Source organism: Streptomyces iconiensis (assembly GCF_028657195.3).
Classification (GTDB): domain Bacteria; phylum Actinomycetota; class Actinomycetes; order Streptomycetales; family Streptomycetaceae; genus Streptomyces; species Streptomyces iconiensis.
The window spans coordinates 168,855-276,476 of sequence record NZ_JANCPR020000006.1 but is presented as its reverse complement, the minus strand read 5'-3'; the positions used below and the strand labels follow the sequence as shown (position 1 = coordinate 276,476).

The 107,622-nt window shown below is 71.1% G+C and carries 93 protein-coding genes, 1 tRNA gene and 3 pseudogenes (1 of these 97 cut by a window edge); 40 read left to right on the top strand and 57 right to left on the bottom strand.

Annotated features, from left to right (window positions below):
- Positions 1–278 precede the first annotated feature (278 nt).
- Positions 279–2,804, bottom strand: a complete 2,526-nt coding sequence (locus NMN56_RS08495) for an ATP-dependent Clp protease ATP-binding subunit (RefSeq protein ID WP_274044296.1) — start codon at positions 2,802–2,804, stop codon at positions 279–281.
- 495 nt (positions 2,805–3,299) lie between these two features.
- On the opposite strand from NMN56_RS08495, the gene NMN56_RS08490 reads away from it, so the two are divergent.
- Positions 3,300–3,734: a hypothetical protein gene (locus NMN56_RS08490; RefSeq protein ID WP_274044298.1), complete on the top strand. Its 435-nt coding sequence runs from the start codon at positions 3,300–3,302 to the stop codon at positions 3,732–3,734.
- Here NMN56_RS08490 and NMN56_RS08485 read toward each other — a convergent pair.
- From NMN56_RS08485 to NMN56_RS08435, 11 genes are all read right to left on the bottom strand, one after another.
- Complete coding sequence (locus tag NMN56_RS08485) at positions 3,713–4,051, bottom strand: histone-like nucleoid-structuring protein Lsr2 (RefSeq protein ID WP_274044299.1); 339 nt, start codon at positions 4,049–4,051, stop codon at positions 3,713–3,715. The two genes, NMN56_RS08490 and NMN56_RS08485, sit on opposite strands and share 22 nt — an antisense overlap.
- 160 nt (positions 4,052–4,211) lie before the next feature.
- A complete protein-coding gene (locus tag NMN56_RS08480; RefSeq protein WP_274044300.1) occupies positions 4,212–4,736 on the bottom strand; it encodes an amino-acid N-acetyltransferase in 525 nt (174 codons plus the stop codon).
- 9 nt (positions 4,737–4,745) lie between these two features.
- Positions 4,746–5,156, bottom strand: a complete 411-nt coding sequence (locus NMN56_RS08475; RefSeq protein WP_274044301.1) for a BlaI/MecI/CopY family transcriptional regulator — start codon at positions 5,154–5,156, stop codon at positions 4,746–4,748.
- Between the two features lie 33 nt (positions 5,157–5,189).
- Positions 5,190–5,360 (bottom strand): hypothetical protein, encoded by a 171-nt coding sequence (locus NMN56_RS08470; RefSeq protein WP_274044302.1) that lies wholly within the window; start codon positions 5,358–5,360, stop codon positions 5,190–5,192.
- A gap of 46 nt (positions 5,361–5,406) precedes the next feature.
- The gene (locus NMN56_RS08465; RefSeq protein ID WP_274044303.1) at positions 5,407–6,231 is read right to left on the bottom strand and encodes a hypothetical protein; all 825 of its coding nucleotides are present in this window, start codon (positions 6,229–6,231) and stop codon (positions 5,407–5,409) included.
- A 276-nt stretch (positions 6,232–6,507) separates the two neighbouring features.
- The gene (locus tag NMN56_RS08460; RefSeq protein ID WP_274044304.1) at positions 6,508–7,305 is read right to left on the bottom strand and encodes a type III pantothenate kinase; all 798 of its coding nucleotides are present in this window, start codon (positions 7,303–7,305) and stop codon (positions 6,508–6,510) included.
- On the bottom strand, positions 7,305–8,348 hold the full coding sequence (gene nadC, locus NMN56_RS08455; RefSeq protein ID WP_274044305.1) for a carboxylating nicotinate-nucleotide diphosphorylase: 1,044 nt from the start codon (positions 8,346–8,348) through the stop codon (positions 7,305–7,307). Before nadC ends, NMN56_RS08460 begins: the two co-directional genes overlap by 1 nt.
- Positions 8,345–10,174: an L-aspartate oxidase gene (locus NMN56_RS08450; RefSeq protein ID WP_274044306.1), complete on the bottom strand. Its 1,830-nt coding sequence runs from the start codon at positions 10,172–10,174 to the stop codon at positions 8,345–8,347. The genes nadC and NMN56_RS08450 overlap by 4 nt, the downstream gene beginning before the upstream one ends.
- Entirely contained in the window at positions 10,171–11,094 is a 924-nt protein-coding gene (panC, locus tag NMN56_RS08445) for a pantoate--beta-alanine ligase (protein ID WP_274044307.1), read from the bottom strand. Before panC ends, NMN56_RS08450 begins: the two co-directional genes overlap by 4 nt.
- Positions 11,091–12,152 carry a Rossmann-like and DUF2520 domain-containing protein gene (locus NMN56_RS08440; RefSeq protein ID WP_274044308.1) on the bottom strand — a complete coding sequence of 354 codons (1,062 nt, stop codon included), beginning with the start codon at positions 12,150–12,152 and terminating at the stop codon, positions 11,091–11,093. The genes panC and NMN56_RS08440 overlap by 4 nt, the downstream gene beginning before the upstream one ends.
- A 65-nt stretch (positions 12,153–12,217) precedes the next feature.
- Positions 12,218–12,451 carry a hypothetical protein gene (locus NMN56_RS08435; protein ID WP_274044309.1) on the bottom strand — a complete coding sequence of 78 codons (234 nt, stop codon included), beginning with the start codon at positions 12,449–12,451 and terminating at the stop codon, positions 12,218–12,220.
- Positions 12,452–12,582: 131 nt separating this feature from the next.
- Here NMN56_RS08435 and NMN56_RS08430 point away from each other — a divergent pair, with 131 nt between their 5' ends.
- Positions 12,583–13,704: a DUF5937 family protein gene (locus NMN56_RS08430; RefSeq protein ID WP_274044310.1), complete on the top strand. Its 1,122-nt coding sequence runs from the start codon at positions 12,583–12,585 to the stop codon at positions 13,702–13,704.
- Between the two features lie 328 nt (positions 13,705–14,032).
- Here the strand turns inward: NMN56_RS08430 and NMN56_RS08425 are convergent, their stop codons facing one another.
- Both NMN56_RS08425 and NMN56_RS08420 read right to left on the bottom strand, forming a co-directional pair.
- Positions 14,033–14,719, bottom strand: a complete 687-nt coding sequence (locus tag NMN56_RS08425) for a response regulator (protein ID WP_274044311.1) — start codon at positions 14,717–14,719, stop codon at positions 14,033–14,035.
- Between the two features lie 146 nt (positions 14,720–14,865).
- Positions 14,866–16,098 carry a sensor histidine kinase gene (locus NMN56_RS08420; protein WP_274044312.1) on the bottom strand — a complete coding sequence of 411 codons (1,233 nt, stop codon included), beginning with the start codon at positions 16,096–16,098 and terminating at the stop codon, positions 14,866–14,868.
- A gap of 115 nt (positions 16,099–16,213) precedes the next feature.
- Between NMN56_RS08420 and NMN56_RS08415 the strand changes: the two genes are divergently transcribed.
- Both NMN56_RS08415 and NMN56_RS08410 read left to right on the top strand, forming a co-directional pair.
- Positions 16,214–17,308 (top strand): SAM-dependent methyltransferase, encoded by a 1,095-nt coding sequence (locus NMN56_RS08415; protein WP_274044313.1) that lies wholly within the window; start codon positions 16,214–16,216, stop codon positions 17,306–17,308.
- Positions 17,309–17,553: 245 nt separating this feature from the next.
- Complete coding sequence (locus tag NMN56_RS08410; RefSeq protein ID WP_274044315.1) at positions 17,554–18,933, top strand: dihydrolipoyl dehydrogenase family protein; 1,380 nt, start codon at positions 17,554–17,556, stop codon at positions 18,931–18,933.
- Between the two features lie 164 nt (positions 18,934–19,097).
- Here NMN56_RS08410 and NMN56_RS08405 read toward each other — a convergent pair whose 3' ends face one another.
- Positions 19,098–20,351 carry an ATP-binding cassette domain-containing protein gene (locus NMN56_RS08405; protein WP_274044316.1) on the bottom strand — a complete coding sequence of 418 codons (1,254 nt, stop codon included), beginning with the start codon at positions 20,349–20,351 and terminating at the stop codon, positions 19,098–19,100.
- A gap of 260 nt (positions 20,352–20,611) precedes the next feature.
- On the opposite strand from NMN56_RS08405, the gene NMN56_RS08400 reads away from it, so the two are divergent.
- From NMN56_RS08400 to NMN56_RS08385, 4 genes are all read left to right on the top strand, one after another.
- Positions 20,612–21,337, top strand: coding sequence for an ABC transporter permease (locus NMN56_RS08400; RefSeq protein WP_274044536.1), 726 nt, complete (start codon positions 20,612–20,614; stop codon positions 21,335–21,337).
- The gene (locus NMN56_RS08395; protein ID WP_274044317.1) at positions 21,337–22,101 is read left to right on the top strand and encodes an ABC transporter permease; all 765 of its coding nucleotides are present in this window, start codon (positions 21,337–21,339) and stop codon (positions 22,099–22,101) included. Before NMN56_RS08400 ends, NMN56_RS08395 begins: the two co-directional genes overlap by 1 nt.
- Before the next feature lie 15 nt (positions 22,102–22,116).
- Positions 22,117–23,124: an ABC transporter substrate-binding protein gene (locus NMN56_RS08390; RefSeq protein ID WP_274044318.1), complete on the top strand. Its 1,008-nt coding sequence runs from the start codon at positions 22,117–22,119 to the stop codon at positions 23,122–23,124.
- A 100-nt stretch (positions 23,125–23,224) separates the two neighbouring features.
- Positions 23,225–24,019 (top strand): hypothetical protein, encoded by a 795-nt coding sequence (locus tag NMN56_RS08385; RefSeq protein ID WP_274044319.1) that lies wholly within the window; start codon positions 23,225–23,227, stop codon positions 24,017–24,019.
- 132 nt (positions 24,020–24,151) lie between these two features.
- Here the strand turns inward: NMN56_RS08385 and NMN56_RS08380 are convergent, their stop codons facing one another.
- Positions 24,152–25,309, bottom strand: a complete 1,158-nt coding sequence (locus NMN56_RS08380; protein ID WP_274044320.1) for an NADH-quinone oxidoreductase subunit D — start codon at positions 25,307–25,309, stop codon at positions 24,152–24,154.
- Positions 25,310–25,378: 69 nt separating this feature from the next.
- Between NMN56_RS08380 and NMN56_RS08375 the strand changes: the two genes are divergently transcribed.
- The 7 genes from NMN56_RS08375 to NMN56_RS08345 all read left to right on the top strand — a co-directional run bounded on the left by NMN56_RS08375 (position 25,379) and on the right by NMN56_RS08345 (position 30,856).
- Complete coding sequence (locus NMN56_RS08375) at positions 25,379–25,993, top strand: PH domain-containing protein (protein WP_274044321.1); 615 nt, start codon at positions 25,379–25,381, stop codon at positions 25,991–25,993.
- Between the two features lie 143 nt (positions 25,994–26,136).
- A complete protein-coding gene (locus NMN56_RS08370) occupies positions 26,137–27,510 on the top strand; it encodes a PH domain-containing protein (protein WP_274044323.1) in 1,374 nt (457 codons plus the stop codon).
- A 94-nt stretch (positions 27,511–27,604) separates the two neighbouring features.
- Positions 27,605–28,585, top strand: coding sequence for a dihydropteroate synthase (gene folP / locus NMN56_RS08365; RefSeq protein WP_274044325.1), 981 nt, complete (start codon positions 27,605–27,607; stop codon positions 28,583–28,585).
- Positions 28,582–29,079, top strand: coding sequence for a nuclear transport factor 2 family protein (locus NMN56_RS08360; RefSeq protein ID WP_274044326.1), 498 nt, complete (start codon positions 28,582–28,584; stop codon positions 29,077–29,079). The genes folP and NMN56_RS08360 overlap by 4 nt, the downstream gene beginning before the upstream one ends.
- Positions 29,080–29,400: 321 nt before the next feature.
- Positions 29,401–29,760 (top strand): dihydroneopterin aldolase, encoded by a 360-nt coding sequence (folB, locus tag NMN56_RS08355; RefSeq protein ID WP_274044327.1) that lies wholly within the window; start codon positions 29,401–29,403, stop codon positions 29,758–29,760.
- Positions 29,757–30,353, top strand: coding sequence for a 2-amino-4-hydroxy-6-hydroxymethyldihydropteridine diphosphokinase (gene folK / locus NMN56_RS08350; protein WP_274044329.1), 597 nt, complete (start codon positions 29,757–29,759; stop codon positions 30,351–30,353). Before folB ends, folK begins: the two co-directional genes overlap by 4 nt.
- Before the next feature lie 14 nt (positions 30,354–30,367).
- Positions 30,368–30,856, top strand: a complete 489-nt coding sequence (locus NMN56_RS08345; RefSeq protein ID WP_274044330.1) for a DUF3180 domain-containing protein — start codon at positions 30,368–30,370, stop codon at positions 30,854–30,856.
- Between the two features lie 22 nt (positions 30,857–30,878).
- Here NMN56_RS08345 and folE read toward each other — a convergent pair whose 3' ends face one another.
- From folE to dacB, 6 genes are all read right to left on the bottom strand, one after another.
- On the bottom strand, positions 30,879–31,484 hold the full coding sequence (gene folE, locus NMN56_RS08340; protein ID WP_274044331.1) for a GTP cyclohydrolase I FolE: 606 nt from the start codon (positions 31,482–31,484) through the stop codon (positions 30,879–30,881).
- Positions 31,485–31,602: 118 nt separating this feature from the next.
- Positions 31,603–33,624, bottom strand: a complete 2,022-nt coding sequence (gene ftsH, locus NMN56_RS08335; RefSeq protein ID WP_274044332.1) for an ATP-dependent zinc metalloprotease FtsH — start codon at positions 33,622–33,624, stop codon at positions 31,603–31,605.
- 195 nt (positions 33,625–33,819) lie between these two features.
- Positions 33,820–34,359 (bottom strand): hypoxanthine phosphoribosyltransferase, encoded by a 540-nt coding sequence (gene hpt / locus NMN56_RS08330; protein WP_274044537.1) that lies wholly within the window; start codon positions 34,357–34,359, stop codon positions 33,820–33,822.
- Between the two features lie 95 nt (positions 34,360–34,454).
- Positions 34,455–35,546 carry a tRNA lysidine(34) synthetase TilS gene (tilS, locus tag NMN56_RS08325; protein ID WP_274044333.1) on the bottom strand — a complete coding sequence of 364 codons (1,092 nt, stop codon included), beginning with the start codon at positions 35,544–35,546 and terminating at the stop codon, positions 34,455–34,457.
- A 204-nt stretch (positions 35,547–35,750) separates the two neighbouring features.
- The gene (locus tag NMN56_RS08320; protein WP_274044334.1) at positions 35,751–36,887 is read right to left on the bottom strand and encodes a zinc-dependent metalloprotease; all 1,137 of its coding nucleotides are present in this window, start codon (positions 36,885–36,887) and stop codon (positions 35,751–35,753) included.
- A 115-nt stretch (positions 36,888–37,002) separates the two neighbouring features.
- Positions 37,003–38,616: a D-alanyl-D-alanine carboxypeptidase/D-alanyl-D-alanine endopeptidase gene (gene dacB, locus NMN56_RS08315; RefSeq protein WP_430542503.1), complete on the bottom strand. Its 1,614-nt coding sequence runs from the start codon at positions 38,614–38,616 to the stop codon at positions 37,003–37,005.
- A 154-nt stretch (positions 38,617–38,770) separates the two neighbouring features.
- Here dacB and NMN56_RS08310 point away from each other — a divergent pair, with 154 nt between their 5' ends.
- On the top strand, positions 38,771–39,262 hold the full coding sequence (locus tag NMN56_RS08310) for an inorganic diphosphatase (RefSeq protein ID WP_274044336.1): 492 nt from the start codon (positions 38,771–38,773) through the stop codon (positions 39,260–39,262).
- A gap of 125 nt (positions 39,263–39,387) precedes the next feature.
- Here NMN56_RS08310 and NMN56_RS08305 read toward each other — a convergent pair whose 3' ends face one another.
- The 9 genes from NMN56_RS08305 to NMN56_RS08265 all read right to left on the bottom strand — a co-directional run bounded on the left by NMN56_RS08305 (position 39,388) and on the right by NMN56_RS08265 (position 48,351).
- Entirely contained in the window at positions 39,388–41,046 is a 1,659-nt protein-coding gene (locus NMN56_RS08305; protein ID WP_430542501.1) for a threonine/serine exporter family protein, read from the bottom strand.
- Positions 41,047–41,226: 180 nt separating this feature from the next.
- Positions 41,227–41,619 carry a hypothetical protein gene (locus tag NMN56_RS08300; RefSeq protein WP_274044338.1) on the bottom strand — a complete coding sequence of 131 codons (393 nt, stop codon included), beginning with the start codon at positions 41,617–41,619 and terminating at the stop codon, positions 41,227–41,229.
- A 170-nt stretch (positions 41,620–41,789) separates the two neighbouring features.
- On the bottom strand, positions 41,790–42,650 hold the full coding sequence (locus NMN56_RS08295) for a MerR family transcriptional regulator (RefSeq protein ID WP_274044339.1): 861 nt from the start codon (positions 42,648–42,650) through the stop codon (positions 41,790–41,792).
- Positions 42,651–42,727: 77 nt separating this feature from the next.
- A complete protein-coding gene (locus NMN56_RS08290) occupies positions 42,728–43,507 on the bottom strand; it encodes an ABC transporter permease (protein WP_274044340.1) in 780 nt (259 codons plus the stop codon).
- Positions 43,504–44,490: an ATP-binding cassette domain-containing protein gene (locus NMN56_RS08285; RefSeq protein WP_274044341.1), complete on the bottom strand. Its 987-nt coding sequence runs from the start codon at positions 44,488–44,490 to the stop codon at positions 43,504–43,506. Before NMN56_RS08285 ends, NMN56_RS08290 begins: the two co-directional genes overlap by 4 nt.
- An 81-nt stretch (positions 44,491–44,571) precedes the next feature.
- The gene (locus NMN56_RS08280; RefSeq protein WP_274044343.1) at positions 44,572–45,189 is read right to left on the bottom strand and encodes a PadR family transcriptional regulator; all 618 of its coding nucleotides are present in this window, start codon (positions 45,187–45,189) and stop codon (positions 44,572–44,574) included.
- An 88-nt stretch (positions 45,190–45,277) separates the two neighbouring features.
- Entirely contained in the window at positions 45,278–45,850 is a 573-nt protein-coding gene (locus NMN56_RS08275; RefSeq protein WP_274044344.1) for a DinB family protein, read from the bottom strand.
- 107 nt (positions 45,851–45,957) lie between these two features.
- A complete protein-coding gene (locus tag NMN56_RS08270) occupies positions 45,958–47,415 on the bottom strand; it encodes an aldehyde dehydrogenase family protein (protein ID WP_274044345.1) in 1,458 nt (485 codons plus the stop codon).
- 96 nt (positions 47,416–47,511) lie between these two features.
- Positions 47,512–48,351 (bottom strand): helix-turn-helix domain-containing protein, encoded by an 840-nt coding sequence (locus NMN56_RS08265; protein ID WP_274044346.1) that lies wholly within the window; start codon positions 48,349–48,351, stop codon positions 47,512–47,514.
- A gap of 345 nt (positions 48,352–48,696) precedes the next feature.
- On the opposite strand from NMN56_RS08265, the gene NMN56_RS08260 reads away from it, so the two are divergent.
- Positions 48,697–49,254 carry an ATP-binding protein gene (locus tag NMN56_RS08260; protein ID WP_274044347.1) on the top strand — a complete coding sequence of 186 codons (558 nt, stop codon included), beginning with the start codon at positions 48,697–48,699 and terminating at the stop codon, positions 49,252–49,254.
- Positions 49,255–49,337: 83 nt separating this feature from the next.
- On the opposite strand, the gene NMN56_RS08255 is transcribed toward NMN56_RS08260, so the two are convergent.
- Positions 49,338–49,577 carry a DUF397 domain-containing protein gene (locus tag NMN56_RS08255; protein WP_274044348.1) on the bottom strand — a complete coding sequence of 80 codons (240 nt, stop codon included), beginning with the start codon at positions 49,575–49,577 and terminating at the stop codon, positions 49,338–49,340.
- A gap of 334 nt (positions 49,578–49,911) precedes the next feature.
- Here NMN56_RS08255 and NMN56_RS08250 point away from each other — a divergent pair, with 334 nt between their 5' ends.
- Entirely contained in the window at positions 49,912–51,813 is a 1,902-nt protein-coding gene (locus tag NMN56_RS08250) for an ABC transporter ATP-binding protein (RefSeq protein ID WP_274044349.1), read from the top strand.
- Positions 51,814–51,963: 150 nt separating this feature from the next.
- Positions 51,964–52,986, top strand: a complete 1,023-nt coding sequence (locus NMN56_RS08245; protein ID WP_274044350.1) for a rod shape-determining protein — start codon at positions 51,964–51,966, stop codon at positions 52,984–52,986.
- Between the two features lie 91 nt (positions 52,987–53,077).
- On the opposite strand, the gene NMN56_RS08240 is transcribed toward NMN56_RS08245, so the two are convergent.
- Positions 53,078–53,548, bottom strand: coding sequence for a Crp/Fnr family transcriptional regulator (locus NMN56_RS08240; RefSeq protein ID WP_274044351.1), 471 nt, complete (start codon positions 53,546–53,548; stop codon positions 53,078–53,080).
- A 186-nt stretch (positions 53,549–53,734) separates the two neighbouring features.
- On the opposite strand from NMN56_RS08240, the gene NMN56_RS08235 reads away from it, so the two are divergent.
- The 9 genes and pseudogenes from NMN56_RS08235 to NMN56_RS08195 all read left to right on the top strand — a co-directional run bounded on the left by NMN56_RS08235 (position 53,735) and on the right by NMN56_RS08195 (position 62,602).
- Positions 53,735–54,019, top strand: coding sequence for a DUF2277 domain-containing protein (locus NMN56_RS08235; protein ID WP_274044352.1), 285 nt, complete (start codon positions 53,735–53,737; stop codon positions 54,017–54,019).
- 92 nt (positions 54,020–54,111) lie between these two features.
- Positions 54,112–54,522 (top strand): hypothetical protein, encoded by a 411-nt coding sequence (locus NMN56_RS08230; RefSeq protein ID WP_274044353.1) that lies wholly within the window; start codon positions 54,112–54,114, stop codon positions 54,520–54,522.
- Positions 54,523–54,850: 328 nt separating this feature from the next.
- Positions 54,851–57,184 (top strand): protein translocase subunit SecD, encoded by a 2,334-nt coding sequence (secD, locus tag NMN56_RS08225; protein ID WP_274044538.1) that lies wholly within the window; start codon positions 54,851–54,853, stop codon positions 57,182–57,184.
- 661 nt (positions 57,185–57,845) lie between these two features.
- Positions 57,846–58,151, top strand: coding sequence for an urease subunit gamma (locus NMN56_RS08220; protein WP_274044354.1), 306 nt, complete (start codon positions 57,846–57,848; stop codon positions 58,149–58,151).
- Positions 58,148–58,426, top strand: coding sequence for an urease subunit beta (gene ureB / locus NMN56_RS08215; protein ID WP_274044355.1), 279 nt, complete (start codon positions 58,148–58,150; stop codon positions 58,424–58,426). Before NMN56_RS08220 ends, ureB begins: the two co-directional genes overlap by 4 nt.
- Positions 58,414–60,135, top strand: a complete 1,722-nt coding sequence (locus tag NMN56_RS08210; protein ID WP_274044356.1) for an urease subunit alpha — start codon at positions 58,414–58,416, stop codon at positions 60,133–60,135. Before ureB ends, NMN56_RS08210 begins: the two co-directional genes overlap by 13 nt.
- A 91-nt stretch (positions 60,136–60,226) precedes the next feature.
- Positions 60,227–60,934, top strand: coding sequence for an urease accessory protein UreF (locus tag NMN56_RS08205; protein WP_274044357.1), 708 nt, complete (start codon positions 60,227–60,229; stop codon positions 60,932–60,934).
- Positions 60,935–61,010: 76 nt separating this feature from the next.
- Positions 61,011–61,658 (top strand): annotated as a pseudogene (gene ureG / locus NMN56_RS08200) (urease accessory protein UreG); the annotation flags it as partial.
- Between the two features lie 188 nt (positions 61,659–61,846).
- Positions 61,847–62,602, top strand: coding sequence for an urease accessory protein UreD (locus NMN56_RS08195; RefSeq protein ID WP_274044358.1), 756 nt, complete (start codon positions 61,847–61,849; stop codon positions 62,600–62,602).
- 92 nt (positions 62,603–62,694) lie between these two features.
- On the opposite strand, the gene NMN56_RS08190 is transcribed toward NMN56_RS08195, so the two are convergent.
- Together NMN56_RS08190 and NMN56_RS08185 are read right to left on the bottom strand one after the other, a co-directional pair.
- Positions 62,695–63,249, bottom strand: coding sequence for a MarR family winged helix-turn-helix transcriptional regulator (locus NMN56_RS08190; RefSeq protein ID WP_430542506.1), 555 nt, complete (start codon positions 63,247–63,249; stop codon positions 62,695–62,697).
- A gap of 73 nt (positions 63,250–63,322) precedes the next feature.
- The gene (locus NMN56_RS08185; RefSeq protein WP_430542500.1) at positions 63,323–65,218 is read right to left on the bottom strand and encodes an FUSC family protein; all 1,896 of its coding nucleotides are present in this window, start codon (positions 65,216–65,218) and stop codon (positions 63,323–63,325) included.
- Between the two features lie 279 nt (positions 65,219–65,497).
- Between NMN56_RS08185 and NMN56_RS08180 the strand changes: the two genes are divergently transcribed.
- Positions 65,498–66,376, top strand: coding sequence for a sigma-70 family RNA polymerase sigma factor (locus NMN56_RS08180; RefSeq protein ID WP_274044359.1), 879 nt, complete (start codon positions 65,498–65,500; stop codon positions 66,374–66,376).
- 173 nt (positions 66,377–66,549) lie between these two features.
- Here NMN56_RS08180 and NMN56_RS08175 read toward each other — a convergent pair whose 3' ends face one another.
- The 4 genes from NMN56_RS08175 to NMN56_RS08160 form a co-directional block, all read right to left on the bottom strand.
- Positions 66,550–67,944, bottom strand: coding sequence for an alpha-lytic protease prodomain-containing protein (locus NMN56_RS08175; RefSeq protein ID WP_274044360.1), 1,395 nt, complete (start codon positions 67,942–67,944; stop codon positions 66,550–66,552).
- 99 nt (positions 67,945–68,043) lie between these two features.
- Complete coding sequence (locus NMN56_RS08170; RefSeq protein ID WP_274044361.1) at positions 68,044–69,003, bottom strand: LysR family transcriptional regulator; 960 nt, start codon at positions 69,001–69,003, stop codon at positions 68,044–68,046.
- A gap of 104 nt (positions 69,004–69,107) precedes the next feature.
- The gene (locus NMN56_RS08165) at positions 69,108–69,701 is read right to left on the bottom strand and encodes a TMEM165/GDT1 family protein (RefSeq protein ID WP_274044362.1); all 594 of its coding nucleotides are present in this window, start codon (positions 69,699–69,701) and stop codon (positions 69,108–69,110) included.
- A 355-nt stretch (positions 69,702–70,056) separates the two neighbouring features.
- On the bottom strand, positions 70,057–71,280 hold the full coding sequence (locus NMN56_RS08160; protein WP_274044363.1) for a winged helix DNA-binding domain-containing protein: 1,224 nt from the start codon (positions 71,278–71,280) through the stop codon (positions 70,057–70,059).
- Between the two features lie 234 nt (positions 71,281–71,514).
- On the opposite strand from NMN56_RS08160, the gene NMN56_RS08155 reads away from it, so the two are divergent.
- The 5 genes from NMN56_RS08155 (at position 71,515) to NMN56_RS08135 (ending at position 77,687) form a co-directional block, all read left to right on the top strand.
- Positions 71,515–72,756, top strand: a complete 1,242-nt coding sequence (locus tag NMN56_RS08155) for a sensor histidine kinase (protein ID WP_274044541.1) — start codon at positions 71,515–71,517, stop codon at positions 72,754–72,756.
- The gene (locus tag NMN56_RS08150; protein WP_274044364.1) at positions 72,753–73,529 is read left to right on the top strand and encodes a response regulator; all 777 of its coding nucleotides are present in this window, start codon (positions 72,753–72,755) and stop codon (positions 73,527–73,529) included. The genes NMN56_RS08155 and NMN56_RS08150 overlap by 4 nt, the downstream gene beginning before the upstream one ends.
- A gap of 219 nt (positions 73,530–73,748) precedes the next feature.
- Positions 73,749–74,534, top strand: a complete 786-nt coding sequence (locus NMN56_RS08145; protein WP_274044365.1) for an Fpg/Nei family DNA glycosylase — start codon at positions 73,749–73,751, stop codon at positions 74,532–74,534.
- A gap of 237 nt (positions 74,535–74,771) precedes the next feature.
- Positions 74,772–76,130: an FAD-dependent oxidoreductase gene (locus NMN56_RS08140; RefSeq protein WP_274044366.1), complete on the top strand. Its 1,359-nt coding sequence runs from the start codon at positions 74,772–74,774 to the stop codon at positions 76,128–76,130.
- 156 nt (positions 76,131–76,286) lie between these two features.
- A complete protein-coding gene (locus NMN56_RS08135) occupies positions 76,287–77,687 on the top strand; it encodes a cytochrome P450 family protein (RefSeq protein WP_274044367.1) in 1,401 nt (466 codons plus the stop codon).
- 175 nt (positions 77,688–77,862) lie between these two features.
- On the opposite strand, the gene NMN56_RS08130 is transcribed toward NMN56_RS08135, so the two are convergent.
- Positions 77,863–78,996, bottom strand: a complete 1,134-nt coding sequence (locus NMN56_RS08130; RefSeq protein ID WP_274044369.1) for a terpene synthase family protein — start codon at positions 78,994–78,996, stop codon at positions 77,863–77,865.
- Between the two features lie 610 nt (positions 78,997–79,606).
- Between NMN56_RS08130 and NMN56_RS08125 the strand changes: the two are divergent.
- Together NMN56_RS08125 and NMN56_RS08120 are read left to right on the top strand one after the other, a co-directional pair.
- Positions 79,607–79,759, top strand: a pseudogene (locus NMN56_RS08125) (helix-turn-helix domain-containing protein); the annotation flags it as partial.
- Positions 79,729–80,057, top strand: a pseudogene (locus tag NMN56_RS08120) (tyrosine-type recombinase/integrase); the annotation flags it as partial. The pseudogenes NMN56_RS08125 and NMN56_RS08120, both read left to right, overlap by 31 nt.
- A 46-nt stretch (positions 80,058–80,103) precedes the next feature.
- On the opposite strand, the gene NMN56_RS08115 reads toward NMN56_RS08120, so the two are convergent.
- From NMN56_RS08115 to topA, 5 genes are all read right to left on the bottom strand, one after another.
- A tRNA-Thr gene (locus tag NMN56_RS08115) sits at positions 80,104–80,177 on the bottom strand.
- A 109-nt stretch (positions 80,178–80,286) separates the two neighbouring features.
- Complete coding sequence (locus NMN56_RS08110; RefSeq protein ID WP_274044370.1) at positions 80,287–81,906, bottom strand: alpha/beta hydrolase; 1,620 nt, start codon at positions 81,904–81,906, stop codon at positions 80,287–80,289.
- A 398-nt stretch (positions 81,907–82,304) separates the two neighbouring features.
- Positions 82,305–83,516, bottom strand: a complete 1,212-nt coding sequence (locus NMN56_RS08105; protein WP_274044371.1) for a DNA polymerase III subunit delta' — start codon at positions 83,514–83,516, stop codon at positions 82,305–82,307.
- Positions 83,517–83,743: 227 nt separating this feature from the next.
- A complete protein-coding gene (gene tmk / locus NMN56_RS08100; RefSeq protein ID WP_274044372.1) occupies positions 83,744–86,980 on the bottom strand; it encodes a dTMP kinase in 3,237 nt (1,078 codons plus the stop codon).
- Positions 86,981–87,182: 202 nt separating this feature from the next.
- Positions 87,183–90,080 carry a type I DNA topoisomerase gene (gene topA, locus NMN56_RS08095; protein ID WP_274044373.1) on the bottom strand — a complete coding sequence of 966 codons (2,898 nt, stop codon included), beginning with the start codon at positions 90,078–90,080 and terminating at the stop codon, positions 87,183–87,185.
- Positions 90,081–90,244: 164 nt separating this feature from the next.
- Between topA and NMN56_RS08090 the strand changes: the two genes are divergently transcribed.
- Both NMN56_RS08090 and NMN56_RS08085 read left to right on the top strand, forming a co-directional pair.
- Positions 90,245–90,709: a TM2 domain-containing protein gene (locus NMN56_RS08090; RefSeq protein WP_274044374.1), complete on the top strand. Its 465-nt coding sequence runs from the start codon at positions 90,245–90,247 to the stop codon at positions 90,707–90,709.
- Positions 90,710–90,743: 34 nt separating this feature from the next.
- Positions 90,744–91,229 carry a DUF2752 domain-containing protein gene (locus NMN56_RS08085; protein ID WP_274044376.1) on the top strand — a complete coding sequence of 162 codons (486 nt, stop codon included), beginning with the start codon at positions 90,744–90,746 and terminating at the stop codon, positions 91,227–91,229.
- Between the two features lie 4 nt (positions 91,230–91,233).
- On the opposite strand, the gene NMN56_RS08080 is transcribed toward NMN56_RS08085, so the two are convergent.
- The 5 genes from NMN56_RS08080 to bldG form a co-directional block, all read right to left on the bottom strand.
- Complete coding sequence (locus NMN56_RS08080; protein WP_274044377.1) at positions 91,234–92,778, bottom strand: DUF7059 domain-containing protein; 1,545 nt, start codon at positions 92,776–92,778, stop codon at positions 91,234–91,236.
- A gap of 134 nt (positions 92,779–92,912) precedes the next feature.
- Complete coding sequence (locus NMN56_RS08075; protein WP_274044542.1) at positions 92,913–93,491, bottom strand: small secreted protein; 579 nt, start codon at positions 93,489–93,491, stop codon at positions 92,913–92,915.
- 244 nt (positions 93,492–93,735) lie between these two features.
- Positions 93,736–96,144: a sodium-translocating pyrophosphatase gene (locus NMN56_RS08070; protein ID WP_274044379.1), complete on the bottom strand. Its 2,409-nt coding sequence runs from the start codon at positions 96,142–96,144 to the stop codon at positions 93,736–93,738.
- Between the two features lie 387 nt (positions 96,145–96,531).
- Positions 96,532–97,038, bottom strand: a complete 507-nt coding sequence (locus NMN56_RS08065) for an ATP-binding protein (RefSeq protein WP_274044380.1) — start codon at positions 97,036–97,038, stop codon at positions 96,532–96,534.
- Positions 97,039–97,184: 146 nt separating this feature from the next.
- A complete protein-coding gene (gene bldG / locus NMN56_RS08060) occupies positions 97,185–97,526 on the bottom strand; it encodes an anti-sigma factor antagonist BldG (protein WP_016473000.1) in 342 nt (113 codons plus the stop codon).
- Between the two features lie 188 nt (positions 97,527–97,714).
- Here bldG and NMN56_RS08055 point away from each other — a divergent pair, with 188 nt between their 5' ends.
- Positions 97,715–100,246: a DEAD/DEAH box helicase gene (locus NMN56_RS08055; protein WP_274044381.1), complete on the top strand. Its 2,532-nt coding sequence runs from the start codon at positions 97,715–97,717 to the stop codon at positions 100,244–100,246.
- 353 nt (positions 100,247–100,599) lie between these two features.
- Here the strand turns inward: NMN56_RS08055 and NMN56_RS08050 are convergent, their stop codons facing one another.
- From NMN56_RS08050 to ssd, 7 genes are all read right to left on the bottom strand, one after another.
- Entirely contained in the window at positions 100,600–101,247 is a 648-nt protein-coding gene (locus tag NMN56_RS08050; protein WP_280842793.1) for an Rv3654c family TadE-like protein, read from the bottom strand.
- Entirely contained in the window at positions 101,210–101,572 is a 363-nt protein-coding gene (locus tag NMN56_RS08045) for a TadE family type IV pilus minor pilin (RefSeq protein WP_274044383.1), read from the bottom strand. The genes NMN56_RS08050 and NMN56_RS08045 overlap by 38 nt, the downstream gene beginning before the upstream one ends.
- Positions 101,573–101,703: 131 nt before the next feature.
- The gene (locus tag NMN56_RS08040; protein WP_347178581.1) at positions 101,704–101,892 is read right to left on the bottom strand and encodes a DUF4244 domain-containing protein; all 189 of its coding nucleotides are present in this window, start codon (positions 101,890–101,892) and stop codon (positions 101,704–101,706) included.
- 123 nt (positions 101,893–102,015) lie between these two features.
- Positions 102,016–102,957: a type II secretion system F family protein gene (locus NMN56_RS08035; RefSeq protein ID WP_274044386.1), complete on the bottom strand. Its 942-nt coding sequence runs from the start codon at positions 102,955–102,957 to the stop codon at positions 102,016–102,018.
- Positions 102,954–103,808 carry a type II secretion system F family protein gene (locus NMN56_RS08030; protein ID WP_274044543.1) on the bottom strand — a complete coding sequence of 285 codons (855 nt, stop codon included), beginning with the start codon at positions 103,806–103,808 and terminating at the stop codon, positions 102,954–102,956. Before NMN56_RS08030 ends, NMN56_RS08035 begins: the two co-directional genes overlap by 4 nt.
- 98 nt (positions 103,809–103,906) lie before the next feature.
- Entirely contained in the window at positions 103,907–105,220 is a 1,314-nt protein-coding gene (locus NMN56_RS08025) for a TadA family conjugal transfer-associated ATPase (protein ID WP_274044387.1), read from the bottom strand.
- A complete protein-coding gene (gene ssd / locus NMN56_RS08020) occupies positions 105,217–106,359 on the bottom strand; it encodes a septum site-determining protein Ssd (RefSeq protein ID WP_274044388.1) in 1,143 nt (380 codons plus the stop codon). Before ssd ends, NMN56_RS08025 begins: the two co-directional genes overlap by 4 nt.
- 453 nt (positions 106,360–106,812) lie before the next feature.
- On the opposite strand from ssd, the gene NMN56_RS08015 reads away from it, so the two are divergent.
- Positions 106,813–107,622, top strand: partial view of an HAD family hydrolase gene (locus NMN56_RS08015; RefSeq protein ID WP_274044389.1) — the 5' portion only. The gene runs 42 nt beyond the window's last position; only the first 810 of its 852 coding nucleotides appear in the window; its start codon is at positions 106,813–106,815; the stop codon falls past the right edge of the window.

Sequence of the window (107,622 nt, the reverse complement as noted above, 5' to 3'; positions counted from 1 at the left end):
CAGAGGGGGCGGAGCCCCTTTTGGCGGGGGGATTGCCGGGGGGCGGAGCCCCCCGACGCCCGGCCGGCGAGGCCAACGGGGCAAGGGGCGAAGCCCCATAAGGAACGGAAACTGGCTTCAAATAACAGGAACCACGACAGGGGGCACGGGGCGCAGCCCCATAAGAGCTGGCAAGGCCCACACAGGGCCACCTGACAAACAAAACGCGGGGCCGACACCCGAAGGTGCCGACCCCGCAAAGGCACAAGCGCAAAGGCTAAGGCGCCAGCCGCAACTGCCTACGCCTCCTTGGAAAGGTTGGGCCCGCCCCCAGCAGCGGACTCCACCGGCGGAGCATCCGGCAGCGCCGCCTTCTCCTCCCCACGGAACGTGAACGCCTTCGCCTCACCCTCACCCTCGGTCCCCACGACCACGATGTGTCCGGGCCGCAGGTCACCGAAGAGGATCTTCTCGGAGAGGATGTCCTCGATCTCGCGCTGGATGGTCCGGCGCAACGGCCGGGCACCCATCACGGGGTCGTAACCCTTCTTCGCGAGCAGCTCCTTGGCATCGGTGCTCAGCTCGATGCCCATGTCCCGGTCCTTCAGCCGCTCATCGACCTGGTGGAGCATCAGGTCCACGATGCGGATGATGTCCTCCCTGGTCAGCTGGTGGAAGACCACCGTGTCATCGACACGGTTGAGGAACTCGGGCCGGAAGTGCTGCTTCAGCTCGTCGTTGACCTTGGCCTTCATCCGGTCGTAGCCGGCCTTCGTGTCGCCCTGTCCCGCGAAGCCGAGGTTGAAGCCCTTGGAGATGTCCCGCGTGCCGAGGTTCGTGGTCATGATGATGACCGTGTTCTTGAAGTCCACTTCCCGGCCCTGGGAGTCGGTCAGCCGACCGTCCTCCAGGATCTGCAACAGGGAGTTGAAGATGTCCGGGTGCGCCTTCTCGACCTCGTCGAAGAGAACCACGGAGAACGGCTTGCGCCGCACCTTCTCGGTGAGCTGGCCGCCCTCCTCGTAACCCACATAACCGGGCGGGGAGCCGAACAGCCGCGAGACGGTGTGCTTCTCGCTGAACTCCGACATGTCGAGAGAGATGAGCGCTTCCTCGTCCCCGAAGAGGAACTCGGCGAGCGTCTTGCTCAGCTCGGTCTTACCCACACCGGAAGGACCGGCGAAGATGAACGAACCACCGGGCCGCTTCGGGTCCTTGAGGCCCGCACGCGTACGCCGGATCGCCTGGGAGAGCGCCTTGATGGCGTCCTCCTGGCCGATGACGCGCTTGTGCAGCTCGTCCTCCATGCGCAGCAGGCGCGAGGACTCCTCCTCGGTGAGCTTGAAGACCGGGATGCCGGTGGCCGTGGCCAAGACCTCCGCGATCAGCTCCTCGTCCACCTCGGCGACGACATCCATGTCGCCGGCCTTCCACTCCTTCTCACGCTTGGTCTTCTGCGCGAGAAGCTGCTTCTCGGTGTCCCGGAGGGAGGCGGCCTTCTCGAAGTCCTGCGAGTCGATCGCGGACTCCTTGTCCCTGCGCACGTTCGCGATCTTCTCGTCGAACTCGCGCAGGTCCGGCGGCGCTGTCATCCGGCGGATGCGCATCCGGGAGCCGGCCTCGTCGATCAGGTCGATGGCCTTGTCCGGCAGGAAGCGGTCCGAGATGTAACGGTCCGCGAGCGTCGCGGCGCCGACCAGGGCGGCGTCCGTGATCGAGACGCGGTGGTGCGCCTCGTAACGGTCGCGCAGACCCTTGAGGATCTCGATGGTGTGCGGAAGCGACGGCTCCGCGACCTGGATGGGCTGGAAGCGGCGCTCGAGCGCCGCGTCCTTCTCCAGGTACTTGCGGTACTCGTCCAGCGTCGTGGCACCGATCGTCTGCAGCTCACCGCGGGCCAGCATCGGCTTGAGGATGCTCGCCGCGTCGATCGCCCCCTCGGCGGCGCCGGCGCCGACCAGGGTGTGCAGCTCGTCGATGAACAGGATGATGTCGCCGCGCGTACGGATCTCCTTGAGCACCTTCTTCAGGCGCTCCTCGAAGTCACCGCGGTAACGGGAGCCGGCGACCAGCGCGCCCAGGTCCAGGGTGTAGAGGTGCTTGTCCTTGAGGGTCTCGGGCACCTCGCCCTTGACGATGGCCTGCGCCAGCCCCTCGACGACGGCGGTCTTGCCGACGCCGGGCTCGCCGATGAGCACGGGGTTGTTCTTCGTACGGCGGGAAAGGACCTGCATGACCCGCTCGATTTCCTTCTCGCGCCCGATGACCGGGTCGAGCTTGGACTCCCGTGCGGCCTGCGTGAGGTTGCGGCCGAACTGGTCCAGGACGAGCGAGGTGGAAGGCGTGCCCTCAGCGGGGCCGCCTGCCGTGGCGGCCTCCTTACCACCCGAGTAACCGGAAAGGAGCTGGATGACCTGCTGGCGCACCCTGTTCAGGTCGGCGCCGAGCTTCACGAGGACCTGGGCTGCGACGCCCTCGCCCTCGCGGATCAGACCGAGCAGGATGTGCTCGGTGCCGATGTAGTTGTGGCCCAGCTGAAGGGCTTCGCGGAGCGAGAGCTCCAGCACCTTCTTGGCACGGGGGGTGAAGGGGATGTGACCGGACGGCGCCTGCTGGCCCTGCCCGATGATTTCCTCCACCTGCTGGCGGACAGCCTCAAGCGAAATCCCGAGGCTCTCCAGTGCCTTAGCGGCGACACCCTCACCCTCGTGGATCAGGCCCAGGAGGATGTGTTCAGTGCCGATGTAGTTGTGGTTGAGCATCCGGGCTTCTTCCTGAGCCAGGACGACAACCCGCCGCGCGCGGTCGGTGAACCTCTCGAACATCGTTATTCGCTCCTCAGAGCGGTCAGGCAGTGAGGGGACGCTCCCCTCGCTGTCCTTCCGCAGCTTAGTCCCGCAACGGGGGACCGCTCATTCCAACTGCCGACACCGGCCCAGTCGCGTATGCGCCTCCTGTCCCGGACAGCCGACAACAGTTCCAACCCGATGGTGCGAGACGATGTTCCCGCAGGCCAGGCGTATTCACCTGGATCCACTACGCCGACGGCGAACGCCCCCGCACCGACACGCCCGCTCCCGTTCGACCCCGTCGTACCTCACCCCCGCTCCGCCCGCTGTCACCTGGGCTTCCGTCTCCGTTAGTGCCTTCTTACCCGCTGGCGGTGACACTCCATGCGGCATACCGCCGATACGGCACAGCTCATCCGCTGATGGCGAACAGACTTCGCGGAGACACGAGCACCCCGCCCATCTGGGCACAGAGAGTAGTGGAAGCCAACTCTGCGTAACGTCACCGCTGTTCGGCCGGTTGCACCGTGCATGACGTTCGCGATTCCACGCGCCGGGCCCCAGGGCGCCGAGAGCGCGGGGCCGGCCGGGGTCGCCGATGTACTGGAGGTGCCTGCCCGCGCCGGCAGGGCGCTGCTGCGGCGCCGGGGACTGCGCACCGGCCCTGTTGCCTACGACCCGGTGCGCGAGCGCGTCCTGCTGCTGGTGCCGTCCGGCAGCGCCGAAGAGCTGCCGGGGCTGCTGGAGTGGCTGGAGTGGGGCGGGGTCGAGCTGGAGCTGACTGCCCGCTCCGCCTACGACCCTCGGGAGGCCGCCGCCCTGTGGCTGCGACCTCCCGAGTCGGGGTGCGAGCCGGGAGCGCCGGTTCCCGGCGTGGATCTCGTACGGCTTGTCGGTGCTGCGGCGACGGAGTGCCACCGGGCCCGGTTGGGCATCCGGCCCTCTCAGCCGTTGGCCTTCTCGTAGGCCTCACGAATGCTGGCCGGGACGCGACCCCTGTCGTTGACCTCGTAGCCCTGCTCCTTGGCCCACGCGCGGATCTTCGCGGTGTCCTGGCTGCTGCCACCGCCGGAAGCGGCACGGCCGCCCTTTCCGCGTGCGGAACGGCCACCGGTACGGCGCCCGCTCTTCAGATAGGGCTCCAGAGCGCCACGGAGCTTGTCCGCATTAGCGGTGGTGAGGTCGATCTCGTAGGTCTTCCCGTCCAGTGCGAACGTCACTGTCTCGTCGGCTTCGCCGCCGTCGAGGTCGTCGACAAGAAGAACCTGAACCTTCTGTGCCACCGGCTACTCCCATTCGTCATCGATAACGGATTACTGATACTGCCGACGAAAGCAAACCGCTTTTCCCGGAGAAACACAAACCCTCGGCTGAGTTTGCCCGTCCACCCGCTGGGATTGGCGGGATCTTTCGGACATAGTGGTGGCTGTTCTGTGCGACGGTTCAGAGATGCAGCAGCATGCGGCTGTTGCCCAAGGTGTTCGGCTTCACTCGTTCGAGACCCAGGAACTCCGCGACTCCCTCGTCATAGGAACGCAGCAGCTCGCTGTAGACATCGCCGTCCACAGGTGTCTCGCCGATCTCGGTGAAGCCGTGCTTGGTGAAGAAGTCCACTTCGAAGGTGAGACAGAAAATACGCCGCACACCGATCCACCGCGCCGTCGTGAGCAGCTTCTCCAGGAGCATGTGCCCGACCCCGGTTCCGCGCTGGGTCGGAGCGACGGCGAGCGTCCTGACCTCGGCCAGGTCCTCCCACATGACGTGCAGGGCACCGCAGCCGACAACTTCGGCATCGGTGTCCTGTTCCGCTACCCAGAACTCCTGGATGTCCTCGTAAAGCGTCACCGTGGCTTTGTCGAGCAGGATGCGGTCGCGCGAGTACACGTCAAGGAGCCCGCGCAGAGCGGGGACATCGGCCGTGCGTGCCCTGCGGATGGTGACTTCGGATAGCGGTACGCGTTCTCGCATGAACGGACGCTATCGCTCCTGGTCGCCCGGCTCTCCGCCGGGGGCGTCGAGATGGACGCCGTTCAGTTGTACGACGCGCAAGGCGTCGCGCAGCACCTCGACCTGTTCCGGCGACATCATCCCGAAGAAGTCCACGAGAGCGGATGCCGGGTTGTCACTGGTCGACCACGCCTCGTTCATGAGAGCCGCCGAGTAGGCGGCACGAGTGGAGACCGCCGCATATCGATAGGCCCGGCCTTCTTGATCCCGCCGGAGCCAGCCCTTCTGGCGCAGGTTGTCCATTACGGTCATCACCGTCGTGTAGGCGACGGTGCGTTCCTTCTGCAGATCTTCGAGGACTTCCCTGACGGTGACGGGGCGGTTCCATCGCCATACCCGCGTCATCACGGCATCTTCCAACTCTCCCAATGGCCTCGGCACGGAAGAATAATAGTCGGAGATGTCCGAATCGAGTCAGTCCTCGGACTTCTGGCGCGTGGACTTGGCCTCGGCCAGTGCGGCATCGACGGCGCCGTCTTCCTTGGCCTTGTTGGCGCCACCCTGGCTCTTGACGATCGTCACGATGAGCGCAGTGAATGCCACCGCCATCACGAACGGCGGGGTGAGTGCGGCGACGTAGTCCATGGCTGGGCCTCCTCGGTGAGCAGGCGTCCAGCGTAACGCGGGGGCTTCAGGCGGGAATCGGGTGCCTCTCCCGCTCGGGCTCCGGCGACTCCGGCGTTTCCCTCAACTGCGTTTCCCGCGGCACGTTTTCCGATGTCTCCGACAGCTCCGATTCCGGTGTTTCCGGCGTATCCGGTGTGTCCGGCGCCTCGCGCCCGGGGTGCGGCGCCGAGCGCCTGCGGGGCGGGAAGACCTCGCCCGGTGTGGGGACGGGCCGGGAGGGCGGCGACTGTGGCTCGGCACCGGGCTCCGGTTCGCGCTCGGGTTCGGGCTTCCGCTCGGGCTCGGGCTCGGGGGCCGGCTTCCGCGTGGGCTCGTCCCCGGCCGTCGCGGGCGACGGGGCCGTCTCGTCGTGCTGCGGCGTGCGGCCTGCGGGAACGCAGGCGGGCCCTGGCACGGCAGGGGAACCGGACAGGCCGCGGAGGCGGGCGCGCACGGCGCTCTCGGCGAGGCTCTCGCAGCGGTGCAGCAGCGCGAGGCGGCGGTCCGTCTCGGGCTCTCCCGCGGCCTCGCCGCACAGCGTGCGCAGCGCCGCGAGGTCGTCGGGGCGGGGGAGGTAACCCGTGGTGAGCGCCGCCTCCAGCTGGTCGAGGTAGCCGGGCGCCGCACCGGGGAGCGCCTCGCGGTACCGGGCGAGGTCGCCGAGCAGGAAGGACCGCAGCCTGTATCCCTCGCGCACCGTCTCCTCCACGGCCTCGGCGAGGCGCAAGTAGTCCCGCGCCTCCTCGGGCGCGGGGTCGGACTGGAGGGCGATGGCGAGGGCGCCGCCGAGCACACGCAGCTCGTCCGCGCTGAACGCCACGCCTCCTCGGGAACCGTAGGGCGTTGGCATGCGGCGACGATACGGCGCGTATCCGCTAAATGTGCTTATCGCCCGGAGGCACGGCGTGGCGTATGACGCCCGCTTTATGACTGCTTTGTGAGCGGCGCCGCCCTTTGCGTGCTGCTTTTCTGCCGGATTCGTATCGGGCTTTCCGGAAGCCGATTCGGCTCGTTGCGGGTCGGCTTGGGTGGGAGCCAGTCGGACCGGTCGTCCAGTCGGCTCGGCTCGCGTCCAGTCGCCTCGGGGCGGTTGCGATCAGCTTGGGGCGGCTGCGGTCGGTCTCGGTCAGCTCCGGTCTACGTTGCGCTCATAGACCAGCCGCAGGCCGATCAGGGTGAGCCAGGGCTCGTGCTCGTCGATGACGCTGGACTCGCCCAGCACCATGGGCGCGAGGCCGCCGGTGGCGATCACCGTGACCTCGTCCGGGTCGTCGGCCAGCTCGGTCGCCATGCGGTTCACGACGCCGTCGACCTGCCCAGCGAAGCCGTAGATGATGCCCGACTGCATGGCCTCGACGGTGTTCTTGCCGATGACGCTGCGCGGGCGGGCGATCTCGATCTTGCGGAGCTGTGCGCCGCGTACGCCCAGTGCGTCCACGGAGATCTCGATACCGGGTGCGATCACGCCGCCGACGTACTCGCCGCGTGCGGAGACCGCGTCGAAGGTCGTGGCCGTGCCGAAGTCGACGACCACACAGGGGCCGCCGTACAGCTCGACGGCGGCGAGCGCGTTGATGATGCGGTCGGCGCCGACCTCCTTGGGGTTGTCCATCAGGATCGGCACGCCCGTCTTGACCCCTGGCTCGACCAGGACGGCGGGGATGTCGCCGTAGTAGCGGCGGGTCACCTCGCGCAGCTCGTGCAGTACCGAGGGGACGGTCGAGCAGATGGCGATGCCCTCGACGTTGTCGCCCAGTTCCTCGCCGAGGAGCGGGTGCATGCCCATCAACCCCTGGAGGAGCACGGCGAGTTCGTCCGCCGTACGACGCGCCTCGGTCGAGATGCGCCAGTGCTCGACGATCTCCTCCCCGTCGAACAGGCCCAGAACGGTGTGGGTGTTGCCCACGTCGATGGTCAGCAGCATCAGGCCGATTCCTCTCGAAGGTCCAGGCCGATGTCGAGGATCGGGGAGGAGTGCGTGAGGCTGCCGACGGCGAGGAAGTCGACGCCGGCCGCCGCGTATGCGGGCGCGTTCTCCAGCGTGAGGCGGCCCGAGGACTCCAGCTTCGCCTGGCCCGCGACCAGCGCGACTGCCTCGGCGGTCTGTTCCGGGCCGAAGTTGTCGAGAAGGATCAGATCCGCACCCTGGTTCAGAACGGGCGTGATCTGATCGAGCCTGTCCACTTCGACCTCGATCGGGATGTCGGGGAACTCGGCCCTCACCCGCGCGAACGCCTCGCCCACACCGCCGGCCGCGATCACGTGGTTGTCCTTGATGAGCGCGGCGTCCGAGAGCGACATGCGGTGGTTGACCCCGCCGCCGCAGCGCACGGCGAACTTCTCCAGCGCGCGCAGCCCTGGCGTCGTCTTCCTGGTGTCCCGTACGCGCGTCTTCGTGCCCTCCAGCGCGTCGGACCAGGCGCGGGTCGCCGTGGCGATGCCCGAGAGGCGGCACAGCAGGTTGAGGGCGCTGCGCTCGCCCGTGAGCAGGTCGCGGGTGTTGGTGCGTACGGTCAGCAGCTTGTCGCCCGCCTCGACCCTGTCGCCGTCCAGGACGTGCCGCTCCACCTCGAACTCGTCGGTGCACACCACCGACAGGACCGCCTCGGCGACCCGCAGCCCCGCGACGGTGCCCGCCTCACGCGCGGTGAAGTCGCCCGTGGCGAAGGACCCTTCGGGGACCGTGGCCACGCTGGTGACGTCCACGCCGCGGTCGAGGTCCTCCTCAACGGCCAGGTGTGCGATGTCCTCGACCTGGACCGGGTCGAGGCCCGAGTCCAGCAGGAGTTGCGCCAGGTCGGGGTCGAGGCCGCATTCGAGCGGATCGAGATCGGCGCCCTCGCCCTCGGCCTCGCCGGCGGCGCAGCCGCAGCCGTCGCCGCAGCCGCCCTGGCCGGGCGGCTCGGCAGTCGTCGCGGGGCCGCCGATCTGGAGGAGGGACAGGTCTACTGGTTCCGGGCTGGTCACGTTCTCTCCTTGGGCGCGACCGGCGGGAACGCGGTCGTCTGTGTCGTACGGACGGTGAGCGGGAGGCTCACGACGAGGTGGCGCCGCCAGCGCGTGTCGTCACGGTCCGGGTGGTCCTCGCGCCAGTGGCACCCCCGCGTCTCCTCGCGCCGCAGTGCGGCTGCGACGAGGACACGGGCCACGAGGTGGAGGTTGGTCGCCTCCCATGTGTCCACACCCGGCTCGGCCGGCTTGTCGGCCAGTTCGGCCGGAAGCGCGGCGAGTTGCCCGGCGGCGCTGAGGAGACTACGCGCGGAACGCAGCACTCCCGCACCACCGGTCATGATCCTCTGCACCGCGTGACGTGCTTCCGCCGGCAGCAGCGACGTCGCGTGCTGGGTGGTGGCGTTCGCCACGTTCCCCGCAGCCCCCTCGTTCCCGGGCGCACGGGTGCTTCCCGGCGTGCGGGCGCTCCCCGGCGTGCGGGCGTCCCCCGCTTCCGGTGAAGTGGGCGTGTGCTGCCCGGCGTTGGGGGCCGGGTCGGCGGCGTGGGGGTGCCCCGGGACGTGTTCCGCGGCCCGCTCGGTGACGTGTTCCGCGATCCGTTCGGCGAACACGAGGCCCTCCAACAGGCTGTTGGAGGCGAGCCTGTTGGCACCGTGCACGCCCGTGCAGGCGACCTCGCCGCAGGCGTACAGCCCCGGCACGGTCGTGCGCCCGTACAGGTCGGTGCGTACGCCGCCGGAGGCGTAGTGCGCAGCCGGCGCCACCGGGATCGGGGAGCGTACGGGGTCGATGCCGTGGGCACGGCAGGCGGCGAGGATCGTCGGGAAGCGGGTCTCCCACATCGCGGCGCCGAAGTGGCGGCCGTCGAGGAACATGTGGTCGGTGCCGCGGGCGGCGGCGTGCCGCATGATGCCCTTGGCCACGATGTCGCGGGGCGCCAGTTCGGCGAGCGGGTGCCGGCCCTCCATGAAGCGGACGCCGTCCGCGTCGACGAGGTGCGCGCCCTCACCGCGTACCGCCTCGGAGATCAGCGGCTGCTGCCCCTCCGCCTCCGGGCCCAGGTAGAGCACCGTGGGGTGGAACTGGACGAACTCCAGATCGGACACCTCGGCCCCGGCACGCAGCGCGAGCGCGACGCCGTCTCCCGTGGAGACGGGCGGGTTCGTCGTCGCGGCGAACACCTGCCCCATACCACCGGTGGCGAGGACGACGGCGGGTGCGCGTACGGCGCCGACGCCGTCGTGCTGGCCCTCGCCCATGACGTGCAGGGTCACGCCCGCCGCGTGGCCGGCGCCGTCCTTGAGGAGTTCGAGCACAAGGGCGTTCTCGACCGTGCGCAGGTCCTTCTGCGCGTGTACGGCCTCCACCAGCGCGCGGGAGATCTCGGCGCCGGTCGCGTCACCGCCCGCGTGGGCGATGCGGCGGCGGTGGTGGCCACCCTCGCGGGTGAGTGCGAGGGCGCCGGTTTCCCCGGTCGTGTCGAAGCGCGCGCCGGCCGCGATGAGGCGGCGTACGGCGTCGGGGCCCTCGGTGACGAGGGTGCGTACGGCCTCCTCGTCGCACAGCCCGGCGCCCGCGACCAGGGTGTCGTCGAGGTGCTGGCCGGGGGTGTCGCCCTCGTCGAGCGCCGCGGCGATGCCGCCCTGCGCCCAGCGGGTCGAGCCGTCGTCGAGGCGGGCCTTGGTGACGACGACCGTACGGGCTCCCGTGGCGGCGCAGCGCAGTGCGGCCGTGAGGCCGGCGACGCCGGAACCGACCACGACCACGTCGGCCTCGACCGTCCAGCCGGGTGCGGGCGCCGTGAGCGGCTCGGCGCCTATCCGGTCGCTGTGCTCCGTCATGGGTTCCGCTTTCCGAAGTGGAGCGGGGCGTTGTCGATGAGCCGGGTGGTGCCGGCGCGCGCTGCGACGGCGAGCACGGCCTCGCCCTCCCACTTCCCGCTCCGGATCTCCGTGAAGCTCCCGGGGTCGACCAGCGCCACGTAGTCGACGACGAGCCCCGAGGCGGCGGCGAGGACGTCACGCGCGGCGCGCAGCACGGCTCCGGCGTCCTGGCCGCCCTGCCCCAGGGCGCGTTCACCGGCCGCGAGCGCGCGTGAGAGCGCGAGTCCGTGTGCGCGCTCCGCAGCGGACAAGTAGCGGTTGCGGCTGGAGAGAGCCAGCCCGTCGTCCTCGCGCACGGTCGGTACGGCGACCACGCGTACGGGGAAGTTCAGATCGCGCACCATGCGCCGTACGAGGGCGAGTTGCTGGGCGTCCTTCTGGCCGAAGAACGCGGCGTCGGGCGCCGTCAGGTGCAGCATCTTGGCGACGACCGTCAGCATCCCGTCGAAGTGCCCCGGGCGTACGGCGCCTTCCAGCACCTCGCCCATCGGGCCTGCCGTGATCCGCACCTGGGGTTCGCCGCCCGGGTACACCTCCTCGGCCGGGGGCGCGAAGACGACGTCGGCGCCCTCCTTGCCCGCGACGGCCAGATCGGCCTCCAGGGTGCGCGGATAGCGCTCCAGGTCCTCGCCCTCGCCGAACTGGAGCGGGTTGACGAAGACGGTGACGACGACCTGGCCGCCGGGCCCGACCCGTTCGCGGGCCGCGCGCACCAGTGCGGCGTGGCCCTCGTGGAGGGCTCCCATGGTCATCACGACGGCACGCTCACCGGCAGCGGTGCCGGTGCCGGTGCCGGTACCGGTGTCGGTACCGGAGCGTGGGAGGGCGCGCAGTTCGGCCGCCGTACGGGCGACGGCGGGAGGTGGCACGGGGCTCATTCGCCGGTCCCCCCGTGCTCTCCGTCGTCGCCTTGCCCGCCGTCTGTGCCGTCTCTGCCGTCCCCGCCGGTCTTGCCGTCTCCGCCGGTCTTGCCGTGCCCGCCGGCGCCGGGCTCACCGGTGGCCTGGCCGTGCGAGAGCACGTCGAGCAGGGCCTCGGCCAGTTCGGGCTTGAGCAGCCCGTGTGCGAGCGCCCTGTCGGCCGTCGCCCTGGCCATCGCGAGGTAACCGGCGACGGTCTGCGGCGCGTGCTTGCTCAGCTCGGCGACGTGTGCGGAGACGGTGCCCGCGTCCCCGCGCGCCACGGGTCCCGTCAGCGCCGAGTCGCCGGAGCGCAGCGCGTTGTCTAGCGCGGCGCCGAGCAGCGGGCCGAGCATCCGGTCGGGCGCCTGCACGCCGGAGGCGCGCAGCAGCTCCATGGACTGGGTGACCAGGGTGACGAGGTGGTTGGCACCGATGGCGAGGGCCGCGTGGTAGAGGGCGCGCATCTCCTCCTCTACCCACTCCGGCTCGCCGCCCATCTCGATGACGAGCGCCTGGGCCGCCAGCCGCAGCTCCTCCGGCGCCGTGACACCGAAGGAGCACCCGGCAAGCCGCTGCACATCGACGGCCGTACCGGTGAAGGTCATCGCGGGGTGCAGCGCGAGCGGCAGCGCCCCTGCGCGCAGCGCGGGCTGGAGCACTCCGGTACCGAAGCGCCCGGAGGTGTGCACGACGAGCTGTCCCTGTCGCACGGCCCCCGTCTGCGCCAGTCCTGACACCAGCCCTGGCAGCGCGTCGTCGGGCACGGTCAGCAGGACCAGGTCGGCGCGCGCGAGGACCTCGGCCGGCTCGACCAGGGGTACGTCGGGGAGCAGATCGGCGGCGCGGCGCCTGGAGGTTTCCGAGACGCCGGAAGCGGCGACCGGGCGGTGCCCGGCCAGCCGCAGTGCCGCGGCGAGCGCGGGCCCGACGCGGCCGGCGCCGACGACGCCGACCGAGAGCCGTGCGGGGCGGTCCTCGGCCCGTGCCGGTGCCGGCGGCTCGTGGGGGCCGCCAGGGGGTTGCTGAGTGTTCACGGAGTGGCCTTCCGTATGCGTTCCGGTCCGCTGGTGCTGCCGGTACCGGACGTGACCACGCCATGTTAAGCCCTGCGCGGAGGCCGTCGGAGGCGCCGGGACGTCCGCCTGGACGTCCACCTGGACGCCGGCGGGGATGCCGCTCCCCCCGTACCGTCGCGCAGCGCCTTGGCCTCCCTGCGGGCCACCCACCAGGCACGCAGGAGCTTGGCCTCGTGGGAGCCCGGGGCCGGTGGCTCGGCCTGTCCCGCACCGCGGAGCCGCCAGGTGTCGATCGCGTACTGCTCTTGGATGCTCATACCGACGACGCTGCGTCCGACAGCGCACGGAAGCACGCCGATTGACCAGGGACGTCAATCCGCGCCCCGCCGATTGACGGGCCTCGTCAATCCACGCGCCCCGCGCTTGACCTGCGGCGCACCATAGGGGCATGAGCGTCACCATCGAGATAGCGGGTCTGCCGCCCGAGCGGATCGTCTTCGCGCCTTCGCCCCTGGCTGAACTGGGCACGGCGCTGCACACGCTGTCCGAGCCCGGTCACCACCCCGGCGTCTGCGGGTGGACCACGGCGGTGAACGCGGGGCTCAAGCAGGACCTCGCCGACCGGCTGAGCGAGGCGGACTTCCTGTGGAGGACGACCTTCTCCGACGTCCTGCTGGGCTTCGCCGGGCTGCGGGACGCCTCGGCACAGCCGGGCGAGACGCTCGCCGACGACCTGGACATCCTGGACCGGCTGGACGACGAGGAGTTCGTCTCCGCCTCCCTGGAGTTCACCTGCTCGACGCTGTACGGGACACCACAGCTGCGCTCCCCGCTCTCCGACCCCTCGATGCGCGAGCGCGCCATGGAGCTGGCCTCGGCGCGCGGTCCGCAGCAGCGCCAGTTCACCAAGTGGCTCCTGGACGACCCGCCCGCCGTACGGGCCTGGGTGCGGCGCCTGTTCGAAGACTGCGACGAGGCGTTCTTCGCCGACACCTGGAACCGGGTGCGCTTCCAGCTCACCGCTGACGCGCGGGAGAAGAGCGAACTGCTGCGGCGCAAGGGGCTGGCAGCCACGCTGGAGGCGGTCTCACCCGCCCTGTCCGTGGACGAGGCGGGCACCCGTATCGATGTGGACAAGCTCTCCAGTGCCCGGACGACGGCGGTCGACCCCGCCGTGGGCGCCGGTGTCACCTTCATCCCGTCCGTCTACCAGTGGCCGCACCTCCTGGTGCTCCACCGGTACGCCTGGCGACCTGTAGTGCACTATCCGGTGGCCGCGCCCGAGCTGCCGGGGCCGACCTCGGTCGACCAGTTCATGCTGCGTATGGAGGCGCTCGCGCACCCGATGCGGATGCGCCTGTGCCGGCACCTGGCGCGGGCGCCGTACACCACCGGTGAACTGGCCGACTACTACGGGCTCAGTTCGCCGGAGGTCTCCCGGCACCTGTCGGTCCTCAAGAAGGCGAGCCTGATCACGTCGCGCCGCAGGGGGCGCTATGTGCAGTACCAGATGGACCTGAAGGTCGTCGCCCGGCTGGGCAGCGACTTCCTGGAGACCGTCCTGCGGTAGTGCTGCGCGAGCCTTGCGCCTTTTGGTGTGCCGGTGCCGTGTTGTGTGCCGGTGCTGTGTTGTGTGCCTCGGCATCGGGTGGTTCCGTCCGCCGTGTTCGCGGCGCTGAGTGGTGGCGTGCCGGTTGTGTGTGGCTTGGCGCGCAGTTCCCCGCGCCCCTATGGGGCGCCTTCTGCGGGCGTCTTGTCAGCCGGTGCCGTGCGATGTGCTCGGCACCGGGTGGGTTCCATCCGCCGTGTTCGCGGCGCTGAGTGGTGGCGTGCCGGTTGTGCGGGGCTTGGCGCGCAGTTCCCCGCGCCCCTATGGGGCGCCTTCTGGGGGCGTTTTGTCAGTTGGTGGTGCCGCCTGCGCGTACCAGGCCCGTTTCGTAGGCGAGGACCACGGCCTGTACGCGGTCGCGCAGGCCGAGCTTGGCGAGGATGCGGCCTACGTGGGTCTTCACGGTCGCCTCGGACAGGACGAGCTTGCCGGCGATCTCGCCGTTGGAGAGGCCCTGCGCGATGAGCGTGAGCACCTCGCGTTCGCGTTCGGTGAGCCGTTCCAGCTCCTTGGTGAGCGGCTCGGACGTGGTCGCGGGCAGGATCGAGGAGAAGCGGTCGATCAGCCGCCGGGTCGTGCTGGGTGCGACCACGGCGTCACCGCTGTGCACCGCGCGGATGGCGTCCAACAGGTCGCCGGGCGGTACGTCCTTGAGCATGAAGCCACTGGCACCCGCCTTCAGCGCGGAGAAGGCGTACTCGTCCAGGTCGAACGTGGTCAGGATGAGCACCTTGGGGTCGCCGGGTCCGCCCTCGCCCTCCTCACAGATGCGGCGGGTCGCCTCGACTCCGTCGACGTTCGGCATCCGCACGTCCATAAGGACCACGTCCACGGCGGTGCCGCGCAGGATGGACAGCGCCTCGGCGCCGTCGCTCGCCTCCGCCGTGACCTCCATGTCCTGCTGTGCGCTCAGCACCATGCGGAAGCCGGTGCGCAGCAGCGCCTGGTCGTCGACGAGCATCACGCGGATCGTCATGCGTTGTCCCTTCTTGCGGTACGTGGACGGTGGTGCTGCGGTACGGGCCCTCCGGCCGGTCGCGCTGTACGGACTCGGTCGGCGGTGCCCCTTGAGGCGGTCGGTCTGTGCCCCTTGAGGCGGTCAGTCGGTGCCCCTTGAGGCGGTCAGTCGGTGCCCTTGAGGGGGAGCGCGGCGGCGATGCGGAAGCCACCGCCGGGGCGGGGCCCCGCCTCCAGGGCGCCGCCGACCATGCCCACACGTTCCCGCATTCCGATCAGACCGTGCCCGAGCCCGTCCGTGCCCCCGTCCTCGTACAGCTCGCGCTGCGCTCCCCGGCCGTCGTCCTCCGCGTACACACGGAGCTCGTCGGGCTCGTAGCGCAGCAGTACGGTCGCGCCCACCTCGGGGCCCCCGTGCTTACGGGAGTTGGTGAGCGCTTCCTGCACGATGCGGTACGCCGTGAGCTCCACGCTACTGGGGAGCGGCTGCGGCGTTCCCTCGACCTTGAAGGCCACGGTGAGCCCGGTGCCGCGCACCTGCTCGACCAGGTCGGCGATCTGCTCGACACCGGGCTGCGGCACGTACTCCCCGCCCTCGCGCTTGCCCCCGTCCCCGGTGCGCAGCACGCCCAGGAGGCGGCGCATCTCGGCGAGGGCCTGGCGTCCTGTGCCCGAGATGGTCTCCAGCGCCATGCGGGTCTGGTCGGGCGCCGTGTCCAGCACATAGGCGGCGCCGTCGGCCTGGACGACCATCACGGACACGTTGTGCGCGACCACGTCGTGCAGCTCCCGCGCGATCCTGGCCCGCTCGGCCGCGACGGCGACCTTGGCCTGGGCCTCGCGCTCCTTCTCCAGGCGGGTGGCGCGCTCCTCCAACTGGGAGTAGTAGGCGCGACGGGTGCGCAGCGAGTCGCCCAGCACCCAGGCCATCACGAACGCCAGCGTCATGAAGAGGGTGCCGAAGATCTGGCCCGTGAGGTCGTGCTGCGGTCCGGGCCAGCGCGCCTGGTCGATGGCGGGCGCCAGCAGGGAGCCGGCCAGCGCGAAGCGCGAGGCCCAGCGGGTGTGCCGGGAGGCGACGGTGAAGATGATGACCAGGAAGGCGAAGTTCCCGGGGAACGGCTCTACGTCGGCGATGACCTGCGCGACCCCGGTGCCGGTGGCCAGCAGCAGCATCTTCTCGGGAGCCCGCCGCCGCAGCGCCACCACGGCGCACATGGAGAGCGCGATGGGAATGGCGGCGATCTGCTCCTTGGGGCCGTACGGCAGCCCGGTCGTGTCGTCGGGCGCGGTCAGGCTTGCCAGGAGCCAGGCCGACGACATCAGCAGCAGGAACGCGGCCCATAGGCTGTCCACCCACGTGGGGTGCCTGCGGATGAAGTCGTAGAGCCGGTTCACGTAACCCAGCGTATGCAGGGTAAGTACGTGCAGAGGTCAACCGGACGGCCGATCCATAGGGCCCCCGTGTACTCCCCAAGGTGGAGGACACCCGTCCGCACGTACCGTGAGGCGCATGATCCCCGAGCAGCGCGGCTGGCGGGAGGCCGCCGAGCACGCCCTCTACGGCCCCCTCGGCTTCTTCACCCACGAGGCCCCCGCCGAGCACTTCCGCACCTCCGTGCACGCCTCACCCCTCTTCGCCCGCGCGGTGACCCGGCTGCTGCTGCGCGTGGACGAGGCACTGGGCCACCCCGACCGCCTCGACCTGGTGGACGTGGGCGCGGGGCGCGGAGAGCTGCTCTCCGGGGTGCTGAAGGAGCTGGCGGCCGGTACGGCGGACGGCGGCGGGGTCGGTACGGCGAGCGGCGGCGACGGAGCCGGTACGGCCGAGGCGGCAGGCCCGGCGGGTGCCGGTGTCGCGGCCCGTCTGCGCGCGTGCGCGGTCGAGCGCGGCCCGCGCCCCGCCGGTCTGGACGACCGGATCGACTGGTGCCCCGATCTGCCGGGCCCCGGAACGGTCACCGGGCTGCTGTTCGCCAACGAGTGGCTGGACAACGTGCCGTTGGACATCGCCGAGACCGGCCCCGAGGGCACCCCGCTCCTCGTACAGGTGGACGGGGAAGGCAACGAGCACCCCGGGCCCCCCGTCGCGGGCGAGGACGCGCGGTGGCTGGCCCGCTGGTGGCCCCTGGAGGGCACGGAGCCGGGCTCGCGCGCCGAGATCGGGCACCCGCGCGACGCTGCCTGGACCACGGCCGTACGGTCCCTGCGCGCGGGTGCGGCCGTTGCCGTCGACTACGGGCACACCCGCGCGACCCGGCCACCCTTCGGAACGCTCACCGGATACCGCGAGGGGCGCCAGACACGCCCCGTCCCCGACGGGCGCCACGACATCACGGCGCATGTCGCCCTGGACGCCTGCGCCGACGCCGCCGCACTCGTGGCGGAGGGCGGAGGGGTGCTGCTCCCCCAGCGCGAGGCACTGCACCGGCTCGGCGTACGCGGGGGCAGGCCGCCTCTGGAACTGGCACACAGCGATCCGGCCGCGTACGTACGGGCCCTGAGCGCTGCCGGAGAGGCGGCGGAACTGACCGCCAGGGAAGGGCTGGGCTCCTTCGACTGGCTGGTCTGCCCCGTCGGCATCGCCTCACCCCTGCCGACGCCGTAACGCCCGCCCTCACGCCGAGGTGCCCGCAGCCGAGCGCCCGCAGCCGAGGTGCCCGCAGCGTAGGCACCGGGAGCGTAGGCACCGGGAGCCGGGGCACCCGCAGCTCCGGGGCATATGCGGCCGGGGGTCCGTGGTGGGGATGCCGTTGTCCTGGTTCGCTCGTATGCTCGCGTGAGCGCATGTGGCAGACCTCACCGTCGCCCTGCCGGACACACACCATCTGTCGAGCCGAGGAGGCCGGGCCCATGGCACGCGAGTGCGATGTCATCGTCGTCGGAATGGGGCCGGGGGGCGAGGAAGTCGCCGGGCGGCTGGCGCAGGAAGGGCTCGATGTCGTGGGCGTCGAGGCCGAACTGCTCGGCGGCGAGTGCCCCTACTGGGCGTGCGTACCCAGCAAGATGATCGTCCGCGCGGGAAACGTGCTCGCCGAGGTCGGACGCTCGCCCGGCATGGCCGGTCCTGCCCGTGCGGAGCCGGACTTCTCGCTGGTCGCGGCACGCATCAGGGACGAGGCGACGACGGACTGGGACGACGCGAGCGCGGTGGAACGGTTCACGGGCAAGGGCGGCACCTTCGTACGGGCACGCGGCCGGATCGTCGGTCCCGGGCAGGTCGAGGCGGGCGGGGAGACGTACAGCGCCAGGCGTGCCGTGGTCGTGGCCACCGGGAGCGGCCCCATGGTGCCCCCGGTCGAAGGGCTGGAGGGGACGCCGTACTGGACCAACCGCGAGGCGATCTCGACGCCCGAGGCACCCGGTTCCCTGCTGGTGCTCGGCGGCGGTGCCGTCGGCGTGGAGCTGGCCCAGGGGTTCTCCCGTTTCGGGACGGAGGTGACGGTCGTCGAGGCGTCGGAGCGGCTGGTTCCGCCGGAGGAGCCTGAGTCGGCCGCGCTGCTTGAGCGCGTACTGGACGCCGAGGGCGTGACCGTCAGAACGGGAGCGCGGGCCTCGGCCGTACGGCATTCCGGGGACACGTTCACCCTCACCCTGGAGAACGGCGAGGAACTGAGCGCGCAGCGGCTCCTGGTGGCCACGGGCCGCCGCCCGCGGCTGAAGTCGCTGGGCCTGGACACGCTCGGCCTCGACCCCGAAGCCCGCGCCCTGCACGTGGACGCGCACATGCGTGCGGCGCCCGGGGTGTGGGCCGTGGGCGACGTGACGGGCGAGGGCGCCTTCACACACATGGCGATGTACCAGGCGGACATCGCCGTACGCTCCGTCCTCGGCCAGGAGGGCCCGGGAGCCGACTACTCGGCGGTTTCCCGCGTGACCTTCACCGACCCGGAGATCGGCGCGGTCGGACTGACGGAACAGGCGGCGCGCGACAAGGGGCTGAGCGTCAGGACCGGGCAGTCCGAGGTGCCGTCCAGCACCCGTGGCTGGATCCACAAGGCGGGCAACGACGGGCTGGTGAAGCTGGTCGAGGACGCCGACCGCGGGGTACTCGTCGGCGCGACGAGCGCGGGCCCCATGGGCGGCGAAGTGCTCTACGGGCTCGCCGTCGCGGTACGCGCAGCCGTCCCCGTCTCCCTCCTGCGGAACATGATCTACGCCTACCCGACCTTCCACCGCGGCGTACTGGACGCGCTGGCCGACCTGGAGACAGCGGCGGAAAAGCCCGGCTGACGAGGACGGCAGTCCCGAGCTGGCAGGCCGGCTCGACGGCGCGGCAGCCCCGAAGCCGCCCGGACAACGCCGCCGGCGCACGCACAGCGCCACGCGCGCCGACAGCCGCCGACAGCCGCCGACAGCCGAGGAAAGAGCCAGCCCCGTGCGGGCCAGCGCGCAGCTCACGCGTCCGCGATCGTCTCCACCTCCGCCTCGTCGCGCGGCACCTGGAGTTCGTCGGCTGCGACGGAACGGCGCAGCGCCTCGTGCAGGCCCGCCGGTGTGAGGACGCCCACGAACCTGTCGGCCTCGTCGAGCACGGCGACCCACCCGGCGTCGTGCTGGAGCATCACGCTGAACGCCGACTTGAGCGGCGTACCCAGGCGGAGCCACGCCTCCATCCGCCGCGCGCACTCCCGTACGGTCACGGCGGGCACGGCGTCGGACGGGACACCCGTGCCCTCGCCCTCGCCCTCGCCCTCGCCCTCGCCGGCGTCCGCCGCGCCGGCGGCCTCGCCCGCGAGCACGTCGTTCACCATCTGCGCCGAGATCCAGCCGTGCAGCTGGTCGGCGTCGTCCAGGACGACGGCCCAGCGGGCGCCTTCCTCGCGCATGCGCTCCGCCGCCTTGTCCACCCGGTCGTCGAGGTGGGCCACGGGCGGTTGTTCGAGGTCGCTGGGCTCCACGGCCGTGACGGAGAGCCGCTTGAGCCCTCTGTCGGCGCCGACGAAGTCAGCGACGTACGAGGTGGCTGGGGCGCCCAGGATCTGTGCGGGCGGGTCGAGTTGTTCGATACGACCCTCGCCGAAGACGGCCATGCGCCCGCCGAGCCTGACCGCCTCCTCGATGTCGTGCGTCACGAACAGCACGGTCTTGTGCAGCGTCGAGTGCAGCCGCAGGAACTCGCTCTGAAGCCGCTCGCGTACCACCGGGTCGACGGCCGCGAAGGGCTCGTCCATCAGCAGTACGGGCGGGTCGGCCGCCAGCGCGCGTGCGACGCCGACCCGCTGCCGCTGACCGCCGCTGAGCTGGTCCGGGTAGCGGTTGCCGTGCACCGAGGGGTCGAGCCCGACCAGGTCGAGCAGTTCGCGTGCGCGCTCCCGTTGTCTGGACTTGGACCAGCCCAGCAGATGCGGAACGGTGGCCGCGTTGTCGAGCACCGTCTTGTGCGGGAAGAGGCCGACCTGCTGGATGACGTAACCGATCCGCAGCCGCAGTTGGACCGGCGGTACGGAGGAGATGTCCTCGCCGTTCACGAAGATGCGGCCGGATGTCGGTTCGATGAGCCGGTTGACCATCTTCATGGTCGTCGTCTTCCCGCATCCCGAGGGGCCGACCAACGTGACCAGTTCTCCTTCGGCCACCTCGAAGGAGAGCTCCTCGACAGCGAGCGTCCCGTCCGGGTAGCGCTTCGTCACATTCTCAAAGCGGATCATGCGGTCGTCCCCCAGCTCTTCCGTGGCTCTTCCGTGGCTCTTGCGTCGTCCGGTTCTCCGGCGTGCGCGCTGCCGTGCTCCGTCACCCCGAAAGTCTCACGCATCATCGAGGTCGCAGAGGTAGGGTCGCCCGACGTTGGTGGCCCGTCGGACACCGGTGGGGGAGGTGACGGGAGGTGAGCCCCATGAGCGGGGTACTCGGCGTGACAAGTGACGTGCACGGCGCGCAGAGCCTGCACAGCGCGGCCGGCGACAACTGCATGACGGCGAACGACTGGATCTGCGGCACGTACGTCAGCACCCGGCAGGGCGAACTCGTGGACGCGACGCTCGAACACGTCTGGCTCACTCTGGCATCCGTCGGACTGGCTCTGCTCATCGCGCTGCCGCTCGCGCTGGCCGCCCGCCGCTGGCGCTCCGCCAGAGGACCCACGCTCGGCCTGACCACGGTGCTCTACACCGTCCCCTCACTCGCGATGTTCGCGCTGCTGCTGCCACTCTTCGGACTCTCGGCCTCCGTCGTGGTGGCCGGCCTGGTGCTGTACTCGCTCACGGTGCTGGTCAGGAACATCCTCACGGGGCTGGAGTCGGTGCCAGAGGAGGCCAGGGACGCGGCGCGCGGCGCCGGGTACGGGCCGGGACGGCTCCTGTTCGAGATCGAACTGCCGCTCGCCCTCCCCTCGCTGCTCGCCGGCGTACGGATCGCGACGGTGACGGCCGTCTCGCTGGCCACGATCGGCGCGATCGTCGGCTACGGCGGCCTGGGCAACCTGATCTACGACGGTATGGAGAGCTACTTCAAGGCCCAGGTGCTGACCGCCTCGGCCCTCTGCGTGCTCCTCGCCGTCGTCGCCGACCTGGCGCTGCTGTGGCTGCAATGGGCGCTCACGCCGTGGGCCAGACAGGGCAGGCGCCGCCGCCTGTTCGCACGTACCAGGCGGCCGGCGACCGCTTCCGCCGACGCGCGGGCCGCGGGGAGGCTCTGATGGGCATCATCGGCGGCGTATGGAGCTGGCTGACCGAAGCGGAGCACTGGACAGCCGACGGCGGAATCCTCCAGCGGCTGGGCGAGCACGCCTACCTGACGTTCGCCTGCCTCGTGATCTCCTGCGTCCTCGCGGTACCGATCGCCCTGTGGCTCGGGCACGTCGGCCGTGGCGGGGCGCTCGCTGTCAACATCTCCAACGCGGGCCGCGCGGTACCCACGTTCGCCGTACTCGTCCTGCTCTCGATGAGTCCGCTGGGCAAGCAGGGCGATCTGCCCACGCTCATCGCCCTCGTCCTGTTCGCGCTGCCGCCGCTGCTGACCAACACCTACACCGGCGTACGCGAGGCCGACCGCGAAGTCGTCGAGGCGGCGCGCGGTATGGGAATGACCGGCTGGCAGACCGTGCGGCAGGTCGAACTCCCGCTGGCCTTCCCCATGATCATGACCGGCGTCCAGACGGCCGCCGTACAGCTCGTCGCCACGGCCACGCTCGCCGCGCTGCCCGGCGGAGGCGGCCTCGGCCGCCTGATCACCGCCGGGTTCGGCAACTACGACACACCCCAGGTGGTCTCGGGCGCGCTCCTGGTCGCCGCGATGGCGCTGCTGCTCCAGGGGCTGCTCACCGCGGCCGAGCGCGCGCTGAGCCCGATGCGGCGCCGTCCGGGGGCACAGCGGCTCAGCGCCGCCGGGCCCGTACCGGTGAGCGACCAGGAGCACGCGAGCGACCACGAACGACCGGCACCCACACACACCGCACCCTGACGAATGGTGGTCTTGATGAGTAGCCCCCGTCCGCCCTTCCCCGAACCCTCGCGAAGCGCCCGGCCTTCACGAAGCGCCGGGTCCTCGCGGCTCACCGGTACCTCGCGACGCCTCCTCGCCGTAGGCGCAGCCGCGACGCTCACGGCCCTGCTCGGAGCCTGCGGCGGTGAAGGGCTTGAGGAGAAGGACAGCCAGGACAAGCTGGTCGTCGGCTCGGCCGGGTTCACCGAATCGGAGATCGTCGCCAACCTGTACGCCGGAGTGCTCGACGACGCCGGCTACAGCACCACCGTGAAGAAGGCCAAGAACCGCGAGCTGTACGCGCCCGAGCTGGAGAAGGGCCGGATCGACGTGGTGCCCGAGTACGCCGCCACGCTCGCCGAGTTCCTCAACGCGAAGAAGAACGGCCCCAAGGCCGAACCCGTCGCGTCCAGCGACCCGGACAAGACGGTCGCCGCGCTGAAGAAGCTGGCGCAGCCGCGCGGGCTCAAGGTGCTCCCGCACGGCAAGGCCGTGGACCAGAACGCGTTCGCCGTCTCCAAGGACTACGCCGCCAAGCACGATCTCAAGACCCTCTCCGACCTGGGCAGTTCCAAGCAGCGGGTGACCGTGGCAGCCGGCGACGAGTGCGAGACGCGCCCGTTCTGCCAGCCGGGCCTGGAGAAGACCTACGGGATCGACGTCGCCGGTATCGACCCGAAGGGTGTGGGCACCAGCCAGTCGAAGCAGGCGGTCAAGGACGGTACGGACCAACTGGTGCTCACCACGACCACGGACGCGACCCTCGACCAGTTCGGCCTGGTACTCCTCAAGGACGACAAGCACCTGCAGAACGCTGACAACGTGCTGCCCGTCGTCAACGCCAAGTCGGCCGGCGGCAAGAAGATCGAGAAAGCCCTGGAACGGCTCACCCAGGTCCTCACGACAAAGGACCTCACGGCGCTGAACCGCAAGGTGGACAGGGATCGTGAGAAGCCCGAGGACGTGGCGCGTGACTATCTCAAGCAGAAGAAACTGGGCTGAGAAGACACCGGGCCCGGAGGGTCCTACGGAGTGATGAGGCGGTAACAATGCGCCGTGGCCGGGTGTCCCCGGCGGAACCGCACACGGTACATTCCAGGCCATGCCACGTGGACGTCATCGCCATTCCCCGCCCCTGCACCGGCTCCTGCTCCCGGCCGTCGTCGCAGGGGCGGCGCTGGTCTGCGCCGGTGGCGCCTGGCTGGTCGGAGAGACGGGCCTCGGCGATACGGAGACCGTCGTGCTGCGCGGGCTCACCGCGGTGACGGCCGCCGTCGCCGTCACAGGCGCCGTACTGCTGCGCCAGTGGGACCGCGCCGCCGGGCGCCGCGTCGGCGACCTGAAGGCACAGCAGGCCAGCACCGCCTGGCGGGCCGAGGAGAAGCAGGCCGAGCTGGAGGGCGAGAACGAGGAGCTGCGCGAGATCCGCACCCGCCTGGACGGCAAGCTCCGCGAGAAGCGCGCCGAGCTGGCCAGGCTCCGCTCCGAGCACGCCGACCTGCTGCGCCGCTACGCGTACGCCGAGACCGAGCGGGCCAGCGCGCTGGAGGGCCGCAGGCAGCTGGAGATCGAGGCCGCCGAGCCCACCAAGGCGCTGACCACGTCGGCGACCGACCACCGGCACAGCTCAGGAGCCCCCACCCCGCTGACGTACCTCCAGGCCAACGAGGCGCTCAACAACCTCGCCAGGAGCGCCGAGAGGCAGCGCGAGAAGCAGCGCGAGCGCGAGCGCGAGGAGGAGGCCGAGCGCGAGAAGCTCGCCGCTGAGCGCAAGGCCCGTACGAGCGCCGCCGCTGCCGTACCGCCCGCACCCCGTCCCGCAGAGCCGGACGGCACCGCCGCTGACACCGGCAGCTTCGACTTCTTCGGCGTCGAAAGCGGAGCGGTCTCCCCGTAGTACGCCGCTTCCTGGTGCGCCACCTGCTCGCACGACAGATGTCACGCGCTACTGGCGCCCCACCGCACTACTACTCGCGCTCGACAAGAGCCGCCCGCTTGCGCTCGCCACAAGCCGCCCGCTACTTGCGCGCTACTTGTCGATGTCTCCCACCACGAAGAAGAACGACCCCAGGATCGCCACCATGTCAGCGACCAGCGTCCCGGGCAGCAACTGGGTCAGCGCCTGGATGTTGTTGTACGAGGCGGAGCGCAGCTTGAGCCTGTAGGGCGTCTTCTCGCCCTTGGACACCAGGTAGTAGCCGTTCAGCCCGAGCGGGTTCTCCGTCCAGGTGTACGTCGCGCCCTCGGGGGCCTTGAGCACCTTGGGCAGCTTCTGGTTGACGGGCCCGGGCGGGAGGTCGCGGAGACGGTCCAGGCACGCGTCGGCGAGGTCCAGGGAGTTGTGCACCTGGTCCAGCAGCACCTCGAAGCGCGCCAGACAGTCGCCCTCCTGGCGCGTGACGACCTTGAGGGTGTCCTGTAGTTCGCCGTAGGCGAGGTACGGCTCGTCGCGCCGCAGGTCGAAGTCGACGCCCGAGGCACGCGCGAGAGGTCCGCTGACGCCGTACGCGTGCACCAGCTCAGGGCTCAGTACGCCGACGTTCCTGGTGCGGCCCCGGAAGATCTCGTTGCCCAGTACGAGCTTGTCGAAGGTGCCCATCCGGCTCCGCACGGCGGCCACCGCCTGCCGGGCACGGTCACGCCACCCGGCGGGCAGGTCGTCCTTGAGGCCGCCGACGCGGTTGAACATGTAGTGCATCCGGCCGCCGGAGATCTCCTCCATGACGTTCTGGAGTTCCTCGCGCTCGCGGAAGGAGTAGAAGACCGGCGTGATCCCGCCCAGCTCCAGCGGATAGGAACCGAGGAACATCAGGTGGTTGAGCACCCGGTTCAGCTCGGCCAGCAGCGTGCGCAGCCACACGGCACGCTCGGGCACCTCCATGCCGAGCATCCGCTCGACACCCATCACCACGCCCAGCTCGTTGGAGAACGCCGACAGCCAGTCGTGGCGGTTCGCGAGGACGATGATCTGGCGGTAGTCACGTGCCTCGAAGAGCTTCTCCGCTCCCCGGTGCATATAGCCGACCACCGGCTCGGCCGCGCTGATCAGCTCGCCGTCCAGCACCAGTTTCAGCCGCAGCACTCCGTGCGTCGACGGGTGCTGGGGGCCGATGTTGAGCACCATGTCCGTGCTCTCGGCGGCACCGCCGATGCTGACCGTCGTGGCCGTCGTCTCCGTCTGAGTCATGAAGCTCAGTCTGTCAGCTTCCTTCTCCAGGGGGACAAGGTCTGTCACAGGGGCTCTTACGCTGAACACATGACGGGGACACCAGCAGCAGCGCCGGATTCCGGCCCCAACGACGAAGCAGCCGACCACGACGAAGCAGGCCACGACGAAGCAGCCGGTCACACAGCCGCCACCGAGACCGACGGAACCGGCGGGGCCGGAACCGAGGCCGAGGGCATCACGGCCGGGGAGTGGCGCGCTGTCGAACACGGCCTGCTCCTGCTGCGCAGGCTCGTCCTGCTGTGCACGCTGCTGCCGCTCACCGTCGCCGTCGCCCTGGCGCTCGGCCTGACCGCGGGCCCCGCCTGGGCGCTGTTCGCGCTGATACCCCTCGCGTCCGCCCTGTGGGGCTGGGGCGCGCTCGCCCGTAACTGGCGCTCCTGGCGGTACGCGGAGCGCGCCGACGACCTCCTTGTCGCACGCGGTGTCCTGTGGCGCGAGATGACGGTGGTGCCGTACGGGCGCATGCAGCTGGTCGAGGTCACCTCAGGGCCGCTGGAGCGCAAGTACGGGCTGGCCAGGCTCCAGCTCCACACCGCTGCCGCCACGACCGACGCGACCATCCCGGGGCTGACCCCCGGCGAAGCCGAACGGCTGCGCGACCGGCTGACCGAGCTGGGCGAAGCCCGTTCGGCCGGACTGTGAGACGGGCCCCGGGCATGGAAGACGACGCGAGAGAACCCGCACCCGCGGCAGACGCACCGCACGCGCCACACGGACCGGAGGGACCGGACGGACCGAAGGCGGCAGCCACGGCAGACGGGCCAGCAACGGCAGACGGGCCGGCCATGGCGGACCGGCCAGCCACGGCGGACACAGCGGGCGGCCGGAAGGCGGGCCCTCGCTATCTGCCCCGCCGCCCCGAGGGACGCAGGCTTCACCCCGTCACGCCCTGGCGCCGCGCGTGGGCCCCGCTCGCGGGGCTGCTCGCCTTCACCGCGCACGACTTCGAACGGGCCCGCGACTGGTCCTCGCACCTGACGGCCGGCTGGGTCCTGCTGGGCCTCGCGGTGCTGCTGCCGCTGGCAGCCGGCTACGGCTTCCTCACCTGGTGGTGCACCAGCTACCTCGTCACCGACACCGAACTGCGCATCCACACCGGCCTGTTGTTCCACCGCGCCGCGCACATCCGCCTGGACCGTATCCAGGCCGTCGACGTCTCCAGGCCGCTGCTGGCCCGCGTCGCCGGGGTCGCCAAGCTCAAGCTGGACGTCGTCGGCACGGACTCCAAGGACGAGCTGGCCTTCCTCAGCGAGAAGGAGGCCGTGGCCCTGCGCGCCGAACTCCTCGCCCGCGCGGCCGGCATGGCTCCCGAGGCGGCACCCGAGGCGGGCGAGGCTCCCTCGCGGGCCCTTCTGCGCGTCCAGCCGCGCACCCTCGTCCTGAGCATCCTGCTGCGCGGCGGCGCCTGGACCATGCTGGCCGTCGCCGTCGTCGTACCCGTATTCATCTACCTGGCGACGGACAGCCTCTGGCCCGCGCTCGCCACCGCGATCCCGCTCGCCGGCGGCTTCTGGGCGAGCGGCGCCGGCCGGTTCGTGCGCGAGTACGACTGGACCGTCGCCGAGTCCCCCGACGGCCTCCGCCTGGACTCCGGGTTGCTCGACCGCGCGCACGCCACCGTGCCGCCGGGCCGGGTGCAGGCCGTACGCATCGTCGAGCCGCTGCTGTGGCGGCGGCGCGGCTGGGTGCGGGTCGAACTGGAGGTCGCCGGCGGCAAGGGCGACGAGACCAGCGTGCTCATCCCCGTCGCCGCCTGGGACGCGGCGGCCGACGTGCTGGCCAGGGTGCTGCCCGGGGTCGGTCTGGACGCCGCCGTCGCCTCGGCCGCGCCCGCGCCCGTACGCGCACGCTGGTGCGCCCCGGTCTTCCGGCGGGGCTTCGGACACGGGACGACACCCACCGTGTTCGTCACGCGCAAGGGCCTCCTGTCCCGGCGTACGACGCTCGTCCCGCACGCCAAGGTCCAGAGCGTCCGCCTCTCACAGGGCCCCTGGGCCCGGCGTCAGGGCCTCGCTGACGTCTGGGTCGACCACGGCGCGAACGGGGCCGCTGTGGCGCGGCTCCGGGACGCCGGCGAGGCACACGCCGTCGTGAGCGCCCAGGCGGAACGTTCCCGAACGGGCCGTCGCAGCGCGGGACCGGAGCGCTGGCTCACCTGATTCCGTACGGCCTCGCAGGTCACGGAGAGCGCCCGCGAGCGCGCGGGGCACGCCCGCGACCGCGCCTCTTGGCCGATACCCCTACCCTGGGCGCATGAGTGCCAGGACGCGTGGTCGTGTGGACGGGCTTCCCGAGTGGGACCACTGCGCCGTAATGGGCGTGGTGAATGTGACCCCTGACTCGTTCTCCGACGGAGGCCGCTGGTTCGACACCCAGGCGGCGATCAAACACGGCCTCGACCTGGTCGGACAGGGCGCTGACCTGGTCGATGTCGGAGGTGAGTCGACCCGGCCAGGAGCCACCCGCGTGGACGAGGCCGAGGAACTGCGCCGCGTCCTGCCCGTCGTACGGGGCCTCGCGGACGAGGGCGTCGTCGTCAGCGTCGACACCATGCGCGCCTCGGTGGCCTCCCAGGCCGTCGCGGCCGGAGCGGTGCTGGTCAACGATGTGAGCGGCGGGCTGGCCGACCCCGGAATGGTCCCCGCGGTCGCCGAGGCCGGTGTCCCGTTCGTGGTGATGCACTGGCGCGGCCAGAGCATCGACATGAACAACCGCGCCGTCTACGCCGATGTCGTCGGCGAGGTCGTGGCCGAGCTGAGCGACGCGGTTCACAGGGCTACGGAGGGCGGCATCCGCCCCGACCGGATCGTCGTGGACCCCGGCCTCGGCTTCGCCAAGCGCGCCGAACACGACCTCGCCCTCGTCGCCTCGCTCTCCCGGCTCCGCGCCGAGCTGGGCCGCCCCGTGCTCGTCGCGGCCTCCAGAAAGCGGTTCCTGGGCCGTGTGCTGGCCTCGGAGGGGAGCGCGACGCCGCCACCCGCCCGGGAGCGCGACGCGGCGACAGCCGCCGTCACAGCCCTCTCGGCACGCGAGGGCGCCTGGGCCGTACGCGTCCACGAGGTACGCCCGAGCGCCGACGCGGTCCGCGTCGTCCGTGCCGTGGACGACGCGCACGCCGCGGCACACGCCGCGGGCCCCGCGGCCGGGACAGCCCGCACAGACCCGACAGCCGCGACCGGCACACCAGGCACGCCGGACGCACAGCGCACAAAGGACACAGAGGCCACCACGTGAGCGCCGCCCGTACGGATGTCGAAGCGGTCGAGGCGGCCAACACCGCGCTGTACGACGCGGTCGAGCGGGGCGACATGGACGCGCTCGCGCGGATGTGGCTGGAGGAGCAGGAGGCGGGCGAGAGCGGCGTCAGCGTCGTGCACCCCGGCTGGCCCGTGCTCACGGGGCGCGGCGAGGTGCTCCGCTCGTACGCGCTGATCATGGCGAACACGGACTACATCCAGTTCTTCCTGACGGACACCGAGATCTCCGTGCTCGGCGACACCGCGCTGGTGAGCTGCACCGAGAACATCCTCAGCGGCGGTCCGGCCGAGGAGGACGGCTCGGCCGGACCGTTGGTCGGCGGCCTCGTCGTGGCGACGAACGTCTTCCGGCGCACCGAGGACGGCGAGTGGAAGGTGTGGTCGCACCACGGCTCCCCGGTCCTTGTGGAGCGCGACGAGGACGACTCGGACGACGACGAGGAACCGGGCCAGGGCGACATCGAACTCTGAGGCCACGCCCCTTTCTTCACTCACCCTTCACCCACTCTTCCGGTCACCTTCCGGTCACCTCATCCTGTCGTCGCCCCACTCGTTCGAGGCACCGCGCCGGGAATGCGTGAGTGACGTGCGGTGCTGTGGGGTATGCGGCGCCGCGAGCCGTTGAGCAGCGGACTTAACAGCGCCGGTGAGAACTGTCCATGGTCCTGCCGGGTGGCCGGGGGAGGGTTTCTTGCCGCCCCCTCGGCCAAAGACTCGTGTGCTCGCAGGTAGATTCGATTCGGTGGCGCGATCAGCGGCGCCGTGTCCGTACGACCGACGGGAGTGACGCACATGGACCACGTCGCACTGCGCGGCCTCAGGGCCCGTGGGCATCACGGCGTGTTCGAGAGGGAACGCGAGGAGGGCCAGACCTTCGTCGTCGACCTCGACATGGGCCTCGACACCCGGGCGGCGGCCGACGGCGACGACCTGGCGAAGACCGTCCACTACGGCATCGTGGCTGAGGAGGTGGTCGGGATCGTCACGGGTGAACCTGTCGACCTGATCGAGACCCTCGCCCAGCGGATCGCCGACGCATGCCTGCGGCACGAGGCCGTGCGCGAGGTCGAGGTGGTCGTGCACAAGCCCGAGGCCCCGATCACCGTGCCTTTCGAAGACGTGACCATCACTATCAAGCGGAGCCGCGCATGACGCCGAACAGTGACCCGACCGTACAGCCGGTGCCCGCTTCTGTGGTGCAGCAGGTGGATGCGGCGGACGCGACCCTGCACAACCCCAAGCGCGCCGTCGTGTCCCTCGGCAGCAACCTCGGGAACCGGCTGGAATCCCTCCAGAGCGCGGTCGACGCACTCGCCGACACCCCGGGGCTGAAGGTCAAGGCCGTCTCCCCGGTCTACGAGACCGAGCCATGGGGCGAGGGCACGCACAACCAGCCCACCTACTTCAACGCCGTCGTCGTCGTGAAGACGACCCTCCCGCCCGACTCGCTCCTGGAGCGGGGCCACGCGATCGAGGAGGCGCTGGAGCGGGTCAGGGACGAGCGCTGGGGCCCCCGGCCGATCGACGTGGACATCGTCGCCTACCAGGGCGTCGTCTCCGACGATCCGAAGCTCACGCTCCCTCACCCGAGGGCGCACGAGCGTGCCTTCGTCCTGGTGCCGTGGCACGACATCGACCCGGCGGCCGAGGTCCCGGGACGCGGTACCGTCAACCAGCTCCTCGCCGCACTCGGCACGGAAGGCGTGATCCCGCGCCCCGACCTGGAACTCAGCTTGCCCGCCTAAGCGTTGGGAGCCCCGTGAAGGAACTCCGAATCCGCACCCTGGCGGGACTCTTCGTCGTCGCCGGGGTGCTGTCATGGGCGGGAGCCAGACTCTGGGACTCGCTCGGGACGCTGCCCAGCGTCCCGGTCGCTGCCCCGATCGTGCTGGGTGCCATCGCGGCGATCCTGCTGGCCACCGCGCTCTCGCTGCGCGCGCGCCTCAAGGCGCAGCGTGAGCGGGTGCCGGGGGCCAAAGGGGTGGACCCGATGATGGCTGCGAGAGCCGTGCTCTTCGGCCAGGCAAGCGCGCTGGTCGCGGCCCTGGTGTCCGGGATGTACGGCGGAACGGGCCTCTTCCTGGTCCTGGAGCGCGCCGACGTACCGGCGCGCGGCAACCAGGCGCTCTATGCGGGACTCTCCGTCGTCGCCGGCATCGGCGTCATAGCGGCGGCCGTCTTCCTGGAGCGCGTCTGCCGCCTCCCTGAGGACCACGACGACGACCACCCCCCGGCGGCGACCGCCTGAGAGCCGCGCCCCGGGGCCGGGGTCAGTCCGCGAGGATGAGACTCATGGCCTCGGAGCGGGTGGTCGCGTCCCGGAGCTGGCCGCGCACCGCCGAGGTCACCGTCTTCGCTCCGGGCTTCCGCACGCCACGCAGCGACATGCACATGTGCTCACACTCGATGACGACGATCACGCCCCGCGGTTCGAGTATGCGCATCAGCGAGTCGGCTATCTGCGTGGTGAGCCGCTCCTGGACCTGGGGACGGCGCGCGAACACCTCGACGAGTCTGGCCAGCTTGGACAGGCCGGTGATCTTGCCGCTCGACGACGGAATGTAGCCGACGTGCGCGACGCCGTGGAACGGCAGCAGATGGTGCTCGCACTGGCTCATGACCTCGATGTCCTTGACCAGCACCATCTCGTCGTGCCCGAGGTCGAACGTCGTCGTCAGCACGTCCTCGGGGCGCTGCCGCAGCCCCGCGAAGATCTCTTTGTACGCCCGTGCCACGCGGGCCGGGGTTTCCAGCAGACCCTCGCGGTCCGGGTCCTCACCGACCGCGATGAGCAGTTCGCGTACAGCGTTCTGGGCCCGCTTCTCGTCGAACTCGCCTGTCGCGCTCTCTCCGTTGAGCGTCACCGGGTCGGTCATGTGGTGGTCCCTCGTTCCTCTTCCGTACACAGCAGAAAGCCGCGCCCCTCAGAGGCTAGAACCCGAGGGACGCGGCTGACATTCCGGGGTGCGGGCGCCGGGCCCGCACCACGTGCGGTTATCCGTTCTCCGGATCCACCGGCTCCACGATCGCGTCGGAGTCGCGCGGACCGATCTCCTTGCCCAGCTCCAGGTTGCCTGAGCCGTTCGTGAGAGCGGCCGGCGGCGCCGAGACCGGGGGCCGGGTGGACGGGGTACGACGGGAGGAACCGGTCCACGCCGGCCTGTTGGGGCGCTTGACGATGGAGGAGAACACGTCGGCGATCTCCTCCTTGTTCAGCGTCTCCCTCTCCAGCAGGGCCAGCACGAGGTTGTCGAGGACGTCGCGGTTCTCCACCAGGATTTCCCAGGCTTCGTTGTGCGCCGTCTCGATCAGCTTCTTGACCTCCTCGTCCACCAGCCCGGCGACCTCCTCGGAGTAGTCGCGCTGGTGACCCATCTCCTTGCCCAGGAAGGGCTCGGACTGGTCGGAGCCGAACTTGATGGCGCCGAGCCGCTCGGTCATGCCGTACTGCGTGACCATGGCACGGGCCGTCGCCGTCGCCTTCTCGATGTCGTTGGCCGCACCCGTGGTCGGGTCGTGGAAGACCAGCTCCTCGGCTGCGCGACCGCCCATCATGTAGGCGAGCTGATCGAGCATCTCGTTACGCGTCGTCGAGTACTTGTCCTCGTCGGGCAGCACCATCGTGTAGCCCAGAGCACGGCCTCTCGACAGGATCGTGATCTTGTGAACGGGGTCGGAGTTCGGTGAGGCCGCCGCGACAAGAGCGTGTCCGCCCTCGTGGTACGCGGTGATCTTCTTCTCCTTGTCGCTCATGATCCGGGTCCGCTTCTGCGGTCCGGCCACGACGCGGTCGATCGCCTCGTCCAGATAGTGATTGTCAATCAGCTTGTGATCGCCACGCGCGGTGAGCAGCGCCGCCTCGTTGAGAACGTTGCTCAGGTCGGCGCCCGTGAAGCCGGGCGTACGGCGTGCGACCGCGCTCAGGTCCACGTCGGGCGCCATCGGCTTGCCCTTCTCGTGCACCTTGAGGATCTCCAGGCGGCCCTGCATGTCCGGACGGTCGACGGCGATCTGCCGGTCGAAGCGGCCCGGGCGCAGCAGCGCCGGGTCCAGGATGTCCGGGCGGTTGGTGGCGGCGATCAGGATGACGCCGCCCTTCACATCGAAGCCGTCCATCTCGACCAGCAGCTGGTTGAGCGTCTGCTCCCGCTCGTCGTGACCGCCGCCCATGCCGGCGCCGCGGTGGCGGCCGACGGCGTCGATCTCGTCGACGAACACGATCGCCGGTGCGTTCGCCTTGGCCTGCTCGAACAGGTCACGGACACGCGAGGCGCCCACGCCGACGAACATCTCGACGAAGTCGGAACCCGAGATCGAGTAGAACGGCACGCCCGCCTCGCCCGCGACCGCACGGGCCAGCAGGGTCTTGCCGGTGCCGGGCGGGCCGTAGAGCAGCACACCCTTGGGAATCTTGGCGCCGACGGCCTGGAACTTCGCCGGTTCCTGGAGGAACTCCTTGATCTCGTGCAGCTCCTCGACGGCTTCGTCGGACCCTGCCACGTCGGAGAACGTCGTCTTCGGTGTGTCCTTGGTGATCAGCTTGGCCTTCGACTTGCCGAACTGCATCACCTTGGAGCCGCCGCCCTGCATCTGATTCATCAGAAACAGGAAGACGACGATGATCAGGAGGAACGGCAGCAGCGACAGCAGCATCCCGACGAACGGGTTCTGCTTCTGCGGCGCGACCGTGTACCCCTTCGGGATCTCCTTCTGGTCGTACTTCTGCTGAAGTGTCTTGGCGAGGTCGACGCCCTGGTCGTCGATGTAGCTCGCCTTGATCTTGTCGCTGTCCTCGACCTTGGCGCCGTCCTTGAGCTCAAGCTTGACGATCTTTTCATCGCCAGTCGTGAGCTCGGCGGACTTCACCTTGTCCTGGTTGATCGCCTGTACGACCTGGCCGGTGTCCACCGTCTTGAAGCCGCCGGACGAGCCGACGACCTGCATCAACACGACCACGGCAAGGACGGCCAGCACGATCCACATGACCGGCCCGCGGAAGTATCGCTTCACGTCCATCCATACGGAGCGCGTGCGCCCCGTCCCTCCTGCCACAGTGAGTTGAAAAGCCTGACCTTCGGACGGTACCCCAGCATTGTCACCCGGCGCCGCCGAGGACGGTCAACCACAACCGTCCTCCGATGCTCCAACGACGCGCCCCGGCCCTGTGTTCCCGGGCCGCAAGCCCGTGCGGGTGGTTGCGCCGACCGGTACTCAACCGCCGTACACGTGCGGCGCGAGGGTGCCGACGAACGGGAGGTTCCGGTACTTCTCCCCGTAGTCGAGTCCGTAGCCGACGACGAACTCGCTGGGGATGTCGAAACCGACCCACTTCACGTCGATCGCCACCTTGGCCGCATCCGGCTTGCGCAGGAGCGTGCACACGTTGAGCGAGGCCGGCTCGCGGGAGCCGAGGTTCGACAGCAGCCAGGACAGCGTCAGTCCCGAGTCGATGATGTCCTCGACGATCAGGACGTGCTTGCCCTTGATGTCGGTGTCCAGGTCCTTGAGGATGCGGACCACTCCGGAGGACTGGGTGCCGGCGCCGTACGACGACACCGCCATCCAGTCCATGGTCACCGGGTTCGACAGGGTCCGTGCCAGATCCGCCATCACCATGACGGCGCCCTTGAGCACCCCGACGAGCAGCAGTTCCTTGCCCGCGTACTCCGCGTCGATCTTCGCTGCCAGCTCGGCCAGCTTCGCGTCGATCTCTTCCTTGCTGACCAGCACCGACTCAAGGTCGGTGCCCATGTCCTTCTCGTCCACCCGTGCCGCTCTCGCTCGTCGAGGTCCGGTCTTGTCGCGGCCCCGCCGAGAAACCGGCTGATCAGGTTCCGTCGAGCCGGTCAGTTTTTCGGTGAGCCATGCCGGACGACCAGTCTGCCACCCTGCCTCACCGCCTCCACACGCCCGGGGAGGTTGAGCGCACGCTGGCCCCGCCAGGCGGTGATGAGCCGGTCCATCTCCTCGATGTGCCGGGCGAAGAGCGAACCCGCGGGAGCACCGGCGTCGATCGCGGCCCGCCTCAGCACGCGCCGCCGCACCGCGGGCGGCAGCGCGTACAGCCGTGCCGTGTCCAGCTCGCGTGACACCCCGGAGGCGGCGCCCGCGCTCTCCGTACGGACCGTGTGCTCCGCGTCGTCGGTCCAGGTGTCCAGCGCGTCCGCGTCGTCGCGGGAGAGCTGGGCCGTGCGCGCGAGGGCCTCGACGACGCCCTTGCCGAGAGCTTTCTCCAGCGCGGGGAGCGCCTCGTGGCGCACGCGGGAGCGGGTGTAGGCGGGGTCGGCGTTGTGGGGGTCGTCCCAGACGGGGAGCGACTGGACCATGCACGCCTTGCGCGTGGACTGCCGGTCCACGGCGAGGAACGGGCGGCGGTAGCGGCCACCTGGGCCTGAGACCGCCGCCATACCGGACAGGGAACGGGTGCCCGAGCCGCGCGCGAGCCCGAGCAGAACGGTCTCGGCCTGGTCGTCGCGGGTGTGGCCGAGGAGGACGGCCGCCGCGCCGTACCGTTCGGCCGCCTCGTCGAGGGCGGCGTACCGCGCCTCGCGTGCCGCGGCCTCGGGCCCGTTGTGCGTGCGGCCCACGTGCACGGCCACGGACTCCACGGGGGAGAGTCCGAGGTCGGTGAGGCGGGCGGCGACGTCCTGGGCACGCTCGGCCGAGCCTTGCTGAAGGCCGTGGTCGACGGTGACGCCTCCGGCGCGGAGGCCGAGGCGGGGGGCTTCGAAGGCGAGCGCCGAGGCGAGAGCCATGGAGTCGGCGCCGCCCGAGCAGGCGACGAGGACGAGCGGCGGCCCGGCGGGGGAAGCGGGGGATTCGGGAGAGGGGAGAGGGACGACCGGCTGGAGGGGAGCCGTCACGTGTGCGCTGAGCACGTCGTGGAGTGTGCGGCGAACCGCCAGACGTATCGCGGCGACCGCGGGGTGGGGACCCATGTCCGATTCACTTCCTCGTCAAGGGATCTGCGGGAGTTGAGGGGGGATCCGCGGATCTGCGGGGTTCTGCTGGGAGTGGAAACTCACTCTGATCACACTGTGTAGGTAGATGGTGACAGAGACGAGTTGCGTTTCCCGAGCATCGCACGCGTACGCGGCCCTCACGGTCCCTCAGAAGGGTGATTGGCGAGGCTCCCGGTCGCCTCAGTCGGCCTTTCGGTGCACCCTCGCGATCCAGTCCGCCGGTTTGGCGATCTCCGCCTTCGTCGGCAGCGTGTTGGGCGAGGTCCACACGCGGTTGAAACCCTCCATGCCCACCTCTTCCACCACGGCGCGCACGAACTTCTCGCCGTCGCGGTACTGGCGCAGCTTCGCGTCCAGGCCCAGCAGCTTGCGCAGTGCCTGGTCGAGCCGTCCGGCACCCATGGCACGGCGCTTCTGGAACTTCTCGCGGATCTCCGAGACCGAGGGCACGACCTGCGGCCCCACCCCGTCCATCACGTAGTCGGCGTGGCCCTCCAGCAGGGACATCACGGCCGTGAGGCGGCCGAGGATCTCGCGCTGGGCGGGGGTCTGCACCAGCTCGACGAAGCTTCCGCGCTCCTCGGTGCCCGACTCCTCGCCGCTGTCCGGCTTGCCGCCGGTAAGGGACTGGGCGGCCTCGCGGAGGCGCTCCAGGAGGGTGGAGGGGTCGATGTCCGTCTGCTCCAGGAAGGACTGGATCTCCATCCTGATGTGGTCGCGCAGCCAGGGCACGGCCGTGAACTGGGTGCGGTGCGTCTCCTCGTGCAGGCACACCCAGAGCCTGAAGTCGTGCGGCTCCACGTCCAGTTCGCGCTCCACGTGCACGATGTTCGGCGCCACGAGCAGCAGCCGTCCGCCGCCCTCCGTCGCGCCGGGCAGCTCACGGGTCGCGGGCGCGAACGTCTCGTACTGGCCCAGTACGCGCGAGGACAGGAAGGACAGCAGCATCCCGACCTCGACGCCCGTGACCTTGCCGCCCACGGCACCCAACACGGCACCGCCCGGCATGCTCGCGCGCCGTTCCTCGACCTTGCTCAGCAGGGGCGAGAGCAGTTCGCGGAAGCCCGCGACGTTGGCGCGCACCCAGCCGGGCCTGTCCACGACGAGGACGGGGGTGTCCGCCTCCTCGGGGTTGGCGGGGTGCATCCCCGTGAAGGCGCGTACGTGCTCCTCCGACGCCTTCGCGTGCCGCCGCAGCTCGGCGACGATGCCGCGCGCCTCTTCCCTGCTCACTTCGGGCCCCGGCTTCACGAGCCGGGTCGCGGTCGCGACCGCGAGATTCCAGTCGACCATCTCCACACCACCGAGGCTCGTCATTCCTTCACGGTACGTGCCGTGCGCTTCTCGCGGGAGGAGACCAGGGGACCACTCGTCCCCTAGGGAACGTCCGGCGGGCCCCGCACGGAGGAGAGGGCGTGTGCGCCGCGCCCGCTCAGCCCGCCGAAGGCGAGTCGCGGCAGCCGCAGTTGGCGAGGGCCGAGGCCAGCCGGTCCAGGACTCCCTGGGCCGCGTCCCGCTCCTGGGTGCCCGTGGTCATGAAGGCGAAGGCCAGCATCCTGCCGTCCGCGTCCACGACGGTGCCGGCGAGGGTGTTGACCCCGGTGAGGGTGCCGGTCTTGGCGCGTACGAGCCCGGCGCCGGGCTCCCCGCGCTCGCCGCCGTACCGGCCGCCGAGCGTTCCGGTGAACCCGGCGACGGGCAGGCCCGTCAGCACCGGGCGCAGCGCGGGTTTCCCGGGGTCGGCGGCGCGGCTGAGGAGCTGGGTGAGGAGCCCTGCCGAGACCCTGTCGTCGCGGTCGAGGCCACTGCCGTCGGCGAAGTGGGCGCCCTTGAGCGGCAGGTCGAGCCGTCGCAGTACGCGCTCGACGGCGCGGCCGGCGCCGTCGAAGCTGGCGGGTTCGCCCTGGGCGAGCGCCGTCTGGCGGGCCAGGGCCTCCGCGATGTCGTTGTCGCTGTGCGTGAGCATGCGCTCGACGAGGGCGCCGAGTGTGGCCGACCTGTGGACGGCGACCTGTTCGGCGGCGCCGGGTGCCTCGCGTGCGGTGGCGGTGCCCCGGATCCGGACGCCCTCTCCGGCCAGCCGCTTGCCGAACGCCTCCACGGCCTGCCCTGCGGGATCGTCGGTGCGGGGCGCTGGGCCGTGCTCGGCCTCTCCTCCGGACCCGGTCCTGGAGGTGCCCGCGAGCCTGCCCTCGTTGAGCATGAGCGGGGTGACGGGCGCGAGGTTCTCGTTCGGGCCGATGGGGTGCTGGTCGGTGCCGGAGTAGAGGGAGGTGTCGTAACTGAGGGTGACCTTGTCGATGCCGCGCTTCTTCAGCGCGCCCGCCGTGTCCCTGGCCAGTCCCGCGAGGTCGTCAGCGGTCAGCGTGGGGTCGCCGCCGCCGACCAGTGTCACCTTGTCGCCGTCGGCGACGACGCGGGTGGCGACGCGGTGCCCTTCTCCGGCGGCGGTGAGCGCCGCGACGGCGGTGGCCAGCTTGACGGTGGAGGCGGGGGTCGAGGGCTCGGAAGCGCGCTCGGAGAAGATCTGCCGCCCGGTGACCACGTCCACGACCGAGGCACGGCGTACGGAGCCGAGCGAGCCGTCCTTGAGCAGCGGTTCGAGGGTGTCGGCGAGGGCCGAGGAGGTGGGCGGTGGCACCTGGTCGGCGCGCTGGGAGGCGTCGTCGCGCGCGGCACCGTTCCCGGTGCCGCCCTTGCCGCCGCTGCCGCCCCGTCCCTGGGCCGGTCCCGCAGCCGCGAGCACCTGCGGTGCCGTGAGTCCGGCGCGCCCGCCGTCCTGACCCGGAGTGTGCTTCCCGCCACTCCCCTGGCCTTCCCGCGCTGCCCAGGTGCGCTCCGCCGTACGCTGACCGGAGTCCCACGGCCCCGTCACGGCCACAGCTGTGAGGGCGACCGCCAGTCCCAGGGCGGCGGAACCCGCCGCCAGCCGTACGGTCTGCCGCTCCTGCGGTGTCGTGGTGCGCCAGCGCCGGCGGATCCGGCCGACCACGCGAGCGGCGCCGTCCCGGGTCGCGCGATACGCCCGGTTCGTGGTGTCACGCACCCTCGATGTGGTGTCAGGCACCCTCGACCAGCCCCTTTCGCGAGCACACATGTGCGTGGGGGACACTTAATCACCAGACTGGAGTTCTTCTGGGGGACGGCCCCCAGGGCACACGAGTGCTGATCGCTCAATGATCTAAACGGAGGAGCCTCCCTTGGAGTTCGACGTCACCATCGAGATCCCGAAGGGTTCCCGGAACAAGTACGAGGTCGACCATGAGACGGGGCGTATCCGGCTGGACCGGCACCTGTTCACATCGACCGTGTACCCGGCGGACTACGGCTTCGTGGACGGCACCCTGGGCGAGGACGGCGACCCGCTGGACGCCCTCGTGCTGCTGGAGGAGCCCACGTTCCCCGGCTGCATCATCAAGTGCCGCGCGATCGGGATGTTCCGCATGACCGACGAGGCGGGTGGCGACGACAAGCTGCTGTGCGTCCCCTCCTCCGACCCGCGGATGGAGCACCTGCGCGACATCCACCACGTCAGCGAGTTCGACCGGCTGGAGATCCAGCACTTCTTCGAGGTCTACAAGGACCTGGAGCCCGGCAAGTCCGTCGAGGGCGCCAACTGGGTCGGCCGCGCCGAGGCCGAGGCCGAGGTCGAGGCGTCCGTCAAGCGCCTTGAGGCCAACGGCGGTCACTGAGCCGGGGCACTGACCCGTTCCGCGCCCCGGGCTCCGGCCCTTCAGGCAGGGAATCGCCGCGCTCATCCACAAAGCGCCGGACGGACTGGAGTCACCTCCAGCCCCGTCCGGCGCTTGTGCGTGGGTCAGAAGCCGCGGGTGCGCTTGGCGGCGCGGCGGCCGGGCAGCGGGGTCTCCAGGCCCGGGGTCTTGATGAAGAGCCGGGCCAGCTCGCCGCCGAGGTTGACGCCGATGGCGATGGCGAAGGCGAGCGCACCGGCCGTGGCGAGCTTCTCGAAGCCCTGGTTCACATCGCCCTTCGCTATGTTGAGCAGCCCGAAGTAGGTCGCGCTACCCGGCAGCAGCGGGCCGATCGCCGCCGTGATGTAGGGCAGCGAGGACACGAACTGGTAGCGGGACATCAGCTGTCCGAAGAGCCCGACGAGCCCGGCGGCGACGATCGTCGCGGGCACGGGCGGCACCTGTGCCTGGGTGAGGGCTCCGAAGATCAGCCAGGCGACGCCGCCGTTGAGCGTGGCCGGGATGACGGTGTGACGTTCCTGCTGGAGCAGTACGCAGAAGGCGAGCGCCAGCAGCATCGCGGCGAGGAGCTGGGTCACCGGCCTGTTGATGTGTTCCACCGCGTCGGGGGTCAGCTCGGCGCCGAGTTCACCGCCGGCGTAGAGGACCAGCAGCACGCCGCACACGATGCCGACGATGAGGTAGATGACCTCCAGCAGGCGTGCCGCCGCGGTGATGTAGAAGCCGGTGAGGCCGTCCTGTACGGCGGCGACCAGCGCCCTTCCCGGGATCAGCGCGAAGAGTCCACCGGTGATGACGGCCGCCGCCTTGATCCGGTACTCGGAGTCGGAGTTCACCAGCACGACGGTCACGCCCATCATGGCGGGCGGAATGGCGGCGGCTGCGAACTGGTAGAACTCCGGCAGCCCGCGCTTCGAGCACAGCCAGGCGAGCCGGTCGCCGAGCATGGCACCGAGCGCGGCGAGCACGAACACCAGCGCGTCACCGCCGACCAGCAGCGAGGCGGCGCCTGACAGCGCACCTGAGGCGACGGTGAGGGCGCCCTTGCTGAAGGGGTGCCGGTTACGGCGCATCTCGGCGAGCCGCCGGTACGCCTCCTCCAGCGTGACGTCGCCCTGGGTGATGTCGGCGACGAGCCCGAAGACGGAGGAGAGGCGCGTGTAGTCGGTGCCGCGCCGCCGTACGGTCCTGCTGAGCGTCACCGGGTCGTCGACCAGCGAGGGCTGGTGGGTGATGGACAGCAGGGTGAAGGTCACCGTGGGTTCGGTGCGGTCGAGCCCGTAGGCGTGCGCGACGCCGAACATCGCGGCCTCGACGTCCTCGGCGCCCTCTCCCCCGGCCAGCAGCAGCTCGCCGATGCGGAGGATGAGGTCGAGGACGCGGGGCGCGGCGGGGCCCGATTCCGCTTCACCGGCGTTCTCCGCGCGCCCGGCGCGCTCGGGCACGGGCCGCTCGGCGAGCGGCATCCGCACCATCGTGCGCATCCGGTCCTGCCAGGGCGAGCCCGGCTTGGCGAGGGGGCCGACGACCGGGATGCCCTCGGGCGGGGTGAACGCGCTGCCGTGCTCCCACGCCGAGGGCGCCACCAGGCCCTGGGGAACGGAGAACTCGGAGGTGGGGTGCTCGTCCTCCGGTGGGGGCGGCAGGGGCACCCCGAGCGGGGGCGTGAACGCGCTCCGCGCCTCGTCGGAGAGCGGCTTGCCGTCCTCCGGTCCCTCGCCCTGCTCTGCGGCGTCGCCGTTTCCTCTGGGCTGCCCCACCACGTTCTGTCCGCTCCTTACACTCTTGCGCCTTACGCGCGGTAAGCCTTGTGCCTCCACTGGCGCCACATGCTCGACGTAGTGTCCCGTGGGTCCGGTTCCACCCCGCGGGAGGGTGATGCCTCACAGTAGAAGCGCAATGCTTTCCCTAAAGGTCCCCTCCGTGACAGGGGTTAAAAAGAGTCAGCGGGTCTTGCGGATGTGACGTGCGAGGCCCAGGAGAACGAGACCGGCCCCGGCGAGCGCCGCGCCCAGCGCGGGCAGTTGTGCTGCCGAGGCGGCGACGGAGCCGGAGGCGGCGGCGAGTTGGCGCCCCGTAACGGGGTGGGCGCGGGGTGCGCCGTGGGTGGCGGAGAGCGCGCCGGGGCCGTGGGCGCAGGGCTGTGCGAAGACAGCGTGGCCCGTACCGCCCGCACAACTCGGCATGTGACGGGGCAGGACCGATCGGCCAGGTCCCGAGGCGGCGGCCGGCGCGGTGGCCGCGCTCAGCAGCGCGGCGACCAGTGCGGCGACCAGTGCGGCGGCGGCGAGGGAAGCGGGCGGGCGCGGGAGGTGGGGCGTGGGCTTCCGACGCATGGGGTCCTCGCAGGGTCGTCGGGGAGTCGTCCGGGAGTCGTCGGAGACCGTCTGGGTGGCGATGCTCCGGGACGGCGTACGCGAATAGTCGTACTTCGCATACGCCGTCCCGTACCGGCACCTCGCCACGTCCGCGCCCCAGATGCAGCCGTGCGGCGGAACGCGCGGGGTCAGACCCGGCGGCCGGTGCGGGTGGCGTCCTCCGCGTTCGCCGCGATCACATCCCGCATGTAGACCGCGAGGCCCTCCCTGATCGCCTCGTAGGTCGCGGTGAAGCGCTCGTCGGCCACGTACATCTCGCCCAGCTGTACGTGCATCCCGTGGCCGCACGCGTAACTGGTGCGCGCGATGAACAGACGGTGTTCCTCGGCGAGGCCCATCGCCTCGGGTGCGTCGGCGGGTACACCGGCGGCCAGCAGGCCGGCGATGCGCTGGTGGATACCGTCCATCTCCTCCTTGAACGCCTTCCAGTCGTCCTTGGTGTACCGCGCCGTGCGGCGCCGCGACTCCTGGAACGCGTTGCTCTCACCGGTACCGCTGTTGCCCCAGCGGCGCTCCGCCTCCTCCAGATGTGCGTCGGGGTCGAAGTCCCCGAACACCTCGAACTTCTCCTCGGGGGTGAGGTTGATGCCCATCTTCCGTGCCTCCATCGCTCGTTCGACGGCCGCTGCCATCGTCCGGAGGCGGTCGATACGCTCCGTCAGCAGTTCGTGCTGGCGGCGCAGATGGCCGTGCGGATCCTCCCCCAGCCTTCGGTCGGGAGGTGCCCCCAGGGAATCGTCGAGCAGGGCGGCGATCTCTTCGAGGGGGAAGCCCAGTTCCCTGTAGAAGAGGATCCGCTGGAGCCTGTCCAGGTCGGCGTCGGTGTAGCGGCGGTGTGCCGCGGCCGTGCGCCTGCTGGGGGCCAGCAGCCCGATCTCGTCGTAGTGGTGCAGCGTGCGCACCGAAACCCCGGCGAAACCGGCGACCTGCCCGACGGCATAGCCCTCGTCCACCACGACCGCCTCCTTCTTTCGGTTACGGAGGTCCACGATGTGTCCTCACGTCGCGTGAGGTGCAAGCCGTGCCCGGCACCCGTACCGCCGCACCCTCTCAGCCGGGCGCGGGATCACTTCCCCATCGCCGCGTACTTGCGTACGGCCAGCGGGAAGAAGACCGCGAGCAGCGCCAGGGGCCACAGCACGGCGAGCAGCGTGGCGTGCGAGCCCGCCCAGGAGTCACCGCCGCCCCATACGGGGTTGCCGAACAGCTCCCGTACGGCCCGGGCGGTCGCCGACATGGGGTTCCACTCGGCGACGTGCCCCATCCATGTGGGCATCGTCGCGGGCGAGCTGAACACGTTGGAGAAGAAGGCGACCGGCCAGATGAGGATCTGCACGGCCTGGACCAGCTCCGGGCGGCCCGCGACGAGCGCGCAGTAGATGCCGGCCCACAGCATCGCGAAGCGCAGCAGAAGCAGCAGCCCGACGGCCGCCGCCGCCTCGACGAGCCCGCTGTGCCAGCGCCAGCCGACGAGGAGCCCGGCGCCCACGAGCACGACGAGGCTGACCGCGGACTCCAGCATGTCGTGCAGGCTGCGCCCGACGAGCACGGCCGACTGCGCCATGGGGATCGAGCGGAAGCGGTCGATCACGCCCCTGTTCAGGTCCTGGGTGAGCGCGACCATGGTGGCCTCCAGGCCGAAGGCCATGGTCAGCGCGAACATGCCGGGGACGAGGAACTCGCGGTAGTTCCCGACGCGCATGCCGCCGCCGATGAAGTACACGAACATCACCAGCATCATCAGCGGGAAGGCCACCGCGACGACGGCCTGGACGGGCCGCCGCTGCCAGTGGGCCAGTTCCCGCCGCGTCATGGTCCAGCAGTCGGTCAGCACGTGCGCGGTCATGCGGCGCCCGCCTCCTTGGCCGTGGTGTGCAGAAAGACCTCGTCGAGCGTGGGGCGGCGCAGCGCGATGTCCTCCGCGTCGATCCCGGCCGCCTCCAGTCCGCGTACGGCCCCCGCCAGTGCGGCCATACGGTCGCCGACGGGCGCGCTCAGCAGGCGCCTGTCGGGATCGCGGGTCACCTCAGCGGCTCCGGCCGCCATGCCGACGACGGACGCCGCCGCCTCCAGCTGCGCCACGTCGCGGACCACCACGTCGATACGGTCGGCGCCGAGCTTGGCCTTCAGCTCGTCCGGGGTGCCCTCGGCGACGACGTGTCCCGCGTCGATGACGGCGACGGTGTCGGCGAGCTGGTCGGCCTCCTCCAGGTACTGCGTGGTGAGCAGCACGGTCGTGCCGCCGCCGACCAGGGAGCGCACCGCGTTCCACACCTCGTTACGGCCCCGCGGGTCCAGGCCCGTTGTGGGCTCGTCCAGGAAGAGGACGCGCTGTCCCGCCCCGTCCCCGTCCCCGTGCGCACTGCTGCCGATGAGCGAGGCGGCCAGGTCGAGGCGGCGCCGCATGCCGCCGCTGTAGGCGCTGACCGGCTTACGGCCCGTGTCCGCGAGGCCGAAGCGCTCCAGCAGTGCCTCGGCCTCGGCCGCGGCACGCCTGGCTCCCAGGTGGTAGAGGCGCCCGAACATCTCCAGGTTCTGCCGTCCGCTCAACTCCTCGTCCACGGCGGCGTGCTGGCCCAGCAGTCCGATCCTGCGGCGTACCTCGTCGGGCCGCGCGACCACGTCGTAGCCGGCCACGACGGCGCGTCCCGCGCTCGGCCTGAGCAGGGTGGACAGGATGCGCACCGCCGTGGTCTTGCCCGCGCCGTTGGGCCCGAGCAGGCCGTGCACGGTGCCGCTCCGCACGGTCAGGTCCAGCCCCGACAGTGCCTGTTTGCTGCCGTAGTCCTTCCTCAGTCCCTCAACGACCACGGCGTCGTCCGTCCCCATGCGAACTCCTCCCCATCCGCGTAGTCAAACTTGACTAGCAGTTCGGAAGGTAGCGGGGAATCACCCACTGGTCAAACTTGATTACGAGTCGGCCGCCTGCGCCGAGTCGGCCGTCAGACCCGTCAGATCGCGCTCGCCCTCGTCGGCCATCACGTAGAGCCCGCTCTCCAGGCGTGCGATCAGGTCACGCGCCCATGCGGCCCCGCTGTCGGCCGTGTGCACCCACAGCTTCATGATCTCGCCGATGTGCCCCCACTCCTCGGGCGTACTGCCCTCGGGGGTCCAGTGCTTGGTGACCTCGGCGCGCCACTCCTCCAGCGCGGCCACCCGCTGCCTGAGCAGCGCGAGTGCCTCCGCCCTCGGCAGTTCGACGAGGAAGCCGACGCCGGCCGTGAGCACGTCGGGCTTCTCGTCGATGGCGGTGAGCGAGTGGCGCAGGAGCTGCATGAACTCCTTCTCGCCCGCCGGTGTCAGCTCGTACTCGGTACGCGGCGGGCCGCCTGCCGTGCTGGGCGCGACGTCGTGCGCGAGCAGCAGCTCCTGCTTCGCGAGCTGTTTCAGCGCGTGGTAGATCGAGCCCGGCTTGGCATGGGACCACTCGTTCGCGCCCCAGTACTCCAGGTCGTTGCGGACCTGGTAGCCGTGCGCACGGCCGTGCAGGCGCACGGCTCCCAGAACCAGCAGCCGGATCGGCGACATCGCTCTTCCCGTCCTCCCAGGTCCCCCGCGTGCGTCGGTGTACGGGGAACTCTAGTCAAGCCTTGACCAGAAGGGAGGGCAGGTGCCTTCACTGCCCGCCGGGTATCTCCGACCAGTCGGGCTCGGGCATGGCGCCGGTCTCGAAGACGAGGTCGAAGGCGCCCTTGCCGTCGAGGGTCTCGCGGACGACGTCCGCGTGCCCCGCGTGCCGTGCCGCCTCCTCGATGAGGTGCAGCAGGCCCCAGCGCCAGGAGAACTCGCCGCCCTTGTCCCAGGGCGCCGGCGGCACCACGAAGGTCTCGTCCAGCGAGGCGACCGCGCGCACGGCGGCCTCGGTCTCGGCCGCGACCTCCTCGGAGAAGGCGATCAGCGCCTCGTTGGTCTCCTCGGGGCCGGGCCTGAAGGTGCTCTCCCACGCCTCCTTCTCCGCTGCCGCGTCCTGCTTGATGCCCTGGAAGAGGAGCACCCAGCGGCGCTCGACCATGGTCACATGCTTGAGGAGCCCGGCGACGGACAGTTCGCTCGCCGAAGGCGCGCTGCGGGCCTGCTCCTCGGTGAGGCCGTGGAGCGCCCTGCGCAGACCGCCCCGCTGGGCCTCCAGATACGCCAGGAGCGCTCCGCGCTCGTCGCCACGTGCCTCTGCCTCAACGACCACCGGCATGCTGTTCGCCACCTCTCTTCGCGGGGGCCCGGCTCGGGCGCCCCTCATGACGGACAAGCTAGATGGCGTTGCGGTCAGGTTCTGTCCTCAAGCCCCAACCGGATTCCTCAGAAGGGGAATTCGCTCCGGCCGCGCTGGATGGAGATCCACTTGGTGGTGGTGAACGCCTCGACGACCTGCGTGCCGTTGAGCCTGCCGAGGCCGGAGTGCTTCTCACCGCCGAAGGGCACCAGCGGCTCGTCGGCGACGGTCGAGTCGTTGACGTGCACCATGCCCGTCTCGATACGGCGCGCGACGGCGATACCGCGTTCGATGTCCCGGCTGTGGACGGCGCCGGCGAGGCCGTAGGGCGTGTCGTTGGCGACGCGTACGGCCTCTTCCTCGCCGTCGACGGGGATGATCAGCGCGACGGGCCCGAAGATCTCCTCGCGCAACAGCGGTGAGGAGGGGGGCAGTCCGGTGAGCACGCTGGGCGAGACGAGGTTGCCCTCGGCGCTGCCGTGCAGGAGCGCGGTGGCCCCGCCGGCGACGGCCTGTTCCACGAGCGCGGTGACGCGTTCGGCCTGGCGCGAGTTGATCAGCGGGCCGATGTGCGTCGCGGGGTCCTCGGGGTCACCGACGACGAGTGCGGCGACCCGGGCCACGAACTTCTCGGTGAACTCCCGCTCCAGGCCGCGGTCCACGATGATCCGGTTGGCCGCCATGCACAGCTGGCCCTGGTTGACGTAGCGGCTGAAGACGGCGGCGTCGACGGCGTAGTCCACATCGGCGTCGTCCAGCACGAGCAGCGCGCTGTTGGCGCCGAGCTGGAGTATGGTCCGCTTGAAGTTGCGTGCGGCGACGGTGGCCACATGGCGGCCGACGCGGTCGGAGCCCGTGAACGAGAGGACCTTGGGGATCGGGTGCTCGATGAGCGCGTCACCGATCTCGGCGCTGTCGGTGATCACGACGTTCACCAGACCGGGCGGCAGCCCGGCCTTCTCCAGCACCTTCGCGATCAGCGTTCCCCCGCACACCGGCGTCGACTGGTGCGGCTTGAGCACCACGGCGTTGCCCAGCGCGAGCGCGGGCGCCACGGACTTCACGGCCAGCAGGAAGGGATAGTTGAACGGGGATATGACGCCGACGACACCGACCGGGCTGCGGTAGACGCGGTTCTCCTTGCCCTCGACGGCCGACGGCAGGATCTCGCCCAGGGTGTACAGGGAGAGCTGGAGCGCCTCGCGGAAGAACTCCTTGACCATGTGGATCTCGAAGGCCGCCTTGAGCCGGGTGCCGCCCAGCTCGGCGATGATCGCCTCGGTGATCTGCGGCTCGCTGTCCTCGATGACGCGGATCGCGCGCTCGAAGACGCGCCTGCGCGCGTACGGATTGGTCGCGGCCCACTCACGCTGGGCTCTGCCGGCCGCGTGGTACGCCTGATCCACCTCGTCGACCGTGGCCACGGTGATGGAGGCGAGCTTCTCGCCGTTGTACGGATTGAAGTCGATGATGTCCCAGGAACCCGTCCCGGGACGCCACTCGCCGTCTATGCACTGGAGTGCCAGATCCGTGAAGTAGGACATGCCATTCCTTCTGGGGGGGCGGAAGGAGCCTTCGTTGTGGAAAGAACCTTCAGGTGGTGGAAGGAGATGCTGATGGCACGTCATCGTACCGGGGAGTCACCTGAGTTGGCGGATTCTGTGAAGGTGATCGCGGCTGGCTGAGGGGGACAGGGCGATATCGACCAGCCGCTCCAGCACCTGGTCGTACTGCCCCACCTCGTCCCGCTTGTCGAGGTAGAGCGCGCTGGTGAGCTGCTCCAGGTACACCACGTCGTTCAGGTCGGACTCGGGAAAGCGCAGCAGGGTGAAGGCGCCGCTCTCGGCCGCGTGACCGCCGGACTCGAACGGGACGACCTGGAGCGTGACGTTGGGGCGCTCGGAGATCTCGGCGAGGTGCTTGAGCTGGCCGTCCATGATGGTGTCGCTGCCGAAAGGGCGGCGCAGCGCGGCCTCGTCGAGGACACAGAGAAGGTCAGGAGCGTTCTCGCCGAGGAGCAGCTTCTGGCGCTCCAGGCGCAGCGCCACCCGGCGCTCGACCTCGTCCTCGGGTACCGCGGTCTTGTGCCCCGCTGTGACGACAGCGTGTGCGTAGTCGTCCGTCTGCAGCAGACCGTGCACGAACTGGACCTCGTAGGTACTGATATGGGAGGCGGCGCCCTCCAGTCCTACGTAGGTCTGGAACCAACCGGGAAGCACATCGCTGTAGTTGTGCCACCAGCCGGCGATGCTGGAGTCACGGGCGAGGGCGAGGAGCGGCTCACGTTCGGCGTCTTCCGTCACGCCGTACAGGGTGAGCAGGTCTTCGACGTCCCGCGCCTTGAAACTCACGCGCCCCAGCTCCATCCGGCTGATTTTGGATTCGGAAGCACGAATCGAATAACCGGCCGCCTCCCGGGTGACCCCGCGCGCCTCACGGAGCCTCCGCAGCTGGGACCCGAGCAGGATTCTGCGAACCATGGACCCGCTGGAACTGCTCACCCCCTTCGCGCCTCCGGTGACGCGATTTGCCGGTTCTGTAACCATTTCGATCAGCCCTCCACCCCTGCTTGAAGGGAAGTGTGCCATCTTTGCGCTCCGTTGCGTGCCCGACCGATTACACACGATCGAAAGTATCGCGTGCACGTGCATCTGCCCTTGCATCTGCTGTGGGCATTGGGAACCATGGGGATCGCACAAGTGCACCCAGTGCCATGTCAGTTGACGGGTACGCGGAGCACTTTGGCGCCCGCGCCAGGCGGGGGAGCACAGCCGACAGGATCCACACAGGATCATCACTGCCGCTAACGCCAGGAGTGGCCCGTCATGGGGACCGAGGGATCAACGGTGCTGGAGCCCTTATGGCAGGGCCTCCCCATGCTGGACGCCGCCTCCGTGTCCGGTTCCGCCTCCTGTGCGCTGCCGCCGCGCTACGAAGCGGTCAAGAGCGCCCGGGACTTCACCCGCAGAACGCTCCAACGCTGGGAGATCACCGAGGAATTCGATGACGTGGCGCTGGTTGTCTCCGAATTGGTGACCAATGCCATGCGGCACGGCCTGACCCCCGGCGCCGATCACGGGGCGGCGTCGGGGGACGAGGGCGACCCGCCTGTCAGGCTGCATCTGATGCGCTGGTCCGCCCGGCTGGTGTGTGCCGTACGTGACCCCAGCAGCAAGCCGCCGGACACCACGGCCGTGACTGCCGCTCCGGCGGCGGAGGACGACGGAACCGCCGATTTCGCGGAACTGGCGGGCTTCGCCGCCGAGTCGGGCAGAGGACTGTGCCTCGTCGACTCCTTCAGCGACAACTGGGGCTGGCACCCGCTCTCGGGGCCGCTGGCCGGGAAAATCGTGTGGGCGCTCTTCCGGCTCCGGCCGGTATGAGCGCCCTGGGTTCGCCGCGAGCGGCGGACCGACAGACAGGTCCGGGGTCTCCGGGAAGCGTCCGTGGCCGCGGCCCGGCGTAGTCAGTCGCGTATCAGGTAGTCGAACTCTCCGTCCTTGATGCCGAGCAGCATCGCCTCCATTTCCGCGGGGGTGTAGACGAGTGCGGGTCCGTCGGGGAAGCGCGAGTTGCGCACGGCGACGTCTCCGTCCGGCAGCTTGGCGAACTCGACGCAGGTTCCCTGCGAGTTGCTGTGCCGGCTCTTTCGCCACGAGACCCCCTGGAGGTCCCTGGCGGCCATGCCGTTGTACGCGTGAGGCACTTGGATCTCCCGGACTAGTCAGGTGTGGGGGTGCGGGCTGAGCAGTCGGAAAACTGTCAACTGCCCGGGATCATAACCGCGTTCACGTGCTCATGCATGTGCCGATGCACGTGCACGACGGCCTGTCGTGAGGCCATCACAGCCGGTCAAAGCGGGTAGCGCACTGCTCTGCGGTCGTCACGCGGGGTCTTGGACGGCGACCGCGTGAGAGGCGTTCCGCCCCTCTCCACCCCCGGGGACGCAGGAGACACCCCGTCCACCTGTCCGGGCCGTCTTCCGCGCCGCACGGTCACACTGTTGACTTAAATCTCACTTCAAGTTCTACCTTCCCGGTATGAGCATGGAGATGACCGCGTGGAACGCGCTCTACAACTCGAAGCACACCTACCAGGACCAGCATCCGTTCGACGTGGCAACGGTCCGCCGCATCTACCGCTTCGCCCACCGCCACCACCGGAAGCTGGTCGCGTTCCTGCTGCTCAGCAGCGTGCTCGCGGCCCTGACCGTCGCCACCCCGCTGCTCGCCGGGCGCGTGGTGAACGCCATCGTGCGGGGCGACGCCGCCGGCACCGTCCTCTGGCTCGCCGGGATCATCGCGCTCATCGCCGTCACCGAGGCCGGCGTCGGCGTGCTCGCCCGCTGGCTCTCGGCCCGCGTCGGCGAGGGCCTCATCCTCGACCTGCGTACCGCGGTCTACGACCACGTGCAGCGGATGCCCGTCGCCTTCTTCACCCGCACCCGCACAGGCGCCCTCGTCAGCCGCCTCAACAACGATGTGATCGGCGCCCAGCGGGCCTTCAGCAGCACCCTGTCCGAGGTCTTCGGCAACCTCGTCACGCTGCTGCTCACGCTCGTCGTGATGATCAACCTCTCCTGGCAGATCACCCTCATCGCCCTCGCGCTGCTCCCCGTCTTCGTGCTGCCCGCACGGAAGATGGGCGCACGGCTGGCCCGCCTGGAGCGTGAACGGGCCAACCACAACGCGATGATGAGCACCCAGATGACCGAGCGCTTCTCCGCGCCCGGCGCCACCCTCGTCAAGCTCTTCGGCCGGCCGCGCGAGGAGTCGGCCGCCTTCGCGCAACGGGCCGACCGTGTACGGGACATCGGGGTACGCACCGCGATGGTGCAGGAGGTCTTCTTCACCGCGCTGACCCTCGTCGCAGCGCTCGCCCTCGCCGTCGTCTACGGCCTCGGCGGCTTCTACGCCCTGCGCGGCAGCCTGGAGCCCGGCGCCGTCGTGTCCCTCGCACTGCTCCTCACCCGGCTCTACGCACCCCTGACCGCACTGGCCAGCGCACGCGTCGAGGTGATGAGCGCGCTCGTCAGCTTCCAGCGGGTCTTCGAGGTGCTCGACCTCAAGCCGCTCATCGAGGAGAAGGAGGACGCCGAGGAGCTGCCCGAAGGGCCGGTCTCCATCGAGTTCGACGACGTCCGCTTCAGCTACCCCTCGGCCGACAAGGTCTCCCTCGCCTCGCTGGAAGAGGTCGCCACCCTCGACACCCGGGGCGGTGAAGAGGTGCTGCACGGCATCTCGTTCCGCGCAGAGCCCGGCCAGATGGTCGCGCTCGTCGGCTCCTCCGGCGCGGGCAAGTCCACGCTCGCCGCCCTCGCGCCCCGGCTCTACGACGTCGACAGCGGCGCCGTGCGCCTCGGCGGCAAGGACGTACGCGACGTGAGCGCGGCCGGGCTGCGCCGCACGCTCGGCATGGTCACCCAGGACGGGCACCTCTTCCACGACACCATCCGGGCCAACCTGCTGCTGCCCCGCCCGGAGGCCACCGACGACGAACTGTGGGCCGCGCTGCGCAGGGCGCGGCTCGACGGGCTCGTCGCCTCGCTGCCCGACGGCCTCGACACCCTCGTCGGCGAGCGCGGCTACCGCCTCTCCGGCGGCGAGCGCCAGCGGCTGACGATCGCGCGGCTGCTGCTGGCTCAGCCCTGTGTCGTCCTGCTCGACGAGGCGACTGCGCATCTGGACTCCACCTCGGAGGCCGCCGTGCAGGAGGCGCTGGGCGAGGCGCTGGAGGGCCGTACGTCCCTCGTGATCGCGCACCGGCTCTCGACCGTACGGGCAGCCGACCTGATCCTCGTCATGGAAGAGGGCCGCATCGTGGAACAGGGCACGCACGCCGAACTCCTCGCGCGCGGCGGGCGGTACGAGGAGCTGCACCGTACGCAGTTCAGCGAGGGCGAGGGCGGCAAGGGCGAACCGAGCCCGGTGGCGCTCGCCTGACACCTCCTCAACAGGCCCCGGTACGGCCCCTCTCACCCGCCCGGGCCACTCCGGCGCGCGCGCCCGTCCTGAACGGCACACGCTGAGCAGTGGACCGTCCGGCGGACGGTCCACAGGCCGTCACCGCCTCCCGGGAAGGACCCGCGCGCCATGAGCTCCAGCCTTGAGGACCTGATCCGCTGCTCCATCGCCGTAGATCTGGGCGCGGCCAGGACCCGCGTCCAGGTGAAGGGGGCGGGGCTCATCGTCGACGAGCCGTCCGTCGTCGCCGTGAACACCAGCACGGGCGCCCTCATCGCCGTCGGCGAGGCGGCGGCCCGGATGGCCGGGAGGACCCCGCAGCACATCCGGGTCGTCAGGCCCGTCTCGGGCGGCACCGTCGTGGACATCGACATGGCGCGGCGCATGCTCAGGGCGCTCGTCGGGGAGAAGCTGCAGGGCCTGCGGCGGCGCAGGGTGCTGCTGCGCGCCGTGGCCACCATCCCGCACGACGCCGACCCGTTGGCACGCCGGGCCACCGTGGAGACGCTGACCGGTGTGGGCGCGCGCCGCGTGGAGCTGGTGGACACCCCGACGGCGGCCGGTATCGGCTGCGGGCTGCCCGTCGAACGCCCCGAGGCCGCGATGATCCTGGTCTGCGGCGCCGCCACCACCCAGGTCGCCGTGCTCTCGCTGGGCTCGATCGTCGCCGCGGGAACGGTCGGCCTGGGCGGCGACACCATTCACCACGCGGTCGTGGAGTACGTACGCAACCGGCACGAACTGCTCCTGCCCAACCAGGCCGTACGCCCCCTGCACCTGGCGCTGACCGGGGGCGTGGACGTCGCCGACAGAGCCGAGGTGCTCGGGCGGGACGTGGTGACGGGGCTCGCGCGCACGGTCTGCATCGACCCTGACGACGTACGCACCGCCATCCAGCCCCCGCTGACAGGACTCACCGACACCATCCGCTCGGTGCTGCACCGCTGCCCGCCCGACCTGGTGGCCGACCTCGCCCAGCGCGGCATGGTGCTGACCGGCGGCAGCGCGCTGCTGCCGGGCCTGGACGAGCGGCTGCGGGACGCCACCGGCATGTCCGTGCACCTGGCGGAGCAGCCCGAGCTGAGCGCCGTGAACGGGCTCGCGGCGATGATGGCGGGCCGGATCAGCCCGTTCACGGCCCGCACGCGCTGACGGACGGACGGACGGGGCTGGCGGGCGGGAGCGGGGTCGGACCGAAGGGCTCTGCTCGGTCCGCTCCGGGCGGTCAGACCGCTCCGGGCGGTCAGACGGCTCCGGGCGTGTGGTCCCTCGGTGCGTACGGGCCGAAGAGGTCGATCAGCCGGGCGCGTGAGCGCTGGAGCCTGTCGCCGATGGTGGAGGCGACGGCGCGGGTGAGGGTGAGCCCGAGTTCCAGGTCCTCGTCGCACAGCACGCGTACGGACTTGGCGTCGAACTCCAGGGCGCGCACCGGGCTCTCCGCCTGTGCGCCCAGCGTCCACACGTAGGGCTTGAACATCCAGTGCCAGCCCAGCAGTTCGCCGTGCCTGACGTGGTCGATGACGACATCCCTGTGCCCCGGCACATGCATGTCGAGCGTGGCCGACCCGGTGTGCAGGATCCAGAAGCGGTCGGCCCTGCCGCCCTCCTCGAAGATCCGGTCACCGGCGTCGAACGACACCTCATGCCCCAGCGCGCGCAACCGTTCACGCTGCTCCGGTGTCAGCTCACCGAGCAGCCCCGAGATCGTCTGCATGGCCCGCCTCCCTTCACACCACCGGTACGCCCGCGAGCGCACGGTTCCGGGTGGGTGCGTAAGCGACATATACGCACGTCACGGCAGTTTCATGGTACTCCTCGTCACCCGAACGGGCGCACGGGACAAGCGCCGGGGCCGTCGCTGGGCTCCCCTCTCACGCGGCGTGAACGTACCGTCGGCGGTATGTGCAGAAGCATCAGGACGCTGCGTCCGCCCTACGCCGAATCCGTCACCGAGGACGAGGTGCGCGCAGCCGCGCTCCAGTACGTCCGCAAGGTCTCCGGATTCCGGCAGCCGGCCGCCCACAACGCCGCCGCCTTCGACCTGGCCGTCGAGCGGATCACGGCCGCGACCGAGGAGCTGCTGGACGCGCTCGTCGTACGCGGTGGAAGCGGCGGAGGCAGCGGAGGCGGCGGTGAGGGCGAGGGCGGCGAGGTCAGGACCCGAACGGGGGCCGACCGCGACTGACCCGTAGCGCGCGGGTCATCTAGGGTGAGCCGTCACGACCGGCCCTGGTACCGGAGCGACTACCGCGGAGAAGGCGGAGAAGGGGGAGCCGGATGCGTCAGCGTCTGCGGCGTTCACTCTCCGTGTTTCTCGCCCTCGTCTGGGGCACGCTTCTGCTGCTCGCCGGCGCGGCGTCCGGAGCCTCGGGTGCCGGTGCGGCGCACGCGCCGGTCAACGCCACGGCGGCCAGCGGCTCCCAGCAGGGCGGGCACGCACGCCAGACACACTCCCGCCAGGAGCTGCGGCGCACGGTCGCCGCGCAGGACGCGACGGCCACGGCCCCCCATGAGGTGCGGCCCCCGGCGCACCCCGCACACCCGCCCGCGCTGCTTGCCGCCGCGCACGGTGCCCCGCCCGTGCTGGCGGGCCGGGCGGCCGTCACCCCCCGCCAGGAGCGGGCACCGCCCCGCCCCGCACACTCCCCGCGCGCTCCGCGCGGGCCTCCTTCCACGCCGAGCAGTTGACGAGCCCCTTGCCTGCTCACTGCCGGTGAACCGGACGTCACGCTGACGGCTTGCCCCGCTTCCGCCGGGCTCCACTCGCGCCGTCACGCGCCGTCGCACGGCGCTGCGGTGGACCTTTCTCTCCGCCGCGCGCTTCACCGCCCCTGTGCAGGCAGCCCCTGTTCTCGCGCGCACGTGCCGCTGCTGTGCTGCCCGTGGCGCGCTCTGTTCACGTGGAGCCGTCTTGTCCCGTACACCGAGTACATCCCGTCCTTCCCGTAGGTCCGGAGCATCAGGAAAGGCCGGTAAGCCGGGGGTTTCCCGTACCCCGAAACGTTCGCGCGCGCCGCTGTGGCGGGCGCTGGTGGCGTTCGCCGTGGTGGGCGTCTCCCTCTTCTTCGCCCTGACGACCCCGGCCCGGCTGGGGCTCGACCTCAAGGGCGGTACGCAGATCGTGCTGGAGACCAAGGACGCGCCCGGGATCAAGGCCGACGGGTCAGCGACCGACCGGGCGCTGGAGGTGCTGCGGCAGCGCGTGGACGCGCTGGGCGTCGCCGAGCCCTCGCTGTCGCGGTCCGGCGAGAACCGGATCGTGGTCGAGCTGCCCGGCGTCCAGGACCCGCGCGAGGCCGCCGAAGTGATCGGCCGCACGGCCCAGTTGACCTTTCACCCGGTGGAGGGGGTGACGGCACCCGGCGAGAAGGCCGGGGAGAAGGGCGACAAGAAGAAGGGGGACAAGGGAGAGAAGGGGAAGGGCGAGGACGACTCGAAGGTGCTGCCCGATCCGGACGCGAAGGGCGTCTCCCTGCGCCTGGCGCCGTCCGCGCTCACGGGCGAGGGCGTCAAGGACGCGAAGCCGGAGTTCGACAACCAGACGGGCGCCGGCTGGAGCATCACCGTCGACTTCAAGGGCGGGGCGGGCGACAAGTGGGCGAAGCTCACGGGTGAGGCCGCGTGCCAGCCGTCGGGGGACCAGAAGCGGCGGGTGGCGATCGTGCTGGACGACCGGATCATTTCGGCGCCCAACATCCAGGACGACGTGGCGTGCGGCACCGGTATCGCCGGTGGCTCCACGCAGATCACGGGCAACTTCAGCGACGAGGAGGCCCACGACCTCGCGGCCCTGGTCAAGGGCGGGGCCCTGCCGGTGCCCGTCGACGTGGTGGAGCAGCAGACGGTCGGCCCCGCGCTGGGCGCCGACGCGATCAAGGCGAGCGCGCAGGCCGCGATCATCGGCCTGCTGTGCACCGGCCTGTTCGTGATCGTGGTCTACCGCCTGCTGGGCGCGCTCGCGACCGTCGCGCTGGCCCTGTACGGGCTGATCTCGTACGCGGCGATCGTCGCGATCGGGGCCACGCTCACCCTGCCGGGGCTGGCCGGTTTCGTGCTGGCGATCGGGATGGCGGTGGACGCGAACGTCCTTGTGTTCGAGCGGGCCCGCGAGGAGTACACGCGGCCCAGCCTGCGTGACCGCAGCAGGGATCTGCGCAAGCCGCTGCGTACGGGCTTCCAGCAGGCGTACAGCGCGGTCATCGACTCGAACGTGACGACGCTGCTGGCCGCAGGACTGCTCTTCTTCTTCGCGACGGGCCCGGTCAAGGGCTTCGGCGTGACCCTCTCCCTCGGCGTGCTGGCCTCGATGGTCTCGGCGCTGGTCATCACGCGCGTCCTCGCGGACTTCGCGGTGGGGCGCCGCTTCGTGGAACGGCGGCCGAAGCTGACGGGCATGGCCGGCGCCTCGCGCGTACGGGCGTGGCTGGCCGAACGCAGGCCGCGGCTGGCACACAGGCCCGGGCTGTGGCTCGGCGTGATGTCCGGGATCGTGCTGGCAGCGCTCGCCGGAATCGGGCTGCGCGGGCTGGAGTTCGGCGTGGAGTTCACCGGCGGACGGCTGGTGGAGTACACCACCAGCCAGCAGGTGGATGTGGACAGGGCGCGCGAGATCGTCACGGACGCGGGCTTCCCGCGCGCCGTCGTCCAGGAGTCGGGGGACGACGGGATCACCGTACGGACGGAGAAGCTGACCAACGACCAGCAGGAGAGCATCCGTACCGACCTGGAGTCGGTGGGCGGTGAGGTGAAGGTCGAGCGGGACGAGCTCGTGGGCCCGAGCCTGGGCAGCGAGCTGCGCGACAAGGCGCTGATCGCGCTCTGCATCGCGGTGGCCGCGCAACTCGTCTACTTGAGCATCCGCTTCCGCTGGACGATGGCGACGGCGGCCGTGGTGGCGATGATGCAGGACGTGCTGCTGGTGGTCGGGCTGTTCGCGTGGCTGGGCAAGCCGGTGGACAGCGTGTTCCTGGCGGCGCTGCTGACGGTCATCGGGTACTCGGTGAACGACACCGTCGTCGTCTTCGACCGCCTGCGCGGGATGCGCCGCGCGGCCGGTTCCGCCGCACCGCCCCTGCCCGACCTCGCGGACTCGGCGATCCTGCGGACGCTGCCGCGCACCATCAACACCGGTATGGGCGCGATGTTCATCCTGGCAGCGCTGGCGGTGCTGGGCGGCGACTCGCTGACGGACTTCTCCGTCGCACTGCTCGCCGGCGTCACGGTGGGCATGGCCTCGACGGTGTTCTCCGCGACACCGCTGGCGGTGCTCCTGGAACGGTGGAAGCCGGAACAGCAACGGGAGCCGTCGGAGAAGAAGAAGGACCCGAAGGGGACGGGCGCGGTGGTGTGAGCCGCCGCGTGATTGAGCCGCCGCGTGTGGTGAGCGCCGCCGTGTGGTGCACCGCCTCGTGCGGTGAGCCGCCCCGTGCGGTGAGCGCCGCCATGTGGCGAGCCGCCCCGTGCGGTGAGCGCGGCGGGGCGTGAGCCGCGCCGCGTGGTGTGCCGCGCCGTGGTGCCACTGCGGTGGCATGGCCGCAGCGGGGCGCTGTCGTAGCGCGGCGCCATGGCGTGAGGCGCCGCGGTGCGGGCGCTGTCGTAGTGGGCGCCGTGGCGTGAGGCGCCGCGGTGCGGGCGCCGTCGTAGCGCCACGCCGGGATGCGGCCACGGTGCGGCCCGGCGCGGTGTGGGCAGGGCGGCTCGGGCCGTGGCCTGGGCTGAGGGCGCGGAAGGGCGCGGAAGGCCGAGGTGGAGGGCCACGGCGCGGCGGCGCGGCAGGCGGGATACGTGGCAGGCGGCGGCGCGGCGGCAGGCGGCATGCGCAGCTGGCGGCATGGCCAACTCTTTACCTTGGCCTTTCACGCCCTTTGCCCGTATTTAGACGGTCATAACGCTAAAAACGGACTTCTTGCGGCGCGAACCAACTTGCCGCGACACATCGGGCGGAGCTATAAGAGAGACGTCTTTCGTGGTCACGGAAAATACTTCGCCGACCACTTCCGTGGAGGTTTCCCATGCTGCTGACTCCGTCCGACACGGAGAAATTGCTGTTGAGCGTCGCCGGAATGGTGGCAAGGGACAGGCTGTCTCGCGGAGTCCGGCTGAACTACCCGGAGGCCGTCGCTCTGCTCTCCTGCTGGGCGATCGAGCGCGCCCGCGAGGGCGAGCTGTCCGTCACGGATCTGATGACGCGCGGCAGGACGGTGCTGAGCCGGGACGACGTTCTCGACGGCATCCCCAAAATGCTGCATGACGTGCAGGTCGAGGCCACATTCCCGGACGGGCGCAAGCTGGTCACGATCACGGAGCCGATCCCGTGATCCCCGGCGAGATCCGGACGGGCACCGGCTCCGTCACCCTCAACCCCGGGCGGCGTACCCGCTCCCTCACGGTCGTCAACACCGGCGACCGCCCCGTGCAGATCGGCAGCCATCTGCATCTGCCGGATGCGAATCCGGCCCTGGAATTCGACCGGGAATCCGCTCGTGGGTTTCGGCTCAACAATCCTTCCGGAACCTCCCTGCGTTTTGAGCCCGGCGTGGACATGGAGGTCATTATCGTGGAATTCGGAGGCAGCCGGAATTGGTTGAGCTGAACAGAAGTGCCTACGCGGCGCTGTACGGCCCGACCGCCGGTGACCAGATCCGGCTCGGCGACACCGACCTGTGGATCGAGGTCGAGGAGGACCTCTGCGGCGGCGAGTTCGCCGGGAACGAAGCGGTCTTCGGCGGCGGCAAGTCGATCCGCGAGGGCATGGCCCAGGCCCCCACCCCGCGCTCCGAGGGCGCGCTCGACCTCGTGATCACCAACGCCGTCGTCCTCGACCACTGGGGCGTCATCAAGGCCGACGTCGGCGTGCGCGACGGCCGGATCGTCGCGCTCGGCCGGTCCGGCAACCCCGAGGTCTCCGACGCTGTGCACCCAGGGCTGGTGATCGGGCCCGGCACCGACGTCGTCTCCGGCGAGGGCCGCATCCTGACGGCCGGCGCCGTCGACACCCACGTCCACATCCTGATCCCCGGCACCCTGCACGAGGCCCTGGCCACCGGCACCACCACCGTCATCGGCGGCGGTACGGGCCCCACCGAGGGCTCCAAGGCCACGACCGTCACGCCGGGCGCCCGCCATCTGGCGATGATGCACAGGGCGCTGGACCATCTGCCGCTCAACGTACTGCTGTTCGCCAAGGGCAGCGCCCGTGGTCCGGCGGGAGACCGCGCGCTGGGCGAGGAGGCGCTCGCGGGCGCGGGCGGCTACAAGGTGCACGAGGACTGGGGCGCCACCCCGCACGCCATCGACACGGCGCTGCGCGCCGCCGACGCGTACGGGCTCCAGGTCGCGCTGCACGCCGACAGCCTCAACGAGGCCGGTTACGTCGAACGCACCCTGGACGCCATCGCGGGGCGGGGCATCCACGTCTTCCACGCCGAGGGCGCGGGCGGCGGGCACGCGCCGGACATCATCACCGTCGCCTCGCACCCCAACGTGCTGCCCGCCTCCACCAACCCGACGCTGCCGCACACCGTCAACACCGTCGCCGAACACCTCGACATGCTGATGGTCTGCCACCACCTCAACCCGCGCGTCCCCGAGGACCTGGCGTTCGCCGAGTCCCGCATCCGGGCCTCGACCATCGCGGCTGAGGACGTGCTGCACGACCTGGGCGCGCTGTCCATCACCTCGTCCGACGCGCAGGCCATGGGCAGGATCGGCGAGGTCATCAGCCGTACGTGGCAGGTCGCGCATGTGATGAAGGCACGCAACGGCGCACTGCCCGGCGGCCTGCGTGCCGACAACGAGCGCGCACGGCGCTACGTCGCCAAGTACACGATCAACCCGGCCGTCGCCCACGGTGTCGACCACGTCGTCGGCTCCGTCGAACCCGGCAAGCTGGCCGATCTGGTGCTGTGGGACCCGGCGTTCTTCGGTATCAGGCCCTCGGCCGTCCTCAAGGGCGGCATGATCGTGCACGCGCCCGTCGGCGACGCGAACGCGGCGATCCCCACCACCCAGCCCGTTCTGCTGCGCCCCTCGGCGGCTGCCGCAGCGGGCCCGCACCTGTCCGTCAGCTTCGTCTCGCCCGCGGCCCTGGATGACGGGCTCGCCGAACACCTCGGCCTGGTACGGGAGTTGATGCCCGTACGGTCCACGCGCGGGCTCACCAAGGCCGATATGCGCAACAACACCGCGACGCCCGTCATCGACGTCGACCCCGAGACCTTCGACATCCGCGTCGACGGCGAACTCGTGCGGCCCGAACCCGTCCGGGAGGTACCGCTCGCGCAGCGGTACAGCATGTTCTGATGGCCGCGCTCGCAGCCGCTCCCCGCAGAGTGCCGGTGGCCGCACGTCCGGTCGGCCCTCTCGTACGCGTGACCGCGCCGCTGGTCGCGCCATGATCGCAGGAGCCGGGCGGCTCGCCGCGCTGCTGCTGGCGGACGGGAGGCTTCCGGTCGGCTCGTACGCGTACAGCGCGGGCCTGGAACCCGCCGTCGCTGCCGGGCTGCGCCGCGAGGAGATCCCGGCGCTGCTGCGGGCGAGGGTGCGCACCGTGTGCGTGACGGAGGCGGCGGCAGCGGTGCTCGCGGCGCGCACGGCCGCCGCTCCCGGGCCGGGAGGAGCCATCGACTACGGCCCCGTACAGCGCGCGCTCGCTGCCCGTACGCCCGCTGCGCCCCTGCGGGCCGCCGGGGCCGCGCTGGGCCGGGGAGTGCACCGCCTCGCGCGACGGCTCGCGCCGGGCCACCCGGCGATCACGGCACTGGAAACGGCGGTGCTGCCGGGCCCGCCCGTGCTGCGCCCGCTGCGGCCCGTGGTGACGGGCGCGCTGGCGGCCGTGCTCGGTGTCGAGGCGGCCGAGCTGGCCCGCACCGTGATCTACGACGACCTCCAGGCCGTCGCCTCGGCCGCGCTCAAGCTGCTGCCCGGCGACCCGCTCGACTCGGCCGCCTGGCTCGTCGAGGCAGCGCCCGGCGTGGAGGCGGCGGTCGCCGAGGCCGTCGCCGTGAGCGACCCCGCCGGGCTCCCGGCCCGCTCGGCGCCCCTCGTCGAACAGTGGGCGCTGGCACACGAACGAACAGAACGGAGACTCTTCCTTGCGTAACTCACCCAGCTCCTCCCCCCACTCCTCCCCCAACTCGACCGAGTCGACCGACAACGGCACCGCACCTCGCACACCCCTGCGCCTCGGCGTCGCGGGGCCCGTGGGCACCGGCAAGAGCTCGATCCTGGCCACGCTCTGCCGCGAGCTGGCGGGCGAGCTGTCCATGGCCGTCGTCACCAACGACATCTACACCGACGAGGACGCGCGCTTCCTGCGCTCGGCCGGTGTCCTGCCGACCGAGCGCATCCGCGCCGTGGAGACAGGCGCCTGCCCGCACACCGCGATCCGGGACGACGTGAGCGTGAACCTGGACGCCGTCGAGGACATGGAGGAGGCGTACGGGCCGCTCGATCTGATCCTCATCGAGAGCGGCGGCGACAACCTCACGGCCACCTTCAGCCCGGCGCTGGTCGACGCGCAGATCTTCTGCCTCGACGTCGCGGGCGGCGGCGACGTGGCACGCAAGGGCGGTCCCGGTATCTCGGGCGCCGACCTGCTGGTGATCAACAAGACGGACCTCGCGCCGTACGTCGAGGTCGACGTGGAACGCATGGTCGAGGACGCGCGCGGCGCCCGCTCAGGGCTGCCCGTGCTCGCGCTCTCCCGGAAGGACGCACCCTCCGTCACCGAACTCGCCGCCTGGGTACGGTCGCTGCTCGCGCGCCACCGCGAGGGCAGCCACACCCCCGTTGACCCGGGCCCGATGGCACCGCACAGCCACGCGGGGGAGGACGGGCACGTTCACGACGAAGGCGGGCACGTTCACGACGAAGGCGGGCACGTTCACGGCGAGGACGGGCACGGGCACGAAGAAGGCGAGTCCGGCCACGGCCACGGTGAGACGGGCGGGCGCGGCGGCGGCCTCGCGCACGGTGCGGCGCACGGCCACACGCACGGCCACGCGCACCCCTGATGGAACCCCTGAGCGAGCCGGGAGAGCCGGGAGAGCCGAGCGAGCCGACCGTCATCGCCGTCGAGCGCGACGGTGACCGGCACGTCGCGCGCGAACTGGCCACCGGCACCTTCCTGGCACCGCGCCCCGTGGCCTCGCAGCCCGGTGTGCTGCGGCTCGCGCTCGTCGGCACCCGCGCCGGGCTCCTCGCCGGGGACGCGCTCGATCTGCGGGTGACCGTCGGGCCCGGTGCACGGCTCGAACTCATCGAACCGGCCGGGCTCGTCGCCTACGACCACCGCGGCGGCGCCGCGACCTGGTCGGCCACCGTCACGCTCGGCGAGGGCGCGCGGCTGTGCTGGGCCGCGCGCCCGTTCGTCGTCTCCTCCGGCGCCCGCGTGCACCGCTCCGTCGAGGCGGACCTCGCGCGGGGCGCCGGGATGCTCTGGCGCGAACTGCTGGTGCTGGGCCGCTCGGGCGAGCGCGGCGGCGCCGTACGCACGGTGACCCGTGCCTCGTACGACGGCGCCGAACTCCTCGTGGAGGACCTGGACTTCAGCGATCCGGGCGAACGCGAGCTGCCCGGCATCCTGCACGGGGCACGGTTCCTCGGCTCGGTGACCCACTTCGGCACCGAGCGTCCCGGGGACCCGGACGACCCGTATCTCACGCGGCTCGCCGGCCCCGGAGCCCTCGTACGCCACCTCGGCCCCTCGGCGCCTCCCCTGGAGTCCGCGCTCGACGGCGCCTGGACCGCCTGGCACGACTGCCCGTAACGGCACAGGGGCCGGTGGAGCGCCGGGACGGACCGGGACGACGCGAGACTGGGGCGACGCGGGACCGGGACGGCTACCGGGGCCCGGGACGGCTACCTGGGACGCTGAGCGCCCACCCTCCCTTCGAGCAGCAGCAGCAAGTCGCCGAGTGCGTCGGCGATTTCCTCGTGCCGGCCCGGCTTCAGGCCGTCCAGCAGCGACTTCTCGTAGGCCAGCTGTTCCGGCATCAGGCGGTCGATCAGCTCGCGGCCCCCGGGGGTGAGCGACAGGTGCGCGACCCTGCGGTCACGGGTGCCGGGCCGCCGTTCCACCAGGCCCTTCTCCTCCAGCAGCCGCACCCGCTTGGTGACGGCGGCACCCGAGGCGAAGGTCTCGCGCGCGATCTGTCCCGGGGTCAGCTCCTGGTCCTCGCGGCGCAGTGTCCCCAGGATGTCGAACTCCGCGCGTGAGAAGCCCTCGTGGGCCAGTGGCGCGTCCGACGCCTGTTGCAGGAGCGCGGCACAGCGGTTGATGCGCCCGATCACCGCCATGGGTTCCGTGTCGAGGTCGGGCCTCACCCGCTGCCACTGGGTCAGGACCCGCTCGACGATGTCCCTGCCACTTCCGGCACCTCCGGCGGCCTTGCCGGATCCGGTGTCCTCGGGCACGTGCTGCCCCTCTCGGCCGTGCTCTTGTCTCCCGTTCACCGCTCAATTCTGCCGTCCGGCACCCGGACGGGTTTCACCCCGTCGTCACTCGGGCGCCGAGCGTGTGTGCGAGACGGGTCAGCGCCTGGTGGCCCTCGCGTTCGGCCACGGCGACGCGCTCCTCCGGCAGTGCCCGCTGCCACCACTCGCCCGAGGCGGTCTCCATGGCCTCGCGCAGTTCGCCGAGGGCCGCGATCAGCCGGTCCCTGGAGAGGCACGCGCGCTGACGCGGTACGTCCGGCGAGCCCGTGGCCAGCGCCGCCTCGTCGCGCGCGTGCGCCACCCGTGCGAGGGCGGCGTCGATACGGCCCGCCGCGCGCCTGTTGGTGACCAGCAGGCACACGAGCACCCCGACGGCAGCGCCCAGCACCGTGTCGATGAGCCGGTCCCCCATCAGCTCCCCCGCCGGGTGGTCGGCGCCGAACTCGCTGAGCAGCAGCGCCATGGGCGTCACACACACGCTGCCCAGCCAGTAGTTACGGGGCATGAGAGCCTCGGCGCCGATCACGAGGACGAAGGCGAGCAGAACCATGGCGAGCGGGCCGAGGCCGATGACCGGGAGGAGCAGCGCGAAGACGAGCAGTCCCAGGAGGTTGCCGAGGGTGCGCTGTACGGCGCGCTGCCAGGACAGCGAGGTATTGGCCTGGAAGACGGAGGCGGCCGTGACCACGGCCCAGTAGGGGTGGCCGACCCCGGCGGCGAGCGACGCCCACCCGGCCAGCGCACACCCTGCGGCGACCCGCAGCCCGAGCGGGCGCAGCGGCGAGCCGGGCTCGCGCAGGCGGTGCAGTACGTAGGAGCGGCGCGCGGGAAAGGCGGGCCGGTTACGCGCGAGGCGCCCGCCCTCCACCGCCACGCCGGGCCCGGACCGCGCGGTGGCACACCCGGCCCCGCGTGCCGGGCCTGGCCCGCGTTCGAAGGTGTGCGCTGCCCCGCGCTCGACGGCGTGCCCCGCCTCCCGGCCGACGTTGTGCCCCGCCTCCCCCGCGGCTCCGGCCTCGCGTTCGACGGCGACCCCGGCCAGTTCCTCGGCCTGGGCGGGGGTGAGCTGTACGGAGGGCAGCGGGGCGCCGGCGCGCAGTCCGCGCGCCCACCCGAGCAGCAGCTCCGCCTCTCCGGACGCTTCAGCTCCGGTTGCCCCGCTGCTCAGCGCCGACTCGGCCCGTACGAGCAGGCGTTCCAGGCCGGCGCGGGAGACGGCGGCGGCCGTCGAGCGGCCGGAGACGAGAAACAGGGTGTGCCAGGCGGCGTTGACGGCCGCCGCCGTCCCGCTCCTGGCGGCCCGGTCGGCCCGCGCACCTGCGGCGCCGTCCCCCACGGGCGTACGCAGCAGGCGGGCTGCGGCCTCCAACGCGCGTGCGGTGGCGATGCGTTCGGGGCCGCGCGGGCGCACCAGCGCCGGTGCCATGCAGATGAGCCAGGCCAGCGCCCCGCCCAGGAGCGCGAGGCCGGTGTGGAAGGGCACGTCGGCCAGGTGCTGCGGGGAGAAGAACGAACTGGCCGCGAGGAACGTGAAGATGAGGTTGCCCGGCGGGCCGATACGCGTGGCGTCGCACGCCACCTTGTGCACGGCGGCGAGCAGCGAGGCCAGGAGCACCAGCAGTGCGGCCGAGTCGACGAGCGCAGCGGCCGTCAGTGCCACGGCGACACTCGCGACCATCCCCAGGACGACCCAGACCAGGGTCCGTGCCCGCGCGGCGTAGGGGAATCCGTGCGCGTACAGCGCGCACATCGATCCTGCCGTCACGTACAGGATGAGGTCCGTCCTGCCGAGCGCGAGCAGCACCAGGTCGGGAAGGACGACGGCGAGCGCAGCGCTGAAGGCGGGCTTGTGCCAGGCATCGCCGCCACCGCGCAGCCGTACGGCGCCGCGTACGGGCAGAGGCGGACGGGGGTGCCGTGCCAGGGCGTGCCGCCGGGTTTTCTTCACTCGTAAAAGGTTAACAGATGTTTCACGCGTGAACTTTCCCTCCCGAAGCGCACGCCGCAACCCCCGAAGCACCCCGCCACCTGCAACCTGCCACCGCACGCCGCCGCACCCGGGCACACGCAGGCACGAGCACAGGCACGGGCACGGGCACAGGCACGGGCACGGGCACGGGCAGGCACAGGCACAGGCACGGCGCACCGCAACGCACGCCCTCTGTGTCACATTCCTCGCGTCCCACGCGTCATTTCAGTGACGGACGGCGAACGGAGAAGGTGACCGATGGACCCACACGACTTCCTAGCGGGCCGGTTCGAGGAGCACAGGGGCCGGCTGCGCGGCGTGGCCTACCGCATGCTGGGCTCCGTCAGCGAGGCCGAGGACGCGGTCCAGGAGACCTGGATACGGCTCGGCCGCAGCGACGCCGACGAGGTGGAGAACCTGGGCGGCTGGCTGACGACGGTCCTCAGCCGCGTCTGCCTCGACCTGCTGCGCTCGCGTGCCTCCCGCGCCGAGGAGCCGCTGGAGACCCGTACGCATGTGCCGGACCCGCTGGTCGGCGCGCTGGAGGACTCCGACCCCGAGGAGCAGGCGCTGCTGGCCGACTCGGTCGGGCTCGCGCTGCTCGTCGTGCTGGAGACGCTCACACCCGCCGAGCGCCTCGCCTTCGTGCTGCACGACACCTTCGCCGTACCGTTCGACGACATCGCGCCGATGCTCGGCCGCACCCCTGCCGCGACCCGCCAGCTCGCCAGCAGGGCCAGACGGCGGGTGCGGGGCGTGGGCACGATGCCCGACCCCGACCGGCAGCGCCGGGTGGTCGACGCCTTTCTCGCGGCCTCGCGCTCCGGCGACTTCGAGGCACTGCTCGGGCTGCTCGACCCGGAGGTCACGCTCCGCGCCGACACCGGGGCCGCCGACTCCTCCTGCCTCATCAGGGGAGCGCGTGCGGTGGCGAATCAGGCGTTCTCCTTCCAGCGCATGGCAGTACACGCGCGTCCCGCGCTGGTCAACGGGGTGCCGGGGGTGCTCACCGTCGTGGCGGGACGGGCCATGTCCGTCATGGACTTCACCGTCGGACCGCACGGCATCACCGAGCTGAACATCCTCGCCGACCCCGACCGCCTGGCCCGTCTGAACCACCTGTCGGACGTGCCATGAACGCGGGCCGGCGAGCAAGCACGCAGAGGCGAGGGCGAGCAGGCGGGCCCGTCACACGCACGCGGGGGCGCCCCGGGACAGGCCCGGGGCGCCCCTTCCACTACCCCCCACCGGGGTGGCTTGTGCGTGCGCCGACCAGAGGGCAGTGCACCTGCGGTGCGTCGTCTCCTGGACTAGGAACGCGCCCACAGTGCGGGGGTGTTCGGCGGCTCCCAGCCCTGCTGTGCGGTGTGCGCCTGGAGGCAGCGGTAGGAGTTGCCGCCGTGCGTCGCCGTGTCGCCCGCCTTGTAGCTCTTGCCCACGGACCAGGTGCCCACGGGCGGATCGGTGGGCGGGTCGGTGGGCGGATCGGTCGGACCGCCGTCCCTGGTCACGAGCGTCAGCCCGTACACGGAGAGCGCGGGGTTGACCGGCTGGAAGAAGGTCGTACCACCCTGGCGGCAGTTGCCCGAGCCGCCGGATGTCATGCCCTGCGCCTGGCTGCCGGAGATGAACGAGCCGCCGGAGTCGCCCGGTTCGGCGCAGACGTTGGTGCGGGTCACACCGGAGACCGTGCCCTGCGGGTACGAGACGCTGGTGTTGCGCTGCTGCACGATGCCGCAGTGCCAGCCCGTCGTCGAGCCGGAACGGCATATGGACGACTGCTCGACGGCCTCCGTCGAACCCGTCACCGTCACATCGCCGTTGCCATAGCCGTTGACCAGCGGGCGCGCCGTCCAGTTGCTGTTGGTCGCGACCCACGCGTAGTCACGGCCGGGGAAGGTGGAGCCCTGGAAGCTGCCCTGCGCCTGCTGGTTGTAGCCGGTCGTGCTCGTGCCCGGTGTGCCGCAGTGGCCCGCCGTCACAAAGCCGGCCTGGCTGCCGCCCCGCGTCACGGAGAAGCCGATGGAACACCGGCCGCCACCCATGTAGTACGCGTCGCCGCCGCGCAGATCGGCGAACGTCCGCGGTTTCGCGTCGGAGTGACGGACCGTCACCTCGGAGCGGTCCACCCCCGCCCGGTCGAGGAAGGCGTGCGCCGAAGCGGTACGGGCCGCCTCCACGACCACGCGGTTCCCCTTCACATCGACGTACCAGACGGGTACGCCCTTGGGCGCCGTGCTCTTGGCCGTACGGTCGAGCGACTTCTTGACTCCGTCCAGTTGGTCCAGGCTGTGCTTCACCACGCGCGCCGTCGCGCCCGCGGCCTCGATGAGTGCGGTCTCCTTCGCCTGGGTCGTCGCGACGACCAGGCGGTCGGCCGTGGGGCCGGTGACATGGGCGCCCGCATAGCTGGCGCCGAGCGAGGAGCGGAGCCGCTCGGCCGTCTCCGAGGCGGAGGACTCGTTGCCTACACGGGTCTTGGCCTGCGCCTTTGTGATGCCCAGGTCCTTGCTCATGGCCTTCAGCAGGCCGGGGGAGAGGTCGGAGGAGCCGGACTGTGCGCGGGTGTCGCGGTCGGGGGTGCCTGGTCCCGCTGAGGCCGAGCTGGTGATCCCGGCCAGTACGAGTGCGCCGGCGGCGAGGGTGGCCGCCGCTGCCGCTGTGGCACGTCTGCGGAGGATGGAACTCTTCACGGGGCTTGCCATGGAGTTCTCCTTGGCTTCGTCGGGGGTTGGCGAAACCGTAGCCGCGTACACGACAGGTCTGGACCTCCCAACCTGCCCCCTCCCACCGTGTTATGGGTCTCATGGCTCCCCCGGATGCGCCCGCCTCCACCGCGCGTAGCTCGGACTCGCCTCCGCTGCCTGGTCATGCACCGCGCGGGCGTGCGCCAGCGCCGTACCGCCCTCGCTCGCGGCGGGCGAATCCGGGTACCAACCGATGACATGCCGCCATATCAGCGGCGAACCGCTGATCGGCAGCGTCACCACACCCGTCGTCGGCGGGAACGTCGCCCTGCACAGCCCGACGGCCCGCCCCACCTGCACCAGGTGTACGCACGAGGCCGTGTCCGTCTCGTACACCGCGTCCGGTGTGAACCCCACCCGGGCGCACGCGGCGGCGAAGCACTCCGCGAAGCAGCCGTCCCCCGGCACGTTCGCCCACCGCTCGGCGGCCAGCTCGCCCAACGGCACCTCGTCGCGCCCCGCGAGGGGATGGCCGTCGCGCAGCATCACGAACACGGGGTCGGTGGCCACCTCCCGCCACACCAGCCGCCCCGAGGCGGGCGGATGGCTCTCGCCGCACACCCCCGTCAGCGCGTAGTCGATACGCCCCTCGATCAGCAGCCCTGCCAGCTCGCGGGCCGACCACGAGGTGTATGTCGTCACCGGCGCGCTCGGGTGCGCCGTCGCCAGCCGGTCGACCAGGCCGCCCAGGAGCGGCCCGTGCGTGCCCCCGAGCCGGAAGCGCGGCAGGCCCGTACGCTCCGTACGTTCCTGGCTGAACCGCCGTGCCTCCTCCTGGAGTTCGGTGACGGCCGGCACCAGCACCCGCGCCCTGTCGAGCACGAGTTCGCCCAGCGCCGTGGGACGCACACCGTTGCGCCCCCGTACGAACAGCTCGCCGCCGAGCGAGCGCTCCATTCTCTTCAACTGCGCGCTGAGCGCCGGCTGAGCCAGCCCCAGTCCCGTAGCTGCCCTGGTGAGGCTGCCCGCCTCGGCTATGGCCCAGATGACCTTCAGGTGGCGCAGCTCCAGATCCATGCGGCACAGCTTGAGCCGACCCCCCACCCCCCGCAAGGGACAGGAGCCCCCAAAACCCAACGTCGCTGCACACCATGGACGCCCGGCGGCGCGCCCGTAGGACCTCAGCCCGTGAACGCCTCGACCAGCGACCAGATCGCGAGCCCCGCCATGCAGGCCCCGCCGATGCGCTGCACCGTCTTGAGCGGAACGCGCTTCGCGATGAACCGTCCCACCAGCAGCGCCAGCGCCGATACGGACATCAGCGCCGCCGCGGCGCCGATCGCGGTGGCGGCGAGGCCGTTGGTTGCGGCGAGGTTCGCCGTGGTGATCTGCGTCAGATCGCCCCACTCGCTGATGAACACGGCCATGAAGGCGGTGGTGTAGACGGGCCAGAACCCGGTCACGGCCCGGCCTGCCCCGTCGGCCCCCTCCTCCCCCTCACCGTCGCCGCCGGCACGCAGCAGCACAAAGGCACCAAAGGCGAACAGCGCCGCCGACACCAGCTTCACCGCCATGTTCGGCAGCAGCCCGATGAGGCTGCCGGCGCCGACCGCGATGGCGACGTGCACGAGAAACGCCGTAGAGGTGCCGAACCAGACATAGAGGGGCCGCATCCGCGTCCCCATCGCCAGGGAGGCGAACATCGTCTTGTCCGGCAGCTCCGCGAGGAAGATCAGCCCGAAGGCGGTGGCGATCGCGACAGGATCGAGAGACATACGAAGAGGCTTTCTGCTGAGGGCCGGGTCCCCGGACCTTCACGAGAACGCCCTGCTCGGCGCGACGGGAGGACCGCTCGACCCGGCACGACGGGTGACGCCGGCAGCTGCCGGCGTCGTCATGCCATGGCCGAAGGTCTCGTCCACCGCCGCACCAGGTACGGAGGCCCGGTAGCCGGGTCCGTCCGCTGCACGGACGCACCAGTATGTCGACCCACCGGTATCTCGGGACTACTCCCCTTCGCTCGAACCAGTCTAACCAGCCCTCTGGACCACCCGTCAGGCCCGGCCCGCCCCGGCCGGCGAAGGCGTCACGCTGCGGCCGGGAACGGTTACTGACCGGGTTTGCCGGGGTTCAGGAAGCGGTGGCGAGGCGGCGTTCGAGAGGGGTGGGGAAGCGGGGGGTGAAGCGGGCGCCGGCGAGGAGATCCTGGAGGCGGGCCGCCTCGCTCTCGATCGCGGCCGTGCCGTCGCGTCCGACATCCTCCAGCACGCCCCATCTGACACGGCCGTCGGGGAGGACGGTCCAGGAACCGACGATGCGGCCGTTCCACCACACGGTGGGGCCGATGTTGCCGGTGCGGTCGAAGAGGTCGGCCGTGTGCGCTGCCGGCAGGTAGTGGTCACGCTGCTTCCAGCCCATCGCGGTGGGGTCCAGGGAGGGCAACAGCGCGGCCCACGGCTCCGGTCGGGGCGCGGCGCCGGCGTGAGCTGTGGCGTGAGCTGTGGCGTCGTCGGGCAGAAGCCAGCCCGTGCCGCCGTCGTCCAGGTCGACGGGCTGGGCGCGCTCGGCGGACAGCGCCTTGCGCACGGCCGTGACGGGCCAGCCCGTCCACCACTTGATGTCGGCCTCGGTGGCCGGACCGAAGGCGGCGAGATACTCACGCAGCAGTGCGGCGCGCGCCTCGTCCTCGGCCGCCGGGCCGTGCGGCTCCGCCAGGGCCCACATGTACTGGCCCGAGACCCAGGAACCGAGCGGCCTGCCCCGTACGAGAGTGCCCTCCATGGCCATCACCCGCAGCAGATGGAGCCCGACCGTCTGCCTGCTCTCGTACGGTTTGCCGGGCGCGACGACCACCGACTCGCGCAACGCCGGTACGTACCCGCCGAGTTGGGCAGCGCTGAGGCTGCCGTGCTCGGCGAGAACGTCACGCACGGCCTGCTCCGCCCCGGCGAGCAGGCCGGCGCCGAGGCCGCCCCCGGCCACGAAGGCGTCCAGCGAACGGCGTTCGGTCGCGGCGATCCTGTGCATGGTGGATGCCTGGAGCACGGGAGCGAGCCGGTCCGTGACCACGAAGAGGGTGCGCCGCATCCCGTGCATGCGTACCAGCGAGGCTTCCTCGTACAGCGCCTCGTCCAGCACCTTGTCCACGGCGAACCCCGGGTCCGCCAGCCGCGCCAGAGCCGAGAGGTGCACGGAAGCCGGGTCGCTCGCGTGCAGGGCCACCACCGCGTCCGTGACCTCCTCCGGCGTACGGCCCCTGGCGTACGGAACGAGCCGGTGCCGTACGGCGAGGCGGTCGCGGCGCTGGGCGGCGGTGATACGCGGACGTACGGGCGTGGGCGGACGTACGGGCATGGGGAGGAACACTCATTCCTGGAGACGCTTCTTCGGGACGCTTGTGCCGGGCACTTGCACCGGACGCCCGGCGCCCCGCCGGGACCGCGGACGGTGTTGGGCACACTCGCACCAGTAGCGGACAGATACTGGCCTGAAGAGCACACCGTCTCCCGCGCACGCCAGGCCCCCGCGCACACCAGGCCCCCGCGCGCCCTCATGCCTGACAGGACGGAACAGCCGCAGGTGAACGAGATGAAACGGGCGGAACAGCCGCACCGGACACGACAGACGCAGCAACCGGAACGGCCGCCTCTGACGGGGCAGGGCGACCAGGCAGGAGAGACGGCGCGGTGGAGCGCGCTCGTCGGGCGCTGGCACTCCCGGCGGGCCACCGTCCAGGACGGGGTGCTGGCGGGCGGCGTCACCGTGCTGGCCTTCGTACCCCAGCTCGCCGACGCCGGTGTGGTCCTCGGCAGCATGCCGGAACGCGCCCTCGACGCACCTGGCGTGCTGCTGACCGTCGCGCAGAGCCTTCCGCTGCTGCTGCGCCGCAGCCGGCCCCTGCTCTGTCTGGCGCTCGTCACCGCGGCATTCGCCGTACACCAGGCGCTCGGCTACCCGCCCACGGTGGCCGGCTACGGGCTGTACCTCGCGCTCTACAGCCTCGGCGCACACCAGGTCCGCTTCCGGCTCGTCGGCGCAGCGGCGTTCGCGGTGGTCTACGCGGCGCTGTCGGCGGTACTCGCCGCTCTGGGCTCGCCGGAGGGGCCCTGGGACTTCGCGGCCTTCTCCCTCTTCCTGCTCGGGTTCGCGGGAGCGGGCGCCTGGATACGCGTCTGGCGGACCGGTGAGGCCGCACGGCGCCGCTACGAGGCGAGGCTGGCCGTCTCCAGGGAACGGGCCCGGATCGCACGGGAGTTGCACGACGTGGTGACCCACCATGTGACCGCGATGGTCGTACAGGCCGAAGCGACGCAGTACTTGCTGGACCACCCGGAGAGGGTCACGGAAGGACTCGGCACCGTCAGCGACACCGGCCGCCGCGCACTGACCGAACTGCGCCACCTCCTCGACGTACTGGACGCGTCCGACTCGCCGCCCGCACCCGGCACCCCGGCGGTCGGCCTGCTCGACGACCTGATCGACGAAACCCGCAGGGCGGGTCAGGATGTGCGGATGACGCAAGAGGGCGAACGGGGGCCGATGGACGGCGGAGTGGAACTCGCCGTCTACCGCATCGCCCAGGAAGGGCTGACCAACGCACGTAAGCACGCCCCGGGTCGCCCCTCGGAGATCCTGGTCCGCTACAGCACCGACACGGTCGGGATCGAGGTGCGCACCGCGGGCCCCGAGGTCGGCGCCACGACACCGGGCCGTGGCCTGACCGGACTCAAGGAGCGGGTCGGCCTGCTCGGCGGTGAACTACGGGCAGGCGGGCGCGAGGGAGGCGGATTCACCGTGGAAGCATGTATTCCGGTGCGGGGTGCGGCATGACCGATCCGACCCGCTTCACAGGGGGTAACGACTCCACGGGCAGGCCGGGCGCCACCGCCCCCACTGCCAGGACCGGCGGCCCGACCGGGCCCACCACCCCGATCCGCGTGCTGATCTGCGAGGACCAGCAGCTCGTGCGGGCCGGCTACGTCACCATCCTCGGCGCGCAGCCCGATGTGGAGATCGCCGGGGAGGCCGGTGACGGCCGTTCCGCCGTCGAACAGGCCGTGCGGCTGCGCCCCGATGTCGTCGTGATGGACATCCAGATGCCCGTACTCGACGGCATCGAGGCAACCAGGCTGCTCGCAGGGCCGGACGCCGGCGCACCGATCAAGGTGCTGGTGGTCACCACCTTCAACCTCGACGAGTACGTGTACGAGGCCCTGCGCGCCGGAGCCAGCGGTTTCCTGCTCAAGGACGCACCGCCGGCGGACCTGATCAACGCTGTGCGCACCGTGGCCACCGGGGACTCGCTGCTGGCGCCCGCCGTGACGCGCAGGCTGATCGGCCGCTTCGCCGACCGGATACGTCCAGGCACCGACCCCCGCACAAACGCACACACACCGCTCACCGACCTGACCGCGCGTGAGTACCAGGTGCTGGAACTGATCGCAGCCGGGCTGTCCAACGCCGAGATCGCGGCGCAGCTGGTCCTCAGCCACGAGACGGTGAAGACGTACGTGTCCCGCATCCTGACGAAGCTGGGCCTGCGTGACCGCGTCCAGGCCGTCGTCTTCGCCCACCGGAACGGCGTCGTCACAGCGACCGGCTGAACGCGCCACGGCACGAGGCCGCTCGGCCGCTCGGCCACCAGACCCCCTCGCCGCCTGGCCGCCTGGCCGCCACGGACGCACGCACCCCGCCCCGCACCGCTCCCCAGCGTGCCCAGCCCTCCCGGCCCGGCTTCCGCCCCTCCCCCACCGGCAGGCGCCGGACCGCCACCCCTCGTACGCTGGACGGAAAGCGCGATCCACCGGTAGCGAGGTGCGGCCATGCCCGAACTCCCCGATGTAGAGGGCTTCCGACGGGTCCTCGCCGACTGTGCGCAGGGCCGGACGATCAAGCGGGTCGACGTACGGGACACGGGCGTCCTGCACGAGGTCAGCGCCCAGCGGTTCCGCCGCGACCTGGAGGGCCGCAGGTTCACGGAGCCCGAACGGCGCGGGAAGTGGCTGCTCGCCCGTACGGGAGGCCCCACCGTGCTGCTGCACTTCGGCATGACAGGCCGCCTCGTGTGTGCCCGCGCCGACGAGGACCTCCACGCTCATGACCGCGTCCTGTTCACCCTCGGCAACGAGCGCCAGCTCCGCTACCGCGACATGCGCAAACTCAAGGGCCTCTGGCTCGCCGAGGACCGCGACGCCGCCCAGCTCCTCGACCAGGGCCCCGACGCGCTGTCTGTCTCCCGCACCGACTTCGAGGCCGCACTCGCCGGAAAGCGGGGCGGGCTCAAGTCGGCCCTCATGGACCAGTCGCTCCTGGCCGGCCTCGGCAACCTGCTGGCCGACGAGATCCTCTGGCAGGCCAAGCTGCACCCGGCCCGCTCCACCGCCTCACTCTCGGACGACGAACGCGCCAACCTGTACCGCACCATGCGCCGCGTACTGCGCTCCTCGGTCAGCGCAGGACAGGTACCACCCCGCGACACCTGGCTCACCGGCCACCGCGACGCCCCGCACAACGCCCCCTGCCCCCGCTGCGGAACCCACCTGCGCTCCACCCGCATCGCAGGCCGCACCACCCTCTGGTGCCCCCACTGCCAACCGGCGCCGAACTGAACCCCGTTGCGGAGCAGCCCGCCCCACTCCCCCGGCTCCTGCCCGGGACGTAGCAGGTCGCCGTAGCAGGTCGCCGTAGCAGGGCCGCCGTAGCAAGCCGCCGTATCGCCCACCAGAAGGCACCCCACCCAACCGACGTAACCGATCAGTTCTGAACACGGCCGGGTCGGTAACACGCATTTCCGCCACCGGACCGGGGCAGGCTTTGATCTTCAACTGTCGGTGGAGAGGTGAGGCATGCATCAGGGCACTGCGATAGTCATAGGCGCCGGTATCTGCGGACTGACGACGGCGGCCGTGCTGTCCCAGCACTTCGACGCGGTGGTTCTGGTGGAACGGGCACAGTTGCCCGAGGACTCGTCTCCACGGCGCGGCACCCCGCAGGCCCGTCACGTGCACGGCCTGCTCGCGCGCGGGGCCGAGCACCTGGAGGCTCTCTTCCCTGGCCTGCGCGAGGAGTTGCGGTCCGGGGGAGCGCCCGTGTTCGACCACGGCAGTGCCCGTACACAGGTGTGGGCCGGCACGCTCCCGGCGGCGACGATCGGGATCGAGGTCCAGACAGCGCACCGCGACGACCTGGAGGCGGCCATCAGGCGCCGCGTGCTGAACCTGCCCCGGGTGACGGTGCGCGACGGAACGGCCGTCGAGGGCCTGCACATGGACGCGGACAACCGCCGTGTGGACGGCGTGGTGATCAGCTGCGGCGGTGAACAGGAGCTGCTGGAAGCCGCATTGGTCGTGGACGCCAGCGGGCGGGCCTCACGGCTGCCGGACTGGCTTCAGCAGGTGCGGTACCCGCAGCCCGCCGAGAAGATCGTGGACGGCGGCCTCACCTACGTAAGCCGCGTGTTCGAAGCGCCCGGGGTACCCGGGGTACACGGACTGCAGCAGATGAACCAGGCACCCGACCGCCCCGGGGGCACCTACGCCGCTGACATCGGCCAGGACCGCTGGCTCGTCACCCTGTTCGGCGCCGGCGGGACGCAGCCGCCGCTGGACGACCACGAGTGGCGCGCGTACGCGGAGTCGCTGGACAACCCGGACCTGCGCGCCCTGCTGGCCGACGCGAAGCCCGTCGGCCCGTCGCACCAGCACCTCGACACGCGCAACAGGTGCCGCCAGTACGACAAGCTGCCGCGCCGGCCTGAGCGGCTGGTCGCGCTGGGCGACGCGTACTGCGCGTTCAACCCGGTCTACGGGCAGGGCATGACCGTAGCGGTCCTCCAGGCCGTTGAGCTGGGCAAGGCACTCGCCGGACGCGAGTCGCTTGACGGGCTCGCACACCACGTGCAGCGCCGCGTGGCACGGCTGGCCCAGGTTCCGTGGCTGATGGCGACGAGCGAGGACCGTGTGTGGGCGGCGGTGGTCGGCGGGCGGAAGGCGAGCGCGCCACTGCGCATGACGGCTTGGTACAAGCAGAGGCTGTTGTACCTGGCTGTGCACGACAAGGACCCCGCCGTGCTCAGGACGTTCTTCTCCGTCTTCCACATGCTCAAGTCACCCGCCGCGATGGCACATCCGCGCATCATGGCGAAGGTGATCCTGCGCGCGCGCAGCCCCCACACGGCGCAGGAACCGGCCTCGGCCCTCACCTGAGGCTCGCGGATCCGGGGCGGCGGGGCGGGGCGGCCGGGGGGCGGGCTCCCGCCGCCGAAGTCGGCTTCTGCTGGAAGGCGTTGACGCCTAGGCTCTCCAACAAGATCGCAGCGGGCACCGGAGCCCGCCGCCTGTCGGTTGATTGTTGGAGACCTTGTGACCACGCCGCCGTACGAACATCCCCATTTCGCCTCGAAGTCGGGACCACCCCCCGGGTGCCCCGCGCACGCGCGCGGCATCGAAAGCGCGAGACTGTACGGGCCCGAGGTGGAGGCGGACTACACGGCGGCCGAGGAGGCGCTGCGCAAGCGCTTCGGGCCCGTCGCCCCTGTCACCCTGCAGGGCGACGTACCCGCGTGGCTGATCCTGGGCTACCGGGAGAACCTCGAAGTGATGCGCAACCCCTCCCTCTTCACGCGTGACTCGCGGCACTGGAACATCCAGCTCGACGAGGGCAGCCCCCTGGCCCCGCTCACGGCCTGGCAGCCGCTGACCAACCTCACCGACGGCGAGGAACACACACGGCTGCGCGCTGCCGTCACCCAGAGCCTCGCCAACTTCTCCAGCCGCCAGGAGTCCGAGTCCGGCGGTCACGGCGTGCACCGCTACGTCGTGTGGCGCAGCCACCAGCTCATCGACCAGTTCGCGGCGCGCGGCTCGGCCGACCTGATCTCGGAGTTCGCGGACCTGCTGCCCCTGCGCGTCATATCCCGGCTGCTCGGCCTCTCGGAAGCCCACGTTCCGGCCCTGGTCGACTCCGTACGGGACACGATCAGTGGGTCGGCGACCGCTGTGACCAGTAGCGAACAGATCACCCGGCTCCTCTACGACCTCGTCGCGCTCAAGCGCGAGGTGCCCGGACACGACATCACGTCCCGGCTGATCACCCACAAGCTGGGCGAGCGCCTAGGCGAGGAACACCTGCGGCAGGAGGTGGCCGAACACCTGCGGATGCTGCTCACCGCCACGCACTCCACCACTGCACCCCTGCTGGGCAGCACGCTACGGATGAGCCTTTCCGACCGGCGCTTCCGCGGCCACCTGGCCGGAGGCCAGATGACGCTGCCCACCGCGGTCGAACAGGTCCTGTGGGACTCGCCCCCCTTCCCCCGCCTGGTCGGACGCTGGGCGACGGCGGACACCGACCTGGCCGAGCAGCGGATACGCAAGGGCGACCTCCTCGTGCACGGTCTGGCAGCCGCCAACCGCGACCCGAAGATCCGCCCCGACCTGGACGAGCCGATGCACGGCAACAACGCGCATCTGAGCTTCTCCGCAGGCCCCCACGAGTGCCCCGGTAAGAACCTCGCGCGCGGCATCGTGTCCGCCGGCATCGACGTGCTCCAGGAACGGCTTGAGGGGCTACGACTGGCCGTCCCCACAAGCGAGGTCCACGAGAGCCAGGCCCTGATGTCCCGTCACCTCGACCGGCTCCCCGTCACCTTCACACCCCGCCCCCACAGGGCCGGCGTAGGCGGTCCCCCCGGAGCCCAGCCCCAGCACGCGCCGATACCGCAGAGCGGCACCGCAACACCTCACGCCCTGTCCCACGGGTAGGCCGCACCGGGCCAGCCGCCAACACGCGCCACCGGCGCTACCCCGCGCGGCAGTAAACCGCGCAGGGACGGGACTCCGGACGGGACGGGGGCTCCGGAAGAGAGCTCAGGAGTGGACGACTCCGGAACGGAGGACCCGGGACGAACGGCTACGGGGGCCACGTGAACCGCGCGTCCTACACGGCCAGTTGCTCCCACCACCACCTGACCGAAGCGACCGGGAGCGGGCGCAGGCTGTCGTCGGTGGGACGGGATGCCCACCACGCCGCCGGCGGGCGTCCCGTCCTCTCCGCCGCGTTCCCGCCGGCCTTGGCGTCCGCGGCGTCGTCGACGTCGGCGGCGGCGGCGGCGGCGTAACGCACGCACTCGGAAGCCCAGTTCAGGTGCCCGCGCACAAACTGCGCCAGCCCCTCCAGATACTGCCGCAGGGGAGCCCCCGCATCCGCCGCAACCTGCTCCAGAAGCCGCAGGAAAAGCGCCATCACCCGGTCCCGCAGCACCACAGCCTCGTCCTGGGCACGGCTCAGCGAGGTGCGGTGCTCGCGAGCCAGCACATCCACCACGTTCAGCGCGTCACCCGCGCGGTGCAACTCCTTCTCACGGGAGTACAGATCGTTGTCCAGAGCGACAAGGGCCCACGTCATCTCCGTCAGTGCCCGCACATCGGGCCTGTCCAACTCGCCGTCGCTCACCTCGATCCCCGCTACGACCGGGATCAGCGCCGTGGAGGGTGCCATGCCTATGGCCCCCATCCACACAGGCAGATACTCCTCCAGGCTCGGCAGCCGCTCGGAGCGCCGGAAAGCCGTCTCTGCCACCACCGCCGACAGATACCTCTCCATACCCGCCACCCAGCGCCGCACCTGCGGCGGCGTGGCGTGGCCCTCCAGGTCGATACGTATCTCCCGCAGCGCCAGAGCCCGGGCCGAGTCGTCCGCACGCGGCTCGGCCGACCCGTCCAACAGCGCGAGTATCCGTTCCACCTGACGCGCCATCTGCTCCGGCGCCACCGTGCCCTCGTCCACATCGTCGTCGAGCGAGAACAATGTCGCGTGCAGCTTCGTCGCCGTGAGCAGCGCCTCCGGGTGCCCGTACGGCATGGTCAGCGCGGCCAAGTCGCCGAAATCCGCCTGCTCCAGACGCCGCAACTGCGTCGGCTCCGTCTCCAGCATCCTCAGCCGCAGCCACTCCAGAGCCCCGGCCTCCAGCTCGTCCGGCCGGGAGAACTGTGCACTCGGCGCCGGCAACGGGCACCAGAACGCGGGGACAACGACCCGTTCGTGTGCGGGAGCAGCCGAAGCGTCCTTCATACGGCCACCCGCCGTTCGCCGCCCCAGCCGGATATCCGTACGCGCTGCGACCCCGCAGCGAACGCCTTGCCCATCTGGACCCCACTCGTCATCGCAGTCCGTAACGAACCACTGTCGAATCGTGCCGCTGGCATACCTGCCCCCTCGCTCACCACCAGCAACTCAGGCCCCACGCATGTGATCAAGATCATGCCAACTCAACCCAACTCACCACCAGGCCCCACCCACTGGTGCCCTTTCAGCGTTGCCGTTCCAGAAGGAGGACGGCGCGGTGATTGATGTCATTCGATTCGGTCTGCCCCCGGCTTTGTGGAAGATGCCCCGTCCTTCAGACGGGCCACGCCACACCCCGCTCCACCGGAGCCCGCACTGCGGACAGCTCGCGGTTGTCCGTCTGCCGAGCTGGTGTCAGGACACGGCCTGTCGGACGTCTGGGGTTGTGCCCACGGTCCGGCTCCCATGCAGACGCGGTCCGCGAGCACCGTGTCGCCGTAGCTGTGTTGTCCCGGCACATTGGTGACGGGTGCCCTCTGAAGGGTGTTCGAACGAGGTGAGGGCCTTCTGGCTGGTGTGGATTGCGACATCTACCGACGAGGGCAGAAGGCCCACCATCCACCGTAACGCTCCGCCGACCCCGACCGGCCGTCTGCGTCCGGCCCGTTGTCTTGTGGGCAAGGGCTGGCCGTTGCACCAGGCTGCGGAACGCTTACAAGTCAGTCACACCACCGCAGCCCGCTGGGCCGACCGCTACCGGCCGCAGGGCCAGCGGATTGGGAGGAGTTCAAAGAACTGCTGGATCGTCGTCCTACAGCCGAAGCCGCCACACGGCCGGCACCATCCTGAACAAGCCGGGGGGACATGCCTACGATCATGGAGATCCTGCGGCACACCAGATCAGCCGGACGCGGCGGTACGTCAAGGGTCGGTCGGAACTGTCGAAGGAGGCCATGCGGCGCATGGGGGACGCCTTCATGCCGTCGCCCCGGGCCACGTCTGAGACCAAAACTGAGACTGGGCAGACCCGCGCCGAGAGGGCGAGGCGCCGCCGTCGCATCCGCTGATACAGAAAACCCCAGGCCAGAGAACCTCTGGCCTGGGGTTAGGCGGAGCCGCCTGGGGGAGTCGAACCCCCGACCTACGCATTACGAGTGCGTCGCTCTGGCCAACTGAGCTAAGGCGGCAAGCTGCGTGGATGCCAGCGTGGCAGCCGCAGCGGCGATAAGTCTACAGGGTTTGCGGGGGTGCTCCCGACCGGGCTGGGGCCGGGCGAGAGGCGGGGGTCTGGGCTGGTCAGCGGCAGGTTGTGCCGTTCTGGGGGGCCTGGCCGCGCAGGAGGTAGCCGTTGATCGCTTCGTCCACGCAGCGGCTGCCGCGCAGGTAGGCGGTGTGGCCGTCGCCCTCGTACGTGACGAGGCGGCCCGTGCTGAGCTGGCCGGCGAGGCCGCGGGCCCAGCGGTATGGGGTTGCGGGGTCGCGGGTGGTGCCGACCACGACGACGGGGTCGGCGCCCTCGGCGGCGATGCGGTGCGGGGAGCCGGTGGGGTCCTGGGGCCAGTCGGCGCAGTTCATCGCCGCCCAGGCGAAGCCACGGCCGAAGACGGGGCTGGCCTTCTCGAAGGAAGGCAGCGCCTTCTTCACCTCGTCAGGGCCGGTGAAGGCGGGCGGCAGGTCCAGGCAGTTCACGGCCGGGTTCGCGTACATGGTGTTGCTGTAGGAGCCGTCGGGACCGCGCTCGTAGTAGTCGTCCGAGAGGGCGAGAAGCTGTTCGCCGTTGCCCTTCTTCGCGGCGGTCAGCGCCTCGCGCAGGACCGGCCAGGACCCCTCGTCGTACATCGCGCGGATCACACCCGTCGTCGCCTGGGACTCGGTGAGGCTGCGGCGCGGGGAGCCGGTGTCCAGCGGCTTGCGGTCAACCCGTTCGAAGAAGGCGCTCAGTTGGGCGCCCGCCTCCCGTACGGTGCCGTCGCCGAGGGGGCAGTCCGAGTGGGAGACGCAGTCGCGCGCGAACGCCTTGAACGCCGCCTCGAAGCCCGCCGTCTGCTCCCGGTTGACCCGTAGGGAGGAGAGCGAGGGGTCCATGGCGCCGTCGAGGACGAGGCGGCCCGCGCGCTGCGGGAACAGACCGGCGTAGGTGGCGCCGAGGTACGTGCCGTAGGAGGCACCCACATAGTTCAGCTTCTTGTCGCCGAGCACCGCACGCAGCACGTCCATGTCGCGGGCGGCCTCCATGGTCGACGCGTGCCCGAGCAGCTTGCCCGAACGCTTCTGGCAGCCCTGCCCGAACTTCCCGTAAGCGGCGGAGAGTTCGACGGTCTCGCCCTCGTCGTCCGGCGTCTGGTCGACGCGGGTGTACGCGTCCATCTGCTTGTCGCTGAGGCACTCGACGGGTTCGCTGCGACCGACGCCACGCGGGTCCATGCCGACCAGCGAGAACCGTTCGCGCACCTCGGCCGGGTAGGCCACACCGGCCGACTGCTGCACGTACTCGACGGCCGAGCCGCCGGGGCCACCCGGGTTGACGTGCAGCGAACCGGCACGCTTCCTACCCGACCCGCCCGGCTTCGCCCCCGACCCGCCCGGCTTCGTCCGCGTGACGGCCAGGCGCACCTCGTGCTCCGAACCGCTTCGCGGGTGCTCATAGTCCAACGGCACGCGGAGTGTGGCGCACTCGAAGCCGGCGGGGCCGCAGCCGCGCCAGTCGAGCTTCTGGCCGTAGTACGGCCTGAGGCCGTCGGGCACCTTCGCGGGCAGCGGCTTGAGCGGCGGCGCCGGCGCCCCGGCGCTGGTACTGGTCGCCGACGCCTCCGAGTGCGGTTCCTCCGGCGAACCACCGTTCGTACAGCCCGAGATCAGCAGTCCCGCGACCGCGATCCCGACACCCGGAACGCGGAGGAAACGTGTGGTGTGCATGATGCGGTCCCTCCGCTCGCGGCATGTGCTGGGAGCGTATCCGGACCGGTCCAGGCCATGCCCCTACCGCCCGTCTCCAGCCGGACGAGTGAGCAGCACCACAGTGGTCCCCAGCACCACACGGCCAACCGGTTCGGCCCGAGCGGCGCCCCAACTGCCGTACGCCCGCCACCGACTCGCCGTACGTGCCCCACCGCGGCGACCGTCGTACGGACGCGAACGCGGCGACCGTCGCACGGACACCGACCGCAGTCGTACGGATACGAACGCGGCGACCGTCGCGCGGGCACCGACCGCAGCCACCGTCGTACCGCTCCGGCACAACCGACATCATCTGCGCCCACCGGCGCCCACCCGCACGACCGGCTCCCCCAACGACGTTGCCCCGCCCAACCGCGTCAGCCCGCCCGCAGGGCCATCGTCATCGCCTCGACAGCGAGCAGCGGCGCGACGTTGCGGTCGAGTGCCTGCCGGCAGTCCAGTACGGCTTCTATACGGCGCAGCGTCTGCTCGGGGCGTGAGTTCGCGGCCAGTCTCCCGATCGTCTCGGCCGCCTCCGTGTGCGCCAGGGCGACGTTCGAGCCCAACTGCCGTGCCAGTACGTCGCGGTAGTAGCCCATGAGGTCGGTCAGCGCCAGGTCGAGGGAGTCGCGCTGGGTACGCGTGGCACGCCGCTTCTGCTTGTCCTCCAGCTCCTTCATGGCGCCCGCGGTGCCGCGCGGCATCCGTTTGCCCTCGGAACCGCCGAGCGCCGCGCGCAGGCCCTCGGTCTCCTTCGCGTCCAGTTCACCGGCGACCTGCTTGGCGTCCTCGCCCGCCGCGTCCACCAGCTCCTGGGCCGCACGCAGCGCGGTCCCTACGTCGTCGACCTTGCCCGGCAGCCGCAGCACCGCCTCGCGCCGTGCCCGCGCGCGCTCGTCCGTCGCCAGCCGCAGCGCCCTGTCGATGTGGCCCTGCGTGGCGCGCGCGGCGAAGGCCGCCGTCTCGGGGTCGACACCGTCGCGCCGCATCAGCAGGTCGGCCACCGCGTCCACGGGGGGCGTACGCAGTGCCAGGTGGCGGCAGCGTGAACGGATCGTCGGCAGCACGTCCTCCGTCGACGACGCGCACAGCAGCCACACCGTGCGCGGTGCGGGCTCCTCGATGGCCTTGAGCAGGACGTTCCCCGCACCCTCCGTCAGGCGGTCGGCGTCCTCCATGACGATCGTCTGCCAGCGGCCGGCCGAGGGCGACATCTGTGCTCTGCGTACGAGGTCGCGGGTCTCCTTGACGCCGATGGACAGCAGGTCCGTACGGACGATCTCGACGTCGGCGTGCGTGCCCAGCAGCGAGGTGTGACACCCGTCGCAGAACCCGCATCCCGGCTCACCGCCCAGCGCCCTGTCCGGGCTCACACACTGCAACGCGGCGGCGAACGCACGTGCGGCCGTGGGCCGTCCCGAACCCGGCGGGCCCGTGAACAGCCACGCGTGCGTCATGGCCGAGCCGGACAGTCCGGCCGACCCGCGCTCCGCCGCCTCCGCCGTCACGAACGCGTCGGCGTCCCGCGCGGCAGCCCTCAGCTGCCCCGCCGGACGCTCTTGCCCTACGAGGTCGTCCCACACGCTCATGCCGCCATTGTCCCGGACGCCACTGACAGGAACGCCCTCGCCGGGGAAAGCGCAGGTGGGAACGCCCGGCAGGAAGCGCGCCGACGAGCGACAGCGCCCGTTACCGGCGCACGCACCGCGCGTCCCACCAGCGGTGGCCCCGCACCCGGTGACCGGCGTCCGGCCCCGTCAGCGGCGTCCGGGCACGTCTCCGGGACCGACCGCCGCCGCCGCCGTCGAGGTGACCGCTACCGGCGTCCGCCCCCGGACTCGTCTCCCCGGTCCTCGCCGTCCTCGGGAAGCCCGAGCAACTCGTCGGCCAACGACGGCACGTCGTCGAGCGGGGTCTCCTCCGCCCATGCGGGGCGGGGGCGCCCGGACTCGTCCACCTGCGGCAGCTCCCGGGTACGGTCCTCGCCCGGTTCGCTCGCCTCTCCCGGTGCCTGGAAACGGGGCAGCACAGTGGTCTCGTCACCGGCGCCCTCTCCCGCCCCGGTACCGCCGGCGTCCGAACCCGGCGCCGCGTGCGGAATCTGCGCCGTCTCCTCGGGGTCGTCCGAGGCCCGCGGCAGCACGGTCGTCTCCTCGGCGTCCGAGACACCCGAGGCACCCGCAGCACCCGAGTCGTCCGACACCTGCGGCAGCAGAGTCGTCTCCTCGTCGCCGGACGACTCCGGCGATCCGGCCGAGCCCGACTCGGGCGACACCTGCGGAATCTGCGCCGTATCGGCCTCGGTCCCGTCCGGCGCCGTCGTCCCCTTGCGCATGGAGTGCGAGGGCGCCCCGGAGGTCGCCCCTCCGCCGGAGGCCCCGGCGGAGGACGCCTCCGAACCGGTCCCGGCGGAAGCCGAAGGCGTGTCCTTGCGCATCGAGTGCGCCCGCGCGGTCGCCGCCCGGGCCTCCTCGGCGCGCAGCAGCGCCTCCTCGGCCTTGCGCTGACGCTCCAGGCGCCGCTCTTCGGCCTCGGCGCGCAGCCGTGCTTCCTCCGCGGCGCGCTGGCGCAGCCGCTCCTGCTCCTCCTCGCGCTGCCGCTCCTCCGCCTCGCGCCGCTTGCGCTCCTCCTCGGCGATACGGCGGGCTTCCTCTGCCTGCTTACGGGCTTCCTCGGCGCGCAGCGCCTCTTCGCGTTGGCGCTCCAGTTCGGCCTCGCGCCGCTTGCGCTCCTCTTCCTCGGCACGCAGCTTCTCCAGCTGCTCCTGCCGCTCGCGCTCCTGGCGCTCCTCCTCGGCCTTGCGCGCGGCCTCTTCCTCCGCCTTCCTGCGGGCCTCTTCCTCGGCCTTCCTACGGGCCTCTTCCTGGGCCTCCTTCTCGGCATCGGAGAGGGGAAGCACCTGGTCGAGGCGGTGGCGTACGACGGTGGTGACGCCCTCGGGCTCCTGCCCCGCGTCGACGACGAGGTAGCGGGCCGGGTCGGCCGCAGCGAGGGTGAGGAAGCCGGCGCGTACGCGCTCATGAAACTCCGCCGGCTCGGACTCCAGCCGGTCGGGGGCCTCGGTGAAGCGCTCACGTGCGGTTTCGGGTGCGATGTCGAGCAGCACGGTCAGGTGCGGAACGAGCCCGTCCGTCGCCCAGCGGGAGATGCGGGCGACCTCGGTGGGCGACAGATCGCGTCCGGCGCCCTGGTAGGCGACGGAGGAGTCGACGTAGCGGTCGGAGATGACCACGGCGCCGCGCTCCAGCGCGGGCCGCACCACGGTGTCCACGTGTTCGGCACGGTCGGCCGCGTACAGCAGCGCCTCGGCCCGGTGCGAGAGACCGGCGGAGGACACGTCGAGCAGGATGGAGCGCAGCCGCTTGCCGACGGGCGTCGAGCCGGGCTCCTTGGTGACGACGACCTCGTGGCCCTTGCCGCGTACCCACTCGGCGAGCGCCTCGACCTGCGTGGACTTGCCGGCCCCGTCGCCGCCTTCGAGTACGAGGAAGAAGCCGGAGCCCGCGGGCTTCTGCGCTGCCCGGCCGGCGCCGAACGCCTCAAGGAGGTCGCGCCGCAGCGGAACGCCCTGCCTGTCGTCCGTACGCCCGAGTACGAGCGCTCCGACGGGCAGCAGCAGCGCACCGACGAGCATCAGCGTGAACGAGGCACCACCGTGATCGAACACGAAGGCGCCGTCCTCGACCCTGTGGGGCCCGATGACGGCTGCCACCACGGGCGCGACCAGCGCGCACACCCCGACGGACAGCCGTACGACCGCCTGCAGGTGCTCGGTCGTACGGGACCTGCGGAAGTCCTCGGTCTCCTGGTCGAGCAGCGTGTGCAGCGTGTTGGCCGAGACACCGGCCGCGAGCCCCGCGAGCAGCGCGAGGCCGATCACCGTCGCCGTGTCGGGCACGAGCCCGGCCGCGAGCAGTGCGACACCGGTGAGCGCGATCACGAGCGCGAGCAGCCGGCGCCGCGAGAGCGCGGGCAGCGTATGGGGAGCGAGCCTGATGCCCCCGACGGTGCCTCCGGTCAGCACGAGCGCGAGCAGCCCGAAGGCGACGGGCCCGCCGCCGAGGTCGGCGGCGTGCAGCGGCGCGAGCGCGACGGCAGCCGCGACGGCACCGCCGACGGCAGCGCCGGCGAGCACCAGCAGCGGTACGGCACCCGTGCGCCCCTTGTCCGTTCCGCCGCCGGACTTGGGCCTGCGCAGCCCCTCCAGCGGCGAACGGGGGCGCGGCGTCGGCCCGTCGGGCAGCTCCAGGAAGAAGACGACGGAGGCGGCAGCGGCGAAGAGCCCCGCCGCGACATAGGCGGCAAGCGCCGCCTGATGGGTGCCGAACCAGTCGATGCCGGCCCCGAGCAGGTTGCCGACCAGCGTGACGGCGACAAGCACGGCGGCGGCGATCGGAAGCGAGACGAAGCTCGTACGCAGCCACAGGCGGCGCAGCGCGTCATGGTGGTCGGGCAGCGGCCGTACGACCCCCGCCTCGGGCGGCGCCACCGGGAGCAGCGCCGGAGCCGTGCTGTCCCGCGTCACGGTCGAGAGCCGCTCGGCTCCGCCCGTCACGAAGATGGTGATCAGCAGGACGAGGAAGGCACTGCCCGGCGTCCAGTCGATCCACAGGGGCGCCACGATCAGTGCGAGCGCCCGTAGTACGTCGGCCCCGAACAGCGTCCAGCGCCGGTCCAGGATCTTCTTCTCCCGCGCGCCGTTGACCAGCGCGGAGACCGGGCCCATCAGTACCGCTCCGAACAGGAGCGTGGACAGGAGCCGGAGTCCGAAGACCGCGGCCACGACGAGGGCCATTCCGCGGTATCCACCGCCGAACACCGGTTCCCCGGCGACGCCGCGTACGGCCGCCGCCTGCATGGCCAGCAGCAACAGCACCAGCAGTGCCAGCATGTCGCCGATCCCGCTCGTGAACTGTGCGCTCCACAGCCGTCGCAACGGTGGGAAACGCAGCAGCGCGCTCACGGCGCCCTCGCGGGATTCCGCGGCCAGGGAGTCGTCGGGGGCGGTGGGGGGAAAGGGGTTCGCGCCCGTTGGCTGCTCTGCACGCGTCATTCCGCCAGCGTATAGGGAGGGACCCTCCCCCTGCGTCGCTGCCCGAACAACTGTCCCCTTCGCCCCGGGGTCGGAATCCCCTGAACGGTGACAGGAGGCGAGCCCGGATCCTCCGCGCCCCCGGGCCGGTACGGGCCGCCACCGGGACAGGGACCGGCCCCCTCTGCACCGGGACCGGCCCCTCCATTGCGACTGCTCCGAACTACTCGGAGGAGGACTTCTTGTCCGCGCTCTCCGCGCTCTTCTTGGCGGTGGCCTTCTTGGCGGGGGCCTTCTTCGCCGTCGCCTTCTTGGCCGGCGCCTTCTTGGCAGCCGCCTTGGTGGCGGGAGCCTTCTTCGCCGCTGCCTTCTTGGCCGGGGCCTTCTTCGCCGCCGTCTTCTTCGCCGTCGTCTTCTTGGCGGGCGACTTGGCCCTCTTGTCCGCGAGGAGTTCGAACCCACGCTCCGGGGTGATCGACTCGACGTCGTCATCCTTCCGGAGCGTCGCGTTCGTCTCCCCATCGGTCACATACGGACCGAAACGACCGTCCTTGACGACTACCGGCTTCTCGGTCTGCGGGTCGGTGCCCAGCTCCTTGAGCGGCGGCTTGGCCGCTGCCCTTCCCCGCTGCTTCGGCTTGGAGTAGATCTCCAGCGCCTGCTCCAGCGTGACGGAGAAGATCTGCTCCTCGCTCTCCAGTGAGCGCGAGTCGGTGCCCTTCTTCATGTAGGGCCCGTAGCGCCCGTTCTGCGCGGTGATCTCCTCGCCCGACTCGGGGTCGACGCCGACGACGCGGGGCAACGACAGCAGCTTGAGCGCCTGTTCGAGCGTGACCGTGTCCAGCGACATGGAGCGGAGCAGCGAAGCCGTACGGGGCTTGACCGCGTTCTTGCCGGTCTTCGGTGTGCCCTCGGGCAGCACCTCGGTGACGTAGGGCCCGTACCGTCCGTCCCGAGCGACGATCGGGCGCTCGGTCTCGGGGTCGGTGCCGAGTTCGAAGTCGCCGCTGGGCTTGGCCAGCAGTTCCTTGGCGTAGTCGACCGTCAGTTCGTCCGGCGGCAGATCGTCGGGCACATCGGCCCGCTGCCCCGGCTCGCCCTCGGTCTCGCTGGGGCCCTCGACGTACGGGCCGTAGCGGCCGACGCGCAGGGTGATGCCCTCGCCGACGGGGAAGGAGGAGACGCCGCGCGCGTCGATGGCGCCGAGGTCGGACACCAGTTCCTTCAGTCCGCCGAGGTGATCGCCGTCGCCGTTCCCGGAATCGGCCGCCGAGCCGACGGATCCGACGCCGTCGCCCTCACCGAAGTAGAAGCGGCGCAGCCAGGGCACGGACTCGGCGCTCCCGGCCGCGATGCGGTCGAGGTCGTCCTCCATCTTGGCGGTGAAGTCGTAGTCGACGAGCCGCCCGAAGTGCTTCTCCAGCAGTCCGACGACGGCGAAGCTCAGGAAGGACGGCACGAGCGCCGTGCCCTTCTTGAACACGTAACGCCGGTCCAGAATCGTGCTGATGATCGACGCGTAGGTCGAGGGCCGCCCGATCTCCCGCTCTTCCAGCTCCTTGACGAGGGTCGCCTCGGTGTAGCGGGCCGGCGGCTTGGTGGCGTGCCCGTCGACCGACAGCTCCTCGGCGCGCAGCGGGTCGCCCTCGGCCACCTGCGGCAGCCGCCGCTCGCGGTCGTCCAGTTCGGCGTTGGGGTCGTCGGCACCCTCGACATACGCCTTCAGGAAGCCATGGAAGGTGATGATCTTGCCCGTGGCGCTGAACTCGGCGTCGCGGCCGTCGGAGGAGAGCCCGCCGACCCTGACGGTCACCGACTGACCGACGGCGTCCTTCATCTGGGAGGCGACGGTCCGCTTCCAGATCAGCTCGTACAGCCGGAACTGATCCCCCGTCAGGCCGGTTTCGGCCGGGGTGCGGAAGCGGTCTCCCGAGGGACGGATCGCCTCGTGCGCCTCCTGCGCGTTCTTGACCTTGCCGGCGTACGTACGCGGCTTGTCCGGCAGGTAGTCGGCGCCGTACAGCTGCGTGACCTGCGCACGGGCCGCGGTGATCGCGGTGTCCGAGAGCGTCGTCGAGTCCGTACGCATATAGGTGATGAAGCCGTTCTCGTACAGCTTCTGCGCCACCTGCATCGTGGACTTCGCCCCGAAGCCGAGCTTGCGGCTCGCCTCCTGCTGGAGCGTGGTCGTACGGAAGGGGGCGTACGGGGAGCGGCGGTACGGCTTCGACTCGACGGAGCGGACCGCGAAGTCCGTGTTCTCCAGAGCGGCTGCCAGTGTCCTGGCGCCCTCTTCGTCGAGGTGCAGCAGCGCTTCCTTGCTGCCCTTGGCTTCCTTCAGCTGCCCGTCGGACCCGAAGTCGCGGCCCTGGGCAACGCGCCGGCCGTCCACCGTGGTGAGCCGGGCGCCGAATGTCCCGGGATCGCCGGTTCCGGACGAGACATCCCCCGCCTGCCCCGTCGCGAACGTACCGGTCAGGTCCCAGTATTCGGCGGAGCGGAATGCCATCCGCTCCCGTTCCCGCTCGACCACGAGCCGGGTGGCGACCGACTGCACACGGCCCGCCGAAAGCCTCGGCATGACCTTCTTCCACAGCACGGGCGAGACCTCGTACCCGTACAGACGGTCGAGGATGCGGCGGGTCTCCTGGGCGTCGACGAGGCGCTGGTTCAGATCGCGGGGATTGCGCACCGCGTCCTGGATGGCGTCCTTGGTGATCTCGTGGAAGACCATCCGGCGCACCGGCACCTTGGGCTTGAGCACTTCCTGGAGGTGCCAGGCGATGGCCTCGCCCTCGCGGTCCTCATCGGTGGCGAGCAGAAGTTCGTCGGACTCGGCAAGAAGCTGCTTCAACTTCTTGACCTGCTCCTTCTTGTCACTGTTGATCACATACAGCGGTTCGAAGTCGTGATCGACATTGACGCCGAGGCGTGCCCAGGACTCGCCCTTGTACTTGGCGGGGACCTCGGCGGCGCCGTTCGGAAGGTCGCGGATGTGCCCGACGCTGGCCTCGACCACATAGCCAGGGCCGAGATAGCCCTTGATCGTCTTAGCCTTGGCGGGTGACTCGACGATCACGAGTCGACGCCCGCCGTTCGCGGTGTCGCGGGTCGGGGACAACTTCTGCTCTTCTCTCCGGTCGGCAAGTGCTTACATTTCGGCAGCGGTATCGCTGCGGAGTGTGACGGTACCTCCCGCCCCCATGTCAAACGGGAAAAGTCCGCAACGCCACTCGAACGGTAACCCGACAACCAGGCATCCCGCCGCCCGAAGGCTCTGGCAGCATGTCTGAGGCACAGCACCAGGTACCGCTCGACCTCGGAGGACTTGTGTCCAACCCCAACCAGCCTGGCTACGGCTACCCACAGGAGCCCGGCCAGAATCCGTACAGCGCGCCCGGCCCCGGCCAGCCCCCGCCTCCGGGCCCCGGCCAGGCCGCCTACGGCTACCCGCACCAGGCACCGCCGATGGGCGGTGGTCCCGGCCAGTACGGCGCGGACCCGAACGCCCCTTACGGCTACGACCCTTACGGGAGGCCCTACTCCAACAAGTCCAAGATCGTCGCTGGAGTCCTCCAGCTCTTCCTGGGCGGACTGGGCATCGGCCGCTTCTACACAGGCCACATCGGCATGGGCATCGCCCAACTCCTGACCTGCGGTGGCCTCGGCGTCTGGTCGCTGATCGACGGCATCATCTTCCTCGTCAGCGACCAGCGCACCGACAGCGACGGACGCATACTGCGGAGCTGAGCCCGCACGGCGGAACGGGAGGAGGAGAGCGGCGATGCGCACCGTAACGGGGCCGACAGGCCGGCCGGATCAGCTGAGTCAGCTGAGTCAGCTGCCGGACGGTCACGTCCCCCGCGCCCCCGCACGGTTCGTTGCCGCCTTCTCCCACCCGGCAGCCGCGCCGCTCGCCGCCCTCACGGCGGGAGCGGCGGGCGCCGCGTACCTGTGGGGCACCGACCCCCATGAGTCCGGCCACTTCCTGCCCCGCTGCCCCTTCAACTGGGCGACGGGGCTGCTGTGTCCGGCCTGCGGCGGTACGCGGATGACGTACGACCTCCTGCACGGCGACCTGCTCGCCGCGCTGCACGACAACGCGGCACTGCTCGTGATCGGGCTGCCCGCCGCCGCGTATCTCTCCGGCCGCTGGCTCTACGAGGGCCTGCGGGGACGCCGCTACCGCCCGAGGTTGAGCACACGGGGGACGGTGGCGGTCCTGACGCTCGCGGTGGCGTGGGCCGTGGCCCGCAACGCCGTCGGCTGAACCGCTACGCCTCGACCGGTGTCAGAAAGCCCTGCTCGACCAGGAGCCTGATCGCCTCTGGCGTCCGCTCCCGCAACTCCACGGGGCTCTCGCCGACAAGCTGTCCGATGGCATCCAGGATGCGGCCCGCACTGAGCGTTCCGTCACACACTCCGGCGAACCCGGCGCCCACGGTGTCCACCGTCGTCGCACGCCGCATACCCCGGTTCTGACGGAGCACCACATACTCCGGATCCTCCGCGCCCGGCATCCCGACCTGCTCTTGAACCACCTCGTCCGCGAGCATGAAACGGTGCCCGAGCAGAGCGGCGTCATCCGTCCTGCGCAGGAAGTCCTGGCGTTCGAAGTGGGAAAGCACCACATCGCCCAGAGGCTGTTCCACAGGGTGCGGCCACTCCTCAGCGATCACAGACGGACGTTCCGCTTCCGTCTTGCGCAGGGTGATCCAGCCGAAGCCGACAGCCTTGGTACCGCGCTGCTCGAACTCCTCAAGCCAGGCGTCGTAGCGGGCCGCGTACGCGTCGGGGTCGCCGTGGTGGTCCCCCGCGTCGCGCAGCCACAACTCCGCGTACTGGGCGACGTCCTGGACCTCACGCTGGACGATCCACGCGTCACACCCCTGAGGCACCCACGCCGACACCCGGTCCCGCCAGTCCTCGTCGGCCCGGTGCTCCCAGTTGGCGAGCAGCTGGCAGTAGCCGCCCTGCGCCAGATGCCCGACGGCCCCTCGCACCAGCGTGCGGCACATCTCGTCGCCGCGCATGCCGCCGTCGCGGTAGGTCAGCCGGGCGGCCGGCGAGATCACGAAGGGCGGGTTGGACACGATCAGGTCGTACGGTTCCTCGCCCTCCACCGGGTCGAACAGCGAACCCTCCCGCAGATCGGCCTCCTGAGCGCCCGACAGCGCGAGCGTGAGGCGGGCGAAGCGCAGTGCGCGCGGGTTGAGGTCGGTCGCGGTGACCCGGGTGGCGAACGCGCTCGCGTGCAGCGCCTGGACACCGGAACCCGTACCGAGATCGAGCGCACGGGCCACGGGCGTACGGACGGTGAGCCCCGCCAGCGTCGTGGAGGCACCGCCGACGCCGAGCACCGCGCCGCGCGCGTCCTCACCGTTCTCGCGCCGGGCACCGATCCCGCCGGCGCCGCCCACGGCGCAGCCCAGATCGGAGACGATCCACCAGTCCTGGCCCTCGGGCCCGCTGTACGGCCTGACGTCCACGGTCGCGCGTACGGAGTCCCCTCCGGGCCCCTCGCGCTCCAGCCACCCGTCGGCGAGCGCCTCTTCGGCGTGCAGCGCCGCACGCGCACGCTCGTACGGCGCCGGCTGCCGCAGCAGGAAGAGCCGTACGAGCGTCTCCAGCGGGCCCTCGCCGCGCGTGGCGCGCAGCGCGGGGACGGTCTCGCCGCGGGCGAGTGCGGCGTAGGCGGGTGCGCCCAGCAGTTCCAGCAGTCCGTCGGCGGTGAATCCGGCGACCATGAGGGACTCCCTCAGTCGCCGCGTGCTCTCGTCCCCGCCCGCGGGAAGCGCTTCGGTACTCACCCGCCCCATTCTCCTCCCTCACAGAACCCGTACGGCCCCCGCCGGATCCTGTGCGGCCCGCACAGGATCGGTACGGACCGCACAGGGCCCGCGAGGGCCGCACGAGATCCGTACCCGTCTTTCACAGGATCCGCGCGAGCCGCCTACGAGCTCGTGGACGTCCTCGGCTTCTTGCAGCCTTCCTGGTTGGCCATCGACTTGCCCAGTTCGCCCGACTGGAGCTTGTTGAGGGCCTTGTCGCCGCTCTTGCCGAGCGTGTCGAGCTTGGTGGCGACACCCTTGAGGCCCTCGGCGAACTTCGCCTGGTCCTTGGTGTCGAGCTTGTCGACCGTGGTCTTGAGGCCCTTGTACTGGCCGGAGAGTCCCTTCAGCTCCTTGACCGCGTCCTTCTGGAGCTTCTTTCCGTTGTCCACGGGCGGTGCGCCCGCGTCATCGACGGCGGAGGCGAGCGACTTGTACGCGTCGGAGATCTTCTGGAAGGCGGCCGAGTCGGTCTTCTTGACCTCGGCGGAGGATTCCTTCTGCTGGGACGCCTGGTCGATCGAGGAGTTGGCTCCCTGGATCTTCTTGACCTGTGGCTTGACCTCGTCGCAGACCTTCTTGGCCCAGTCGTCCGTCTTCTTGCCGCTGTCGTCGCTGCAACCGGTCAGCGCGAGTACGAGTGCCGCACCGCCGGACAGTGCAGCCGCAAGCTTCTTCTTCACCGGATCGGTCCCTTCCATGGCTGTTCGGCCCGGAACATACACGCCGGGGAGGGAGCAGCGGCGAGTCGGAAGATTCATCTGTCCCCGATTGCAGCCATTTGCACCAAAAGCACGTACGGGCATTCCGGGCACCCGCCGGTCGGTCCTCCGCGCCGCGCCCCCGGACACACCACGGGGCGGACGGGGCGTCGACACGCCCCGCCCGCCCCGCCGTTGAGCTGGTGCGCAGCGGTCCTTACGACCGCCGCGCGCCGCCCGCCGCCTAGGAGGCGGCCACCGGATCCGACGGCTTCGCCATCCGATCGGTGTTGTCTTCCTCACCAACGGCGATCCCGCGCCGCTTGGAGACGTAGACAGCGATCACGATCACCGCGATCGAGATCGAGGCGACCACGGCACGCGCGCCCACGTTCGCCTCGTCGCCGTAGCTGAACTTCACCACGGCGGGCGCGATGAGGAGCGCCACCAGGTTCATCACCTTCAGCAGCGGGTTGATCGCCGGCCCGGCGGTGTCCTTGAAGGGGTCACCGACCGTGTCACCGATCACCGTCGCCTCGTGCGCCGGGCTGCCCTTGCCACCGTGGTGACCGTCCTCGACCAGCTTCTTCGCGTTGTCCCAGGCACCGCCCGAGTTGGCGAGGAAGACGGCCATCAGCGTCCCGGCGCCGATCGCACCGGCCAGGAACGCCGCCAGCGCGCCCACACCGAAGGTGAACCCCACGAAGATCGGCGCCATCACGGCGAGCAGACCCGGCGTGGTCAGCTCCCGCAGCGCGTCCTTCGTGCAGATGTCCACGACCCGGCCGTACTCGGGCTTCTCGGTGTAGTTCATGATCCCGGGGTGCTCGCGGAACTGCCTGCGCACCTCGTAGACCACCGAACCCGCCGACCGGGAAACGGCGTTGATGGCCAGCCCCGAGAAGAGGAAGACCACAGCGGCGCCGAACATCAGCCCGACCAGCGTGCTGGGCTGCGCGATGTCCATCAGCTCCAGCATCTTGCCGGTGCCCTGCCCCGCCTCGTCCAGCGCCGTGCCCAACTCCGTTCGATACGAACCGAACAGTGCGGCTGCGGCGAGTACGGCCGTGGCGATGGCGATGCCCTTGGTGATGGCCTTCGTCGTGTTGCCGACCGCGTCCAGGTCCGTGAGCACCTGCGCGCCGGCGCCCTCGACGTCGCCCGACATCTCGGCGATGCCCTGCGCGTTGTCGGAGACGGGTCCGAAGGTGTCCATGGCCACGATCACACCGACCGTGGTCAGCAGCCCGGTGCCCGCCAGCGCGACGGCGAACAGCGCGAGCATGATCGTGCCGCCGCCGAGCAGGAAGGCACCGTAGACGCTGAGACCGATCAACAGCGCGGTGTAGACGGCCGATTCGAGCCCGAGGGACATCCCGGACAGTACGACGGTCGCGGGCCCCGTCAGCGAGGTCCTGCCGACATCCCGTACGGGCTTGCGGGTGGTCTCCGTGAAGTAGCCGGTGAGCTGCTGGATCACGGCGGCCAGGAGAATCCCGATCGCCACGGCCACGATCGCCAGCACACGCGGGTCACCGGCGTGCCCGAGGATGTCCTCCGTGTTGTCGCTGGAGACGCCCTTGAGGTCCGCGTAGCTGGACGGCAGGTACGCGAACGCCGCTACCGCCACCAGGATCAGCGAGATCACGGCCGAGATGAAGAACCCACGGTTGATCGCCGTCATCCCGCCCCGGTCCGAGCGACGCGGTGCGACAGCGAAGACTCCGATGATCGCCGTGAGTACGCCGATGGCCGGAACCAGCAGCGGGAAGACGAGACCGGTGTCGCCGAAGACGGCGGTCCCGAGGATGAGCGCGGCGACGAGCGTGACCGCGTACGACTCGAACAGGTCGGCCGCCATGCCCGCGCAGTCGCCGACGTTGTCGCCGACGTTGTCCGCGATGGTGGCGGCGTTGCGCGGGTCGTCCTCGGGGATGCCCTGCTCGACCTTGCCGACGAGGTCGGCCCCGACGTCGGCCGCCTTGGTGAAGATGCCGCCGCCGACACGCATGAACATCGCGATCAGCGCGGCCCCGAGACCGAAGCCCTCCAGCACCTTCGGCGCGTCGGCCGTGTAGACGAGCACGACGCACGCGGCACCGAACAGTCCGAGCCCGACGGTGCACAGCCCGACGACCCCGCCCGTACGGAAAGCGATCTTCATGGCCTTGTGCGAGACGGCGGTGAGATCCGGCGAACTCGCCGCATCGCTGCCCTCGGCCGGAGTCGCCTCACGCGCCGCAGCAGCCACTCGTACATTGGCGCGCACCGCGAGCCACATACCGAAATACCCGGTGGCCGCCGAGAAGGCGGCACCGACCAGGAAGAACAACGAACGGCCGATCCGCTGGTTCATATCGTCGGCCGGCAACAGAAACAGCAGGAAGAAGACCACGACCGCGAATACGCCGAGGGTACGCAGCTGCCGCGCGAGGTACGCGTTGGCGCCCTCCTGAACGGCCGCCGCGATCTTCTTCATGCTGTCCGTGCCTTCGCCGGCGGCGAGCACTTGACGTACCAGCACCAGGCCGACGCCGAGAGCCGCCAGAGCCACAACCGCGATCACGATCACGAGACCACGGTTGCCACTGGTCAGCTCTGCGGCGGCTGCGAGGTGCTGGGAGTTCTGAAGTGGGCTGAGATGCCCCGCCATTCGTCCTCCTTGACGTTTGGCACATGGGCGCGCGCAAGCACGCTCAGGCGTCCTGCTGCAAAGATGTGGACGGATTGTAGGGAGCGCAACTTGATCAAAACAGAGCACAGCAGCGGGAATTCGCCCCGAACGGCGAAGATCAGCCGTGCACGAAGCTGATAATTCGCTCGCATGAGGGAAGGCGCAAATTCAACTGACGCCGGGGAAATGATCTCTAACCTGATCAAGTAAACCCGGAAAACCCCTGGTCAGTAATGCGCACAGAAGATCGAAAGTGCCCGCACTAAAGATCGAAAAAGCCCGCCGCAGAGGCGACGGGCGTAGCTTTCGGCGAGCAGTCGACGAGTGACGTCACGGCTGGAAACACCGGCGCATGGGCTCAGTTGTTCAGGGGAGTACGGGCTCGGGCGTCGTGGGCCAGCTCATCCGGATCACCCCACCGTTCTCGTCGGCGGAGACCTCCACGTCGTCCACGAGCCCGCTGATGACCGCGAGACCCATCTCACCGTCGCCCTCGTCCTCGTCGGCGACCGGCTCGGGGATCTCGTCCCTCGCGCCCGGCAGCAGCGCTCCCTCGGCCTCCACGCGGCCTCCACCGGCCGGACGGGGACCACGCCCGCCTCCGGGCAGCGAGAAGCGCGGGTGGGGCGCCTCGTCACCGACCTCGATCGAGAACTTCTTCTCGTCCTCGATCAGCGAGACCTTCACCGGACTGTCCACGCCGTTGCTCATGTGGAGGCCGACAGCGCGCGTGCACGCCTCGCCGACGGCCAGCCGCACCTCGTCGAGCACGGCCTCGTCCACCCCGGCACGCCGCGCCACCGCGGCGGCCACCAGTCGCGCGGTCCGGACGTGCTCCGGCAGCGCGCTGAATAGGAGTTCCACGGTGGCCATGCCATCCCCCTCGGTCTTCCCTGTGTACGTCTGCGGGGCCCGTGCTCGGGGACTGTGAGAGCCGGTGGTGCCCCAGCGACCGGATTCCAGCCAGCCGGTCCGCCGCCGACCCGTCCACACGGGACGGGCGCGGCGGCTCCGGTACGTCAGTCGGTGGCTGCTACAGCCTCGTCGACGGACGAATGGATCGGGAACACCTTGGTCAGACCAGTGATGCGGAAAATCTTGAGAATGCGCTCCTGGTTGCAGACCAGGCGCAGTGAGCCCTCATGGGCACGCACCCGCTTGAGCCCTCCGACAAGCACACCCAGCCCCGTGGAGTCGAGGAAGTCGACGCCCTCCATGTCCACGACGAGGTGGTAGCTGCCGTCGTTCACAAGCTCGACAAGCTGCTCTCGCAGCTTGGGCGCGGTGTATACATCAATCTCGCCACCGACCTCGACGATCGTGCGATCGCCTACGGTACGGGTCGACAGGGACAGGTCCACGGATCCTCCAGCACCTTGCTATCGAGCGGTCAGCCCCCTCGGTTCTCCCTCCCCCTGCCTGACGGAGAGAGGTGCCCCCAAAGGCAGGGGACGGATCGGCAGCCGCAGAGGCATTCAATCACTTACCAGCAGGCGAGCACGACGCCTTGCGGCCATTGTCCGCCTCGCCAGTGACACACTCGGTACCGATGGCCAACGAACAGCACACCCGGTCCGCGAGCGTAAGCCCGCGAGCCGAGCCCAACCGCTCGGTTCCCCGCGGCGACCCCCGCGACGTGCTGAACCGCCTCACCAAGGGGCCCGACCGCGCCGGGCGCATCACCCATACGGAGCACTTGCCCCCGCGAGAGGGTCGCCATGCAGACTGGCCGGACCGGATCCGGCCTGAAGTGATCGACGCCGTACGCGCGGCAGGCATCGAACGCCCCTGGGAGCATCAGGCGCGCGCAGCGGCACACGCCCTCGAAGGCGATTCCGTGATCATCGCCACGGGAACCGCCTCGGGCAAGTCGCTCTCGTACCTCGTCCCCGTACTCAGCGACGTCCTCGACGGCTCCGAGGCCCCGAACGGCCGGGGCTCCACCGCCCTGTACCTGGCCCCCACCAAGGCGCTCGCCGCCGACCAGCGCCGCGCCGTCGCCGACCTGGCGGGCCCCCTGGGCACCGCTGTACGGCCCGCGGTCTTCGACGGCGACACCCCCGTCGAGGAACGCGAGTGGGTCCGTCTCTTCGCCAACTACGTCCTCACCAACCCGGACATGCTGCACCGCGGCATCCTCCCGGGGCACGCCCGCTGGTCCTCCTTCCTGCGTGCCCTGCGCTACGTCGTGATCGACGAGTGCCACACCTACCGAGGAGTCTTCGGCTCGCACGTCGCGCAGGTCCTCCGGCGCCTGCGCAGGCTCTGCGCCCGTTACGGCTCCGACCCCGTCTTCCTCCTCGCCTCCGCCACCGCCGCCTCCCCCGGCGAGGGTGCGGCACGGCTCACCGGCGTGCGCCCCGTGGAGATCACCGAGGACACCTCGCCACGGGGCGAGACGGTCTTCGCGCTCTGGGAGCCCCCGCTGACCGAGATGGAGGGCGAACGCGGAGCGCCCGTACGCCGCACCGCCACGGCCGAGGCCGCGGAACTCCTCACCGATCTCGCCGTCCAGGGCGTCCGCACCGTCGCCTTCGTCCGCTCCCGGCGCGGCGCCGAACTGGTCTCCCTCATCGCCCAGGACCGCCTCTCCGCCATCCCGGCCCCCCGGGAGCCGCTCCCGACCGGGGGCGGGGAGGGGACCGCTGACGGGGCTGGAGCCGAAGAGGGGGTCCGGGGCGGGGCCGATCCCGCCGGGTCCCGGGGGACTCGGTCGATCGCGTCGATTCCCGGTGTCGGCCGGGGCGGCGGGCTCTCCTCCCGTATCGCCGCTTACCGGGGCGGCTACCTCCCCGAGGAACGCCGCACCCTGGAACGCGCACTCCACACCGGCGAGCTGCTCGGCCTCGCCGCCACCAACGCACTCGAACTCGGTATCGACATCTCAGGTCTCGACGCCGTCCTCATCACCGGCTACCCCGGCACCCGTGCCTCCCTCTGGCAGCAGGCAGGGCGAGCGGGGCGCAAGGGACAGGGCGCGCTCGCCATCCTGATCGCCCGCGACGAGCCGCTCGACACCTACCTCGTCCACCACCCCGAATCGATCTTCGAGACCCCCGTCGAGTCCACCGTCCTCGACCCGCACAACCCCTACGTCCTCGCTCCGCACCTCTGCGCAGCCGCAGCCGAGATCCCGCTCACCGAGGGCGACTTCACTCTCTTCGGGCCCGAGACAGCCGCGCTCCTGGAGAAGCTCGAACAGCGCAAGCTGCTCCGCCGCCGCGGCTCCGCCTGGCACTGGACCCGCAAGGAGCGTGCCGCCGACCTCACCGACATCCGGGGCAGCGGGGGCAGTCCCGTCCAGGTCGTCGAGGAGGGAACGGGCCGCCTGCTGGGCACCGTGGACGCCGCCGCTGCCCACACGACGGTCCACGAAGGCGCCGTCCATCTGCACCAGGGCCGTACCTATGTCGTCCGCAAGCTCGATCTGGAGGACTCCGCCGCCCTGGTCGAGGAGTCCAGCCCGCCCTGGACGACGATGGCCCGCGACACCACAGCCCTCGCCATCCTGGAGACCGAGGCCGAGATCCCCTGGGGGGACGCCCGCCTGTGCCTGGGCTCCGTCGAGGTCACCAACCAGGTCGTCTCCTACCTGCGCCGCCGCCTGATGACGGGCGAAGTCCTCGGCGAGTCGAAACTGGACCTTCCCCCGCGCACCCTGCGTACCCGCGCCGTGTGGTGGACGGTCACCGAGGACCAGCTCGATGCCGCCCGGATCAACCCGGAGATCCTCGCCGGCGCCCTGCATGCCGCCGAGCACGCCTCCATCGGCATCCTGCCTCTGTTCGCCACCTGCGACCGCTGGGACATCGGCGGCGTCTCCATCGCGCAGCACCCTGACACTCTCCTTCCCACGGTCTTCGTCTACGACGGCCAGCCGGGCGGCGCCGGCTTCTCCGAACGCGCCTTCCACACGGCCCGCGCCTGGCTGACCGCGACACGGGACGCCATCGCCGCCTGCAACTGCGATGCGGGCTGCCCCTCCTGCGTCCAGTCCCCCAAGTGCGGCAACGCCAACGACCCCCTCCACAAGGCCGGCGCCATCCGCCTCCTCACCGAACTCCTCAAGTCCGCCACCTGACCCGCCCCCCGCCCGAGGACCCTGCGACCCTGCGACCCTGCGACCCTGCGACCCGAGGATCTGCGTCCTGAGCACCTGCGACCCGAGCACTTGCGCCCCGGTGACCGGTGAGCGGCACTGCGGTGTGCACCGATGACACGGCGAGCCGGGGGGCCGGGCCGAACGGGCAGCACGGCGAGCGGACGGCAGGTGCGTGCGCCTGGGTGCGGCGGCAGACGGCTCCCGGTTTACGGTCGTCCGACGGCGAACTGGCGGCCAGGGGCGACCGCGACCGAGGCGCACCCCGGGCCCCGGGTCCCGGGCGACGGACACCGAGCGCCGGACGCCGGACCACTCGGCCGACCGTTCAGCGGTCAACTGGGCAGGCTGCGGACCAGGGTGGCCGGGGTGGCCACCCGAGCCTCCTCCGTGCCCCGCACAGCCCGTGCTGCGCAGGGAGGAGCCACCGTGCCGCAGTCACGCGGACCATGGCGCTCCGCTGGCGGGCCCCGGTTCCTGGCCGAACGCCCGGTCACCGAGCGCCCGTTGGGCACACGTGGCGCGTCCAGCACGGCGCCGGACCCGTCCAATACAACATTGGCATTGGCACCGCCCGTCGACGACGGCCGCGCCTGTGGCGCCGGCTCCCCGGAACGCACCGCCGCCGCGTCAACTGGCTCTGCACGTGCCCGCACCCGGGTGGCGAACGGTCCCCAACTCACCCCCGCGTCCAAGTCAGCAACCTCGCCCCGTACCGCGCATCTGGCCAGGCTCGCCCCCTGCGCTCTGACCACCCGCCGGGCCAGGGCACAGGCACGGTCCTGCCCCTCCAGGGCGCGGTCGGCGGCGGCCAGTGCCGCCAGGTCCGCCGCTGCCCCGGCCTGGTGACGGACCGCGACCGCCTGGCCGAGTCCGAGCACGGCGCCGAAGACACCGCACAGCACGACGGCGCTCAGTGCCGCCCACACCGTTGCCGATCCCCGGTCATCCCGCCGCCCGGACCGCGCTCGCCTCACCCGCATTCGCTTCACCCGCCTTCCGTTCGTCCAGTGCCACCGCCTGCGAGCGCAGTTCAACGGTGAGCGGCCCGGGTCCCGCCGTTCGGGCCCTCACCACGACCCGCACCAACTCCCCCTCGCTCCGCGTCTCGATCCGGGCTCCCCGCGGCGCCGTCGACCGCACGGCGGCAGCGACACCAGCGGCGGGTTCGCCACGTGCTGCCGCACGTGCTCCGGCACGTGCCGCGTCCACGCACTGGATCCGCATCGCCGCTGCCATCAGCCCCCACAGCAACGCCGCCACCAGCAGCACCAGCGTCGGAATCACCACCGCCGTCTCAGCGGTCACATAGCCAGCGCACGGATCCCTTCGGGCCCGGCAGACCCGGCTGATCCGGTTGCCCCTCGTCCGCACCGGGCGCCCCTTGCGCACTTCCGATCTCACGCCCCTCCCCCGTCCCCGCTCGGACCCCGTCCCCGTCAGAAACTCCCGTCGAGCGCCCGCCCGATGAGTTGCTGGAGTTCCCCGCTGACCGAGCCACTTGTGACGATCTTGAACAGCACGGCCGCGAAACTGGCCGCCGCGATCGTTCCCACGGCGTACTCGGCCGTGCTCATCCCTCTGTCGCCCCGCGACCCCCGCACCACGGCCCAACCCGCTCGTCGCATCCTTGCCAACATCGCTGCTCCCTCCGTGACTTCGCCCTGTACGCCTCCGCGCTCACCCTCGGCCACACTCACCACGCCGCTCTCGCCACCGCCCTCACCGCCTCTTCACCCCTCGCAGCTGCTTCACCACAGCGAGCGCGCGAGTCCCAGTACGACGGGCGCCACACCGATGACCAGGAACGCGGGCAGAAAGCACAGTCCCAACGGCCCCGTGACCAGCACACCCGCCCGGCGTGCCCTGGCTATCGCGGCGCGCGACCGCTGACCGCGCAACTCGGCCGCCAGCCGCGTGACCGGCTCCACTGCCGGGACCCCGGCCGCCCCGGCCCGCTCCATACAGCGAGCGAACCCCGCACTCCATCTGTGCGCCCCGAACCGCCCCCACACCACGGCCGGTTCGCCCCCGAGCCGCAGTTCGGTCGCGGCCCGTACGAGCCGGGCTCCCAACGGGCCGCTGACCGAATGGCCCACAGCCTCCGCCGCCTGTCCCGGCCCCGAACCGGCCGCCAGGCAGGCCGCCATCAGTTCCGCCGTCAACGGAAGCTGCGCCTCAGCCTTACGTTCCTCAGCCGCGCCCTCTCCTCCGTCCCGGTCCGCGCGCCCCTGGAGCCAACGCCGCACACCGAAAGCCGCCACCGCGCCCACGAACCAGCCCCACGCGCCTCCCACCAGGACCACCCCGAGTACCCCGGCGCCCACCGCGCCGGCCCCGTCCCGCGCCGTCCGAGACCTCAGCCACCGGCGCCCCGACCGCAGCCACCCGGGCCCGCCCCGCGAGAGCAGCGGCCAGTGCTCCCCCGCAGCCGTACCGGCATCCCCGGGGCCAGGCGTGCGATCGCCTCCCTCCGTACTCCCGCACGGGCCCGGAGACAGCGTTCCCAGCACCGTCCACACGCGGCGCCGGGCGCCCAGGTCCCGCCACCAGACGACCAGCCCGCCCGCCACGCAGGCGGCTGCGGCCAGCACCGACACCCACGCCGCCAGCCAGGGGAGAACTCCAGGCGCCAGCACTTCTTCTTCACCCGGGAACCGTGCCGGTCCCCACATGCCCCAAAGCTCCCTCATCCGGCGGTGCTCCGTCCGTTCCCGTCGGCCGTGCGCACGATGCGGCCCGCCCATGCCAGCCCCGCCGCCTCCAGCGCCAGCCCCACCGCCAGGCACACCAGCCCGGCCGGGGTGTGCAGCAGCACGTGCACCGGGTCCGCCTCCATCGCGCTGCCCAGCAACAGCCCGCAGACCGGCAAGAGCGCCAGCGCCAACGCTGTCGAGCGTGGCCCGGCCAACTGGGCGCGCACGTCCTCACGTTGGTCCCGCTCCGCACGCAGTGCCCCCGCGACCTGGTCGAGTCCTTCGGCGAGCCCCGCCCCGCCTTCGACCGCCACCTGCCAACACGCGGCGACCCCACGCAGCCCTTCGGCGCCCGGCAACCGCCCGGCTTCCCGCAGCGCGCCAGGTACATCTCCCCCGAACCGCGCGGCAGCCAGCACAGCCGCCCCCTCGTCCCCGAAACCCCGCACCACGGCACCGTCCGCACGCTCCACCGCGAGCAATGCCCTGTCCGGCTGCCAGCCGGCCCGGAGTTCACCCGCCACCGCCGCACACAGCTCCACGACGGCCGACTCCCTGGCCCTCCTCACCCGGTCCTTCTCCCGCCTCAGCAGCCACCGCCGCACCCGCGGGACCGCCACGAACCCGGCGACAAGCGGAATCCACGACGCTCCGAGCACCGCCAGCAGCACCCCAGCGGGCACACACCACCACTCGCGGCCCACACGCCCGCCCAACCGCTCCCGCGCGTCGGCGCGCAACTCCCGCCACCAGCGCGGGAGTTCCACAGGCCGCCGGGGCCCCGCCGCCTCACCCCCACCGGCGAGCAACAACCGCGCCCTGCGTCCCCCGTCGTCGCGCCCTGTCATCAGCCAAGCAGCCGCTCCCGCGCACACCGTCGCCGCATAGGCCGAGTACAACGGCGCCGACTCGGCACCCGGCAACCCCGCCCCGCCGAACTCCCCCGTCAGCACCCGCTCCCCCTCCCCCGCCCGTCACCGGGCCCTTCCACGACCCCGCCGAGGGCGGTACGGGGACCATCGGCCATACCGCGCCGGCACAGCCACTCCAGCCGCCCCCACCCGCGTTCGGTCACGAAGCCCTCGTTCTCTCCCTCCTCCGGCCCGCGCCAGACGGCTGCCGGAACCGTCGTCACCAGCCCCTTCGCGTCCCTCTCCAGTACGTGGATCTGCGCGATCCACCGCCTCCCCGAGCGCCCGCGCACCAGATGCACGACCACATCGAGGGCCGCGGCCAACTGGCTGTGCAGCGCCGCCCGGTCGAGCCCGGCCGTCGTCCCCAGCGCCTCCAGCCGCGCGGGGACATCGTCGGCGGCGTTCGCATGCACCGTTCCGCACCCGCCCTCGTGCCCCGTGTTCAGCGCCGCCAGCAGGTCCGTCACCTCGGGGCCGCGCACCTCGCCGACCACCAGCCGGTCCGGCCGCATCCGCAGTGCCTGGCGCACCAGGTCCCGCAGCTCCACGCGGCCCACGCCCTCCTGGTTGGCCGGGCGGGCCTCCAGCCGCACCACGTGCGGGTGGTCGGGGCGCAGTTCGGCCGAGTCCTCGGCCAGCACGATTCGTTCCTCGGGCCTCACAAGCCCCAACAGCGTGGACAGGAGCGTCGTCTTGCCCGAGCCCGTGCCGCCGCTGACGACGAAGGACAGCCGGGCGTCCAGCACGGCGCTCAGCAGCCGTTCCCCACCGGGCGGCACCGTCCCCGCCGCCACCAGCTCACCGAGGCCGAAGGCACGGGGGCGCACCACCCGCAGGGACAGGCAGGTGCACCCGACGGCCACGGGCGGCAACACCGCGTGCAGCCTCGTCCCGTCGGGCAGCCGCGCGTCCACCCAGGGCCGCGCGTCGTCCAGTCGCCGTCCGGCCGAGGTCGCCAGCCGCTGCGCCAGGCGCCGGACGGCCGCGGCGTCCGGGAAGCGCACACCTGTCAGCTCCAGCCCGCGTCCCCGGTCGACCCATACCTGGTCGGGTCGCGTCACCAGCACATCGGTGACCTCCGGCTCCGCGAGCAGCGGCTCCAGGGGCCCCGCACCGACCAGTTCGGAACGGAGCGACTCCACCACCCCCAGTACCGCGCTGTCCCCCATCAGCCGCCCGTGCGCCCGCAGCGCCGCCGCGACCCTGGAGGGGGTCGGCTCAGCCCCCGACTCCGCCAGGCTGCGCCGTACGGAGTCCAGCAGCGCCGCACCCGAACCCGGCCGCCAGGCCCGGACGGCGGTTCCCCGGACGACCGTTCCCCGTTCCGTTCCGTCCGCCGCACTCATGCCGCCACCTCTCCCCCGCTGAGCGCCTGGTCCCAGAAGCCCCGGCAGAACCGGGCCAGCGCTCCGTCCTTCTCGTATCCGGGCGGCATCCCCCGGTCGATGGCCTCCAACAGGCCGCGTTCCCATGGCAGTTCACCGGCGAGTGGCAGGCTGAGCAGGCGCGCGACCTCCTCGTCGTCCAGCCCGGGCCCATAGCCGGCCGACCCGTCCGGACCTCCCGGCGTCCGCACCACGGCTCGCAGGTCACGCAGGACCATCTGCACCCGTGACGCCATACGGTGGGCCGCCGCGACAGCACGCAGCTCGGCAGGGACGACCGCCAGCCCCACGTCGAGTTGCACGAGCGCCTCGGCCACGGACTCGTCCACACGCCTGGGCAGATCCACGACGACCACGCCACCGCGCCGCCTTGCGGCGGAGAGCACGGACTTCATCGCGTCCGCCGGGATCAGCACGGAGTCCCCCCGGTCCCAGCTGAGCACGCTCAAGTCGTGCAAGCTCGGCAGCGATTCGGCGAGCGCGGCGCCTCCCACCCGGCCCCGGGACTCCGCGAAGGCAGGCCATCGCAGCCCCTCCGTCCTCTCTCCGCCCAGCAGCACATCGAGCCCGCCGCCGAGCGGATCACCGTCGATGAGCATCGTCCGCTCCCCGGCACGCGCCGCCGTGACCGCCAGGGCGCACGCCAGCGTGGAGGCTCCCGCGCCACCCCGGCCGCCGATCACTCCGACCGTCAGCGCGGGGCGGCCCACTCCCTCCGCGGCGTCGGCGATCCGGCCCGCGAGCCAGCTCTCCGCGTCGGGCAGCACGACCACGCCCTCGGCCCCGATACGGGCGCCGCGCTGCCACACACCCGAGTCGTCGAGGTCCCGGCCGACAAGCAGTACTCCAGGTCTGCGCAGAGCTGCTCCGGGACCCGTGTCGTCCGGCCCGGCGAACCCGGCCGAGGCCGCGCAGTCGTCGCCCACGAGCACCAGCGGTGCCCGCTGCCAGGAGGCGGCGCCGCTCCAACTCGCCCAGCCGGCGCCGTACTCCGGAGCGCCGTGCGCGACCTCGGCTTCAGCACCGGCGGCTGCGCACAGTCGCAGTAGGTCATCAAGGAGTTCCTCGTCCTCGGTGACAATCAGAATGTTTTCGGCCATGATCCCGGCCCCCTTCACCGCGCACCCCCTCGCATCCGCAAACAGCTGCGGACGCCGTCGGGAATCACAGTGCGGCGAAGCGGGAAAACGTGGGGATCATGGTCCAAAACTGTGGACAACTCGGCGGTTGTGAAAAACTCGGCCACCCATACCGGTGACTTTCAGAGAGCAGCACCGCGATTACCCTCAGTTACTTACCAGGGGAATCGGAACGACCGCTTCCCTATGATCAAAAAAGGCCAGGCCCACCGGGCCTGGCCTCTGAAAAAGCGTCTGGACATGCGACGACCCCCGCCGGGGGGGAGAGCGGGGGTCGTCCCCACGGCCGACTCGGGGGGGGAGGAGTCGGGCCGGGTTAGCACGGTCGCGAACGATCCGTGACTTCCATGGTGTACCCGAGAGCCTTCTCAGGCAAACCCACGCGCCACACCTTACGCCGAATGGTTGGCGCCTATGCTCGCTCTCGTGGAAAACCTAGCGATGCCCCGCACAGCCGCCTTCTTCGATCTGGACAAGACGGTCATTGCGAAGTCGAGCACGCTCACCTTCGGCAAGTCCTTCTACCAAGGTGGCCTGATCAATCGCCGTGCGGTCCTCCGCACCGCCTACGCGCAGTTCGTATATCTCCTCGGAGGCGCCGACCACGACCAGATGGAGCGGATGCGGGAGTTCCTTTCGGCTCTCGCCCGCGGCTGGGACGTGGGCCAGGTCAAAGAGATCGTCGCGGAGACGATCCACGACCTGATCGACCCCATCATTTACGACGAGGCCGCGTCCCTCATCGAGGAGCACCACCTCGCGGGCCGGGACGTGGTCATCGTCTCGACCTCGGGGGCCGAAGTGGTGGAGCCGATCGGCGAGATGATCGGCGCCGACCGCGTCGTCGCGACCAGGATGGTGGTGGAGGAGGGACGCTTCACCGGCGAGATCGCCTACTACGCCTACGGTCCCGCCAAGGCCGAGGCGATCCGCGAGCTGGCCGCGTCCGAGGGCTACGACCTGGATCGCTGTTACGCCTACAGCGACTCGGCCACGGACCTGCCGATGCTGGAGGCCGTGGGCCACCCGTACGCGGTCAATCCCGACAGGGCACTGCGCAAGGAGGCCGTGACGCGCGAATGGCCCGTGCTGTCCTTCTCGCGGCCCGTACGGCTCAAACAGCGGATGCCCGCACTCTCCATGCCGTCCCGGCCCACTGTGGCGCTCACAGCCGTCGCCGTGGGCGCCGCAGCGGCGACGGCTGGACTGGTGTGGTTCAACAAT

Bases quoted from the DNA above. Each gene is read 5' to 3' on its own strand.
- NMN56_RS08495 (WP_274044296.1), bottom strand. From the start codon at position 2,804: ATGTTCGAGAGGTTCACCGACCGCGCGCGGCGGGTTGTCGTCCTGGCT.
- NMN56_RS08490 (WP_274044298.1), top strand. From the start codon at position 3,300: ATGACGTTCGCGATTCCACGCGCCGGGCCCCAGGGCGCCGAGAGCGCG.
- NMN56_RS08480 (WP_274044300.1), bottom strand. From the start codon at position 4,736: ATGCGAGAACGCGTACCGCTATCCGAAGTCACCATCCGCAGGGCACGC.
- NMN56_RS08470 (WP_274044302.1), bottom strand. From the start codon at position 5,360: ATGGACTACGTCGCCGCACTCACCCCGCCGTTCGTGATGGCGGTGGCA.
- NMN56_RS08465 (WP_274044303.1), bottom strand. From the start codon at position 6,231: ATGCCAACGCCCTACGGTTCCCGAGGAGGCGTGGCGTTCAGCGCGGAC.
- NMN56_RS08460 (WP_274044304.1), bottom strand. From the start codon at position 7,305: ATGCTGCTGACCATCGACGTGGGCAACACCCACACCGTTCTGGGCCTG.
- NMN56_RS08450 (WP_274044306.1), bottom strand. From the start codon at position 10,174: ATGACGGAGCACAGCGACCGGATAGGCGCCGAGCCGCTCACGGCGCCC.
- panC (WP_274044307.1), bottom strand. From the start codon at position 11,094: ATGAGCCCCGTGCCACCTCCCGCCGTCGCCCGTACGGCGGCCGAACTG.
- NMN56_RS08435 (WP_274044309.1), bottom strand. From the start codon at position 12,451: ATGAGCATCCAAGAGCAGTACGCGATCGACACCTGGCGGCTCCGCGGT.
- NMN56_RS08430 (WP_274044310.1), top strand. From the start codon at position 12,583: ATGAGCGTCACCATCGAGATAGCGGGTCTGCCGCCCGAGCGGATCGTC.
- NMN56_RS08425 (WP_274044311.1), bottom strand. From the start codon at position 14,719: ATGACGATCCGCGTGATGCTCGTCGACGACCAGGCGCTGCTGCGCACC.
- NMN56_RS08415 (WP_274044313.1), top strand. From the start codon at position 16,214: ATGATCCCCGAGCAGCGCGGCTGGCGGGAGGCCGCCGAGCACGCCCTC.
- NMN56_RS08410 (WP_274044315.1), top strand. From the start codon at position 17,554: ATGGCACGCGAGTGCGATGTCATCGTCGTCGGAATGGGGCCGGGGGGC.
- NMN56_RS08405 (WP_274044316.1), bottom strand. From the start codon at position 20,351: ATGATCCGCTTTGAGAATGTGACGAAGCGCTACCCGGACGGGACGCTC.
- NMN56_RS08400 (WP_274044536.1), top strand. From the start codon at position 20,612: ATGACGGCGAACGACTGGATCTGCGGCACGTACGTCAGCACCCGGCAG.
- NMN56_RS08395 (WP_274044317.1), top strand. From the start codon at position 21,337: ATGGGCATCATCGGCGGCGTATGGAGCTGGCTGACCGAAGCGGAGCAC.
- NMN56_RS08390 (WP_274044318.1), top strand. From the start codon at position 22,117: ATGAGTAGCCCCCGTCCGCCCTTCCCCGAACCCTCGCGAAGCGCCCGG.
- NMN56_RS08385 (WP_274044319.1), top strand. From the start codon at position 23,225: ATGCCACGTGGACGTCATCGCCATTCCCCGCCCCTGCACCGGCTCCTG.
- NMN56_RS08380 (WP_274044320.1), bottom strand. From the start codon at position 25,309: ATGACTCAGACGGAGACGACGGCCACGACGGTCAGCATCGGCGGTGCC.
- NMN56_RS08375 (WP_274044321.1), top strand. From the start codon at position 25,379: ATGACGGGGACACCAGCAGCAGCGCCGGATTCCGGCCCCAACGACGAA.
- NMN56_RS08370 (WP_274044323.1), top strand. From the start codon at position 26,137: ATGGCGGACCGGCCAGCCACGGCGGACACAGCGGGCGGCCGGAAGGCG.
- folP (WP_274044325.1), top strand. From the start codon at position 27,605: ATGAGTGCCAGGACGCGTGGTCGTGTGGACGGGCTTCCCGAGTGGGAC.
- folB (WP_274044327.1), top strand. From the start codon at position 29,401: ATGGACCACGTCGCACTGCGCGGCCTCAGGGCCCGTGGGCATCACGGC.
- folK (WP_274044329.1), top strand. From the start codon at position 29,757: ATGACGCCGAACAGTGACCCGACCGTACAGCCGGTGCCCGCTTCTGTG.
- folE (WP_274044331.1), bottom strand. From the start codon at position 31,484: ATGACCGACCCGGTGACGCTCAACGGAGAGAGCGCGACAGGCGAGTTC.
- ftsH (WP_274044332.1), bottom strand. From the start codon at position 33,624: ATGGACGTGAAGCGATACTTCCGCGGGCCGGTCATGTGGATCGTGCTG.
- hpt (WP_274044537.1), bottom strand. From the start codon at position 34,359: ATGGGCACCGACCTTGAGTCGGTGCTGGTCAGCAAGGAAGAGATCGAC.
- tilS (WP_274044333.1), bottom strand. From the start codon at position 35,546: ATGGGTCCCCACCCCGCGGTCGCCGCGATACGTCTGGCGGTTCGCCGC.
- NMN56_RS08320 (WP_274044334.1), bottom strand. From the start codon at position 36,887: ATGACGAGCCTCGGTGGTGTGGAGATGGTCGACTGGAATCTCGCGGTC.
- NMN56_RS08300 (WP_274044338.1), bottom strand. From the start codon at position 41,619: ATGCGTCGGAAGCCCACGCCCCACCTCCCGCGCCCGCCCGCTTCCCTC.
- NMN56_RS08290 (WP_274044340.1), bottom strand. From the start codon at position 43,507: ATGACCGCGCACGTGCTGACCGACTGCTGGACCATGACGCGGCGGGAA.
- NMN56_RS08285 (WP_274044341.1), bottom strand. From the start codon at position 44,490: ATGGGGACGGACGACGCCGTGGTCGTTGAGGGACTGAGGAAGGACTAC.
- NMN56_RS08280 (WP_274044343.1), bottom strand. From the start codon at position 45,189: ATGTCGCCGATCCGGCTGCTGGTTCTGGGAGCCGTGCGCCTGCACGGC.
- NMN56_RS08275 (WP_274044344.1), bottom strand. From the start codon at position 45,850: ATGCCGGTGGTCGTTGAGGCAGAGGCACGTGGCGACGAGCGCGGAGCG.
- NMN56_RS08270 (WP_274044345.1), bottom strand. From the start codon at position 47,415: ATGTCCTACTTCACGGATCTGGCACTCCAGTGCATAGACGGCGAGTGG.
- NMN56_RS08265 (WP_274044346.1), bottom strand. From the start codon at position 48,351: ATGGTTCGCAGAATCCTGCTCGGGTCCCAGCTGCGGAGGCTCCGTGAG.
- NMN56_RS08260 (WP_274044347.1), top strand. From the start codon at position 48,697: ATGGGGACCGAGGGATCAACGGTGCTGGAGCCCTTATGGCAGGGCCTC.
- NMN56_RS08250 (WP_274044349.1), top strand. From the start codon at position 49,912: ATGAGCATGGAGATGACCGCGTGGAACGCGCTCTACAACTCGAAGCAC.
- NMN56_RS08245 (WP_274044350.1), top strand. From the start codon at position 51,964: ATGAGCTCCAGCCTTGAGGACCTGATCCGCTGCTCCATCGCCGTAGAT.
- NMN56_RS08240 (WP_274044351.1), bottom strand. From the start codon at position 53,548: ATGCAGACGATCTCGGGGCTGCTCGGTGAGCTGACACCGGAGCAGCGT.
- NMN56_RS08235 (WP_274044352.1), top strand. From the start codon at position 53,735: ATGTGCAGAAGCATCAGGACGCTGCGTCCGCCCTACGCCGAATCCGTC.
- NMN56_RS08230 (WP_274044353.1), top strand. From the start codon at position 54,112: ATGCGTCAGCGTCTGCGGCGTTCACTCTCCGTGTTTCTCGCCCTCGTC.
- NMN56_RS08220 (WP_274044354.1), top strand. From the start codon at position 57,846: ATGCTGCTGACTCCGTCCGACACGGAGAAATTGCTGTTGAGCGTCGCC.
- NMN56_RS08205 (WP_274044357.1), top strand. From the start codon at position 60,227: ATGATCGCAGGAGCCGGGCGGCTCGCCGCGCTGCTGCTGGCGGACGGG.
- NMN56_RS08195 (WP_274044358.1), top strand. From the start codon at position 61,847: ATGGAACCCCTGAGCGAGCCGGGAGAGCCGGGAGAGCCGAGCGAGCCG.
- NMN56_RS08180 (WP_274044359.1), top strand. From the start codon at position 65,498: ATGGACCCACACGACTTCCTAGCGGGCCGGTTCGAGGAGCACAGGGGC.
- NMN56_RS08175 (WP_274044360.1), bottom strand. From the start codon at position 67,944: ATGGCAAGCCCCGTGAAGAGTTCCATCCTCCGCAGACGTGCCACAGCG.
- NMN56_RS08170 (WP_274044361.1), bottom strand. From the start codon at position 69,003: ATGGATCTGGAGCTGCGCCACCTGAAGGTCATCTGGGCCATAGCCGAG.
- NMN56_RS08165 (WP_274044362.1), bottom strand. From the start codon at position 69,701: ATGTCTCTCGATCCTGTCGCGATCGCCACCGCCTTCGGGCTGATCTTC.
- NMN56_RS08160 (WP_274044363.1), bottom strand. From the start codon at position 71,280: ATGCCCGTACGTCCGCCCACGCCCGTACGTCCGCGTATCACCGCCGCC.
- NMN56_RS08155 (WP_274044541.1), top strand. From the start codon at position 71,515: ATGAAACGGGCGGAACAGCCGCACCGGACACGACAGACGCAGCAACCG.
- NMN56_RS08150 (WP_274044364.1), top strand. From the start codon at position 72,753: ATGACCGATCCGACCCGCTTCACAGGGGGTAACGACTCCACGGGCAGG.
- NMN56_RS08145 (WP_274044365.1), top strand. From the start codon at position 73,749: ATGCCCGAACTCCCCGATGTAGAGGGCTTCCGACGGGTCCTCGCCGAC.
- NMN56_RS08140 (WP_274044366.1), top strand. From the start codon at position 74,772: ATGCATCAGGGCACTGCGATAGTCATAGGCGCCGGTATCTGCGGACTG.
- NMN56_RS08130 (WP_274044369.1), bottom strand. From the start codon at position 78,996: ATGAAGGACGCTTCGGCTGCTCCCGCACACGAACGGGTCGTTGTCCCC.
- NMN56_RS08110 (WP_274044370.1), bottom strand. From the start codon at position 81,906: ATGCACACCACACGTTTCCTCCGCGTTCCGGGTGTCGGGATCGCGGTC.
- NMN56_RS08105 (WP_274044371.1), bottom strand. From the start codon at position 83,516: ATGAGCGTGTGGGACGACCTCGTAGGGCAAGAGCGTCCGGCGGGGCAG.
- tmk (WP_274044372.1), bottom strand. From the start codon at position 86,980: ATGACGCGTGCAGAGCAGCCAACGGGCGCGAACCCCTTTCCCCCCACC.
- NMN56_RS08090 (WP_274044374.1), top strand. From the start codon at position 90,245: ATGTCTGAGGCACAGCACCAGGTACCGCTCGACCTCGGAGGACTTGTG.
- NMN56_RS08085 (WP_274044376.1), top strand. From the start codon at position 90,744: ATGCGCACCGTAACGGGGCCGACAGGCCGGCCGGATCAGCTGAGTCAG.
- NMN56_RS08080 (WP_274044377.1), bottom strand. From the start codon at position 92,778: ATGGGGCGGGTGAGTACCGAAGCGCTTCCCGCGGGCGGGGACGAGAGC.
- NMN56_RS08075 (WP_274044542.1), bottom strand. From the start codon at position 93,491: ATGGAAGGGACCGATCCGGTGAAGAAGAAGCTTGCGGCTGCACTGTCC.
- NMN56_RS08070 (WP_274044379.1), bottom strand. From the start codon at position 96,144: ATGGCGGGGCATCTCAGCCCACTTCAGAACTCCCAGCACCTCGCAGCC.
- NMN56_RS08065 (WP_274044380.1), bottom strand. From the start codon at position 97,038: ATGGCCACCGTGGAACTCCTATTCAGCGCGCTGCCGGAGCACGTCCGG.
- NMN56_RS08055 (WP_274044381.1), top strand. From the start codon at position 97,715: ATGGCCAACGAACAGCACACCCGGTCCGCGAGCGTAAGCCCGCGAGCC.
- NMN56_RS08050 (WP_280842793.1), bottom strand. From the start codon at position 101,247: ATGCGGGTGAGGCGAGCGCGGTCCGGGCGGCGGGATGACCGGGGATCG.
- NMN56_RS08040 (WP_347178581.1), bottom strand. From the start codon at position 101,892: ATGCGACGAGCGGGTTGGGCCGTGGTGCGGGGGTCGCGGGGCGACAGA.
- NMN56_RS08035 (WP_274044386.1), bottom strand. From the start codon at position 102,957: ATGAGGGAGCTTTGGGGCATGTGGGGACCGGCACGGTTCCCGGGTGAA.
- NMN56_RS08030 (WP_274044543.1), bottom strand. From the start codon at position 103,808: ATGACAGGGCGCGACGACGGGGGACGCAGGGCGCGGTTGTTGCTCGCC.
- NMN56_RS08025 (WP_274044387.1), bottom strand. From the start codon at position 105,220: ATGAGTGCGGCGGACGGAACGGAACGGGGAACGGTCGTCCGGGGAACC.
- ssd (WP_274044388.1), bottom strand. From the start codon at position 106,359: ATGGCCGAAAACATTCTGATTGTCACCGAGGACGAGGAACTCCTTGAT.